Annotated in this window: 89 protein-coding genes (2 of these 89 cut by a window edge); 24 read left to right on the top strand and 65 right to left on the bottom strand. The window is 48.7% G+C overall.

Annotated elements, in window-relative coordinates; genetic code table 11:
- Nucleotides 1–1,613, top strand: the 3' portion of a protein-coding gene (locus tag AC0YNT_RS25585) for an S-layer homology domain-containing protein (protein WP_475807141.1). It extends 1,306 nt beyond the left edge of the window; the window shows 1,613 of its 2,919 coding nt (coding positions 1,307–2,919); its start codon lies off the left edge, out of view; the stop codon is at nucleotides 1,611–1,613.
- Between the two features lie 53 nt (nucleotides 1,614–1,666).
- On the opposite strand, the gene AC0YNT_RS25580 is transcribed toward AC0YNT_RS25585, so the two are convergent.
- The 9 genes from AC0YNT_RS25580 to AC0YNT_RS25540 form a co-directional block, all read right to left on the bottom strand.
- Complete coding sequence (locus AC0YNT_RS25580; protein WP_475807140.1) at nucleotides 1,667–3,940, bottom strand: glycoside hydrolase family 3 protein; 2,274 nt, start codon at nucleotides 3,938–3,940, stop codon at nucleotides 1,667–1,669.
- A gap of 12 nt (nucleotides 3,941–3,952) precedes the next feature.
- The gene (locus AC0YNT_RS25575) at nucleotides 3,953–5,512 is read right to left on the bottom strand and encodes an ABC transporter substrate-binding protein (protein WP_475807139.1); all 1,560 of its coding nucleotides are present in this window, start codon (nucleotides 5,510–5,512) and stop codon (nucleotides 3,953–3,955) included.
- Between the two features lie 117 nt (nucleotides 5,513–5,629).
- Entirely contained in the window at nucleotides 5,630–6,520 is an 891-nt protein-coding gene (locus AC0YNT_RS25570; protein WP_475807138.1) for a carbohydrate ABC transporter permease, read from the bottom strand.
- 17 nt (nucleotides 6,521–6,537) lie between these two features.
- Nucleotides 6,538–7,479, bottom strand: a complete 942-nt coding sequence (locus AC0YNT_RS25565) for an ABC transporter permease (protein WP_475807240.1) — start codon at nucleotides 7,477–7,479, stop codon at nucleotides 6,538–6,540.
- 169 nt (nucleotides 7,480–7,648) lie between these two features.
- A complete protein-coding gene (locus AC0YNT_RS25560) occupies nucleotides 7,649–9,229 on the bottom strand; it encodes a response regulator transcription factor (RefSeq protein WP_475807137.1) in 1,581 nt (526 codons plus the stop codon).
- A gap of 4 nt (nucleotides 9,230–9,233) precedes the next feature.
- The gene (locus AC0YNT_RS25555) at nucleotides 9,234–10,982 is read right to left on the bottom strand and encodes a sensor histidine kinase (protein WP_475807136.1); all 1,749 of its coding nucleotides are present in this window, start codon (nucleotides 10,980–10,982) and stop codon (nucleotides 9,234–9,236) included.
- Between the two features lie 114 nt (nucleotides 10,983–11,096).
- A complete protein-coding gene (locus AC0YNT_RS25550; protein WP_475807135.1) occupies nucleotides 11,097–12,197 on the bottom strand; it encodes a Gfo/Idh/MocA family protein in 1,101 nt (366 codons plus the stop codon).
- Nucleotides 12,198–12,202: 5 nt separating this feature from the next.
- Complete coding sequence (locus tag AC0YNT_RS25545; RefSeq protein ID WP_475807134.1) at nucleotides 12,203–13,090, bottom strand: sugar phosphate isomerase/epimerase family protein; 888 nt, start codon at nucleotides 13,088–13,090, stop codon at nucleotides 12,203–12,205.
- 182 nt (nucleotides 13,091–13,272) lie between these two features.
- Nucleotides 13,273–15,567 carry a beta-glucosidase gene (locus tag AC0YNT_RS25540; RefSeq protein ID WP_475807133.1) on the bottom strand — a complete coding sequence of 765 codons (2,295 nt, stop codon included), beginning with the start codon at nucleotides 15,565–15,567 and terminating at the stop codon, nucleotides 13,273–13,275.
- Between the two features lie 118 nt (nucleotides 15,568–15,685).
- Here AC0YNT_RS25540 and AC0YNT_RS25535 point away from each other — a divergent pair, with 118 nt between their 5' ends.
- Nucleotides 15,686–16,915 carry a helix-turn-helix domain-containing protein gene (locus AC0YNT_RS25535; protein WP_475807132.1) on the top strand — a complete coding sequence of 410 codons (1,230 nt, stop codon included), beginning with the start codon at nucleotides 15,686–15,688 and terminating at the stop codon, nucleotides 16,913–16,915.
- 69 nt (nucleotides 16,916–16,984) lie between these two features.
- On the opposite strand, the gene guaA is transcribed toward AC0YNT_RS25535, so the two are convergent.
- The 10 genes from guaA to AC0YNT_RS25485 form a co-directional block, all read right to left on the bottom strand.
- Entirely contained in the window at nucleotides 16,985–18,520 is a 1,536-nt protein-coding gene (gene guaA, locus AC0YNT_RS25530) for a glutamine-hydrolyzing GMP synthase (RefSeq protein WP_475807131.1), read from the bottom strand.
- Between the two features lie 118 nt (nucleotides 18,521–18,638).
- A complete protein-coding gene (locus AC0YNT_RS25525) occupies nucleotides 18,639–19,511 on the bottom strand; it encodes a polysaccharide deacetylase family protein (RefSeq protein WP_475807130.1) in 873 nt (290 codons plus the stop codon).
- 271 nt (nucleotides 19,512–19,782) lie between these two features.
- Entirely contained in the window at nucleotides 19,783–22,257 is a 2,475-nt protein-coding gene (locus tag AC0YNT_RS25520; protein WP_475807129.1) for a DUF4129 domain-containing transglutaminase family protein, read from the bottom strand.
- Nucleotides 22,257–23,750 carry a DUF58 domain-containing protein gene (locus AC0YNT_RS25515; RefSeq protein WP_475807128.1) on the bottom strand — a complete coding sequence of 498 codons (1,494 nt, stop codon included), beginning with the start codon at nucleotides 23,748–23,750 and terminating at the stop codon, nucleotides 22,257–22,259. The genes AC0YNT_RS25520 and AC0YNT_RS25515 overlap by 1 nt, the downstream gene beginning before the upstream one ends.
- Nucleotides 23,747–24,772: an AAA family ATPase gene (locus AC0YNT_RS25510; RefSeq protein ID WP_475807239.1), complete on the bottom strand. Its 1,026-nt coding sequence runs from the start codon at nucleotides 24,770–24,772 to the stop codon at nucleotides 23,747–23,749. The genes AC0YNT_RS25515 and AC0YNT_RS25510 overlap by 4 nt, the downstream gene beginning before the upstream one ends.
- A gap of 74 nt (nucleotides 24,773–24,846) precedes the next feature.
- Complete coding sequence (locus AC0YNT_RS25505; protein ID WP_475807127.1) at nucleotides 24,847–26,136, bottom strand: polysaccharide deacetylase family protein; 1,290 nt, start codon at nucleotides 26,134–26,136, stop codon at nucleotides 24,847–24,849.
- A gap of 141 nt (nucleotides 26,137–26,277) precedes the next feature.
- On the bottom strand, nucleotides 26,278–26,745 hold the full coding sequence (gene bcp, locus AC0YNT_RS25500) for a thioredoxin-dependent thiol peroxidase (protein WP_475807126.1): 468 nt from the start codon (nucleotides 26,743–26,745) through the stop codon (nucleotides 26,278–26,280).
- 50 nt (nucleotides 26,746–26,795) lie between these two features.
- A complete protein-coding gene (locus AC0YNT_RS25495) occupies nucleotides 26,796–27,587 on the bottom strand; it encodes an ABC transporter permease (protein WP_475807125.1) in 792 nt (263 codons plus the stop codon).
- 6 nt (nucleotides 27,588–27,593) lie between these two features.
- The gene (locus tag AC0YNT_RS25490) at nucleotides 27,594–28,388 is read right to left on the bottom strand and encodes an ABC transporter permease (RefSeq protein ID WP_475807124.1); all 795 of its coding nucleotides are present in this window, start codon (nucleotides 28,386–28,388) and stop codon (nucleotides 27,594–27,596) included.
- Nucleotides 28,385–29,467: an ABC transporter ATP-binding protein gene (locus AC0YNT_RS25485; RefSeq protein WP_475807123.1), complete on the bottom strand. Its 1,083-nt coding sequence runs from the start codon at nucleotides 29,465–29,467 to the stop codon at nucleotides 28,385–28,387. Before AC0YNT_RS25485 ends, AC0YNT_RS25490 begins: the two co-directional genes overlap by 4 nt.
- A 247-nt stretch (nucleotides 29,468–29,714) precedes the next feature.
- Here AC0YNT_RS25485 and AC0YNT_RS25480 point away from each other — a divergent pair, with 247 nt between their 5' ends.
- Nucleotides 29,715–30,767: an LCP family protein gene (locus AC0YNT_RS25480; RefSeq protein ID WP_167278775.1), complete on the top strand. Its 1,053-nt coding sequence runs from the start codon at nucleotides 29,715–29,717 to the stop codon at nucleotides 30,765–30,767.
- Between the two features lie 499 nt (nucleotides 30,768–31,266).
- Nucleotides 31,267–32,577 (top strand): glutamate-1-semialdehyde 2,1-aminomutase, encoded by a 1,311-nt coding sequence (locus tag AC0YNT_RS25475; RefSeq protein ID WP_475807122.1) that lies wholly within the window; start codon nucleotides 31,267–31,269, stop codon nucleotides 32,575–32,577.
- A 69-nt stretch (nucleotides 32,578–32,646) separates the two neighbouring features.
- On the opposite strand, the gene AC0YNT_RS25470 is transcribed toward AC0YNT_RS25475, so the two are convergent.
- The 4 genes from AC0YNT_RS25470 to AC0YNT_RS25455 form a co-directional block, all read right to left on the bottom strand.
- The gene (locus tag AC0YNT_RS25470) at nucleotides 32,647–41,292 is read right to left on the bottom strand and encodes a hemoblobin-interacting domain-containing protein (protein ID WP_475807121.1); all 8,646 of its coding nucleotides are present in this window, start codon (nucleotides 41,290–41,292) and stop codon (nucleotides 32,647–32,649) included.
- Nucleotides 41,293–41,426: 134 nt separating this feature from the next.
- Nucleotides 41,427–43,205, bottom strand: coding sequence for an extracellular solute-binding protein (locus AC0YNT_RS25465; protein WP_475807120.1), 1,779 nt, complete (start codon nucleotides 43,203–43,205; stop codon nucleotides 41,427–41,429).
- A 137-nt stretch (nucleotides 43,206–43,342) separates the two neighbouring features.
- Complete coding sequence (locus AC0YNT_RS25460; RefSeq protein WP_475807119.1) at nucleotides 43,343–44,221, bottom strand: carbohydrate ABC transporter permease; 879 nt, start codon at nucleotides 44,219–44,221, stop codon at nucleotides 43,343–43,345.
- 18 nt (nucleotides 44,222–44,239) lie between these two features.
- Nucleotides 44,240–45,205 carry an ABC transporter permease gene (locus tag AC0YNT_RS25455; protein WP_475807118.1) on the bottom strand — a complete coding sequence of 322 codons (966 nt, stop codon included), beginning with the start codon at nucleotides 45,203–45,205 and terminating at the stop codon, nucleotides 44,240–44,242.
- A 162-nt stretch (nucleotides 45,206–45,367) separates the two neighbouring features.
- Between AC0YNT_RS25455 and AC0YNT_RS25450 the strand changes: the two genes are divergently transcribed.
- Both AC0YNT_RS25450 and AC0YNT_RS25445 read left to right on the top strand, forming a co-directional pair.
- Nucleotides 45,368–47,098 (top strand): sensor histidine kinase, encoded by a 1,731-nt coding sequence (locus tag AC0YNT_RS25450; protein ID WP_475807117.1) that lies wholly within the window; start codon nucleotides 45,368–45,370, stop codon nucleotides 47,096–47,098.
- Nucleotides 47,099–47,217: 119 nt separating this feature from the next.
- Nucleotides 47,218–48,843, top strand: coding sequence for a response regulator transcription factor (locus tag AC0YNT_RS25445; protein ID WP_475807116.1), 1,626 nt, complete (start codon nucleotides 47,218–47,220; stop codon nucleotides 48,841–48,843).
- Nucleotides 48,844–48,915: 72 nt separating this feature from the next.
- Here AC0YNT_RS25445 and AC0YNT_RS25440 read toward each other — a convergent pair whose 3' ends face one another.
- The 6 genes from AC0YNT_RS25440 to AC0YNT_RS25415 form a co-directional block, all read right to left on the bottom strand.
- Nucleotides 48,916–49,773, bottom strand: a complete 858-nt coding sequence (locus tag AC0YNT_RS25440) for an inositol monophosphatase family protein (protein ID WP_475807115.1) — start codon at nucleotides 49,771–49,773, stop codon at nucleotides 48,916–48,918.
- Between the two features lie 322 nt (nucleotides 49,774–50,095).
- Nucleotides 50,096–50,914 carry a sulfite exporter TauE/SafE family protein gene (locus AC0YNT_RS25435; protein WP_475807238.1) on the bottom strand — a complete coding sequence of 273 codons (819 nt, stop codon included), beginning with the start codon at nucleotides 50,912–50,914 and terminating at the stop codon, nucleotides 50,096–50,098.
- 202 nt (nucleotides 50,915–51,116) lie between these two features.
- A complete protein-coding gene (gene uvsE, locus AC0YNT_RS25430; protein WP_475807114.1) occupies nucleotides 51,117–52,133 on the bottom strand; it encodes a UV DNA damage repair endonuclease UvsE in 1,017 nt (338 codons plus the stop codon).
- A gap of 6 nt (nucleotides 52,134–52,139) precedes the next feature.
- Nucleotides 52,140–52,457 carry a hypothetical protein gene (locus AC0YNT_RS25425; RefSeq protein ID WP_475807113.1) on the bottom strand — a complete coding sequence of 106 codons (318 nt, stop codon included), beginning with the start codon at nucleotides 52,455–52,457 and terminating at the stop codon, nucleotides 52,140–52,142.
- A 25-nt stretch (nucleotides 52,458–52,482) separates the two neighbouring features.
- Nucleotides 52,483–53,607 (bottom strand): D-alanine--D-alanine ligase, encoded by a 1,125-nt coding sequence (locus AC0YNT_RS25420; RefSeq protein ID WP_475807112.1) that lies wholly within the window; start codon nucleotides 53,605–53,607, stop codon nucleotides 52,483–52,485.
- Nucleotides 53,608–53,632: 25 nt separating this feature from the next.
- Nucleotides 53,633–54,994: an amidase domain-containing protein gene (locus AC0YNT_RS25415; protein WP_475807111.1), complete on the bottom strand. Its 1,362-nt coding sequence runs from the start codon at nucleotides 54,992–54,994 to the stop codon at nucleotides 53,633–53,635.
- A gap of 363 nt (nucleotides 54,995–55,357) precedes the next feature.
- Between AC0YNT_RS25415 and acnA the strand changes: the two genes are divergently transcribed.
- Nucleotides 55,358–58,060 carry an aconitate hydratase AcnA gene (gene acnA / locus AC0YNT_RS25410; protein WP_475807110.1) on the top strand — a complete coding sequence of 901 codons (2,703 nt, stop codon included), beginning with the start codon at nucleotides 55,358–55,360 and terminating at the stop codon, nucleotides 58,058–58,060.
- A 233-nt stretch (nucleotides 58,061–58,293) separates the two neighbouring features.
- On the opposite strand, the gene AC0YNT_RS25405 is transcribed toward acnA, so the two are convergent.
- The gene (locus AC0YNT_RS25405; RefSeq protein ID WP_167278761.1) at nucleotides 58,294–59,037 is read right to left on the bottom strand and encodes an IclR family transcriptional regulator; all 744 of its coding nucleotides are present in this window, start codon (nucleotides 59,035–59,037) and stop codon (nucleotides 58,294–58,296) included.
- 236 nt (nucleotides 59,038–59,273) lie between these two features.
- Between AC0YNT_RS25405 and AC0YNT_RS25400 the strand changes: the two genes are divergently transcribed.
- A complete protein-coding gene (locus tag AC0YNT_RS25400) occupies nucleotides 59,274–60,380 on the top strand; it encodes an alpha/beta hydrolase (protein WP_475807109.1) in 1,107 nt (368 codons plus the stop codon).
- Nucleotides 60,381–60,462: 82 nt separating this feature from the next.
- Here AC0YNT_RS25400 and folE read toward each other — a convergent pair whose 3' ends face one another.
- From folE to AC0YNT_RS25365, 7 genes are all read right to left on the bottom strand, one after another.
- Entirely contained in the window at nucleotides 60,463–61,053 is a 591-nt protein-coding gene (gene folE, locus AC0YNT_RS25395; RefSeq protein WP_167278759.1) for a GTP cyclohydrolase I FolE, read from the bottom strand.
- Nucleotides 61,054–61,092: 39 nt separating this feature from the next.
- On the bottom strand, nucleotides 61,093–61,314 hold the full coding sequence (locus tag AC0YNT_RS25390) for a YneF family protein (protein WP_475807108.1): 222 nt from the start codon (nucleotides 61,312–61,314) through the stop codon (nucleotides 61,093–61,095).
- A 109-nt stretch (nucleotides 61,315–61,423) separates the two neighbouring features.
- Entirely contained in the window at nucleotides 61,424–62,602 is a 1,179-nt protein-coding gene (queG, locus tag AC0YNT_RS25385) for a tRNA epoxyqueuosine(34) reductase QueG (RefSeq protein WP_475807107.1), read from the bottom strand.
- Nucleotides 62,603–62,633: 31 nt separating this feature from the next.
- Nucleotides 62,634–63,068 carry a ribonuclease HI gene (gene rnhA, locus AC0YNT_RS25380; protein ID WP_167278756.1) on the bottom strand — a complete coding sequence of 145 codons (435 nt, stop codon included), beginning with the start codon at nucleotides 63,066–63,068 and terminating at the stop codon, nucleotides 62,634–62,636.
- Nucleotides 63,069–63,148: 80 nt separating this feature from the next.
- Nucleotides 63,149–63,736, bottom strand: coding sequence for a signal peptidase I (gene lepB / locus AC0YNT_RS25375; protein ID WP_475807106.1), 588 nt, complete (start codon nucleotides 63,734–63,736; stop codon nucleotides 63,149–63,151).
- Nucleotides 63,737–63,740: 4 nt separating this feature from the next.
- On the bottom strand, nucleotides 63,741–64,298 hold the full coding sequence (locus tag AC0YNT_RS25370; RefSeq protein WP_167278754.1) for a DUF402 domain-containing protein: 558 nt from the start codon (nucleotides 64,296–64,298) through the stop codon (nucleotides 63,741–63,743).
- Nucleotides 64,299–64,496: 198 nt separating this feature from the next.
- Nucleotides 64,497–64,919 carry a GNAT family N-acetyltransferase gene (locus AC0YNT_RS25365; protein ID WP_167278753.1) on the bottom strand — a complete coding sequence of 141 codons (423 nt, stop codon included), beginning with the start codon at nucleotides 64,917–64,919 and terminating at the stop codon, nucleotides 64,497–64,499.
- A 355-nt stretch (nucleotides 64,920–65,274) separates the two neighbouring features.
- Here AC0YNT_RS25365 and AC0YNT_RS25360 point away from each other — a divergent pair, with 355 nt between their 5' ends.
- Together AC0YNT_RS25360 and AC0YNT_RS25355 are read left to right on the top strand one after the other, a co-directional pair.
- Nucleotides 65,275–65,889 (top strand): superoxide dismutase, encoded by a 615-nt coding sequence (locus AC0YNT_RS25360; RefSeq protein ID WP_167278752.1) that lies wholly within the window; start codon nucleotides 65,275–65,277, stop codon nucleotides 65,887–65,889.
- Nucleotides 65,890–66,063: 174 nt separating this feature from the next.
- A complete protein-coding gene (locus tag AC0YNT_RS25355) occupies nucleotides 66,064–66,837 on the top strand; it encodes a hypothetical protein (RefSeq protein ID WP_475807105.1) in 774 nt (257 codons plus the stop codon).
- Between the two features lie 459 nt (nucleotides 66,838–67,296).
- Here AC0YNT_RS25355 and AC0YNT_RS25350 read toward each other — a convergent pair whose 3' ends face one another.
- The 5 genes from AC0YNT_RS25350 to AC0YNT_RS25330 all read right to left on the bottom strand — a co-directional run bounded on the left by AC0YNT_RS25350 (nucleotide 67,297) and on the right by AC0YNT_RS25330 (nucleotide 73,292).
- Nucleotides 67,297–68,439, bottom strand: coding sequence for a S1C family serine protease (locus AC0YNT_RS25350; protein ID WP_475807104.1), 1,143 nt, complete (start codon nucleotides 68,437–68,439; stop codon nucleotides 67,297–67,299).
- Nucleotides 68,440–68,454: 15 nt separating this feature from the next.
- Nucleotides 68,455–69,699, bottom strand: a complete 1,245-nt coding sequence (locus AC0YNT_RS25345; protein ID WP_475807103.1) for an FxLYD domain-containing protein — start codon at nucleotides 69,697–69,699, stop codon at nucleotides 68,455–68,457.
- A gap of 630 nt (nucleotides 69,700–70,329) precedes the next feature.
- Complete coding sequence (galU, locus tag AC0YNT_RS25340) at nucleotides 70,330–71,208, bottom strand: UTP--glucose-1-phosphate uridylyltransferase GalU (protein ID WP_475807102.1); 879 nt, start codon at nucleotides 71,206–71,208, stop codon at nucleotides 70,330–70,332.
- A 27-nt stretch (nucleotides 71,209–71,235) separates the two neighbouring features.
- On the bottom strand, nucleotides 71,236–72,621 hold the full coding sequence (locus AC0YNT_RS25335) for a sensor histidine kinase (protein WP_475807101.1): 1,386 nt from the start codon (nucleotides 72,619–72,621) through the stop codon (nucleotides 71,236–71,238).
- Complete coding sequence (locus tag AC0YNT_RS25330) at nucleotides 72,618–73,292, bottom strand: response regulator transcription factor (RefSeq protein ID WP_475807100.1); 675 nt, start codon at nucleotides 73,290–73,292, stop codon at nucleotides 72,618–72,620. Before AC0YNT_RS25330 ends, AC0YNT_RS25335 begins: the two co-directional genes overlap by 4 nt.
- A gap of 139 nt (nucleotides 73,293–73,431) precedes the next feature.
- Here AC0YNT_RS25330 and trxB point away from each other — a divergent pair, with 139 nt between their 5' ends.
- Both trxB and AC0YNT_RS25320 read left to right on the top strand, forming a co-directional pair.
- Nucleotides 73,432–74,373, top strand: a complete 942-nt coding sequence (gene trxB, locus AC0YNT_RS25325; protein WP_441894222.1) for a thioredoxin-disulfide reductase — start codon at nucleotides 73,432–73,434, stop codon at nucleotides 74,371–74,373.
- A gap of 177 nt (nucleotides 74,374–74,550) precedes the next feature.
- Nucleotides 74,551–76,296 (top strand): alpha-glycosidase, encoded by a 1,746-nt coding sequence (locus tag AC0YNT_RS25320; RefSeq protein ID WP_475807099.1) that lies wholly within the window; start codon nucleotides 74,551–74,553, stop codon nucleotides 76,294–76,296.
- Between the two features lie 67 nt (nucleotides 76,297–76,363).
- On the opposite strand, the gene dgoD is transcribed toward AC0YNT_RS25320, so the two are convergent.
- From dgoD to AC0YNT_RS25295, 5 genes are all read right to left on the bottom strand, one after another.
- Nucleotides 76,364–77,497 (bottom strand): galactonate dehydratase, encoded by a 1,134-nt coding sequence (gene dgoD, locus AC0YNT_RS25315; protein ID WP_475807098.1) that lies wholly within the window; start codon nucleotides 77,495–77,497, stop codon nucleotides 76,364–76,366.
- Between the two features lie 49 nt (nucleotides 77,498–77,546).
- Nucleotides 77,547–78,314 carry an SDR family NAD(P)-dependent oxidoreductase gene (locus AC0YNT_RS25310; RefSeq protein WP_475807097.1) on the bottom strand — a complete coding sequence of 256 codons (768 nt, stop codon included), beginning with the start codon at nucleotides 78,312–78,314 and terminating at the stop codon, nucleotides 77,547–77,549.
- Between the two features lie 8 nt (nucleotides 78,315–78,322).
- Nucleotides 78,323–79,651 carry a carbohydrate ABC transporter permease gene (locus tag AC0YNT_RS25305; RefSeq protein ID WP_475807096.1) on the bottom strand — a complete coding sequence of 443 codons (1,329 nt, stop codon included), beginning with the start codon at nucleotides 79,649–79,651 and terminating at the stop codon, nucleotides 78,323–78,325.
- 39 nt (nucleotides 79,652–79,690) lie between these two features.
- On the bottom strand, nucleotides 79,691–80,599 hold the full coding sequence (locus AC0YNT_RS25300; RefSeq protein ID WP_475807095.1) for a carbohydrate ABC transporter permease: 909 nt from the start codon (nucleotides 80,597–80,599) through the stop codon (nucleotides 79,691–79,693).
- 88 nt (nucleotides 80,600–80,687) lie between these two features.
- Entirely contained in the window at nucleotides 80,688–82,142 is a 1,455-nt protein-coding gene (locus AC0YNT_RS25295; RefSeq protein ID WP_475807094.1) for an extracellular solute-binding protein, read from the bottom strand.
- Between the two features lie 328 nt (nucleotides 82,143–82,470).
- On the opposite strand from AC0YNT_RS25295, the gene AC0YNT_RS25290 reads away from it, so the two are divergent.
- Together AC0YNT_RS25290 and AC0YNT_RS25285 are read left to right on the top strand one after the other, a co-directional pair.
- Nucleotides 82,471–84,276: a sensor histidine kinase gene (locus AC0YNT_RS25290; protein WP_475807093.1), complete on the top strand. Its 1,806-nt coding sequence runs from the start codon at nucleotides 82,471–82,473 to the stop codon at nucleotides 84,274–84,276.
- 13 nt (nucleotides 84,277–84,289) lie between these two features.
- On the top strand, nucleotides 84,290–85,882 hold the full coding sequence (locus AC0YNT_RS25285) for a response regulator (RefSeq protein ID WP_475807092.1): 1,593 nt from the start codon (nucleotides 84,290–84,292) through the stop codon (nucleotides 85,880–85,882).
- A gap of 11 nt (nucleotides 85,883–85,893) precedes the next feature.
- Here the strand turns inward: AC0YNT_RS25285 and AC0YNT_RS25280 are convergent, their stop codons facing one another.
- The 4 genes from AC0YNT_RS25280 to AC0YNT_RS25265 all read right to left on the bottom strand — a co-directional run bounded on the left by AC0YNT_RS25280 (nucleotide 85,894) and on the right by AC0YNT_RS25265 (nucleotide 90,397).
- Nucleotides 85,894–86,361, bottom strand: coding sequence for a hypothetical protein (locus AC0YNT_RS25280; protein ID WP_475807091.1), 468 nt, complete (start codon nucleotides 86,359–86,361; stop codon nucleotides 85,894–85,896).
- 481 nt (nucleotides 86,362–86,842) lie between these two features.
- Entirely contained in the window at nucleotides 86,843–87,682 is an 840-nt protein-coding gene (locus AC0YNT_RS25275; RefSeq protein WP_167278736.1) for a sugar ABC transporter permease, read from the bottom strand.
- Nucleotides 87,679–88,992: a carbohydrate ABC transporter permease gene (locus tag AC0YNT_RS25270; RefSeq protein WP_475807090.1), complete on the bottom strand. Its 1,314-nt coding sequence runs from the start codon at nucleotides 88,990–88,992 to the stop codon at nucleotides 87,679–87,681. Before AC0YNT_RS25270 ends, AC0YNT_RS25275 begins: the two co-directional genes overlap by 4 nt.
- Nucleotides 88,993–89,083: 91 nt before the next feature.
- A complete protein-coding gene (locus AC0YNT_RS25265; RefSeq protein WP_475807089.1) occupies nucleotides 89,084–90,397 on the bottom strand; it encodes a sugar ABC transporter substrate-binding protein in 1,314 nt (437 codons plus the stop codon).
- A 445-nt stretch (nucleotides 90,398–90,842) separates the two neighbouring features.
- Here AC0YNT_RS25265 and AC0YNT_RS25260 point away from each other — a divergent pair, with 445 nt between their 5' ends.
- The 3 genes from AC0YNT_RS25260 to AC0YNT_RS25250 all read left to right on the top strand — a co-directional run bounded on the left by AC0YNT_RS25260 (nucleotide 90,843) and on the right by AC0YNT_RS25250 (nucleotide 93,581).
- Nucleotides 90,843–91,877, top strand: a complete 1,035-nt coding sequence (locus tag AC0YNT_RS25260; protein WP_167278733.1) for a LacI family DNA-binding transcriptional regulator — start codon at nucleotides 90,843–90,845, stop codon at nucleotides 91,875–91,877.
- Between the two features lie 59 nt (nucleotides 91,878–91,936).
- Entirely contained in the window at nucleotides 91,937–92,371 is a 435-nt protein-coding gene (locus AC0YNT_RS25255) for a Dps family protein (RefSeq protein WP_475807088.1), read from the top strand.
- Nucleotides 92,372–92,714: 343 nt separating this feature from the next.
- Nucleotides 92,715–93,581 (top strand): alpha/beta hydrolase fold domain-containing protein, encoded by an 867-nt coding sequence (locus AC0YNT_RS25250; protein ID WP_475807087.1) that lies wholly within the window; start codon nucleotides 92,715–92,717, stop codon nucleotides 93,579–93,581.
- Nucleotides 93,582–93,660: 79 nt separating this feature from the next.
- Here AC0YNT_RS25250 and AC0YNT_RS25245 read toward each other — a convergent pair whose 3' ends face one another.
- The 4 genes from AC0YNT_RS25245 to AC0YNT_RS25230 form a co-directional block, all read right to left on the bottom strand.
- Entirely contained in the window at nucleotides 93,661–94,290 is a 630-nt protein-coding gene (locus AC0YNT_RS25245; protein WP_475807086.1) for a fumarylacetoacetate hydrolase family protein, read from the bottom strand.
- 18 nt (nucleotides 94,291–94,308) lie between these two features.
- Nucleotides 94,309–96,276 carry an ABC-F family ATP-binding cassette domain-containing protein gene (locus AC0YNT_RS25240; RefSeq protein WP_475807085.1) on the bottom strand — a complete coding sequence of 656 codons (1,968 nt, stop codon included), beginning with the start codon at nucleotides 96,274–96,276 and terminating at the stop codon, nucleotides 94,309–94,311.
- A gap of 556 nt (nucleotides 96,277–96,832) precedes the next feature.
- Nucleotides 96,833–98,218, bottom strand: a complete 1,386-nt coding sequence (gene fumC, locus AC0YNT_RS25235; RefSeq protein WP_475807084.1) for a class II fumarate hydratase — start codon at nucleotides 98,216–98,218, stop codon at nucleotides 96,833–96,835.
- Between the two features lie 282 nt (nucleotides 98,219–98,500).
- On the bottom strand, nucleotides 98,501–99,169 hold the full coding sequence (locus AC0YNT_RS25230) for a bifunctional 2-keto-4-hydroxyglutarate aldolase/2-keto-3-deoxy-6-phosphogluconate aldolase (RefSeq protein WP_475807083.1): 669 nt from the start codon (nucleotides 99,167–99,169) through the stop codon (nucleotides 98,501–98,503).
- Between the two features lie 279 nt (nucleotides 99,170–99,448).
- Between AC0YNT_RS25230 and AC0YNT_RS25225 the strand changes: the two genes are divergently transcribed.
- Nucleotides 99,449–99,676: a hypothetical protein gene (locus AC0YNT_RS25225; RefSeq protein ID WP_475807082.1), complete on the top strand. Its 228-nt coding sequence runs from the start codon at nucleotides 99,449–99,451 to the stop codon at nucleotides 99,674–99,676.
- A gap of 60 nt (nucleotides 99,677–99,736) precedes the next feature.
- Here AC0YNT_RS25225 and AC0YNT_RS25220 read toward each other — a convergent pair whose 3' ends face one another.
- The 4 genes from AC0YNT_RS25220 to AC0YNT_RS25205 form a co-directional block, all read right to left on the bottom strand.
- On the bottom strand, nucleotides 99,737–100,042 hold the full coding sequence (locus tag AC0YNT_RS25220; protein WP_475807081.1) for a Dabb family protein: 306 nt from the start codon (nucleotides 100,040–100,042) through the stop codon (nucleotides 99,737–99,739).
- A gap of 54 nt (nucleotides 100,043–100,096) precedes the next feature.
- Nucleotides 100,097–101,026: a TauD/TfdA dioxygenase family protein gene (locus AC0YNT_RS25215; protein WP_475807080.1), complete on the bottom strand. Its 930-nt coding sequence runs from the start codon at nucleotides 101,024–101,026 to the stop codon at nucleotides 100,097–100,099.
- A gap of 28 nt (nucleotides 101,027–101,054) precedes the next feature.
- A complete protein-coding gene (locus AC0YNT_RS25210) occupies nucleotides 101,055–102,098 on the bottom strand; it encodes an aliphatic sulfonate ABC transporter substrate-binding protein (protein WP_475807079.1) in 1,044 nt (347 codons plus the stop codon).
- A gap of 260 nt (nucleotides 102,099–102,358) precedes the next feature.
- Nucleotides 102,359–102,949: a TetR/AcrR family transcriptional regulator gene (locus AC0YNT_RS25205; RefSeq protein ID WP_475807078.1), complete on the bottom strand. Its 591-nt coding sequence runs from the start codon at nucleotides 102,947–102,949 to the stop codon at nucleotides 102,359–102,361.
- 114 nt (nucleotides 102,950–103,063) lie between these two features.
- On the opposite strand from AC0YNT_RS25205, the gene AC0YNT_RS25200 reads away from it, so the two are divergent.
- Nucleotides 103,064–103,843, top strand: a complete 780-nt coding sequence (locus AC0YNT_RS25200; RefSeq protein WP_475807077.1) for a 3'-5' exonuclease — start codon at nucleotides 103,064–103,066, stop codon at nucleotides 103,841–103,843.
- Here the strand turns inward: AC0YNT_RS25200 and AC0YNT_RS25195 are convergent, their stop codons facing one another.
- A complete protein-coding gene (locus tag AC0YNT_RS25195; protein WP_475807076.1) occupies nucleotides 103,844–104,704 on the bottom strand; it encodes an ABC transporter permease in 861 nt (286 codons plus the stop codon). It abuts the gene before it with no gap.
- Nucleotides 104,705–104,889: 185 nt separating this feature from the next.
- Nucleotides 104,890–105,660: an ABC transporter ATP-binding protein gene (locus tag AC0YNT_RS25190; RefSeq protein ID WP_475807075.1), complete on the bottom strand. Its 771-nt coding sequence runs from the start codon at nucleotides 105,658–105,660 to the stop codon at nucleotides 104,890–104,892.
- A 346-nt stretch (nucleotides 105,661–106,006) separates the two neighbouring features.
- On the opposite strand from AC0YNT_RS25190, the gene AC0YNT_RS25185 reads away from it, so the two are divergent.
- A complete protein-coding gene (locus tag AC0YNT_RS25185) occupies nucleotides 106,007–106,885 on the top strand; it encodes a DMT family transporter (protein ID WP_475807074.1) in 879 nt (292 codons plus the stop codon).
- Nucleotides 106,886–107,082: 197 nt separating this feature from the next.
- Here AC0YNT_RS25185 and hisA read toward each other — a convergent pair whose 3' ends face one another.
- On the bottom strand, nucleotides 107,083–107,859 hold the full coding sequence (gene hisA, locus AC0YNT_RS25180; protein ID WP_475807073.1) for a phosphoribosylformimino-5-aminoimidazole carboxamide ribotide isomerase: 777 nt from the start codon (nucleotides 107,857–107,859) through the stop codon (nucleotides 107,083–107,085).
- A 152-nt stretch (nucleotides 107,860–108,011) separates the two neighbouring features.
- Between hisA and AC0YNT_RS25175 the strand changes: the two genes are divergently transcribed.
- Complete coding sequence (locus tag AC0YNT_RS25175; protein ID WP_475807072.1) at nucleotides 108,012–108,785, top strand: exodeoxyribonuclease III; 774 nt, start codon at nucleotides 108,012–108,014, stop codon at nucleotides 108,783–108,785.
- On the opposite strand, the gene AC0YNT_RS25170 is transcribed toward AC0YNT_RS25175, so the two are convergent.
- Complete coding sequence (locus AC0YNT_RS25170; protein ID WP_475807071.1) at nucleotides 108,775–110,301, bottom strand: ABC transporter substrate-binding protein; 1,527 nt, start codon at nucleotides 110,299–110,301, stop codon at nucleotides 108,775–108,777. The two genes, AC0YNT_RS25175 and AC0YNT_RS25170, sit on opposite strands and share 11 nt — an antisense overlap.
- Nucleotides 110,302–110,470: 169 nt before the next feature.
- Nucleotides 110,471–111,337, bottom strand: a complete 867-nt coding sequence (locus tag AC0YNT_RS25165; RefSeq protein ID WP_475807070.1) for an AraC family transcriptional regulator — start codon at nucleotides 111,335–111,337, stop codon at nucleotides 110,471–110,473.
- Nucleotides 111,338–111,549: 212 nt separating this feature from the next.
- On the opposite strand from AC0YNT_RS25165, the gene AC0YNT_RS25160 reads away from it, so the two are divergent.
- Together AC0YNT_RS25160 and AC0YNT_RS25155 are read left to right on the top strand one after the other, a co-directional pair.
- Entirely contained in the window at nucleotides 111,550–113,157 is a 1,608-nt protein-coding gene (locus AC0YNT_RS25160) for a glycoside hydrolase family 43 protein (protein ID WP_475807069.1), read from the top strand.
- A gap of 275 nt (nucleotides 113,158–113,432) precedes the next feature.
- A complete protein-coding gene (locus AC0YNT_RS25155) occupies nucleotides 113,433–113,948 on the top strand; it encodes a tetratricopeptide repeat protein (protein WP_475807068.1) in 516 nt (171 codons plus the stop codon).
- Between the two features lie 17 nt (nucleotides 113,949–113,965).
- Here AC0YNT_RS25155 and AC0YNT_RS25150 read toward each other — a convergent pair whose 3' ends face one another.
- On the bottom strand, nucleotides 113,966–114,991 hold the full coding sequence (locus AC0YNT_RS25150; RefSeq protein WP_475807067.1) for an NAD(P)-dependent alcohol dehydrogenase: 1,026 nt from the start codon (nucleotides 114,989–114,991) through the stop codon (nucleotides 113,966–113,968).
- 125 nt (nucleotides 114,992–115,116) lie between these two features.
- Between AC0YNT_RS25150 and AC0YNT_RS25145 the strand changes: the two genes are divergently transcribed.
- On the top strand, nucleotides 115,117–115,343 hold the start of the coding sequence (locus AC0YNT_RS25145) for a low temperature requirement protein A (protein WP_475807066.1). 991 nt of this gene lie beyond the right edge of the window; the window shows 227 of its 1,218 coding nt (coding positions 1–227); the start codon lies at nucleotides 115,117–115,119; the stop codon falls past the right edge of the window.

Below are 115,343 nucleotides of genomic sequence, written 5' to 3'. Positions count from 1 at the left end.
AAAAAGGAACGCCGGCCTACGATAAGGATACAAATGATTCCACTCGCGTCGTTGCTACGTTCACGAGCGAAGATTGGACAACGGATGAGAACGGCTATAACGTCATTACATTTGACCTGCCGAAGGCAAGCAAAGATCAGTATTTCCGCCTGAGAGGTACGAATCTCGGTATGAACGTACCGGGTGAGACGCAGGACGGCAACCCGCTGATCGATCCAAAAACAACAACAGCAGATGCCACTACACGTTTCAACGAGATTAACGACCGCAACTACAAGGACCTGTGGTTCTACTCGAATCCAATCTTTGTGGATACGGCTGCATACACCGACGAGCAAGCAGTTAAGGATACGCTCGACAAGCTGACCCTTGGCAATGTTGACGCGATTACTGAGAATATCACTCTTCCTTCTGAAGGAGAGCACGGTGCGGCAATCGCCTGGGAAGAAACAGTCGACTCATCAAACGCCGTTACAATCGAGAATGGCATCGCCAAAGTAAACCGCCCAAGCGCGGGACAAGCTAACGCTTCCGTTACGCTCAAAGCAACTGCAACGCGCGGCGAATTATCGGATTCCAAAACCTTTGTGTTGACGATTAAGGCGCAGACTTCAACTTCGACTCCGGGCGGCGGAAACACATATCCACCGGACAATTCGCCAGCAACATCCGTATCCGTTAACATTGATCCGACAAAAGGCGCAGAGGGCAGCTTGAAAGACGTTATCTCCTTCAAGATACCGGCAGGGGCCGTATCTTCGAACGGAACAATCGGCGCGCAGGTTCTCTCTTCAGGACAACAGCCTCCGCTTGGCAATCTGCAGGCGCTGAGCCCAATCGTCGAGATGACCAGCAATGCGGGCACGACGTTTGGCAAGCCAGTTGAACTGACATTTAACTACGCAATGAAATCGACTGCACCAAACAGCCACCCTGCCGTGTACTACTACAACGAAAAGTTGAAGAAATGGATCTTCCTCGGAGGTAAAGCAAACGGAACGACCATTGCCGTCGACGTTAAGCATTTCACGAAATTCGGCGTGTTTGGCTACGTCCCTCAAACCTTCTCAGACCTGACCACATCGTGGGCAAAACCTTATGCCGACCGCTTAATCGGCATGGGAGTGATCTCCGGTTATGAAGATGGAAAGTTCCGTCCGGACCAGTCGGTCACCCGCGCCGAATGGGTAAAGCTGCTAGCTGATTCGCTTGGGTTGCCGACAGCATTCGGAGCAACCAGCTTCTCCGATGACAACCTTATCCCAGCATGGGCGAAAGCACACGTGAAAGCAGCCACCGATGCTGGCTATGTGACAGGCTTTGATACCAAAAACGGCTCTGTCTTCAACGCTTCGCAGCAGATCACTCGCGCCGAAATCGCGGTAATGGCCGCGCGTGTTCTGAAGGCTGCTGGTATCACTCCGCCTGGCGCCGGCAAGACATTCACCGATGCGTCGTCTATCCCGGCTTGGGCACTTGATGCCGTAAGCCAAACGACAGCTGCGGGTATCGTGAGCGGTTATCTGGACGGCACATTCCGACCCGATGACACTCTGACACGCGCTGAAGCGGTGAAAGTCGCTTATACCTTGCTTGATGCCTTAAATATCTAATAAAAAAATCCCTTCCGGCTGCTATATCACAGCTCGAAGGGATTTTTTTGTCGTTAGGAATGATTTCTACCGTATTTACGGGTTCGGTCGTCTTCGATGACGCCTTGCCAGTTCATGCCGAAGCCAAAATCATACTTATGCTGCTGAGAGTCGATATGGCACACCATGTCATGAGGCACGTCTTCGAGCTGCTCTTCAACCGTTCTCATATTTGCCGGCAACTGCAGCGGCAGCAAGCCGGACGGCTCCGTTTGACCGGAGAGCAGCTCCAGCATCGCCTTGTCGCTGGAACCAAAGTGAACAAGAATCGCATCAGCGCAAGGCTCGAACTCTTCCATCACAGTTGGATTGATAAGGAACAACGTGACGATAACCGGCTTTCCTCCCATTAATTGCTTCGTTTCGAGAACAAGATCCAAATCAGATTCGTTATGCGTCGTTACGGTCTTGCCTTTATACGAACGGTTTAACACATCATGTTCTCTAGCATCACCTGCGATACTTGTCTCGCGGGCATGATCAGCCGTATAAGGTCTGTATTGCAAGCTGATCGGCACGTAACCATTGCCTCCGGCAGCCGCATCCTCTTGACTATACCCCAATCCTGCTTTCGCGCCGCGAATCGCCACGATTGCGAAATCCGCATCGCTTGGATCATCGACAATTTCAAAGTGTTCGGCAGCGATCTCAAGATCTATTGGAGACTCATTGCGTTCGGGGATGGTAAACCCAACAAAATGCTTTTCCGGAGCCGAATATCTGCTGGGGATATACACGCGGCTGCGAGGCTTAAGTGGCAGTACCTGATCTTTATTTTTCACTAACACGACCGATTTGAGCTGCGCTTCGTGGCCTGCGTTAACGAAAGGCTCGCTGGCAACAAGCTTCTCGCTTTGCTCCGCATCGAGGTAGGGATTCTCGAACAGGCCTACCCGGAAAATATTCTTCAGCAGGCGGACCGCCGACTTCTCGAAACGTTCACGCATATAGGCCTCTCCGTGCTCATCAGCGCCCATCCGGTAGGCTTCCAGCACAGGCAGTGAATCATTATTGCCGCCGAACTGATCAACCCCGGCCATAAGAAGCTTGTAATGACGTTCAGCGACGGAAAGTCCTTCTACTCCCCATGACTTTCCGCCAAACATGGATTCGATGGCGACTCCCTCGTCTGCCGTAATGTTCCAGTCGGTGCATACAACGCCGTCATACCCATATTTCTCGCGAAGTAGGTCGGTAATAAGATACTTATTGTACGAATTCCCTACATTCTCTCCATTTATGTTATCCCGTCCATGAGAGATCGTATAATAAGGCATAACCGCGGAAGCTTGGCCGGTCTTGCCCTCCAGCTTAAAAGCTCCGTTTACGAATGGCTCGAGATGCTCCTCGAAGTTATTGCCAGGGTAAACAGCATATTTGCCAAATCCGAAATGCGCGTCCCTTCCGCCTTCTCCCGAACCGCCGCCCGGCCAATGCTTCACCATGGCGTTGACGCTGCCCGGTCCCCAGCCGTCTGCCGATCCGGCTTCCGATGTCTGGAACCCGTCCACGTACGCCCTGGCCATATCCGTCGACAGAAGAGGATCCTCGCCAAACGTACCGCTAAACCGGAACCAGCGCGGATCCGTTGCGATGTCGATTTGCGGAGACAATGCCGTGGTGATGCCAAGCGCACGATACTCCCGAGCTGCGACTTCCCCGAACTGCCTGACGATGCTGGAGTCAAACGTTGCTGCGAGTCCAAGCGTCTCCGGCCACTTCGAAATGCGACTTCCCGCTCCTCCGGTAAATTCCGCGCCGATATCAATACCGTGACGAGGATCCGAGCTTATGTTCACCGGGATACCCAAGCTTTCGGCTTCCGCAAACGCCTGCATCTGGTTACTCCACAGCGCTCCGTCTTTATTGCTGCTGAGCGCCATGACCAGAACATGCCGTACGTAATCCAGTCCGAGGAATGTTGCCTGCTGGTCGCTTAGTGTCCAAGCCTTCACCCCAGCTTCCTCGTACGGCTTGCCGCCGTAGGATCCTGTGAAAAACCCGCCGCTTGGAGAGGGCACGTTCTGATGGCTGCTGTACAGCATAAGTCCGGCAATCTGCTCAATCGTCATCCGGGAGGCGAGATCCCGTGCCCGCTCATCTGCAGGCAGCCTCCAATCCTCGTAAGGATGCAATTGTCCGTCCTTGCTTAAATCCTTGAATTTAAGACCGTCCTGTTCAATAATGCTAATGCCGGATGCCGGGCAATACCCCAGCGTTGGACCGCCTTCATTGGTTACATATTGTATATTCGCCTGTTCAAGCGTTGCAGCAATCGGATTCTTCATTCGATGGACCTCCTAGCCGTTTGATGCAGCCCATGCATCCAGCTGCTTTTGCTTTTCTGCGATAATTTTATCGATACCCGCTGCTTTTAACTGATCAATAAATTTAGGCAGTTGAGTCTCCGGATCAACCGTCCCCGTCTCAAGGGCGACCTTATATTGATTCGTAACGTTGGTTACGGCAGCGATTTCCGATTTCACGGCATCCGCATTAAAGATAAAGCCCATTGCTTTTGATTTCGTCGCGTTCTTGTTGAATGCCATTAACTCGTTCCACAGATCCGGACTATCTCCATTCCAGATGTAAGAAAGTGACTGATTGCCAAACATCCAGCCCAGTTGAAGATTATAGCCGGAGTTGGTAGCATCGACGCCTTGAGGGAAATCGATCACGTTCTCCGATACTTTCGTGTAATGTTTTCCTTCAATCCCGTAGTCAAACAGATTAATCAGGTCCTTGTCCGTATACATCAGATTAAGCAGCATCATAGCCCGCGAAGGATCTGCGGAGTTTCTTGCTACGCTCCACATAATGGAGGTGATATCACTCGTAGTTGAAATCGCCGGTTTGAAGTGGACCGATACCATCTCTTTCGCTGTATTTCTGGACTCCTGCGTTTCAATGCCTGGCTTCATATGGGAAATCCAAGAGAAGGCTTTGCCCGCTTTCACCATGTTGTATTGCGTTTCCGTGCTTGTCGCAGCATCCTTCGCAATGTAGCCGGCCAAATACCATCTTCTTACCGTTTCCAGCATTTCTTTGTATTCCGGTGCCTCATACATGTCAACGAGTTTCAAGTTATTGTCATTGCCGGGAAGGACACCGAACCCGTCGCTTAACGTATCAAACGCGCTTCGCACGAAGATGTCGATAATCGAATTGCCATACTTCACAGTCGGAACGATGTCCGGCTCATTGTCCTTGATGGTTTTGAATATCGCATCCAAATCATCAAGAGATTTGATAGATGTCGTATCGATGTTATATTTGTCTACCAAATCCTTGCGCATCGTAATACCGAAATCCGCTGCCAAATCCCTGATGCTCGGAACCGCATAAATTTCCCCTTCGATTTTCGTTGCGTTAATAAATCCGGGATCAAGGTTGTCCAGCGCTTCCTTGACACCATGGCCTTCATTCTCCAAATAATCGTTAAGCTCCAGGAACTGGCCTTTCGCTACATCCTGGCTGTAGGTTCCGAGCCCGCTCAGAATCAAGTCGACTTGCTCTTTGCCCGACATCATCAACGTTCTTTGCTGCGTCCAGGCACCCCATCCGATGGGAACCAGCTTAACCGTTGCATTGATTTTCTCTTTCGTAATCTTGTTGATCTCATCGGAGACAAGCTGCAAGTCCTTCGGCTCTCCGGCAGCCGGAAAGACCATCACGAGCTTCACCGGCTTAAGCGTCTGGCTTCCAGAATTATCGGAGCTGCTTGCTTCCTTGCCTGAACCGCTGTTAGCAGTGCCGCTGTTTCCGCCATTTCCGCCGTTGTTCCCTCCGCTGCATGCACTAAGTGCCGTAATGGATAATGTCAGCGCTAAAGCCAAATTTACGGAACGCATCTTTTTCATCCCAATGACCTCCCAATACTATTTATCTGTAAGCGATTACATGACTTAGGATAACGGAAACCGATTACCGGGGCTTTCACATTTCCGCACTGCTGCTTTCCATTTTCCGTCGAGCCATTATCCTTTTACTGCCCCAACCGTCAGGCCTTTCGCAAAATACTTCTGGAAGAACGGATAAGCAATGAGCAGCGGAATGACTCCGATAACCGCCATAGCCATCCGCATCGAGGCGAGTGGTATTCTAGCCGACAGACTGCTAGCCTGATTGCCTGATTGCGTTGAAGACTGCAGGTATTGAATATCCAGCAAAATCCGGTTAAGCAGATTCTGCAAGCTGTAATACTTGCTGTCCGTTAGATAAATGAGGCCGTTAAACCAATCGTTCCAGTACAGAATGACATAGAAGAGGCCTACCGTAGCCAGCACCGGAGTCGAAAGCGGCAGTACAATCCGGTAGAAGATTTTCCATTCCTTCGCCCCGTCGATATAGGCGGATTCAATAATCGCCGTTGGGATGGAGGTCGCAAAGAAGGTTCGCATCAGAATAATGAAAAATCCGTTCATCAACAAACCGGGGATAATCAGGGCAAGAAGCGTGTTTTTAAAATCAAAATAGTTCGTGTACAGCAGGTACGAAGGCACAAGCCCACCGTTAAACAACATGGTGAAAAATACATAGAATGCGAGAGAATTGCGGAAAGGCATCTCTATTCGCGAGAGCGGATACGCTACCATGGCGGTAAGCGACAAGCCGGCTGCCGTGCCAATGACCGTTGTAAGGATTGTAATACCATAAGCTCTAGCAATCTCCGAAGACGTATTCCATAAATATTGATAGGCCGAAAAGCTGATTTTGTCCGGGAAAAAAGCATAGCCGCTTCGGACAAGCTCCATGTCGTCGGTCAAGGAAGAAGAAAACAGCAGCCAGATCGGCATGAGGCAGAACAGAGTAAATATAATCATGACAAGGTTGAGGAGCCATTGATAAACTTTACCGGATGATTGCATGTATAACCTTCCCCTTTCTAGAACAAAGCGTTGTCCTTGTTGAATTTGCGTACGATGGCATTAGAAACGATGACAAGTATAAAGCCGACCAATGCCTGATAGAGACCGGCAGCCGAGGACATCCCAATATCTCCAAGGTTAATCAAGGCGCGGTAAACATACGTATCGATCGTATTGGTTACCGGCATAAGCGAGCCCGTATTAAGTGGTACCTGATAGAACAAGCCGAAGTCGGAGTAGAAGATCCGGCCAATGGCGAGCAGCGTCATGATGGTAATGACCGGCAACACGAGCGGGAAGGTAATTCTCACCACTTGCTGCCATCTGCCAGCCCCGTCAATCGTAGCTGCTTCGTAATATTCCTGGTCAATGCCGATGATCGCCGCCAAGTAGATAATGCACAAATTGCCGACGCCTTTCCATACGTTAACGATCGTTAGAATCCAAGGCCAATACTTCGTCTCGGAGTACCAGGAGATCGGGTCCATCCCCAGCATCGGAAGCAGGGTTTTGTTCATAAAGCCATTCTCGACATCCAGAAAGCCAAGCACCAAGTAGCCGACAATAACCATGGAGATCAAATACGGCAGCAAGATAAGCGTCTGATACGTTCTCGATAAAAAACGCTTGCGAATCTCATTAAGCATAATGGCGAGAGCAAATGCGATAGTTGTGTTCAGCACGATAAACAGGATGTTATAAAGCAGCGTATTTCTTGTAATGACATACGCATCCTGCGTCTTGAACAGATATTCGAAGTTTTTAAATCCGATCCAATCGCTTCCCATGATTCCTTTTGCAAAGTTAATGTCTTTGAAGGCGATCACGATGCCAAACATCGGTAAATAATTGTTAATGAACAGATACAGCAGACCTGGCAGCGCCATTAGAATGAGAGCCCGGTATTTCATTACCTTCTTCAGCTTCACAGCAATAGCCGAACGCTTCTTCGTCCGCATCGAGACCTGCTCCATGGCAGCAACTGACGTCTTGGTATTGGCATTCACGGACTTGACCACCTCTTTTTAGGATGACTTGTTCTTCATAGCTTCATAGTAGCTTAATGAACGTTGCCCAGGCTTCCAAGAATCCGTCATCCTGTTTTTGAGTTTCCGACATGAGACAAGTCTAAAGGCAGGCCTTTATCGCCGGCTGCTCAGCCTTCCGATACTCCTGGGGCGTCATCGATACTTCCTTCTTGAACAGCGTGGAGAAATAAGAAAAGTTGCAAAAGCCAACCGCAAGAGCTACGTTGCTGATTGTTGTATCCGTTTTGGCCAGCAGCTCCTTTGCAAGCTTGATTCGCTGCGTCAAAATATAATCGGATACGGATAAACCCGTCTCTTTCTTAAACAGCTTCACGATATAATCCGGGCTTAGCCCGACATAATCGGCAATATATTGCCTCGATAACTCCTGATCGAGATTTAGAGCAATATACCGCTTAATCTTCTCAATAATCGTCTCGCTCGCATCAACCTTGTACATCTGAACAAGAGCTGCCTCAAGCATCCCCTTCACCCAATGCTGTAAATCGTTCACGCTGCGGGTAGCGGTGAGCGCACGTGCAGGCGTCAAATCTTCCGAGAAGATTTCATCTGCACGCATGCCATGCTGCTGCAGCGCATAAAGCATCATCTGCAGAAAGTTTTGATAGAATCGCTGAAGTCCCTTTACGCCTAGGTTATCGATCTGCTTCCAAGCATCAAGATAATGCTGCGCCTCATCGATGACCTGTTTCATATTCCCTTGCTTAATAAGCTCCGACCAAACGGGGATGGGAGGCAAAGGAATCTGGCATTCGTCCTTCAATTGCCCGTCATACCATATAACGCGGTCTACGATATTGACCTGGCTTTTCTTAAAAGTCATCAATTGCTCGGCCATACTCCGCACTTCATGTGCCGGTACAGGTTTGCCAAAATAACAGGACAGATGGCAGCCCAAATATTGATTGCAGCCTTTAATAAAATCGATGCAGCGGCTCTGAATTTCCTTCCGGAAGTGATCATTGTCCTCCGCCTTCTCACGCGGGAAAACAATCATGAAATACTCCGGACTGATCCGGACAATTTTAGCATGAGGAGAGCGCAGCACAACAATCTCCTCCATGGCGTTGCGAAGCGCATATTCCATCAGCTGCGCATCACGGACAGATAACGGCTTCTCCCAATGCGAGATCGGAATAATGACAGGCAGAAATGCCATTGATTCGGTATAAGGCAGCTTTTGCTTTTGGATAACCTCCATCATTCTATTCCAGCTCGAGGGAATCGCCTGATTCAGCACATCCTGCCAGAACCGCTCCGCCTCTCTGCCGGCCGCCTCCCGCTCATCCCTGATTTTCTTAATCAGCCTCGACATGACATGCATCAATTCATCCGGGGGCACGGGTTTTAACAAATACTCAAAGCTGCCTAGCTGCAGCGCTTTTTTGGCATACTGGAAATCGGCATGGCAGGTAATAAAAATACATTCTGTTTGCGGATGATGCTCCTTCACCCATTCGTAGAGCTCCAGTCCGCTGCCCTGCGGCATCTCAATATCACAAATCATAATATCAAAGGGCTGCTCCATGAATTTCTCTTTGGCCTGCCTGGTATTGTTCGCAATGGATACGGAAGTAACCCAGACGCATTTCCAATTCACGCTTGCTTTTATGCCGCTCGCAATGATCGCTTCATCATCCACAATCAATAATCGATACATACGCTTACCCCGTTTCTTTGTACAGTGGCAAAATCATATCGATAACGGCTCCCTGATCATTCGAGAACGTTATTTCCGCCTCCGAGCGATACAAAAGACGCAGTCTGCGCCGGACATTCCAGATTCCGATATGTTCTCCGCCCTCACTTGTCAGATTCATTCCTTCGCTCAGCTTGCCTAGAATTTCCTCGGAAAAGCCGCAGCCCGTGTCCCGAATCCGGATATGCAGCTTCTCTGCCTCCGTCTCTCCGGTTGTTCCGATCACAATCTCTATATGAGTCGGCTCATCCGTATTTACCGCATGCTTAATGGTGTTCTCGGCAAAGCTCTGGATAATCAATGGCGGAATAACGCAGTCCTGCAAACCCTCTTCGGCAAAAACGGAATAGGACAAGCTGCCGGGGAACCGGAAGCCCTGGATCTTCAAGTAGTGCTCGGTCAGACTAAGCTCGTCCTGCAGCAGCGCATAATCGGTCTGGCTGCGGAACATTAACCGGAAGTAGCGAATAAGCGACAGAGAAAGCTCCTGAATCAAGTCGTATTTCTTTTCCTGGGCCATGTAGTAGACGACATTCAGACTGTTCAAGAAGAAATGCGGGTTGATTTGCAGCTGAAGCTGTTTAAGCTCCGCACGCTGGCTGTTTAGCTGCTCCTCGTAAACGTCGATCTTTAATTGCTGAAGCTCGCCTACCATGCTATTGAACGTTTTATTCATCAGCTCGAATTCATTGGAGGTTGGCCGATCGGGTATTCTCGCCTCCAGGTAGCCTTCTTTGATTTTGCGCATCGCGGTAACAATCCGGCGGATCGGCAGCAGGACCACTCTGCGGAGGAAGTAGATCGAGGCAAGCAGGATAAGAACGGAGCCTGTAGCCATAAACAGAATGACCCGCTGCAGGTAAGGCAGCTTCTCCAGAATCGTATGATCAGGAACCACTGCCGCCAGACCAAAATCCCCGATACTTGATGTCTTCCCAATGACCAGATATTGCTGTTTGTCTCCGGTAAGACGGTAGTCGTCTGACTGAAAGGCCAAATTAATCCCATGTTCGTTAATAAAGGCCTTGTCCTGTACAGCAGCATGATCCCCGTCTACCAGTAGCGCTCTGCCTTCATCCCCTAGATCAAGAAGATCAAGCGGACCCATGACCTCGGAAGCATTCACTCCGGCTCCTATGTACAAGCCTCCCACCTTTACGATGTGGAGAAAATAATCCTGGTGCTGCATGGGCAGTACAGCCCAGCGGTCGTAAGAAACGTTCTCGTTCTCCGATGCTGAGGCAGCCCGCGCAAACCCAACAATAGCCTGTTGAATCGGTTCATTATCCGAATCAGCAGACCCCGCAACTTTTGGTGCGAACAGCAAATCATCGTTTACGGGCGAATAAACGAAGAAATAATCAAGCCCTTTATAATAAATCGTGTTATCTCTCAATTTGCTGAACAGCCAGATCCGCTCCAGATTATACCCGTCCACATCCGATTTGGAGGAGCTCTCAAGATGAATTAATCCAGATTCCTCGGCAGCGAATTTAAGCAGAAACTGGTCGATATCGTTCAGCTTATTGTCGATGATCCCCATATACAGATTGAGCATATTGCTGTTCGACTGCGCAACCTGATTGCGTACAACATCCATCGAATAGAAATTGTTATAGATCAGAAAGGAAACCATCGGAGCAATAATAAGGAAGATTCCGGCTATAAGCTTAATGTGCAGCGAATTAAACACGGTCCGGTCGAATGGTTTCATGCGGGATCCATCCCCTTGCGCCTCTGGAATATGAGTATTGATACGGACAGACAGCCCGCAAAAAAACAAAGGAACCTTCCCGTATAATGGAAGGTTCCAGGAACGGGAGGTTGGTTATAACTCTACGACTTTTCCTGTTTCAGCCGATTTATAAATCGCTTCTAATATCTGCGTCACCACGTAAGCCTGTTCAGGCTTCACTAGCGGTTCCGTGTCATTTTGAATACATTCCAGCCATTGTCTCGCTTCTTTCACGCCATCCTCTTCGGCTCCAGGGCCGAAATACGCAATGCCTCCGCTGACAGACGGCTTTGTTTCCACCAGTTGCCCATGCTTCACGCTGTTATAGATGACATCCGACTTACCCATGACTGAGCTTGCTCTCATCTCTGCCCCACCCTCTGTGCCGCAGAGCGTTGTCATCGCTTCTCTCGAATCCGTTGTATTTAATGCCCACGCTGACTCCAGGAAGATAGTAGCGCCGTTCTCCATTTTAATAAATCCGAAAGCGGAATCTTCTACCTTATAGCTCTCCGGGTCCCAAGGGCCGAGCATATTGCCTTCGTATTTATCCGCCATCTTATGGAACACAGAGCCGGATACCGATACAGGCTTATAGTTGTCCATGAACCATAACGCCAAATCCAGCGCATGAGTGCCTAAATCGATCAATGGCCCGCCGCCCTGCTGTTCCTTGTCAAGAAATACGCCCCACGTCGGAACCCCGCGTCTGCGGACGGCATGTGCTTTGGCCACATAAATATCGCCAAGCTCGCCTTCTCGACAGGCCTTATAGAGCGCCTGAGAATCATTGCGGAACCGGTTCTGATAACCGATCGTCAGCTTCTTGCCTGTTCGCTTTGCAGCGTCGACCATTTTCTTCGCTTCCATGGAGTTGATGGCCATCGGCTTCTCGCACATCACATGTTTGCCTGCTTCAAGAGCATCCACGCTGATAAAAGAGTGCTGCAGGTTAGGTGTGAGCACATGAACAACATCGATGGAGTTATCCTTCAGCAGCTCCTTGTAGTCGGTATAAACCTTGGCATTATCTCCGCCAAAATCCTTGGCTGCTTTCTGAGCACGTTCCTCCACGATATCGCAGAACGCGACCATTTCTCCCAATTGCGGCAGCTTGGCCAGTGACGGCATATGTTTTTGGACGGCGATACCGCCGCAGCCGATTATACCGATTCTTAATTTTTGGTTTGTCATATTCATTACACCTCCTGTTCCTCTACTATGAATTGTTGAATTTGCGCTAAATCTTGACGGATGCTGGCGAACTTGTCGGCCGACTCTCCTTCATTCTCCACCAAGGCATATCGCACATGTCCCATAGAAAGAACCTGCTCGTAGACGCCGGCGAAATCGAATTGGCCAGTGCCAAGATCAACAAAGTCGCCAGGTCCTACATACTTCTGATAAGCCTCGAAGGGACTACTCATATCGTCGCCTTCCCGCTCGGCAGCTTCCAATATATTAAGCGGACCTTTAAGCTCGGCAGCCAGATCCTTCTGGTGAATAATATCGCAGCGCTCTCCAAGCTTCCGGAGAACAGCAACGGGATCCAGCCCCGCGCGCATGACCCATGCCATATCAACCTCGAATTTCAAATAGGAAGGGTCCGTGTTTTCCAGCAAAATATCAAACAACGTTTCATTGCCGCTCGATTTGAATTCATGAGCATGGTTATGCAGATAAAATTGCAGACCATTGTCCTTCATTTTTTTACCGATTTGGTTCATTTGTTCAGCGGCTCTAAGTGTGTTCTCCCGATTGGAAATCCAGACCGAAGGCAGCACAATACGTTCGCAGCCGATACCGCCGTAATACCGGATCAGACCGTCCCAATCATTGGACAACAAATCTTCCCCGGGCTTTGCACCTTCGTGAACGGCCATAGGGTTAAGGCCAAACTCCCGGCATTTGTCCCGAAGCGATTCCATCGAAATCTCGTCGATATAGCGCGTAAAGGACTTCATATTGAAGCCGATAAGCTCGATATTCTCATACCCAGCTTCAGCCACCTTTTGCAAAGTGCCAAAGTAATCCTCGCCAAGCTCCCTGTATACCGAAAAAATATTAATGCCCGCTTTAATCGTCATTTCCTGGCCTGCCTCCTTAAAAGAATTGTGAAGCAATTCTTGCTTCGTAAGCATTAACTTGAAAGAATTGTGAAACTATGAAGTAATGATGATTTGTTGCTCATCTGTATCATAACGAACTGTAGCGAAACTCTCTTTCACGTAACCGACATCATCCTTTTGAATTTCCGCACATCACGATATTAGATTTGATTGAGCTGTGCCAGGAGTCCATCCAGCATCTCGTCTGTAAAAGCACCTTGGCTGAAAGAGACCATAGCTCGCAGCGGCATATATTTCATCATCTCGGCAAACATCTCGCCCGTACCTTCACCCATGGCGTCTTTCATCGAGTCGCTGTCCATCGAGGCACCCATGCCAGACTGGAAGCTCTGAATCAGCCCTTGTACAACCGGCGCTCGGTCCGGGTCGCTCATCAGATCGGCAAGAAGCGTACTGCGGTCGACTGTTGTTTTCACTTTAACAGTAGACTCGACGAACAGTGTATCGCTCAGCACAATATCTTCGGAGGAGCGTCCGATCAGAATGTTAAAATCCCCTGACTCGACATGCCAGTCTTTTAGCTGCACGTTGTAATACGCGAAGGAGCGTTTGTCCAGCGTCAGTGTTACCGTCGTTTTCACGCCAGGCTGCAGTTCAACCTTTGCGAACTGTTTCAGCTCTTTCTGAGGACGTATAACGGTGCTCTCCGCGTCGCGTACATAGAGCTGAAGGATTTCTTTTCCCGCATGAGCGCCGGTATTCTGCACGGTCACCTGTACATTCAAAGTATCCGTATCCTGCATTGCCTTGCTGCTCAGCCTGAGATCGGAATAAGCAAACGTCGTATAGCTAAGTCCGTGTCCAAACGGAAACAGCGGCTTGACCTGCTTCGTGTCGTAATAACGGTACCCGACAAATAGCCCCTCGCGGTATTCCACGCGGTTGCCTTCGCCAGGGAAGAACAGAAACGATGGGTTGTCGCTAAGCTTCATAGGGAATGTCTCGGCCAGCTTTCCGCTTGGATTTACAATGCCGAACAGGACATCCGCTATTGCGCCCCCAACGGCTTGACCGCCCAAATAAGCTTCCACCACCGATCCAACTTGACCGATCCAAGGCATCTCAACCGGGGAACCGTTAAATAGAACAACTACGACATTGCTTTGCACGCCGGCAATAGCTTCAATGAGGCGGTTCTGATTCGCGGGCATCTGCAGATGCTTGCGGTCATAACCTTCGGATTCATAGCGGTCCGGCAATCCCGCAAAGATAATTGCCGCATCGGCGCCTTTGGCCGCTTCAATCGCTTCTACAAGCAAACTCTCGTCGGTATCATCTTTATCCACATGATAGCCTTGCGCGTACACGATAGCAGCGGCATCACCCGCAAGTGTTTGAATTTCCTCAAACGGCACATCGATCTGCGTTGGTTTAATATGAGAACTGCCCCCGCCTTGATATCTTGGCTTTTGCGCAAATGCGCCTATCACAGCCAATTTTTTATTTTGCTGGAGCGGAAGCAGGTTTTGTTCGTTTTTCAGCAGCACCATCGTTTCCCCGGCAACCTTCCGGGCAAGTGCATGATGCTCCGCACGGTCGTAATCAGCCTCCGGTTTCCTGTTATCCACACTCTTGAAAATGAGGTTCAAAATCCGTTCAACCGCGCGGTCGAGCACCTCTTCAGGAAGTTGGCCGTTTTGGACAGCTGCCACGATTTTACGGTCGTTGACGCCGCCGCTCGATGGCATCTCCAGCTCTTGGCCGGCAGCGAGGCCATCTACGCGGTTGTTGTTCGCCCCCCAGTCCGTCACAACCAGACCTTCATGGCCCCATTCATCCTTCAGAATATCAGTAAGCAAGTAAGGATTTTCGGATGCATATGTACCGTTCACCTTGTTATAAGCGCTCATGACCGTCCAAGGCTGAGCTTTACGCACAGCACCTTCGAAGCTGGCCAAATAAATTTCACGCAGCGTGCGCTCATCAACAACCGCATCTACGCCCATCCGGCGGTGCTCCTGGTTGTTCACCGCAAAATGCTTCAGCGAAGTGCCAACGCCTTGGCTCTGAACGCCGTTAATATGGCTTGCGGCTATCTCGGAGGAGAGATAAGGATCCTCGGAAAAATATTCGAAGTTGCGTCCACAAAGCGGCGAGCGTTTAATATTGGCACCGGGTCCAAGCAAGACGGCGATATCCTCTGCCTGACATTCTTCGCCAAGCGCTACTCCGACGCTGCCGATCAACTCGCGGTCCCAGGAGCTTGCCATCCCAGCAGCAGAAGGAAAGCAAGTAGCAGGTACACTCTCGAAAATGCCAAGATGATCGGTTCCTCCTTGCTGCTTACGCAGTCCATGCGGTCCGTCTGTCACCATAATGCTCGGGATGCCTAAACGCTCAACACCTTTCAGACGCCAAAAATCGAGGCCAGAGCACATGCCCGCTTTTTCCTCCAATGTCATTTCGGACAGAATAGCCTGAATATCACACTTCACTTGAAATCCCCCTTAATATCCATCGCTATCACGAATTACAATTTTATTTTCGCATGAATGCGCTTACTTTTATGGTATAATAGTCAGAAAAATTGTACAGTTCTGGGGTGGATATAACGTGGAGACTGCCATTCATTCAAGCGATCTTTCTCATTTATGCAAGCTCCTTCAGGAGAGCTGCCAGCTGCCCGTCTTTTATACCCAGAACAATCAGCCTTCGGCTGAAGCTGCCGCCCTGGCTAGCATCCCGTTAAGTCCGTTATTTCCCGGTCTGGAGGAGCTTGTTCAATCTCTTCTCAAGCTGGAGACGGTATATCCCCTGATTCGCACGACAAACTTCTGGGAGCAATTCATTATTATTCCCGTCAACCATAGCGGTCAGGATAAAGCGTTCATCGTCATCGGGCCTTCCATTCAAGAGCTTCCGTCAGAGGAGCATGTGTCCAAGCAATTATGCGATTATCAAATCTCCTATCGAGAAAAACCGGCCTGGTCGGCCTATTGGAATAGCTTGCCGAGAGTAAACCGGATGCGGTTGCTGCATATTTGCGTAATGGCAAATCTGCTTGTTAATCAAGAGACATTGGAGATTACCGATGTGCTTCAATATGGCTTCAAGTATGCTCAGCCAAAAGACTTCAAGAATGAGGTCGAGCTGACCATCTCTGCTCACCGAGAGTCCTTGATTCTTCATCAAAGCATTGAGGAGGAAAGAAAGTTCTTTCATTTGATCAGAGTAGGCGATACGGCCGGTTTAATGATTAAATTAGCGGAGTTTCCTCAAGACGGGGTTGGTGTTTTGTCCAAACGCAGTTATATACGGAGTTCTAAAAACCTGGCGATTTGCGGCATTGCGCTGGGGATGCGTGCAGCCATCGCAGGAGGCCTCTACGAGGAACAGGCTTATATGCTGAGTGACTTGTATATTCAACAAATTGAAGAGCTTCATGATGTCCAGTCGGTGGAGGCTGCCATGGCAACCGCACTGCTGGATTTTTCAGAGAGGGTCAGCCATAGCCGGAGTCATGTTCTATCCAAACCGGTCAGGGTGTGCCGGGAATATATCTATACCCATCTCTACGAGGATATCACGGTAGACAAACTGGTAGAGCTATCGGGGCTGAACAGCAGCTACCTTATGCATCTGTTCAAGAAAGAGACCGGACAGACTTTAACGAGCTATATGAAAAAGGAGCGGATCGAGGAGGCAAAAAAGCTGCTTCAAATGACAAGTGACTCGGTTTCCTCCATCGGGACTCGCCTTGGTTTTTACGATCAGGCACATTTCATTAAAGTGTTTAAAAAATACGCGGGAACAACGCCAAAGCATTATCGGGCTACTTTATAGATGAAAGAAGGGGCTGTCCCCTCAGCCATTGGCTTTTGGGACAACCCCTACTCTATTGCTTGCTATTTTCTATTCCCACTCGATTGTTGCAGGTGGTTTCGACGTTACGTCGTAGACGATACGGTTTACGTTGTCTACTTCGTTAACGATACGTACCGAGATTTTCTCGAGTACGTCCCAAGGAATACGAGCCCAGTCAGCTGTCATGCCGTCGATGGACGTTACAGCACGGATGCCGACAGTGTACGAGTACGTACGCGCGTCACCCATAACGCCAACGGATTTCATGCCAGGCAGAGCTGTGAAGTACTGCCAAATTTCACGATCAAGACCTGCTTTGATGATCTCTTCGCGCAGAATCGCATCGGATTCGCGAACGATGTGCAGCTTGTCCTCTGTTACTTCGCCCAGTACACGGATCGCAAGACCTGGACCTGGGAACGGTTGACGCCATACGATTTCGGAAGGCAGACCACACTCTTCGCCGACTTTACGAACTTCGTCTTTGAACAATGCTTTAAGCGGCTCAACAAGCTTGAACTTGATATCTTCAGGCAATCCGCCAACGTTGTGGTGGGATTTGATTGTTTGAGCTGTAGCTGTACCACTCTCTACGATATCGGTGTAAAGCGTGCCTTGTGCCAGGAATTCGAAGTCATCGAACTTCGCGGATTCTTCTTGGAAGACGTAGATGAATTCGTTACCGATGATTTTACGTTTTTGCTCAGGGTCATCGACGCCTGCCAATTTGCCCATGAAGCGGTCACGCGCATCAATTTTCACAACCTTCATGTCGAACTTGCCAACGAAGGTTTCCATAACGCCTTCTGCTTCGCCTTTACGCAGCAGACCATGGTCGATGAACATACAAGTCAATTGATCGCCAATTGCTTTGTGAAGCAGAATCGCTACAACGGAAGAATCAACGCCGCCGGACAAAGCACAAAGAACTTTCTTGTCGCCAACTTCGTTGCGAATTTCTTGGATCGTATCTTCGATGAACGATTCCATCGTCCAGTTGCCTTCGCAGCCACAGATGTTGTACAGGAAGTTACGGATCATTTCGTTTCCATACACAGAGTGACGAACCTCTGGGTGGAATTGTACTGCATAGAATTTACGATCAGCGTTACTCATTGCTGCGATTGGCGCATGCTCTGTGCTTGCGTCGACGCGGAAGCCCGCAGGTGGCTCAACAACAAGATCACTATGACTCATCCATACGGTTTGACGTGCTTCGAGGCCTTCTGCCAGATGGCTGCCTGCTGCAAAGTCAACTTCAGCTTTACCGTACTCGCGTTTGCCTGCACGCTCAACTTTACCTTCGAGCTGATGGGACATCAGCTGCATGCCGTAGCAAATACCAAAGATTGGCACTCCAAGATCGTAGATGGCTGGATCAACGAGCGGAGATTTTTCTTCATAAACGCTAGCCGGTCCTCCCGAGAATACGATACCTTTCGGTTGTAGTTCACGGATCCGTTCTACCGACGTGTTAAATGGCAGCAGTTCGCTGTAAACGCCCAAGTCGCGAATGCGGCGTGCGATCAGCTGGTTGTATTGTCCTCCGAAGTCGAGAACAATGATAATTTCATTCTTGTTCATTACCGAGCCTCCCTCAATTAATGTAGTAATTATATATATAGCCCTTCGGACGAGTCAAGGTAGGGGAGCAGGGCAAAACTCGATTTATGTCGCCTAGAGTTGACGATATTCCGAACTCCTATTGCAAATGAATGAGATCCGGTACAGTTACGAACTCCAAGTTCTTTTTCTTCAGTTCAGCAATCACGCGGTGAAGCGCTTCGACTGACCCTGTCAGGTCCTCTCCATCACCACCTGCGGAATGCTGCAAAATAATGCTTCCAGCCTTGGTCGCATCCATAATATTGGTATACACCTCGTCTGCACTTAGGCCCTTCCAATCCAGGGAATCCACGTTCCAGTTGATAATTTTTTTCTCCATGCTGGCAAGCCATTCAATCTGATTCTCCGTAACGCCGCCGTAAGGTGGTCTTATAAGCGAAGGCCGGTGGCCGATATACGTTTGAATAAGCTTGTCGGTACGGTCAATTTCATCCCGGAAATCCTCATCGGACAGCTTCAAATAATTCGGGTGGCTGTAGGAATGGTTGCCGATGGCATGTCCTTCATTGACTATCCGCTGGAAAATATCCGGATTCGCTTCAATTCGGTTACCCACGACAAAAAAAGTCGCATGAACACCTGCTTTTTTCAGTTCGTCAAGCACCAGCGGAGTAAAAGTCTCATCCGGGCCGTCATCAAAAGTCAGAGCAACTCGCTTCTCCTTGGAGCTGCCCTGCAGCAAAAAAGTGCTTTTATATTTTTCGCGTAATTCCGCGAGCGTCAGAGGCTCCTCTTTGCGGACCGCTTTTTCCGATCCATCCACCAGCTCAGGGGTATCATCATCCGCATCTTCCTGGATTCGAATGGGCATCCCTTCATCGGAATAAGCATTAGGCTGAGGTTGCGCCTCTTTGCCCTGATTCCGCTCAGCCTCCGAATGACTGCTGCAGCCTGCTGCCGCGAGTGCTAACATGCCGCCTATCATAAAAATCGCTAACCCTCTAATCATGGAAAATCCCCCTTCTGTACGTAGTTGTGTCGTAGTTTTCCATTTTATTAGAATGGCAACTGGCGGGGAGTCTATGCATGATAGGCAAAAAGTCCATACCTTGCGCTCGAAGTCGCCTCTTTGCCGTGTTTAAGGTCCCTTAGGGACTTTAAACACCAAGCTTGCTCCCTTTTTCTCACCTTTAGGATCCCTCAGGGACCTTAACTCGCTTATTCCTGCTCTCTTCAACGCAAAAAGCCCGTCCCCCAGTCAATCAGGGGACGGGCTTGTGTTATTCGGCGGCATGAACCGCAGCCGATGTGCCTGTGCTGCGGGGCTTGCCGAGCAGCGCCTGTATCGCGGCGGCAAGCTCCTCCGGAGGCGGGGCTTGCCAGTCGCCCCGCTGCCCGAATCTGGCGGCATCGTCCCAAGCGATGAATCGCCTCAGTGCATCGGCGCGCGCGCCGGGTATCGACGCCGATACGGCATCCGCGTATTCGCGCGCGGTGTGCTGCGGCGGCCGCACGAGAATGCGGCGGCCGAGCAGTATCCAAGTCGCGGAGGATACTGCCGCGAACTGCTCTTGCACGGCGGCGGCGCGGCCAGCGGCATGCGCCGCCTGGTACCGGCGCAGCGCCAGCGCGAGGCGAAGCCGCTTGCGCTGCGCCGCTGCCGCCAGAGCGGCCGCGAGCACCAGCGCGGCCGCGCCTGCGGCGGCTATGGCGGCGGGCGAAGCCGCCGCCGCACCGCTTGCGGCGCTCTGCGCCGCCTCCGCGAGGGCATCCGCCCCTCGCGACACGGCCGAGGCTGCACGTTCCGCCGCAGCCTCAAACCGCGCCAGCATGCCGTCCGTTCCGGCATACTCTGGCGCAGCAGCATCGGCATTACCCGCCGATGCCACCCCATCCGACGCCCCGTTAATTCCGGCGTCGACATCCACTGGCCCCATACCGCCAGCAAAGCCTGGCGTTGGATCAAACGGCACCCAGCCTACGCCGGGGAAGTATACCTCTACCCAAGCGTGCGCATCCTTGGCACGCACATTATAGAGGGTCCCGGCTGCGCTGGTCTCCTCGAAGCCCGCCGTAGATACCGGCGTGCCGGACACAAAGCCTTTTACCCATCTCGCAGGAATGCCTTCTTCTCGGAGCAGGACAACCATTGCGCTTGAAAAATGAACGCAATAACCGCGTTGCTGCTCAAACAAGAAGTAATCGACGAAATCTGCTCCCTTAGGCGGAACCGCGCTGTCGAGCGAATAATTGTAGTTGTTCTTCAAATACTGCTCTACCGCTTTGACCCGGTCATATTGACTCGTCTTGCCCGCTCCGGCAATCTCATCCGCTAATGCCTTTACACGACTTGGAATGGAATCGGGCAGCTGCAAATACTCCGAGAGATCTGCTTCATCCGCCGCTGTATTCAGCGCCGCCGTATTTCCTTCGAATGTTGAGCGGTCCGAGCTGCGGAGTACAGATACATCGGTAACCGGAAGCCTGCTCTCAACAGTATACCGCTCAACCTTTGCCTCTTTATCTGCTGCGTAAAGCGTATCAGCCAGCTCATCTTCGACATACGTGCTTAACTGCCGATTTGGATCAATCGCAGACAGGCTTACAACCCGCCCCGAGCTTCCTGCGTAAAAGAGCGGCAGCCCTTGCGCAGCCGAAGGCTCTTTCATCACAACAGTCTGCTTAATGACCTGGTTACCCGAATCGGTGCTGACAGCAACCTCCGATGGCTTATCGAGCTTATCGCCGTTTTCTACCGGATTCAGCACTTTCCCGCTCCAGCTATTGCTCCAGCCGCGGCCGTCATAAATGGATTTGGATTCACCCCGCCAGTAGGTCTGAACCGGGGAAAAACCATTAAACACAACCGTATCATCCGGCGTGATAGACGCACCAAGTTCACTATCGTCAAAGCCATACCCCGTAAGCGAAAGTTTTTGGCCCGCTGTGCCGGCTGCTGCCTGCATTGCTGCGGAGTAATCTGCTTTCCCAAGCTCAACCATCGCCTCTTCGAGACGATTCGCTGCTGTTACCGTCCATGCAGCTGGCTCTGTTTGCCTTGGCTGGCCGCTCGATATCAGCATGCCGATACCTACACATAACAGCACGAGAAATTCACCAGCGGCAAGCCATTTCGGATGAATCTGCCGATCGTACTCACTGCTGCCGCCATGCAGACGTTTGACCCTGGCAATGGTGACAACTGCCCCTAGCAGCAGTCCTTCCGCAGACGTACGCAGCAATCCATCAAAAACATCCATCCCTACCCATATATGCAGCGTTAGCAAGTAAGCCGCCGTAATAGCGGTCAGCCCCAAGGCTACCTGCCTCATCCATACCAGTGCCTGCAAAGCAGGAGCCAGCATCGCCCAACCGACGAACAACAGCAATGTCCGTAGTTCATTACTCATTGTCCACATGCCGTAGGTAAACAGCTGTTTGATATCCTCCACAAGCTGCTGCGGATAATGGACCAGCCATTGCAGAGCGTTCTGGTCGTCCCCTTTAAATAAAAGCATAAGGGTGATAAGGCATAATACGCCATTCATCAGCAGCGACATATACCAAGTGGGACGGAAAAGCCCCGCTATCATCACGCAGCCTACAACGACAAGAAGTGGACCAACCTGGTACACATCCGCCCATTCCCCGTAACGGAGCCATGGAAGCATCCATTCAGCTAATAAGCCAAACAGCAGAACCGTTGTCAGCAGCCGGAAGCCAAGTGAGCCGTTCTCATGATTGATCCCTCGCATTACTTGCCGCCTCCTTCCACCACTTGCGGCTGCTGGTTCATCTGCTCTGGATAAGCAAGCCAGTTCAGAACCATCCCTGCCTGCTCGAGTTGCCTTTGCTGCTCACGCATCGCATAGGTCAACACCAACTGCTTCGTTACCAAATGCAGCTCCAAGCGGCAGCCCTGTTCGGCGGCATAAGCAGCGAGCTGGGTCCAGCTTTGACCATTTTTCCACTCAGCCGTAAAAACATGGATCATCCCGCCCGGCTTCAATCCGCCAAGCTCAGACCGCAAGTTCTCTGCTGTGACAGCCGTACTGGTAAGCGCCAGCTTAGCCAGTCGCTCCAAATGAGCTTTTGTCTGCTGGGACAAGCTTCCCCGCCGCGCATTCTCTTTTCGCGACGACTTTGCCTTTGCCTCGTTATCCTTCTTTGGTTGTTTCGCTGCTCCTGCTATCGCCGTGATCAGCCGTACTTCGCAGCCTTCTGAAGCCGCCCGCTCTATAGCACGGGCTGTCCACCCGAGACAGGCATCAAACAGACGACCATCCTGACTGTAGGCGGCACCAAATGTATCCGCAATGACGATCACTTCTGCCGGCTGTTCGAGCATATGCTGCTTCGTGAACATGCCACGGCCTTTGGCTGCGGCACGCCAATTGATATGACGCAAAGAATCGCCCTCGCGGTAAGGCCTGCTGTCTGGTCCAATCCCTGATTGCTGAATCAGCTTGTCCACCACTGATTCGCTAATCTCTCCATTATCACTTATATAGGCTGATGAGGAATCGCCAGATATCTGCTCAGCTATCGCTCCATGTAATCGGCCCGCGCGTTTTCCGATCTCTTCCGGCAGTGCAGGGAGTGCAAGCAGCACACCCGGACATGCCAGCTTGCGATGAATGGCCGTAAGGCCCAGCCAATCGCCAACGGTTACCGTTACCTGATCGAACTGATGCTCTCCACGTCTGACTGCAAGCATGGAGTAGTTGATTTGCACCTCTTTTTGAAACAAAGGCATGACAATATAGCGATAGTCCAGACGTGTTTTCTCTTTCGAGCTCGTATTCACCATGCCATCATGAACAGCAAGCCAAGCAAATGGCATCGCGGCAGATCGCTTTATCGTAAGCTGAACATCCGCCTTACCGCCGTCCTTCACCTGCTGGACCTGAATGGTCCGGCTGATGGAAAGGCCAATTACTGAAAGCAATGGCAACACAATCGAAATGATTGGCAAGAAGCTAAGCACAATCAGCATGTACATTTCCACGGCTCCGCCCTTGGTAAGAACAGCTGCCAAGCTTACAGACCAGCCTATCGCTATGATCAGCCAAGCTACCCACCTCGTGCGGTAATACAGCTTACCTGTTTTTTCAAACAATGGGATTTGATCATCTAACTGCGACTGCGATACGTTTTTTGAAGAAGCACCTGCCTGACTTCCTTGCGTCATATGCCCTTGTGAGGGATCCGTTACTGCCAAATCCGAATCATTCCGCTGCGCCTTCATCTGTGTCTCCCTGTCATAGAGGCAGGAGCAATTGATGCCGGCAGCGGTGTACTTCGCATAATACGTGTTAATGCTTCTGACGCTCTTCTTCCACCAGCAGCTATTCCGTTCAGACGATGCGTCAGAACAACCTCTCCCGTTGCAAACAGATCATCCGGCAGCACATACCGTCTGCCTTCTACATAGGCTCTGGCTTGCGCTGCACGCAGCCAGTCACGTCCCGCACGGGGGCTTAAGCCTAACTCCAGTTCAGGTGCTCGTCTTGTCGCATCTGTCACTTTTGCCATATATTCGAGCAGTCCTGGATGAACATGACCGAGGCGTGCTTCGCGCTGCATCCGCAGCCATTCCTCCAGCATAAGCACTGGCCGCAGTTGATGAGGCTCGGGTCTTGAGCCAGCTGCATACTGCTCCAGCATCCTCGCTTCATTCTCCATAGACGGATAACCGATGGACAGCCGCATCATGAAACGATCCAGCTGCGCTTCCGGCAGCGTATTTGTTCCTTCATAACTTAATGGATTTTGCGTCGCAATTAATACAAACGGCTCAGGCAGCTTGCGCGTCTCTCCCTCAATACTGATGCGCCGCTCCTCCATTGCCTCCAGCAGAGCCGACTGTGTACGTGGTGAAGTACGGTTGATCTCGTCTGCAAGGACAATATTAGCCATAATTGGCCCTGGCCGATAGACAAGCTCACTGATCCGGCTGTCCCAGACTGAACCGCCAATGACATCTGCAGGCAGCATATCTGATGTGAACTGGATCCGCTTGAATTCACCGCCAAGAACGCGTGCACAAGCGCTTGCCAGCATCGTTTTCCCCACTCCGGGAACATCCTCCAGCAGCACATGACCACCAGCTAGCATAGCTGTGATAAGATGGGTAACCGTTTCTTTTTTTCCTAGCAAAACATGATCTATTCTATGAATAAGTCTCTGCAGCAGCACCTGCGGTGGTTCCGGCCATGGCTGAGCTTCCTGTCTTCCGGGCGACGATCCTTCGAATTTTGGCGCTATCATCTCTTCCATTCAACCTCCTGAAAAATAGCTTCTCTATCTTTCAGTATCGCCACGCGCCGCTATATTTAGACCTGCTAGATGGTGATAGAGTCTGCCCAAATCTCTCTTTTATCCGTCGTTACCGTAATTTTGCTAATCCTATAATTAAACTGCTGCAGCGTATCCCTAAGCGGCACCATAACCCGGCTCGGGAACGATAGTCCGCTTCCTCCCACCTCAGCTGCTGTCCAGCTCGCGCTTTGATTATTAACCATAGCCTCGACAATGCCGTTTGAGACGTCTAATCGAATAATACCTTTCAGTCCTGCCACCAATTGACGAAGAGGAACTTCGATGGTTCCATTACTCATTTGATAGTCAGCTGGGGCAAAATCAATCTCATAATCGCCCGCATGAACAACCAAGCTTTGTTGGTTTGGTGCTTCTACAGTTGTTCTTGTTCGTGCCATATATTGAACGAGGGTCTGCGACTCAGCTTCCGTAACCTTCGGACGTTTCCATTTGATAGACTCCGCAAGCCGGAACTGGATTGGCTTCACTTTGTCGGTCAAGACGGCGAATTGATACCCTTTCTTTTTGAAAAAAGAAATCACTTCCGGCAAAGCCTTCACCGATTCTCCGTGAATGGAGCTGTCATGCATGAGTACAACAACTTTGCTGGATAACTTCGAGCCTTCAACCGTACTTATAATTTCTTTTGCCGGGACATTCAGCCTCGTCGAATCCCCGCTGTCTACATTCCAGTCGTTCACGATATAACCTGCCTTCGCAAGCGCGTCAAAATAGCCTTGGTCGAAGTTACCAAACGTCCCACCCGGCGCACGAACCAGATTCGTTCTTACTCCTATTGCTTTATAGATCGCATCATCGGTATCCATAATCTGCTTGGCGAACGTCCCAAAGCTGCTGTACAGATCTGCATATACATGATCATACGAATGATTGCCGATCGCATGGCCCTCCTGCACAACCTGCTTGGCGATAGTCGGATAACGCTTTACCTCTTTGCCCAGCATAAAAAAAGTCCCTTTCACGCCTTCACGCTTCAGGATCGCAAGCACTTGCTTCGTCTGCTCGCTTGGCCCATCGTCAAAGGTCAGATATACAATTGGCTTGACCTTATCCGCAGCTTGGACTACTACTTCTGTGCTAGAATCAGCTAACTGATTTAATAGAGTCAGGTTACCTTCCCCTGCAGCTAAATTTTCTGTTACTATCGAACGCCCGGCAGCAGTTGCTGTTTCACTCGATAAACCTGCAAATGCCGCCTCAAGAGCCGTCTTTCCTCCATTTCCCGTACCAATCCCCAGCAGCCCAAACCATACAATAAACAAACATAACCCCGTCTGCTTCACCAAGCGCATGAATCTGCCACCCTTCTCTATTCTCGTAATCGATCTAATAGAGTATATGAGCGGCAAATCTAGCAAATGCCCAGCAGATCATATTTGTTTATCACCTGCTGCAACAAAAAAGCGAGCCCCTCAGGGCCCGCCTTCGATCTTTTATAGCTTTGCTGCCTCATCCGCTACCTGCTGGACATGGCCTTTAATCTTCACGCCGCGCCACTCGCGGACTAGCTTGCCTTTCTCATTGATGAGAAAGGTTGAGCGGACAACGCCCATGTATTCGCGGCCGTACAGCTTCTTCATCTGCCATACGCCGTATTTCTCGCATACCTTATGCTCTTCATCCGAGAGCAGCAGGAACGGCAAGCCCTGCTTGCCGATAAACTTCTCATGCGACTTAACCGGGTCCGGGCTGATGCCCAGCACAACTGTATTACTGTCTGCCATTGCCGGATACGCATCACGGAAATCACAAGCCTGCTGCGTACAAGTCGGTGTATTATCCTTCGGATAGAAGTAAATGACAACTTTTTTCCCGCGGTAATCACTTAGTTTCACCGTTTCTCCGTTTGATGCCGGCAGCTTAAAATCCGGCGCCTTCTTGCCAACCTCGATTGCATTCATTATTACTTTCCTCCAATACCTCTCCTAACCTGCTGATCTAAGCTTCTAGCTTAGGAACCTGCACCACGGTAACGCTTCACGCCATGATTCCAAATGATAAGACCAAGCGCGAATACGATGATCCCCATAACAGGCGTGAACCAAGCCAGCTGCGACAAGTCATCCGTTTTCTTCTCCAAGAAATACGAAGCCGGTATAACACCTACGAAGGCAAAAGGCAGCAGCCAGGTCAAAACAAAACGAATCGTTTTATTATAAATGTTAACCGGATATCGACCGTAGTTCTGAACGTTATAAATAAGCGGAACGATGCCCGTTGGCGCATCCGAGAAGAACGAGATAGCCGACAGCGCCGTGTAGATGCCTGCATACACAAGCACGGCACCAAGCACGAACAGGAGCATGATCAGCACGTAGTACCAATGGAAAGCTAGTCCAAGATCATTCCAGCAAACAGCCATAATGATCGCCCCAACAACCGAACCAATCAGGGATGGCGGATCGACATTCTCCAGCAATACCTGAAACAGATTATGCGCCGGCCGAGTTAGAATCCGGTCCATCTCGCCTTTCACAATATAACGTTCACTGAAGTTCCACATCCCAAAGAAAGTCGAGAATAAGCCATACGGGATCATAAAGAAGCCGTAAACAAAGATAACTTCGGACTCCGTCCAGCCGCCAAGCGTTGGCGTGTGCTGGAACACGACCAGAATAAAGACCAGGTTCATCCCCTGGAACATCAGGTCCGAGATCACCTCTACCCAGAAGTCAGCACGGTAAGTCAGACGAGTCTTCGCATAGTTTTTAATGTATTCCCAGAACAACACTGCATACAGCATCTAGAATTAACCTCCTTGCACGAACAGCCGCTTACGGGCCGCCCGCCAAGTAAAAATGATAGGCACAAGCAAAATAAGAAACCATAACGCCTGCAGCCCCAGAACACCCCAAGCCTCACTCATCGGGGTACGCCCTGTAAACACCGCACTTGGCAAATACGTAATCGCCTGGAAAGGCAGCCATTCCATCGTCGCCTTCAGCCAACCCGGGAAGAAAGCGATCGGGATGAGGACGCCGGAGAACAGGTCGACAAGAACCCGCTTCATCCGCATCATACCCTCGTTATTTTCCACGAAGAATGCCGCAAGGCCGGTCAGAATATTAAGCTGCGAATTGATAAACAGACTAAACATCAGCATGACGAAATAGATAATCCATACGGCCGGATCCTTCGGCAGCTTAACCGGGAAGAGCAGGCAGACAATAACTAAACCTGGCCCCATAAAGAGAATGAGGCGGAACAAGCCTTCGCCAAGTCCCTGCATCATTTTCACAACAAGGTACGAGTATGGCCGGATAAGCTGCATCGCAATACTGCCATCCCGGACATCATTCGCAATCTCACGGTCAAGGTTATTGAAGTAAAAAGCGCGGGCCATCCAGGATACCGCAATGTACGTCGTCATTTGAGCTAATGTAAAGCCTTGAAGCGTCTCGGCCGAGCCAAAGATCGCCTTCCACAAAAAATAATAAGCGCCAATATTGATGGCATAGATAATAATGCCGCTGTAATAATTGACGCGATAAGCCAGCATCGTTAGAAACCTTATTCGGATAAAATCTACGTATGCGCTCATCATCGGAGAGAAGTCTCCTTCTCAGGCTCCACCTCAGCCTCCTGCTTGGGGGAGTCCGTTTCAAGCAGCGTTGCAGCGGCTGACGCTGAAGCCGAACCGGAGCGATAAATTTCACGCACGATATCGTCAGTGTTCGTCTCGAGGATCTTAATATCACGAATATCCGCCCCGCCAACTACCATGCCAAGAGCATCAGATACATTAATCGTATGCGGCAGCCACATGGAAGCCCCCTGCTCGTTCATTGTCCAGGTGACATCAAGACCTGCCGTCAGCAGCTGCAGCTTGGTCAGAGGGGTTATGGTACCGAATTGGAATTGAATTTCGCGCCCCTTGCTCCAACGATTCTTCAGCTCTTCAAGTCCACCATCATATATAATGCGGCCGTCATCCAGCATAATGACACGGGAACATAACGCTTCAATATCCTGTAGGTCATGGGTGGTGAGCAGTATGGTTGTGCCTTCCTCACGGTTCAGTTCCTTCAGAAACTCACGGATTTCTGTCTTCACCACGATATCCAGACCAATCGTAGGTTCATCCAGGAACAAGATCGAAGGATTATGGAGCAGCGAAGCAACCAGCTCACAGCGCATCCGCTGGCCAAGACTCAGTTTACGGACCGGACGGTTCAGCAGCTCACCTAGATCAAGGCGCTCCACCAGGTTGTCCAATCTTTTTCGGAAATCCTGTTCGGATACCCGATATACTTTACGCAGCAACTGGAAAGACTCAATAACACCGATATCCCACCACAGCTGGGAACGCTGTCCAAAGACAACACCAATCCCTCCTACAAATTTCTCACGGTCTTTGAACGGCACGTATCCATTTACCTTCAGCTGTCCCGCTGTCGGGACCAGAATACCGGTAAGCATCTTGATCGTAGTTGACTTGCCTGCACCATTCTCACCAATATAACCACAAATCTCGCCTTGTGGAATTTGGAACGAAATATCTTTAACGGCTGTAACCTCGTTATATTCACGTTTGAACAGGTCTTTTAGTGCGCCGGACAAGCCTTCTCTGTTCTTTTGCACTTTAAACTGCTTTCGCAAATCTTTGACATCAATCGCTAACATAAGCTTTAAATAATCTCCTCTCCGTTTACAACGGTCGACATTTCCCGAGGAATTATGAGTTTTTTCCAAGGGAAACGATAAAACTTGCTTCTATCCATCGTTCCGCTTTATAATTTTATGATATGTAATATTACATTAGTTATTGTTGTGCGTAAATGGCAGGCATCTTAGGTTAATCAGATCGCCTGTCTCATTTGGGTTTACACCATTTTGCAGGAGAGTTGCTGAAAGGAGCACTACTACAGTCATGGCTACACAAGCAAAAAAGAAAAGAAAACCTTGGAAATGGGTTCTCAGCGGTTTTCTCGTAGTTATAGTCCTTGGCGTCGCTGCCTTAGTGTACTGGGGCACAGGCGTATACAATTCATTAGACAACTTCAGCAAGTCGAAGGAAGAATCCCGCTTCGGACAATTTAATAACGAAACCGTTGAACCACCTCCGAAATGGGAGGGTACAGAACGCGTTAACATCCTGCTGCTTGGCGGTGACGCCCGCGGCTTGGAAGAAAATCAGGTGCCGCGTTCGGATTCAATCATGATCGCCTCCTTTGATCCAGTGACTAAGAAAGCTCATCTATTCTCCGTCCTGCGTGACACGTATATTGATATTGAAGGGCATGACAAAGGGCGTATCAATACAGCTATAACGCTTGGCGGACCACAGCTTGCGATGAAGACCGTTGGTGATCTGCTTGGCCTTGATATTCAGTATTATGTGTATACCGATTTCGAAGGATTCAAAGCCCTCGTCGATACGATCGGCGGCGTCTACTTCGATGTTGAGAAGGATATGCATTATACGGACAACGCGGATGAGAACAAATACGATATCGATCTGAAGAAAGGCTACCAGCTGCTTGATGGCGACAAAGCCTTGCAATACGTTCGCTTCCGTCATGACGCAATGAGTGACTTCACACGTACAGAGCGTCAGCGTGAGTTCTTGGGTGCTGTAGCTGATAAGCTTAAATCTGGCTGGAACATCGTTCAGATGAAAAAAATTCTGGACAGTGTCTCGCCTTACATCGAAACGAACCTGCAGGTTACCGATATGCTGAAGCTTGGCCAGCTTGGCGTTGAATCCCATCTGGCAGGTACGCAGCAAGTGCCTCCAATGGATAACATTGCGGAAGAGCATGTTGGTGGTGCATCCGTTCTTGGCGTTCGTGATCTGGATGAACTGAAAGCTTCGGTTCAAGATACACTCGCATCGGATGATACAGTAGCTCCTCCATCCACTTCGCCTGGTGCGGAGAACGGAACGGATGCAACAACTGATAATAGCAGCACAACACAATAAAATATAGCATACGGAATAATAAAGGACCTCATACTCACGCTTAGCGGCGGGAGTTGAGGTCCTTTTGTATATCGGTCAGGCTTTTCATCCTGCAGTACTCGTCACCTCTAACCTGCCTATGTTGGATTTTGTACAGTGAAATGGCAACTCTAAAGATAGAGTCCGCTCTATGTTGGAGATTGTCCAACAAAAATAGCCTCACTTGGACTTCTGGGGATATAGCTGGATCATTTCATTGGATGGAATCCATTATAGCCGAGCTTACCATTCTCAATAGCCCATTTTGTTGGATGAAATCCAACCTGAGTAACGTCCGATACCTCTCTACCTGAAATTGACCTCCACCCTATAGCCTAGCCTGTTCATAGACAGAGGAAAGCACGGCACTTTGCTTTTTGTCCAGACTGCGCGATAATGGGGAGTGTCGATTTAAAAACCCTTAAGGCCGTTCGACTGATTAAGGATGGCTTACATATTTCTTATACGGAGGATTTATTCTATGTCTATGCAACGTACACGTTCAGAAGCGCTTTATGAAGAAGCACTCAAGCATATTGTCGGAGGCGTTAACAGCCCTTCCCGCTCTTTCAAGGCAGTTGGTGGTGGTGCACCCGTATTTATGAAGCGTGCCGAAGGCGCCTACTTCTATGATGTAGACGATAATCGTTACATCGATTATTTGGCCGCATACGGCCCGATTATTACCGGACATGCCCACCCGCATATTACGGAGGCAATCGTTCGTGCCGCGCAAAACGGTACCCTATACGGTACGCCTACAGAGCTGGAAATCCAGATGGCCCGTATGTTAAAGGAAGCTATTCCTTCGCTTGATAAAGTACGTTTCGTCAACTCTGGTACGGAAGCAGTTATGACTACAATCCGTGTTGCTCGTGCGTTCACGAAACGCAACAAGATTATCAAATTCGCCGGCTGTTACCATGGCCATTCCGATCTTGTACTTGTTGCAGCAGGCTCCGGCCCTTCTACACTTGGTATTCCAGACAGCGCCGGTATTCCTACGAGTATTGCCCAAGAAGTGATTACCGTTCCCTTCAACAACCTGTCAGCCTTAAAAGAAGCTCTGGAACGCTGGGGCGATGATACAGCAGCTGTTATGATCGAGCCGATTGTTGGCAACTTCGGTATGGTTATGCCGGAGCCAGGCTTCCTAGAAGGCGTCTGCAAGCTGACTCGTGAAGCTGGTGCACTCGTTATTTATGATGAAGTCATTACAGCCTTCCGCTTCCATTACGGTACAACTCAGACGTTTAACGTGTTCCCGGACTTCAAAGCGATTGAGCCCGACCTTACTGCTCTTGGCAAAATCATCGGCGGCGGACTTCCGATTGGCGCCTATGGCGGTCGCAAAGAAATTATGGAGCAGGTTGCTCCGCTTGGTCCAGCTTATCAAGCAGGGACGATGGCGGGGAATCCGGCCTCTATCTCGGCGGGTATCGCCTGCCTTGAAGTATTGCAGGAAGCTGGCATCTATGACCATATGAATGATCTGGCAACGATGCTGGCTGATGGTCTTCGTGCCTCTGCTTCCAAGCATGGCATCCCACTTACGATCAACCAAATCCGCGGTTCGTTCTCGACGCATTTCTGTAATCATCCGGTTACCAACTATGATGAAGCGCAGGATACGGACGGCGAAGTATTCGGCCGCTTCTTCAAGCTGATGCTGGAACAGGGTATCAACCTAGCGCCTTCTAAATATGAAGCGTGGTTCCTGACAACCGCGCATACAAAGGAAGATATCGAGGTTACTCTCGCAGCCGCTGAAATTGCCTTCTCGAAGCTGTAATCTAACACTATCAAAAAGCCACCTCACCAGCTGCCGTAAGGCAGTTCGATGAGGTGGCTTTTCTAGTTCTTAGTCAATCTCAATTTCATATAACGATGGACCGTAAGCAGCAAGACCTTTCTCCGTTACATAGATCCTTACATATTGCCCTTCTGCCGGAGCAGCAAGATTAATCGTCTGCTTCAAGCCTTCCCCGCTAAGCGACTGCCCCGTGATGGTATGGACAGTTGACCAGCTGTCATTGCTGGACAGATCAGCACCTGGCTGAGCCACTTGAATGACAAGCGATTTACCGTACGCTCCTTCCCAGTTCAATACAAGCTTATTGAAGGTCTCTACTGCACCGAGATCAACATAAATCCATTCCGGATGGTTATCCGAGTTTGCTTCCCAGTCTGCTCCCCATCTGGAGCCTTGATCGCCGTCAGTTGCCTCCGCAGCTAGATAAGGGCCTTGTGCGGAAGAAGCAGCTGCTGTCTTACCAAGCGCGAGATTCACATCCGCAGTTATCACCTGCGTCACTTCATTATCCGCGTAGTCCGTAGCAACTACCGTTATAGTGTAGCTGCCGGCGGCTGCAAATACGCTGGCATTCAGTGTGATTTTGCCTGCTGCAACGGTATATTGATTGGCAGCAAGTACGGTATTATTCACTTTTACAGCTGTAATTGCATTTTCCCATGCGATATTGCTTGAGAAGGTAACATCGATGCTGCTGCCTGCTTTATTATCCGAAGAATCGGCTGTCAGAACTGGCCCAAGAGACAGTACTGGATCCGGATTAGACGGGTTGCCGTATACTTCAAATTCATAGAGTGAATAGCCATAAGTCGTACCTCTTACGGTGCCATAGATACGTACATGACGGGCTTCTTCTCCATGCAGGGTAATGTTGTCGATACCGCCGTTGCCGGAGGGCTCGGTGAAGATTGTGGTCCAGTCGTTATCTCCAGGCGTTGCCGCTGTAGAGACTTGAACCGTGTATGTCTTACCGTAAGCCCCTTCCCAGCTCAGCATAATACTATCGAGCTTATAAAGCTTCTTCAGATCGAGTGAAATCCACTGTGGATCTTGAGAAGCGCTCTCCCATCTTGTACCCGTCTTCCCATCAATGGCATTAGCCGCAGGCTGATTGTTGGATGAAGCCGTTGCTGTGCTTCCGATCGCAACGTTCTTCGCATTCGTCTTCACTTCCTGCGATACCTCCGCAGCCGCATAACCATTAGCCAGAATAACAATCGCATACGTCTTGATAGACGGGAAGAGCGATGTGTCGAACGTCATTTTGCCTGTTGCAATCGTATACTTGCTTGCATCAACAGCTGCGCCGTCGATCGTGATGCCTGTAATTGCATTTCTCCAAGCTGTGTTGTCTGTAAAGGTCAGCTCAATTGGATTAGTCAGTTTATTGTCTGTTGCATCGGCAGCTACAGCTGGTGGAGATACTTTCTCGCGGACAGCTACCTCGTCAATCGTGATCGTATGCTCACCTTCTGGTGTCACTTGACCACCATTAATCACATTACCAAGCAGGTACTTCACGGTTAAGGTCATATCAGCGGTTGGTTTCAGCACTTTCGAGTAGACAGCTTCATCACCCGTAATAAAGAACACCACTTGCTGATTATTGTTGTAGCCGGTCAGTTCTACCAGAATCGGACGGTCAACCGTAGACGAAGCTTTAAAGCTAAGCTCATACGTTTTGCCGGCTTTCAGTTGAATACCGGATTGCATGAACTGCGTGGACCACGTGTAAGGCACATGCCATTGCGGATCCAAACCGCCGTTATAATTGATTTGGATCTTCGCCTTCTCACCTTCTACGGAAATAGATGAGTAATCTTCGGCGCCTTTCCAGGACTCCCAGTTCATCGTGCCGTTCGTGAAGCTGCCGTTCAGAACCAGATTGCCATCCCCGGAGAAGACTTGCTGCGTGATCACAGCATCGCCATACCCACTAGCTGTTACTTTTACTGGATAGTTCCCGTCAACCGAGAAGACGTCCGGGTGAAGCGTCAATGTGCCAACTTTTACGGCATATTGCGAAGCATTTAATACCACACCATTTACAGAAACAGATGTAATAGCGCCTCTCCAAGCTGCGTCATCTGCAAAAGGAATGACGATTTCTTGGCCAGCCAAATTATTTGTGCTATCCGCAACCATTGTTGGCGGACGTTTCACCGGTGCATTTTCCACCTCAAGCACAACGTTGTCGATCCATACGGTACCAACTGCTGCGTTAGGTGTTTTGCCCAGCATGATTTTAAGGGCAAGCAGCTCATCGGCATTCGGACGAACCGTAAAGGTGAGATGTGTCCAGTCTGTACCTATAGATTGAACACCGGAATCAAATTTCCGTACGTAAGATGCATTCTCAAGTGTTGCCTGCAAATCACGCGCAACGGATGCTTTCACATCAAACGCCAATGTATAGGTCAAGCCCTTTTTGAAGCTCATGCCGCCTTGAATCAGCATGTTGCTGTACGGCTGGTTACCTACACTTGTTACATTGATCTTTGCAGCGCCATCCTCCGTCGTAAATTGTGCTGCTCCACCCTCTTGCGAATTCTGCTCCCAACTGAGCAGGCCAGCGAAGAAATCTCCGTTTTTCAGCGGGAACAGATCTACGCCTGTGAAGTCAAAGTTGTTATTGGTTGTACGGATCAGGGATACGTTGTCGATCACAACATCCGCGTCATTTCCTCCGAGTCCAAAGACAAGCTGCCCTTCCTCATCCGTTACGCCAACAGGCATCGTGAAGGTGAACTCCTGATTCCCCAATGCAGCGCCAAGTGTAAATTCATCCGAAGCATAGACGGTATTGCCATCTTTACTTACAAATGAAACGCTAATCGAACGATTCGAATCCGCAGAAGCCTTGAAAGTCAGCTTATAGGAATCGGTTTGCAGCAGATTGATCCCTTTTTGCGTCAGCGTTATGTCCGCTGGAATGTTGCCACCGTCAGTAATCGCTGCCTCAAGCTGTCTAACAGCAGGGTCAACCGAAGCAGATGCATTCGCGTCGCCGGATGTTGCGAAGTTCCAGTAAGACATACGGTCCATCGTACCAAGATCGAAGTTTCCATTATAGACGTGCTGTCCATTGCCAAGCGGAGCCTTCGGACCATTAGCTTGAGAGACACTATCTACTTCTTCGATTTTAATATTGCCGATCCATACCGTATTCGTATTGAGACCAAGATTAAGCTCCAGTCGTGCAGCAAGATCTGTATCGTTGTTCATCAAGAAGCGGTATTCGTAGTGCTTCAAATTGGTCGTCAGAGCTGCATCGAAGTTATCCGAATATGCGCCCCAGCCGTTATCGGCATCGCCGCCAACCTTTAAGCTCATATTTCTTGCTGCCGATGCTTTAGCATCAAAGCTGATTTTGTAAGCATGGCCTTTCGTAATCGTCGCATATTGAATCAATTGCAGGGCGTAGTTCTGATTGCCGCCGTTTGTGATGGATACTTTGGCAAACTTATCGTCACCGATGTTATCGACGGTTGCAGAGCCTGTGCCGCCAAAATCAGGCGTATGCAGGAAGTTCCAGTAGTTCGCATCAAGCGCTTGTGTAGAGTCCGTAATATCTGTCAGACCATGCTCGAAATCCTGGTCAACGATCGCTTTTGCGTTGGCTGGGATTTCATCCTTCGAATCCGGCTCTACCGGTGTACGGTAAGGGCGGCCTGTCAGATCATAAGCACGGACGTAATCCACTTCCATTTTCGCCGGCAGGCCGCTGTCGGCTGGGAGACGGTTGCCGTCAAATTGGCCGCCAACTGCCAAGTTCAGAATAATATAGAACGGTTTGTCAAACGGCGCGGGGTATGCATATTTATCCGGTTGATCCGCTCCCCAGCTGTTCCAGTTGTTAACGGTTTGATACAGAGTGCCATCCACATACCAGCGGATCTCACCTGGCTCCCACTCTACCGAGTAGGTATGATAGCCGGTTATCGATTCACCTTCAGGGAAGTTATAAGCTGCCCCTGTTGCTTTATTATTCGGAGCGTTCTTGCCGTAATGGATGGTGCCGCCAACTTCTTGCGGCAGGCGTCCTCTTGCTTCCATAATGTCGAGCTCGCCAGAAGCTGCCCATCCGCCATATTCACTGTCAGCAGGCATCATCCAGAAAGCTGGCCAAATGCCCGTTCCCTCTGGAAGCTTCATCCTAGCTTCGAATTTACCATAAGCCTTTGTGAATGTATTGCTGGTCCAGAGACGGCCGGAGGTATAAGGCTTGCCGTTAAATGTCTCTTTCTTAGCCGTAATAACAAGGTTTCCCGTTTCCGGATCTACGGTAATATTTTGCTTACGGTAGTATTGCTGCTCGTTATTCCCCCAGTCTGCTACGCCATATTCGGAGCCGTTACCTTCTTGGTAGCCCCATTTGGACAGATCGACGCCGTTGGTATCCGGAGTAACCGCATCACCGTTAAATTCATCAGACCAGACCAGGCTCCACATTTGCTCTGCTTCAATCGTTTGAGTCACCTGCCCCAGCTCATAACCGGAAGCTTGGAACACAATGACGTGATTGCCTGCAGCCGTAAAGACAGTTGCTGTGATCGTGATGTTGTTTGTTCCAACCGTATAATCTTCAGCCGCAATTGCCGTACCGTCCACCGTAATCGCTTTAATCGAGCTGCTCCAGCCCGGCTGGAAAGCGAAGGTCAACGTAATGTCTTTGCCAAGACTGTTGTCCGTTACATCAGGCGTTACGATTGGTGCGGAAGTCAGCCGGATATCATTGACTAATGGGGCTTTTTCGCCTAATGCATCCTTCGCGCCTTTCCGTTCGAATCGGACATTATCAATAAAGACGTCATGGACGGCCAAAGCATCGCCATTCTTACCAAGCAGATATTTCAGTCCTACCGTATCATCCTTTGGCATCGTGAACTCAAACGAGTAGCTCTTGGTCGTTTCACCAAGTGTTACTTTCTCATTCAGATAACGTGTGTAGGTACCGTTCTCTGCGATCACTTCCATGTTCTTCGCAAGCGTAGATCTTGCATCGAACGTAACGATATAAGTCATGTCTTTCTTAACGAGCAGAGGCTGTTGATACAACATCACATCCCAAGGATTCGCACCAACATTCTCAACGTTCACCTTGGCTCTGCCGCTTGTAAAATCAAAGGTTGCTTTGGAGTTACCGTCGTATACGCCTTGCACATGCTGAGACCAATTAGCACCTTCGTTTGCAAAGTAGCCGTTCTTTAATAGGAAGGCTTTGTCTCGGGCACCTTTAATCTCTACGCGTACATTATCCATGTACACATCATGTGCTCCAGCTGGATTTGTTGTTTGCTTGCCAAGCAGTACTTTAAAGGATGCTAGAGTATCAGCCGTAACAGGCAGTTCGTACGTAAACGTCTGGTAATCTGCCGTCAAATGCTCCATCTTCGAGAGCAGTCGTCCGCCAGCATTATCTACCACAATTTCAACGTCACGTTCTGCCGTCGATTTGAGATCGACGGATACGACGTAGCTGTTGTCTTTGTGCAGATTGAAGTCATTTTGCATCAGCATAACGTCCCAAGGATTGTTGCCAACGCTGCTAACATTCACTTTCATGCTGCCTGCATCTTCTGTGTATCCGGTCACCTTGTCCCAGCCGTCATAGAAGCCTTGAACATGCAGGTTCCAAGAAGTCTTGCCGTTCGAGAAGTCACCATTCTTGAGCGGGAACTGATCCGCCAGCGGCAGATCACCGATGCCATTGTTCGTGAGGCGGGTCATAACAATATTATCAATCGTTACATCTGCATCATTACCACCAAGCATAAAGACTAGGATCGCTTTATCATCCGCTGCTTCAGCAGAGTTGAAGTTCACCGTCTGTACAGCTGATGACGCGGTCAGGTTCACCTCAATAGGATCAACCACATTTGTGCCGTCCTGCTTCTGAATACCGACCTTTATGGTACGGTTTGATGCTGCACTTGCCTTAAACTTCACTTCATAATCATTGTTAGGAATGAGGTTTACGCCTTTTTGCAGCAATGTAATCGAAGCAGCTCCGGTACCGCCGTTTGTAATATTCGCTGTGAACTCTCGATTATCTGGGTCAACCGAAGCCATTGCTGCTGCTCCGTCTGTCGTATCGAAATGCCAGTACGTAAGGCGGTCCAATCTTCCAAGATCAAAGCTGCCGTTGTAGACATGATTGCCGTTAATAGGCTCTTTCGCCGCATCCTCATTATATGGATCTGGCGCATCTACTTCTTCCAGCTTCACATTACCGATCCAGACAGGGTTCGTGTTGAGACCCATATTGAGCTCAAGTCGAGCGAGAACATCGGTATCTGCTGCCATCTGGAAGGTCATGCTGTAGTTCTTAAACTCATCAGTCAGGTTAACAGATAAAACATCCGAATAAGTGCCCCAGCCGCGGTCAGCCCCGCCGCCAATCTTAGCGGACATTGTCCGGTTCGTGCTGGATTTGGCATCAAAGGACAGCTTGTAATATCTGCCTTTACCTACCGTTACGTTCTGAATGAGCTGAACGGAATAATCCTGCGATCCACCGTTTGTAATTTCTGCTTTCGCATAAGTTGTACCGCCAATATTATCCGTCCCGATAGAACCTTCGCCATTATAAGTCGGAACGTGAACGAAATTCCATTTTTCCGGATCCAGAGTATCCGTTTCTGTTGCTACTGTCTTGAAACCATTGGTAAAACTAACATCATGTAAGTAGTTACCGTTAATCGCTTCTTTATGATCAGCCGGCAATGGTTCCTGCTCTACCTTCGGCTCCTCAAGACCAGCAGTTGAATATCCGCCTTTCTTATCGTAAACGCGGACATATTCTACTTCCATCGTCCGGGCATTGTCGTCCGTTGGCATCTTACCACCGTCGAAGTTACCACCAACTGCCAGGTTCAGGATCATGTAGAACGGCTTATCAAACGGTGCCGGATAAGCATATTTCGCCGGTTGATCAATCCCCCAGCTGTTCCAATTGTTCTGCGTTTGATAGACTTTTCCGTCTACCAGCCAGCGAATTTCGCCTGGTTCCCATTCAACGGCATATACATGCTCACCGCTAAAGTCTACACCTTCTGGGAAGGTATATTTGTTACCTGTGTAGCGGTTACCAGGAGCGGCTTTACCATAATGAATGGTTCCGGAAACTTCATCTGGCAGTCTGCCTACAGCCTCCATAATGTCAATCTCGCCAGACGATGCCCAAGTGCCGTATTCGCTTGTTGCTGGCATCATCCAGAAGGCTGGCCAGAAGCCTTGGCCTTTCGGCAGCTTCAGCTTTGCTTCGAATTTGCCATAAGCTTTGGTAAAAGTGTCCTGTGTGAAAATTCTGCCTGAAGTATACGGCTTATTATTGGTGTTAGCTTCTTTTTTCGCCGTAATAACAAGTTTGCCATCTTCTACTTTCATATTGTCAGCTTCATAACTCTGCTGCTCGTTATTGCCCCAGCCATCAAGGCCATATTGCGAACCTGTACCAAGCTGGTATCCCCACTTTTCGAGGTTTACTCCATTCGTGTCGAGATGGCTGCCTGTTCCGTCAAACTCATCATTCCAGACCAGCTCCCACTCATCTTCGTCCGGTGTTGGTGTTGGTGTAGAATTCGTGCTTCCGTTTCCGCTATTACTGTTGCTACCCACTTGCTTCTGCCCTTTGTCCAGCTTCTTTCCATTCAAGGTAGAATCAGATGAATGATTGTTCAAATGATCAATATCCGTATTTTCTGTTTCAAGAACCGTATTCGTATTAAGATCCATATCATCGATATTAGAATCCTCGATCACGATACGTACTGGTCCTTCTTTCTTATCTACGACGATATTGTGCGCTTTCACATTATGAAAATGAATACTATGAACACCACCACCGCTTACATAGATGGTGCCTTTCACCTCAGAATCTTTCAGCGTGAAATCGCCTTCAGCAATGCCCGCAGTTAAGAACAGATTGCCGCCGATGGCTGCATCCTCAATTGTCACTCCGTCTTTATTAACCAGCGCATTGCCAGTCAGCTGCTGATCCTTGTAAGTACCAGCTTTCGTGTAAGCCTCGCCTGCCAAACGATCTAGCAGCACAACTGCTTCTGCACGAGTGATCGATTTGAGCGGCTGAACGGTGCCGTTAGGGAATCCCTTCAGATAGCCCCCGCTTACTAATTGGGCAAATGATTCTACTGCAAATGCGCCAACTTGCGCTTTATCATTAAAGGCACTTAAAGGGTCATTGCCCGTTACTGCAGGCAGACGGAACAATCCTGCTGCAATCTTCGCAGCTTCCTGTCTCGTAATGGCCGCATTTGGCTTGAATGTTCCATCTGGGTAACCATTAATGAAGCCTGCTTTTTTACCAATAGCAACCTGATCCGTATACCATGCACCTGCTGCTACATCTGAGAAGCTATCTTCACCTTTCACAGTGAAGCCAAACAAGCTGTTAATCAATTTCGTAAACTCTGCACGAGTAATTTGCTGCTCTGGCTTAAAGCTGCCATCCGGGTAGCTGCTGACCAGACCTTTGGATGTCCACTTATTCACTTGTTCTGCAGCCCAGTGACCGGTTACATCTGCTGCTCCTGCACTAGGTACGTCCATTGTAGTTGTTGATGATGCATATACAGCAGATGGAAGATAGGTTAATAGAATCATGACCGACATGACTAGTGACAACATCCGTCTCCTACGAAGACGACTGCCTTTTCTCTTTTTTTGTATCAACGCCGTTTCCCCTCTCTTACGTTATTCTTAGCGATTCTTTCTTGAAAAAATGAATTTTGGCAATAGAAAAGGAACGCCCTGGCATAAATATGGCGTTCCTTATCCTGTTGCAGATGCTTATGCTTACTGCTAGATTATTTCGATGCCGAAGCGTACCAATCGTTAACTTCCTTCGTCACTTGGTCGCCGCCGGATTTTTTCCAGTTGGAAACCATTGTATCGAACGAGTCGATAGGCGCTTGACCGTAGATGATTTTGGAGAACGATTCATTAACAAGCTTGTTGAGCAATTCGTTCTTCGATTTCATCGTTTCTGTCAGAGGACCTTGGAAGTAGTTTTTCATACGAATATCTTTTTGCTCCATAACAATCTTCATCGCTTCAACGTTCTCTGGCTTACGAATCGCTTTAGTTTGCTCTTCATAAGGAGTCGTCATCGCTTCACCATTAGCAATCTTGATCATCGTGTCTGCATACAGCGAAGGTTGACGAGCGCCTTCAAATGTCAGCGAATAGTAGATTGGCTCTACAAGATGTGTACGGTCCGCATAGTTCGGGAACAGGTCCGGATATTTTTCCGGATCTTTTGTAATTGTGCCGTCTGGCAACTTAGCCCAGTCATAACCTTCAGCGAAGCCATTCTCGAACTGGCTGCCTTTTGCTGGGTTAGCCCAGTTATCGAAGAAGAAGTTATAGTAACGGAGCAGCGCTTCAGGATGCTCTGCTTTTTTGTTGATCAGCATCCAGCCGTTAACGGATGGGTTACCGCTTTGGGAACCAATTTTACCGTCTGGTCCAGCAGGAATAGCATATGCTTTGTATTTCGCGCCTGGAACGTTGTTGATCAGATCGCCAAACGGCCAGTCTGGCAGCCAGTTACGGCCTACGATTGCGCCTGCTTGACCTTTCGTGAAGAACTCAGAACCAGAAGTGTCATCTTTCAGACCGGAGTCTTTCGAGATCCAGCCTTTATCCATCCAGTTTTTCAATGTACCAAGAGCTTGCTTCGCAGCTGGATCAACCGAACCAAATGCCAGCGTACCGTCTGCGGCTTTGTTCCATTGTCCAGGCATTGTACCGTAAGCACCAAACAGCCAGCTTACGTCCGTCATCCAGTTCAGGAAGCCGTTCTTGAAGCCAAGCGCCATACCAAATGTATCTGGTTTACCGTTGCCGTCTGGATCTTTGGTTGTGAAGGCATCCATGATGACTTCGAGATCAGCAACTGTTTTTGGAGCTTGCAGACCTAATTTATCCATCCAGTCTTGGCGGAGCCACAGCACCATATCATCGTTGAATGCGTAGTCGAGAACTGGAAGAGCCATTTTCTCGCCGTCACGTGTTACAGGAAGGAATGTATCCGGGTTCAGAGCAGCTGCTTTTTTGTACTCGTCACCAGCGTATTTATCGAACAGATCATTAACCGACATGAATTGACCGGAGTCAATCAGCATGTTCACTGTTTCCATGTCACCACGGTAAGTAATAACGTCAGGCATTTTCTCGCCGGAAGAAAGCATCAGACGAAGCTTTGTTTTGTAAGCGTCGTTTGTATCCGTTACTACCCAGTCATATTTCACATCAATGCCCAGGTTTTCTTTCATATACTTTTGCAAAACGTTGTTTTCCATCGTTTCGCCAGTCTTGAAGAAGTAGTTTGTACCTACGCCTTTTACTGTTGAAAGAGTAATAGGCTCAGCATATTTCGTGCCGTCCCAGCCTGTCTCGTCTACGCCGCTGCCCGCGTCGTTAGTAGCCGCATTGTTTGTAGCTGCTGCGTTGCCAGAGTTTGAAGGTTTTTCGCTAGCTGGCTGGTTGTTGCCGTTATTATTGTTCGATCCGCATGCCGCGAGGCTTGCTGCAAGTACACCAGTCAACGAAACGAGCATAAGCTTTTTCATTGAATTACGCATTGTTTTCCCCCCGTAATATGATTATTCATAGATGAGAGCGCTTTATTTACTCTCAAGTAATACTATAGTCTTGGTTTTCACTGTTATAAATACCATAATTTTGAGTAACATACCATTATTTTATCTTCCTGAAACAATTACTCTTTTACCGCACCAAGGACAATCCCTTTGACGAAAAAGCGCTGCAGGAACGGATATACCAGAAGTACTGGAAGCATCCCGATAAAGATCTGTGCAGCCTTAACCGTACGCTGCGAGATGTTCTTCAGCTCATTCGGGTCAGGGTTCAGCTTGCTAAAATCCTGCTGTACGATAATCGTCTGCAAGAAGGTTGCTAGCGGATAGTTACGGTAATCGTTAATATAAAGCAAAGCGTCAAACCATGCATTCCAGTTACCAACAATGGTGAACAAGGACATCGTCGCGATAGCTGGCATTGCTAGAGGAAGATAGACCCGGAACAAGATCGAGAAATGCCCCGCTCCATCGATGAAGGCTGCTTCCTCCAGTTCCTTTGGAGTTGCACGGAAGAAGTTCATCAAGAGAATCATATTGAATACAGCAACCGAGCCTGGAAGAACGAGCGCCCAAATCGTATTCATCATGTGGAGGTTACGAATGACGATATACAGAGGAACGATACCACCGCTGAACCACATCGTAAATACGAAATACCAAGCGTATCTCGACCGGCTCTTGAATACCGTTGTATCCTTCGACAGTGCATAACCGCCTAATGTAATAACGGCCAATGTAATCGACGCGCCCAGCACCGTACGTCCGATGGATATCCAGAACGCCCGAAGGAAGTTCGGATTGTTCATTGTTTTCGTATACGATTCGGTATTGAAGTCTACCGGCCACATGCCGACCAAATGCGCATTCGCAGGGGCACTGGCACTAAAGCTGATCGCAAGAATATGAACGATTGGTATAATACACAGCAGTCCCGCGAGACTTAGGATGAGATAGTTAAAAATAGAGAATGCTCGATAGCCAAATGTTTTCTGATACATGTACGCAGGTACCCCTTTCTAGAAGATTTTATAATCCGCATATTTATGAGCGAGCTTGTAGCCAACAATGATGAGCACGAAACCAATCAAGGATTTGAATATGCCCACTGCTGTTGCCAAGCTGTACTGCCCATTCAGAATGCCCGTCCGATAGACGAAGGTATCAATGATATCGCCTTTATCGTAGACAAGCGGATTATACAAGTTGAAGATTTGGTCGAAGCCTGCGTTCAAAATATTACCGAGTGCAAGCGTACCTACAACGATAACAATTGGCAAGAGCGAAGGAATCGTAACATGCCAGGTTTGCTTCCAGCGAGTTGCACCATCCACTTCTGCTGCCTCATAGAGAGAAGGATTAACCCCCGCAAGCGCTGCCAAGTAGACGATTGTACCGTAGCCAAATTGCTGCCATACATCACTAAGAACGACTACAAATCGGAACCAGTCCCCATCTCCCAGGAACAAAATCGATTCTTTCACCCCGAACCAATCATGAAGGATGGAGTTAATAATACCATCCGAAGCCAGCATATCGTTCAGGATTCCGCCGAGGAATACCCAGGAAATAAAGTAGGGTAGATATACCAAGGTTTGAACAGTACGTTTGAATGGATTAAAGTTCACTTCGTTCAGTAGAAGCGCGAAAATGAACGGTACAATAATACCGCATATAATCTTCAAGCATGCAATAAACGCCGTGTTCGTGATCACTTGCTGAATGTCCGGATAATCGAACATAAACTTGAAATGCTCAAGCCCAACCCACTTGGAATGGAAAATACCATCGTAAGGTTTATAGTCCTGAAAAGCGATTACCAATCCCCCGAGAGGTACGTACACAAAGATGAATTGCAAGATTACTGCCGGAAGCAACATGAGATGCAGCGGCCATGTCCTCTTCAGGAAACCTCTTGCTTTTGTTTTTTCAGTGTTCTCTCCAATGACCTCATTACGGGCTATCGCCTTTGTTGTTGTCCCCATCCCCATTGTCCTTTCCGCTATTCTTTTTGTCGATTGACAGAGTCTCATCATGATGTATAGTAAGTATAGCAATCGGGGAATCGGCAAGTCTGCGCCAATGATTTTAGAACGATACCCATTTCTTTTGTTTTCATCCACATTGATGCGGGGAGACGGACAAGGATGTCGCTTAGATTGAATACGTTTACAAAAATAGTCGGCATTATCGTTTTGCTGCTTATTCCGATTATCGCGCTCTATTGGTTTTCTAATAAAACAAGTATGGATGTTGTTATGAATGAAGTCGAAATATCCATGCATAAGGACTTGTCCTATTTTGCTGATAAGACGGATGAAACGGCAGAACAGCTTGCAAAGAGTGGTCTTATGATCACGGAAGATATCAACGTTCGTACCCTTGAGTTTCTTGAGATTGCCACCTTATATGAACAAACGGATCAGAAGATTCGAATTGCCGACAAGCTTCGGCTGATCAATGCCTCCTCCGATTGGGACACAACGATCAGCATCTATGCGCCTGCAACCAATACCTTCGTTTCAACCGACTTCCACCTGGAATACAATAAAGATCTCGTAACGAAAAACTATTCAAAGGTATGGAAATATACCGAGAATGTCGCCCCCTACTATCAAAATAATCCTAGGTTTGTCCGATTTCTGACCGAACCTTATGACAGCTCCTCCGGTAACGCAGGGGTTATTGTAGAAGTCAGCTTTGCAGCAGATGAATTAGTGAAAGGGCTTGAACGCTTTAAACAAGGCGGCAAGGGAGATGCCTTCTTCGTATCGCCTGAGCAGCAAATATTAGCCGTGAGAGGCTCTGACAAAGAGCTTCAGCAAACGCTGCTCTCTAAAGTTGATTTAAGTAAGCTTTCTCACTCGCAGTACTCTCGTATTAAGCTGCACGGGACCGAATATACCGTGAACAGCGTCTACATGCCCGAGCTGGGCTGGTATCTATTTGATTATTTACCGATTGATGATGTTGTCAGACCGATTACAGCAAACAGCAATCTTTTCTATATTTGTATCGTGTTTTTGCTTATCGGCAGTACGATTGCCGCCTATATCCTGTATACGAATGTCCAGGTACCCATCCGGGAGCTTATTCGCGGTGTGAAGAAGTTGAAGAAAGGTGAATATCCGAAGCTGAAAGTCTTCCATCCGAATAATGAGTTCCACTTCCTGCTCGTCAGCTTCAACGATATGGCCGTCCAGATCGAGCAGCTGATCCAGAACGTCTATCTCGAACAGATCCGTTCAAGAGATGCTAACCTGAAGCAATTGCAATCCCAGATTAATCCGCATTTCCTCTATAATTGCTTCTCTCTCATTCGCAGCTTAACGAGACTTGGAGAGAAAGAATCGGTTATGGAGCTTGCTCTTCATCTCAGCCGTTATTACCGTTACACAACCAGATCCGAGAGACAGCTGGCCTACTTGCGCGAAGAAGTGGATCTTGTCAAAAGCTATCTAGCTATTCAAGCGATGAATGTCCAGGATATGACCTATGTCATTACAATTCCAGAGGCAATGGAAGAGCTCGAGATTCCAAGGCTTATCCTGCAGCCAATTGTAGAAAATGCTGTTGTGCACGGTTTGGAGCCTATCGGTACTGGCGAAGTCCAAATTACTGGCTCGCAAAATGACCGCTACAACCTCATTACCGTCACAGATAACGGCATTGGTGTTACCGAGGAACAGCTCGCCCAGCTAAAGCTGCAAATGTCTATGCCTCCTACCGAGGATAAGGGCTGCGCGTTATGGAATACACGCCAGCGTATGCTGCTCCAGTATGGACAAGAAGCAGGCGTACGACTCTACCGTGGTGATGACGGCGGACTTACCGTTGAGTTGTATTGGCCAAATGAGACAAACATGTTTACGAAGTAAGAATTGCTTCACAATTCTTTAAGCCTATGCTTACGAAGTAAGAATTGCTTCACAATTCTTTTAAGCCTATGCTTACGAAGTAAGAATTGCTTCACAATTCTTTTAAGGAGGAACTTAACATGCGCCAACTTCTTATTGTAGATGACCAATCCATACTGGCAGATGATCTTGCAGATATGCTGCCATGGGATGAGGCCGGGATCGATGTCGTACATAAAGCTTATTCGGGTCCAGATGCGATCGAGCTGATGCATGTACACGCAATTGATGTCGTTATTACCGACATCAGGATGCCTGGCATGACAGGACTTGAGCTTATTCAGGAAATTAAACAGAACTGGAAGCATACGAAATGTATCCTGCTCTCCGGGTATTCCGATTTTGAATATACGAAACAAGCGCTGAAGCTGAAATCTACTGATTATTTGCTAAAGCCCGCAGCTGATGATGAGCTTCTCACCTCGGTCCGCAGGGCAATTAAGGAACTCGAACAGGAATGGCTCGAGATCAGCTCTATGCAGCGAGCCATGTACTCCCTTCGAGAACAATTACCTAAGCTGCGGGAGTATTTGCTGCTTGATCTCTTAAGCGGCAAACAATCGATATCGCTTCAGCGATTGTCCAAAAAGCTGGCGACCTATTCGATCCCTTTCCAGGAGGGAGATCCATTCCATGTCTTGCTGCTCCGATTGGATGATGAAGATCGGCTCTATGATGATGGTGAAAGTGAAGGCCTCATTGATTATGCCCTATCCAATATGGCGGAAGAAGTGTTTGGGGACCAGCTGGATATGTGGCATTGCAAGGACTCGAACGGGTTTATTGTCTGTCTTTTAAAAGCTAAAGCCGGTTCTAGCATACCAACTGACCTCGACGGCTGGATCGAAAGCCATGCCTTCCAGCTGCAGCATGTTGTGAAGTCCTATCTCAAGGTCGGCATCTCCATTCTGACGAGTAAAGGCGGCACATTCCCACAAGATGTAAACCCGCTCTACCAGAATTCCATCACTAACTTCCGTCAGTTCATCGGCGGTGAGAGAGAACTATTCGTGTCGCTTGCCAAAGAGCCTACACGTGGAGCCCCTCAACTGCTCGGTGAGCTGTACCGCCCGCCATCCGTCTTGCAGATGCTCGAGCTTGGTCAATGGGCTACTGCAAACGACAAGCTTGAGGCGATTTTCAGAGAGATCGAAGAAGAATGGCGTGGTTCACAAGAGCATGTGCTGGAAGCCTATTTCTCTATCGCTGCCTCTCTTGCTGCATTAGCTCACAAGAACAAGAAATGGCTCTCTGACATGATCGGCGATGATTTCCACGCTTTCGCGAATGGCAGTCCGATCAATTCCGTTGAGGATTTGCGTGCATGGACAAGCCGGTCCATCACTTCCTATCAGAAGTCGGTTAATAGTGAAGATAAGGATTCACGATCGGGCATCATCCGTAAAGTGCAGGAATTTATTCATGGCCATTTGGAGCAAGCTTCGCTTAACTCCATCTCCACTCATGTTTACTTAAATCCTTCCTACTTGTCTAAGATTTATAAGACAGAGACTGGGGAGGGCATCAGCGAATATTTACTACGTGCCCGAATGGAGAAGTCAGCTGAACTGCTCGCCCAAACTGATGAGAAAATCTATGAAATCTCGGTCATGCTTGGCTATCAGAAGCCAAGCTATTTCATTCAATTATTTAAAAAGCATTTTGGCATCACGCCTCAGGAATATCGGAATAAGGTTGCTAACTAAAGGTTATTCCACAAACAAAAATAGCGGTACAGGGATATCCCTGTACCGCCATTTTTGATTTTAATCAGTCTACTATTTCACTGCCTCCGCATTCGCAAGCGCCTCTAGGAATGGTTGATGCACCTTTCCATTCGAAGCTACGACATGGCGGACGCCAAGATTGTACGCCCCACCTAGCGTATCGGTTACGATACCGCCGGATTCCTGTACCAGCAGCGCGCCTGCTGCGAGGTCCCAGCTGTTTAGACCAATTTCCCAGAAGCCGCTAAGGCGTCCGGCAGCGACATATGCCATATGAAGGGCAGCAGAACCGCCTGAACGAATGTTACGCACTTGCGGCGCCATTGCTTGTAATCCCTTCATATTCAGCGGCAGTGCAAATTCTGCATCTGCCGGGAAGCCCGTTGCAATCAGGCTCGTCTTAAGAGTATCCTCGCCAGACACGCTCATCCGTTTGCCATGTACATAAGCGCCTTTGCCCTTCTCGGCAATAAACAGCTCATCCCGCATCGGATCATACACAACCCCTAGAATAACTTCACCTTTATGGGCAAGGGCAATCGATACTACGAAGAACGGAAAGCCATGTACAAAGTTGGTTGTCCCGTCAATCGGGTCAACAATCCATAGATACTCGGCGTCGCTTAATTCTTCCAATGCACGCGCGGATGCCTCTGGCCCTGGCTCTACACCCTCTTCACCTAGGAACGAATGATGAGGGAAATGTGTCAGCACAAGACGTTTTATCAATGTCTCCGAGCCTTTATCCACTTCTGTCACCAAATCATGCGCCGAATACTTTATATCAAGCTTCTCATAATTTCCTAGCTTAGACTTTATCCATTCTCCCGCTTTAGCCGCGCAGTTGATCGCCACGGCGGCGAAGCTTTTGCCTCCGACGACGGTGCCCTGCTGATCACCTACAGTCACAGTCCATCACTCTACTCTCGTCATAATTTAACCACAATAGATTTTATTAGTTTCGATGTCAGTCGAAAACTGAAATCTATTTGGCGAATAAACCTACCTCTAAACGCGGCGCTTCACCTTCGAGCAGCCTCGATAGAGGTTTTCTCATGAATGCTTTAATTGTATGTTTGTAACTTATACGTATGACTTCCTATGCAAGTTTCACACAAGTGAAAACGGCTGCTTCATCCTTAGGAAGAGCAGCGTACACTTCACGATGAAATAGTAGCTCAGTATAGGTGAAATCTTACACTTCGTATATTTTAAAAATATTAACCTAGTGTTAAAGCTTCGTCAAACCTTCGTATATCAATTGGCCAGCCAGCAGCAATAACGTGATGCGCAGCAGCCAGAGCAGACCTTTCCCGCTCATGCGGCTAGCAATCATGGCTCCGAGTTTGCCGCCAATCCACGCTCCCGGCACCAGTGCCAGTACAATCCAATAATTGATTTCGCCAAGAAGGCCATGCATCCCGCTCCCAAGAATGGAAGAAAGAAAGATAACAAACATGGAAGTTGCGGTAGCGGTATGCGGCGGGAAGCGGAATAACAGCACCATCAGAGGAACAAATAAAGAACCGCCCCCGATCCCAAACAAGCCCGAAATCAACCCAACAGCAAAACCAATCCCAAGTGCCGGAACCATCGCATAGCCATACGTGTGCTCCTGCCCATTGGCATCCACTACCGTCCGTTTGATCGGCCATTCTCGGGTAATCGGTTTCAAATAATCCTTAGCGATTAACAAGCCAGCCATGAGCAGCATGAATATGCCAAACGAAAGCGAGAATGCTGCACCTTGGAACCGGCTTGTCAAAGCGGATCCAATCATCGCAGCTGGCCCGCTGGTAATGAAAAACAACCAGCCGCTGCGGAAATCGACCAGTTTCTTCTTCGCATAACTTAGAGTTGAAGCTAGTGCCGTTACAATCAGCATCGTGAGCGATGTACCTACGGCGGTCGCATGACTGATCTCATCGCCCGTGAGCTGCGACCCAAGGAGCATCAGCACCGGGACGATAATAATGCCCCCGCCAAGACCAACGATACTCCCGAACATCGCTGCAACAACGCCAAGCAGCGCTAGAAGAATCCACTCCAACACTTTTGCTTCACCGCTTTCTGAAGTCTCTGGTTGCTAATCAATTATGTACTTGCATAAAATAACACCGCCAAGGTGAAACGCTTCCCGCTATCTTCTGATGGCGAGCTGCGTTTCATTCCGGAGAATCCTAAGACCTGTTTATAAGACAAGACTTATAAATGCTTAGAATTCAAGGAGTCTACCTTGACGGTGCTAACGATTATGGCTCGATCTCAATGGTTCCGCCATCAAGAATCCGGATCCCGTCTTCCTGCGCGGCCCTTTCCTTCAAATCCTCCATCAGCTTGAGCAGAGCGGCATCCTTGCTCTTGGCTTCAAGCATGCAATCAATCCTTGGCGTTGTAGATGCAACGCTTCGAAGAAACTGCACAAGCGGCTCTGGCTCCAGAAACTCTGCATGGCCGCGAGGATCCGAAAGACTTTTGGGACTCGAAGCATGAATTTTCGGCGGCAGTGCACCTTCTTCTAGCCCAAGGCGCTCCTCTTCCAGCTTCCAGGTACGTGCAATCCGCGGCCATAAGCCAGCAGACAGCTCGTCCATCGATACATCACCGCTGTTGACGGCATGATGATGAATGTCCAGCACCATCGGCACGCCGACGGCTTCCGCTGCTGCCAGCGTTTCCCGAACATTAAATGTCTTATCGTCGTTCTCCAGCGTAACTCGATGCTTGTACCTCGGCGATAATGCACCAAACTGCTCGATAAAACGCTCACTGGACAGCTTTTTATCGCCATAAGCTCCACCCATATGAATATTGCATTTCACGGTCTCGGGAAGCTCCATTGCCTCAAGCATCCGGATATGGTAATCGAGATCACGCTCCGAATTCACCAGAACCTCTGGCCGATTCGTGCTGAATACGCAAAAGTGATCGGGATGGAACGAGGTCCTCATCCCTGTCTTAATTGCATAGTCGCCAAGTTCCTTCATCGTAGGACGAAGCACAACAAACGGATCCCAATCTGCAAGATCACCGTGGGTAGCAAGCGGGATAAGCTTTGACGAGAATCGGTACATGTGGATGTCATGCGCATTAGCATGTTTCATGATACGAAGCGTGCTTCGCAGATTATCTTCTGCGATCCGCTCCATTTTGCGTATGCCAGCTTCTCGATCATTCAGCTTATTAAAGCTCGCAAATGTCATCGTCCGAGACGGTGAAGCATTCTCAAGAATCATACTCATGGCGACGAATCCGAACCGGACGATCATTATGAATTATACCCTCTCTCCGAAAAACATCTCGTAGGCGAGAGCCGTCTGAATGCGCGCTTCCTCTTCGTTCAGCTTGCGCACCAGTTCCATCTCCACTTCCGTCACTTCTTCGCCTTGGAAATTAATTTCCGCAATCGAGGCGAGGATGCGAACGATCGCAATCGCTTCGTTATTAGGTGTATACGCGATTACTTTCTGGCCGGCTGGGAAGACGCGGAACCCGCTCTTCACCATTTTGCCCCTACCGTATTCAAGCAATTCATACAGCTCTTGCTCCGATTTGAATTTACACACGGAATTAAACTCTGTTGCAAAACCCATTCTAAACTCCTCCTTTCTTCTAGAATTAGGGACCTCCATTGCCGCAACCGCCATAATCTATCGTTTGCTTATCCGCATAACGCTTCAGAGCAAGCTCGATCAGCTTATCGAGCAGATCACGGTAAGGCAGACCTGATTCCTTCCACATAAGCGGGTACATACTGATTGGCGTAAAGCCCGGCATCGTATTCACTTCGTTAATGAATAGCTGCCCATCTGTTTTTCTTAAGAAAAAGTCTACGCGGGACAGGCCCGACCCGTCAATCGCAAGAAATGCACGAATCGCCATATCTCGTATTACTTCCGCCTTATTGTTCGGGATATTCGCTGGAATTTGAATCGTTGATTTGCCATCTACGTACTTCGCCTTATAATCGTAAAACTCATTGGAAGGCGCAATTTCGCCCGGTACGGAAGCCTTCGGATCTTCATTCCCAAGTACGCTGACCTCAATCTCCCTTGCATCAACAAATTCTTCAACGATGACCTTGCGGTCAAATCGAAAGGCAAAGTCTATGGCTGCAATAAGCTCATCGCGGTTCTTCGCTTTGGATATTCCTACGCTGGATCCGAGATTAGAAGGCTTCACGAAGCAGGGATACCCTAATGCAACCTCACATTCCATAATAAAAAAGGAGGCATCCTTCTCCCACTGCGCCCGGTTAAAATAACGGAATACGCACTGCGGCAGACCCTCGTAGGCGAATACTTTCTTCATTGTAATCTTGTCCATCCCGACAGAGGAAGCTAAAACCCCTGCCCCTACATATGGAATGTTCGCTATCTCCAGCATTCCTTGAATGGTCCCGTCTTCTCCGAAAGTACCATGAAGCAGCGGGAAAACAACATCAATTCCTGCCGCAGCACCCCCGCCAACTAGACTGCCAAGCAATGGAGCGAGCGGGAATGCAGGAGTTACAGGTACCTGCGAATCGTCAGGCGGCAGAAGCCGGAGTTCATCAATTGCCGCCGGCTGGCATCCAGCTACCTCTCCTACTCTCCACTCGCCAAGCTTAGTAATATAAAAAGGCGTTATTTCATATTTTGCGTAATCGAGCTCTCCCATTACTGCAAATGCCGTCTGCAGCGATACGTCATGCTCTCCCGACTTCCCTCCGTAAATCAACCCTAAGTGTACTTTCTTCCCCATTAGGTATCCTCCGGTATGATCAATTTTAGAAGTGGTCCGCTATATGAAAAAAACGATATCTCGTTTGTTCTGTCCATGCATAGGAATCACGATAATCCCAGAAGCGATGCCGGCTGGGAACCGTATTCGCATTAACGAGCGGCATACCCGCCGCATCAAAGGCCGTAATAATCGTGCTGTGCTGGTACCTATTATCCCCGTTCCAATCATACGTAATGACATCACCAAGCTGCAGCTCTTCCACCGATTCAACAACGGTTGCATGCAGGCCAGAGCTTCGTTTGCCGGACAAATAATTGGTAAGTGCATTGGACACTGCCCAGCTGTAGCTCCACCATTCTTTGCCGCCATTTCGGCCTTTGTACCACCAGCCGCTTTCTCTTTTACCAGTATAGTTCATAGGCGCGTGGCCTGCAAAGAGACACTGGGAAATATAGTTTGTACAGTTCACTTCAAATTCTTCATAGGCTGGATTACCTTCATTCCACCATCTGTCCGCATAAGCAGCCGCCATCTCACGCCGGTATGGGATTCCTTTCACCCTCTGCTTCAACTGTGGATACTGGTCAAGATTCAGAAATGGTGTAGATCGGAAGACAGATGCTTCCCGCGTCTGATCCAGAACCTCCTCTTCGACTGCACCTGTATATTCCGCCATTCCAAATCGTGGTCTCCGCTCGGCAATGACAGGCTCAACTCGGAAAATACGCCAGGCTTCTCCTGTAAAATTCAGCCATAACCGCTCGAATTCGGTTCTCTCCTCCAGATAGTACAGTCCCGACTGCTCCATTTGCCTTTTGATATGCAGCTTCACAAGTACGGATACTTCCGTTGGGGATTCATTCACCCTTATCAGATCAGCTTTTGTCTCGCCTCTTGCTGGCAGCACACCACGATACAAATCTCTTTCCCTTAGTCTCTCGAGTCGATAACGAAGTCGTGAGCAGTGATCTTTATCGTCTATATAGTCATCTAGGGCAGCAAAATGCTGATCTGTCTCCGCCTTGTTATATAAGTTTACATATTTCGAAATGGCCGTTTTCCATTCACCAGAGGCTTCTCTCTTCTTTGCTCCTGCCTGATCCGAGGAACGAAGCAAGGAAGAAAGCTTTTGGCGGGCTGGCCTCTCAGCAGTATGTCCGGCAGAAGGCTGGGCAGACTTTGGATGGGTGGATTGGGCAGGTAGCTCTCTGGACGATGACAACGTCGGATTGCCGGACTGCTCACGCACGGCTGCTTTATTAGGTACCTCAAACGAATGTCTCTCCTGAGAATCCGCCTGGCTTGACGGCTGGACGGAACGTACCGGCGCCGGCTGGAGCAGTAAGGCTTTGTTTGACCGCTGCCTATCGGCACGATTCCTTGGTCGATCCGATCGCGTAGACATGGCTACCCCTCCCATTCCTGTATTTGCTGGTTCATTATATGAGCAAATGTATTAATTCATGTAACAATCACCACAGGGCTTGGGAACACTACTTGAGGTAAACAGCAGAGGATGCTAATGAAGTGAAGTTTTCTTCGTAAAAATCTTAAGCCGATGCTTTCGAAGCAAGTTTACTTCGTAAACATTGAGCTAATGCTTTCGAAGCAAATTTACTTCGTAAACTTTGAGCTAATGCTTTCGAAGCGAAGTTTGCTTCGCAAACTTAAGCGTATGCTTTCGAAGTAAGTTTGCTTCGCAAACTTTAAAACCCATGCTTTCGAAGCGAAGTTTGCTTCGCAAACTTTTTAGGAGGTCAAAAAGCGTATGTCCACGAACAACCCTTTTGCACAGCGCAGTACGCTGGATGCTGCCGGCAAAACCTATGTGTATTACCCGATCGCAGAGCTGGAGAAGCAAGGGCTGGGCCCTGTTTCTAAACTCCCTTTCTCCATCAAAGTACTGCTTGAAGCGGCAGTCCGCCAATTCGATGGACGAGCGATAACTGAAGAGCATGTTAAGCAGATTGCCGCTTGGGCGAATGGCCGGGTCGATAAGGAAATTCCTTTTATTCCAGCTCGTATTGTTCTGCAGGATTTCACCGGTGTTCCAGTCGTTGTTGATCTAGCAGCGATGCGCGATACGGTAAAGCGTGCTGGGGGTGACCCGAAGAAGATCAACCCGCTTGTTCCGGTTGATCTTGTCATCGACCATTCCGTCATGATCGATACATTCGGCACCCCTGATGCCCTAGAGTATAATACCAAGCTAGAATTCAAGCGTAATGGCGAGCGCTACCGGTTCCTTCGCTGGGCGCAAACGGCCTTTGATAATTTCCGTGCGGTACCTCCAGGTACAGGTATTGTGCATCAAGTGAATTTAGAGTACTTAGCATCTGTGGCGGCGACCAAACAAATCGGAGAAGACACCGTTGTATTCCCCGATTCTCTTGTCGGCACAGACTCCCATACTACGATGATCAATGGACTTGGCGTTGTGGGTTGGGGTGTAGGCGGTATTGAGGCAGAGGCCGGGATGCTCGGACAGCCGCTTTATTTCGTCATGCCCGAAGTCATTGGTTTCAAGCTGACAGGCAGCCTAGCCGAAGGCTCGACCGCTACCGACCTTGCCCTGACCGTTACGCAAATGCTGCGAAAAAAAGGTGTTGTCGGCAAGTTTGTCGAGTTTTTTGGACCAGGACTGTCCAATATCAGCCTGCCAGACCGTGCTACCGTGGCTAACATGTCACCGGAGTATGGTGCAACTATCGGCTTTTTCCCAGTAGATGAAGAAGCACTTCGGTTCCTTCGTGATACAGGCCGGGATGAGGCGCAGATTGAACTGGTAAAGGCGTATTATCAGGCGCAGGATATGTTCCGAACCGATGAGACACCAGATCCTGTATTTTCGGATACGCTGGAACTTGATTTATCGAGTGTTGTCCCCTCTCTAGCTGGGCCCAAACGGCCGCAGGACCGCGTAGAGCTTACCCATCTGAAAGAGGCGTTTAATGACATTATTAATACTCCTCTTGAGAAGGGCGGCTATGGTCTTAGCGAAGAGAAGATTAAGCAGAAAGTAGAAGTACATCACAAAGAGGGACGGGTCAGTGAGATGAGAACTGGTGCCGTCGTAATTGCCGCTATTACCAGCTGTACGAACACTTCCAATCCAAGTGTTATGCTTGGCGCCGGACTTGTTGCCAAGAAGGCCGTCGAGCGTGGGCTCAAGGTTCCCGCCTATGTCAAAACGTCACTAACACCCGGGTCGCTTGTTGTAACCGAATATTTCAACCGCGCAGGTCTGATGGAACCACTTGAGGCGCTTGGCTTCCATGTAACCGGTTATGGCTGCGGCACTTGTATCGGTAACTCTGGTCCTCTCCCTGACGAGGTCAGCAAAGCGATTGCCGATAACGATATGACCGTATCTGCTGTATTGTCCGGTAACCGTAACTTCGAGGGCAGGATCCATGCGCAGATAAAAGCGAACTATCTCGCATCCCCGCCGCTTGTTGTTTCCTATGCATTAGCAGGCACGGTTAATATTGACCTTTCGAAGGATCCTATCGGAATCGGCTCCGACGGCAAGCCGGTGTATCTGAAGGATATTTGGCCAACAAATCAAGAGGTGCAGGAAGCAATTAAGGCCGCACTCCGTCCGGAAATGTTCCGTGACAAATACGCCAATGTCTTCACGCAAAATGACCGCTGGAACGCGATCGAAGTTCCAAAAGGTGAAAGCTACGAGTGGGATCCGGATTCCACTTATATTCAGAATCCACCGTTCTTTGAGGATTTGGGTGCAGACATTGCCGACATCGTTGATATTCCAGCATCGAAGATTCTCGCTCTGCTTGGCGATTCAGTGACAACCGACCATATTTCACCTGCGGGTAATATTAAGACCGACAGCCCAGCCGGCACCTATTTGACCGATCATAACGTAGATAAGGTCGACTTTAACTCTTACGGCTCCCGCCGTGGTAACCATGAGGTCATGATGCGAGGTACATTCGCCAATATCCGGATTCGCAATCAGGTAGCCCCAGGAACAGAAGGCGGCGTAACCACATACCTGCCTGCGAACGAAGTGATGTCCATCTATGATGCTTCCATGAAATATCAGAATGATGGCACCAACCTTGTCGTGATCGCCGGTAAAGAATACGGAACGGGCAGCTCCCGTGACTGGGCGGCCAAAGGTACTTACCTGCTCGGAGTAAAAGCCGTCATCGCCGAAAGCTTTGAACGAATTCACCGTTCGAACCTCGTAGGCATGGGTGTCCTTCCGCTGCAGTTCCTGGAAGGTCAAAGCTGGAAATCCCTTGGCTTGACCGGCCGCGAGACGATTGATATTTCAGGGCTGTCCAATGACGTAAAGCCGGGGCAAAAGGTAAGCGTCAAAGCCACCGATGAGAACGGCAAAGTAACCGAGTTCAGTACAACCGTACGACTCGACTCCATGGTCGACGTCGACTACTACCGCAACGGCGGTATCCTTCAAACCGTACTGCGCCAGATCATGTAATTTCGCAAAAAAAGCGACTGTGCAAGGCTTCAAGCCTGCACAGTCGCTTTTTCTTTTTCATTTTATTTCTTCCAAAAGTTACGTTAATGGAAAACGGAGCATTTCGAATGATTCTGGAGAAGTGAAGCGTTCGCTTTTGCTCGGGGATTCCAATCCTATTGGAATTGTTCCAAGAAATCCCCGAGCAATGGCGATCGGAAGAACATTCGAATGCGCAGTTTCCCAATTAACCGTCACTTTATCATCGTCCCCATACGCTTCGCATATTCGATCAAGACAGACGAATATTCACGCATACTCTCCATGGTTAACCGGCTTGCCGGTCCAGATACTGATAACGCTGCTGCTACCTGGCCATGCCGATTGAAGATTGGCGCGGACAAAGCCGCCACACCAGGCTCCCGCTCTTCAAAGCTCGTTGCGTAGCCTTGCTCTACGATTTCCTCAAGCTGCTGCTTATATTGATCCAGATCGATGGTTAACAACCATGCTGGGTCGCCGAAAATCTGTTCTTGCACAAAACGGTCCGAATAAGCGATTAATACTTTGCTGGAAGCACCAGCATACAGCGGTAGTCTGGCACCAACCGGCGCTACCCGACGAACCGGCTGATTGCTCTGCACGGCTTGAATCCGAACGCGCTCCGAGCCATCACGCACATAAATACTTACTGTCTCTCCTAGCCGGTCACGCAAACGCTCCATCTCCGGCTGCCAGATAACAGCTTGATCATCCGAACGGGATAAATGCGCCGACAGCTCCCACATCCGCATTCCAAGATGATACCGCTCCGACGAAGGATCCCTCTCTAGAAAACCCCGATCCTCCAGCGTAGCCAGCATACGGTGGACGGTACTTTTATGCAGACCGACCTTCTCCGCGATCTCTGACATGGCCAGATCCGTTCCCGTCGTAAAACATAGCAATATATCCAGCGCCCGCTCAACTGCCCGTACATTTGCTTTGCCTTCTTCCATGAAGTCCGTCCTCCTTTTGCTGTAAATCTAGTTCCGTACAATGAAACTTATTATCATCTAGTATACCTTAATAAAGTAAGAGTGGTAAAGAAAAGTTCGTTCATTACAACATGATTACAAATGCTTAACATTACATCGACATCAATTGACAGGCTCACCCTATCGGTCTACGATAAAAGTACTAGAAGCGTAGAAGCGCTTACATAGTTTTATGTTTTGTGGGGAGGGACACTGCGATGAGCACAACTATTATGACACCGATGCCGCTTGAAACCGGCTTTCCTCAATCCTTGCAGCCTTTTCCTCTTCTCGAAGGCGGACTGCAGAAACAACGACCTAAAGCGAAGACTCGCAAACATTTCTTAATTGCGCTTGTCGCCTCTTTTACTGCACTATGTTTGCTGCTTGTTCTCGTCTTTTACGGATATATCGCATGGATGCTGACTTATCCCTATGTTGCACCACTCACATCTAACCCGAAGGCCGCAGTTGGCCTCGATTATGAGGATATCATGTTACCTAGTGTAAGTGGTAAGACCACCGTCAGCGGCTGGTATGTCCCTGCTGCGGACAATGATTCAGACGCTGTCTTGGCAAGCTCGACCCAATCCTCGGAACGGACCGTTATTTTCAGCCATGGTTATGGCGCGAACCGGGAAGAAAGCTGGGTACCGATGTATGATCTGACGAAGCTATTGCACGGGCTTCACTATAATGTGGTGCTTTTTGACTACGGATATGCTTCCCAGAAGTACAAAGCTCCAGCAACCGGAGGCATAGAAGAATCACAGCAACTGCTTGCCATGATTAATTTTGCCAAATCCCGTGGAGCACAAGAGATCGTGGTTTGGGGCTTCTCGATGGGTGCAGGAACAGCGCTCCAAGCGGCACTCCAAACCAATGACATTGATGCCATGATTCTGGACAGCACTTTCCTTGCCAGTTCAGATACGATGTTCCATAACGTGACGCAAATCCTGCCGCTTCCTAAGTTCCCGTCTATGCCGCTGATCGAGACTCTGCTGCCGATCTGGTCAGGTGCGAATTTGAAGCAGGTGCCCGTCAAACAAATTTTAGCGAAATCCTTTAATATCCCGCTTTACATTATGCATGGTACAAATGACGCAAAGGCGCCTTACCAGTTAGCAGAGCAAATCGCAGCTGGTCAGTCGAATCCGCTGTCCCGTTCGTGGATCGTGCCAAACGGTCAACACGAAATGCTGTTCCGAGCTTCACCAACTGAATATATTCAGCGCGCAGCCCTATTCTTAGGCCAAGTGGACCAACAGTTCCAAGCTCAAGCTGAATCTGAATCAAACTCGTCCACTAATCAAACGTTATAATAAGTATCCAGCACTTATACAAAAAGCCTCCTGTGCATCAAGCGAATCATACACGCTTGTTACACAGGAGGCTTTTCTTTTATTATTGCTTCAGCAGAGTCAGAAACTCCGAACGAAGCGCACTGTCCGAGAACACACCGCGGACTGCCGACGTAACCGTCTTGCTGCCCGGCTTCTTAACGCCACGCGCGCACATGCACAGATGCTCGCCTTCAACAACAACCATCACGCCTTGTGGCTTCAGCACTTCTTGCATGATATTAGCGATCTGCGTAGTAATCCGTTCCTGTACCTGAAGTCTTCTCGTTACCGCTTCAACAAGTCTTGCAAGTTTGCTGAGACCTGCGATTTTACCGCTTGGAATATATCCGATATGCACCTTTCCAAAGAAAGGCGCCATATGATGCTCGCATTGGCTGTAATAAACAATGTCTTTGACAATAACAAGCTCTTCATGCTGCTCGTCAAAGGTGACGCCTAGCACTTCGCGTGGATCTACCTCATAGCCTGCAAAAATCTCTTCATACATCCGGGTAACACGAGCCGGAGTCTCCAAGAGCCCTTCTCTTTCAACGTCTTCGCCAACCAGCTTCAATATTTCTTTCACATGATGCTCAATTTGTTCCCGGTTGCGCGATACCGCCGAATTGACGTAGTCTTTCATACCCGCCATTTCGAACCACCTCTCCGGCTACTTCCAACTAACCGCACTTTATTTTCGTGGCATTTTCTGATTTTTCATCATATTCTGTGCACGATTCATTTGCTGCTTGTTCAAGTTGTAGCCCATTTGTTTCGCCATTTTTTGAATCATTTCAGGATCATTCTGCATTTTCTCAAGCTGCTTGCGCAGGTAGAATACCCCGATAAAGAAGCCGCCTATAGCTCCTACGATTAACGTTACAATCGGAATAATGATGCTCCATGCCGACATTATTATAATTCACCCGACCCTTTCTATCATTGCTGCCTATAGTCTATAATGACCACTATAATAGCATGTAAAGCGGGCATTCGCAAACGTCCCGCAGAAGTAAATTTTCCTAGCTTTCACGCGGGATCGAAGGCGCATCGTCAGTCCCAATCTGTAACGCCTCAAGACTAGCAATTGCTCGTTCCATATAAACTCTCGCTTCTTCATCAGACTCACTCGGCAGGGCTTCACGCAAAGCATCCAACGCCTCTTCGCCGCCAATTCGGCTAAGTGCCCAAGCTGCCGTACCACGCAGTACCGGCCTTGTATCTTCCTTCATGACACCGATCAGATCGGGTACGGCGCTTTTCTCCTTGAAGTTACCTAGTCCAATAATCGCATTACGCTGAATCGGCTTCTTGCCCCGCCAAGCGGAGGAACTAGAAGCATAGCGCTCCTTGAACTCTCGATTACCTATCGTAAGCAGCGGGACAAGCAATGGCTTCACAAGCTCAGGATCCGGCTGAAGCTCGGGCTGATGCGTCCAGTTCTTACCCCGGTTCACCGGACAGACCGTCTGGCATGTATCGCAGCCATATAACCGGTTGCCGATTTTACGCATAAGCTCATCAGATACGAACCCTTTGGTCTGCGTAACAAAAGAAATACATTTCTGTGAATCCAGCTGACCTGGGCCAACTAGCGCATCTGTCGGGCAAGCGTCGATACACTTCGTACACTCGCCGCAGCCTTCTGTTACCGGCGTATCCGGCGGGAATGGGATATTCGTTATCATCTCGCCGAGATAAATCCACGAGCCAAGATCCTCGCTTAAGATCGAGCAATTTTTCGCGCTCCATCCAATTCCTGCCCGTTCGGCAACTGCTCTGTCTGATAACGCTCCCGTGTCCACCATACTCTCCACACGTACTCCTGGTACATGTTCCTTCAGCCAGGCTTCCAGACGCGCCAGCCTGTCCCGCAGCACCTTATGATAGTCCTCTCCCCAAGCCGAACGCGACAAAATACCGCGCCGTGCTCCTGGTTCCGACTTTGGCGGATTATGCAGCTTCGCAGGATATGCGACAGCAATCGCGATAATCGATTGGGGATTTTCAAACAGCAAAGCCGGATTTGTCCGTTTGTCCAAATCCGGCTCTTCGAAGCCTGATTCCCGGCCAAGCTCCCGGTGCCGGATCAGCCTCTTTTTTAATTCTGTAAACGGATCTGCGGAAGCGAAGCCGATCTTATCGATACCAAGGCTTGGCGCCGCTTCACGAATGTCTTCTTTTAACTTCGCCCAGTCCATCAATATCGTGCTCCCATCCTATTTATTCCTATTACAGTCGTTTGATCGCTTCACGGGCAAGCTCATCACAGCGGTTATTCCACTCGTTGTCGCTATGCCCCTTCACCTTGATGTACTCCACCTGGTGGCGTTTCATCAGATCCCATAATACTTGCCATAAATCCTGATTCTCAACCGGTTCCTTCTTGCTATTCTTCCAGCCGTTGCGCAGCCAGCCATGAATCCAGCCCTTCTGGAAGCAATTCACGACATAGGCAGAGTCACTATATACCTTGGCTTTGCAAGGCTCCTTCAACAGGCTCAGCGCTTCAATAACCGCTTGAATCTCCATCCGGTTGTTCGTGGAGTGTTTCTCTCCCCCGGATATTTCTTTCCGATGAGCTCCATAGAACAGTACAGCTCCCCAGCCTCCTGGCCCCGGATTACCGGAACAGGCACCGTCCGTATATACTGTTACATCTTTCATCATTCATCTCCTAAAAAGAATTGCGTAGCAATTCTTACTTCGAAAGCATTAGCTTAAAGAATTGCGAAGCAGTTACATTTTTATAGAGTGCTCGCCTGCTTAAAAGGCCATAGGATAAAATCCGCTCTCCCATGAATCATCGACCGCGGCACCGTACCAAAAATTCGGCTGTCCTTGCTTGCTCTGGCGTGACGGTTATCTCCCATAACGAAGTATTGACCTTTCTGAACGATTACTGGCATGAAATCCAGATCCTCGATCTCAACATCGGTATACTTCTCCGTTACTTTTACCCCATTGCGATACAGCTCTTTATTATAAATCTCAATACGATCACCAGCTACTCCAACAACCCGCTTCACCAAATAATCCTTGTCCCCTCCAAAATCAGAAGGATCCTCAAGGATCACGACATCCCCTACCTTCGGATTTCCAACGAGATAGGCGAACTTATTCACGAACAGCCATTCCTTGTCCTGAAGCGTTGGCTCCATCGAATGGCCTTCTACCGTCGACAGGTTAAAGACGAACAGATGAAGTACCATAACGATAAGAAATGAAATCGTAATGGTCTTGCCCCACTCCAGCAGTTCTTTTAGCCAGCGGGACTTGTTATCAAGAGCATTCTGTTCGACCTTATCGTTGATTTCCGAAGGGGATACACTCACAGGCTTACCCCTCACTTTCCCCACAGCTGTTGTGCCAGTCTGTATAGTAGCCCTGGACAATCTCATCCTGAAACGGAACCGCTCCCTCGTCCATTCGTTTCAGAAGAGCGGACAAGCCTTGCTGTACCTTGTCCTCCACCATCTGCGGATAATGGTAAGCTAGTTTGTGCATCTGATACTCATCTTGATCGACAACATAACGGTTACCATCAGTTGTTCGAATCACATCCAGATCATAATCGATATAGGTAAGCACATCCCCCTGCATATAAGGAGGAGATGCGATATTACAATAGTAACGAATGCCACTGTCTTCAAGCAGAGCTACAACATTAAACCATTCACCGGGAATAAAAAACGACACCGCTGGTACACGGCTGATCCATTGCTTGCCGTCAGATTCCAAAATAGGCGTCTGACGATTAATAAGCACAATGATATTGTGATCCCGATGTACCTGTGCAAGCCGTTCCGTGGGCACAAGGTAGTTGCGCAGCCATGTTCGATGAATATGACCATCGTGCTTGAAGCTTTTGATAACACAGTGCCTATAGATGTCCATGACGCCTCTCCTTACTTATTGTGAAACGGTCGCGGTCTGCCTTCAGCCCGCATTCGTATGTTCCAAACAATAGTCCTTTTAAATAGAAAAGCATATCTGACCGCCAAAAGCAATGGCGATGCAGATATGCCCTGCACAATATGTGCTAAAATGCCGGCCAAGTGTAATGGCTGCGCCGTCCTGTGGAGGCGGAGCTGCTTAGCCTGCTACAATACTTAATTTCTGGAATGAACGGAAAAAGTCGTTCGAAGCATATCCCATCGCTTCATATAACGGCAATACCGGTTCATTATGCTCGTCGGCGGTGATTAATATTTTGGAAACGTTGCGTTGTTCAAAGCGCTGCCGCAAGGCTTGTATAAGCGCTTTTCCAATTCCTTGACGTTGATACTCTGCATGAACAGCGATGCGATAATAATAACCTTTGTTATTATCGATCGTACCGATGATCATACCAACAACTTCCGACTCTTCGACAGCGACTAGTACGAGCTCACTGTCCCATGACAATTGACGAGCAAAAGCTTCCATCGTTTGTTCGTAACACTCTTCAGACAATACATCCTCGAGGAGTGTAGTAAGCGGTCTGTAGTCAGACAACTGGAAGGAACGAACGTTCATTATTTATACACCTTCTATACCTTGTCATAGTGCTGCATTAATATATTTTACGACATTTTGTAACGAAATCCTTCTTTCATCTTAAAAAAAACTTAAAAATTTTAAAGAAATTTGCGAAATAACGTTGAAAACGCTTTATTTTAAGCGCTTACAAGGACTTTTTAGCCATTTTCTTAAAATACTGCTCGTTTTCTAATGTTTTTGCATATTTCCTCCTCTTTCGTGAAATGATAGGGTTCGTATGTCTTTGTCCTCAAACAGTCGACTTTTGAAACCTTAATGTTGATTTATGCACTCGGATAAGGGATAATATGAGAAGAGTTTTACATAACCTATTTATGGGAGGCTGTTAATTATGGCTCATCAATTACCTGCATTGCCTTACGAGAAAAACGCATTGGAACCACATATCGACGCGCTGACAATGGAAATTCACCACGGCCGTCATCACAACGCTTATGTAACAAACCTGAATGCTGCTCTGGAATCCGCTCCTGAGCTGCAAGACAAATCGCTGGAAGAACTGCTGGCTAACAACCTGGCAATCGTTCCTGACGCAATCAAAACAGCTGTTCGCAACAATGGTGGTGGACACGCTAACCACTCCCTGTTTTGGGAAGTAATCGGACCAAACGGCGGCGGCGCTCCTACTGGCGCACTTGCTGCAGCAATCGAAAGCGAACTGGGCGGCTTCGACGCATTCAAAGCTGAATTCGCTAAAGCAGCTACAACTCGCTTCGGCAGCGGCTGGGCTTGGCTGTCTGTTAAAGACGGCAAACTGAAAGTATCGAGCCTGCCTAACCAAGACAGCCCGATCTTCGAAGGCGAAACGCCTGTACTAGGTCTGGACGTTTGGGAGCATGCTTACTACCTGAACTACCAAAACAAACGCCCTGATTACATTGCAGCGTTCTGGAACGTTGTAAACTGGGCTGAAGTTGGCAAACGTTACGAAGCAGCAGTTAAATAATTACTGCTTAATTAACAAGGCTGTCCCTTATGGGGCAGCCTTGTTTTATTTATGAAATTTGTCGCAAAGTATCATCAGCTCCAGCTGCATCGTGCACACGAATAGGCATCCGCCGCATAAGATGGATGAGGATGAATGCCTAATCTGTCATACGAAGGAGTCTGACAAAAGCGCATGAGCAGCTATACTTATAGGTATATCGAAGGGAAAGGCAGCAATAACGTTGTTAGTAACTGCGGCTGCGGCGGCACTCGCATGTTTATGCCACCACCAGGGCCAGGGCCAGGACCAGGACCAGGACCAGGGCCAGGGCCAGGGCCAGGACCAGGGCCAGGACCGGGGCCAGGGCCAGGACCGGGGCCAGGACCAGGGCCGGGGCCAGGACCGGGGCCAGGACCGGGGCCAGGACCGGGGCCATTCCCGCCAGGGCCGGGGCCATTCCCGCCAGGGCCGGGGCCATTCCCGCCAGGGCCGGGGCCGTTCCCGCCAGGGCCATTCCCGCCAGGGCCGTTCCCGCCATTTCCGCCATTCCCTCCGTTCCCTCCGTTCCCTCCGTTCCCTCCGTTCCCTCCAGGCCCAGGGCCAGCGTTTGTAACGGTAGTTATTAACGGCGGACGTTTCTTCCCGAATGTAACTAATTCCTACAGAGTACCATTCCGGTTTGGAATGACGATTCGAAATGCCCTACAAGCAACCGGCGTCGTACGTTTCGGATTCAATGGCCAAATCGCTTCTGTCAGCGGCATTCCACTTGGTGGACCAATTCAGGCTTTATTGCGCTTGAATGGCCGTGTGATCCCGCAGAACTTCCTGAATGCCCAAGTACAGAGGTTTGATACCGTCTCTCTCGAGCTGATTTTTAATTTAACAGGCCGCTCCGAGGATGAGCTTTCGCAAGACCTGACCGACATTGCACATTTGAACATTGCTGATCACTTTATAGAATAAACCAAACCGAGCAGTAAGGTCGAAACGACCTTACTGCTCGGTTTGATCACGGCATTCCCGCTGAAAGGTTGAAAAGCACTTTACAGTTGCCAGCACGCCTTTTTATTCCTGCTTATGAGTTGGTTCTCTGCAGCTTAAGACCCTTTAGGGACCTTAAATGCTTTATTATTGACTCTTCGTTATGAGTTAGGGCCCTTTAGGGGCCTTAACTCTCGTAAGCAAAGCTGTCGGATGCCAAATATAAACTGTTTTTCGACCAATAAGGCACTTTGGGGACGTTAAGTGCTCCATTATCAGCTCTGCATGGATAGTTAAGGCCCTTTAGGGACCTTAACTCCTGACACCCCAGTAAGTAGTAGGAGAAACAATCTACAAATAGCATGAAGAACAGAAAAAGAAAGGCCATTCCATCAAACCGGAAATGGCCCTTCTTTTTATCTGCACAGCTCTGAATCAGGGTTATTTCTTTTCCTTTTCCTCTTCCTGCTTGATCGCTTTCCCTTTACCGCTGATCAGCTTAAGCTGATCGTTCTCGTAACCAACATCGTAGGTTACTTGATATTTGCTCAGCCTGTATTCCCCGTCTAAACGTTCATCAACGGATATAATTGCCGTTACAATTGCTTCATCATCACCTTCTTTGGTGACATGAATGTTGTCAATGACCACATTCCGAGTCATCATGTACCCTTGACGGAATGACTCGTAGCTCGTGCCAAGCTTCCAATTGCCGCCGAGCAAGGAGTAAGCATATACATAGTCAGCGTTATTTAGACTATCGTAGAAGTGGGTAACCAAATATTCCGCATACTCCGTAATCGAAGCATCCTGTTTGACCGCACTATCTTCCTCTTCCGGCTTCCATTCGGGGAGCGTCTTCATTGGATTTTTCGACCATGCCTCAGCTAGATCAAGTACGTTTACGATCGGAATACTAAATCCAATTGAGCTTTCCTCAATTCCGGCCGAATTGATACCAAGCACTTCACCCGTCTTCTTATCGACGAGTGGTCCACCACTATTGCCCGGCGCAATTGGCGCTGAGATCTGGTACAAATCCTTATAGGTGTATGGCTTGATCTCAAAGCTCCTGCCCAAACCACTTACCATACCCGTGGTAACTGTATTCTGAAAGCCTAGTGGGCTGCCTATCGCAATAACTTCATCACCAATCTCAGCCTTTTCCTTCCTCACCATAACAAGCGGCTCTACACCAGCTAATCCGGGCACACGAACTACCGCTACATCCGTCTCCGTGCTGATGCCAATGACATCACCCTCAAGCTCCCGGGCATCTGCCGTCTTTACCGTAACCTTACTCTCTCCCGCGACAACATGAGCATTCGTAATAAGGTCGCCTTTATCGTTATAGACGAAACCTGAGCCTTGCGTTCCGTCCTTTGTTTCAATCATTACAACCAGCTTTTGTGTTGCGTAAATAATATCCTTCAGTGATTTTGGCGCTCCTGCATTGGCATCTGCAAGCAGTGGCAATCCACTTAACTGCTTAGGCACCTCGGTGTGGATGAAAATAGCTGCTCCCGCTCCCACACATAGAACTACCAACGACGTGATGAGGCTAATCCATGTTCCTTTTTTCATGATTATTTCCCCTACCTAATCCAAATACCATGTCATATGATCAATGGCCACTGTTGCATTCTCATCCTGCACATGATGTACAACGAAGGTAAAGCTGAACGTCTCTCCAGCTTCAATATAAGATGGAGTCGCATCCACCTTCCCGGTTGTAATCACATTTCCTTTTGAATCATGAACCGTATATTCAATCGAAACGGAGTAGATCGGCCGAGTTGCCGCGTTAAGCAGTTCCCCTGTCACATTAAAGTCGCCGAAAGCATCAAGCTCCGCATTAATATGCTTCACTTTTACAGCTGCTGTCTGATTAAGCAGATCCTCTTCCGCCGCCATCTGCATCGCCTGTTCAATCCGTTGCTGCTCCGCCTGCTCGAAGTTTTTCTTCTCCACGACAATTTGGTCATACAGCTTTGTGAGCTTCTCATTGTCTGACGCGTAGATCAACCCTTTTTGCGCTGCTGTAATCGCCGCTGTAAAATTCTTCTTCTTCCGCAGTGAATCCGCTTCTGCATAGCTAAGATCAGCAATCTTTGCCTCAATCTTTTTCCGCAATGCCAGCGCCTCATCACCAGTCAAACTTTTCACCTGATTGTATTCCCTTGCAAGGTCATCAATGTTCTCCATAGTCTCGAACTCGGCAGATACCTGAAGAACCGTTACCCGAGTAGTCAAATTATCCACTTCTTCCCGCACGTTGCCAAAAACCGCTTCTTCCCGGCTGCGCAGCTTTGACTTCACTTGCTCAAGCAAGGTGGATGCCTCGTCTAAATCATCGCTATTCAGCCTTTGCTCGACTTCCGTAATCGAACGGTTCAGCGATAAAGCCTCTTCCACAATCTTCAGATCCGCCTGTACAGGCTTAAAATCAGGACGGGCATCTGCTGCTTTATTCAGCTGTTTGAACGCATCTTCATACTTGCCTGCAAGCGCCTCCTGCCTTGCTGATTCCTGCCAATTCAGTACACGGTCATTTAATCTTGCTTCATATAAATAATAGGACAACAGCAACGCTGCAATACCAATGAATAACACGAGGGGAATAAGTCCAACTAGTTTACCTGCAGGTCGTTCAGGCAGTTGCTTCGTTTCGAGAGCAGGGCCGGCCTGATCCTTCGCCATATCCCATTCATCAAGTGCCGCTGCCTGCGCCTCAGTACCATGCTGTATATTTCGTTTTTCAGGCTCGAGCAGCCTGCCGCATCTGCTGCAGTATACGGCATCCGCATCATGCTCCCTAACGCAATGATGGCAATACAATTTCATTCTCCTCCAGATTCATCTCATATATCTCTTATCTATTCTATATGAAATAATAAATGATCTCCATTTTTCCTTTCTGGAAAATAAAAAAAGTTTCTCCAACTCTTTTCAGCACAAAAAAAGCCGGTCCTACTTTCGCAGGATCCAGCTTATAACCACTTATTCCATTTTACTCTCTACCCCAATTGGTACCATATACATGCCCGTACGCTCATCCTTATGAATGGTAACTTCGATCCCATAAATCTCCTTCATTGTACATTCCGTCACTGCTCCGTATTCAGCTGCGAATTAGTTCCAGCAGCTCCAGACACGCTGATTCTCCAAACTCCCCCCTCGTCCTTTCGTTGGATTTCATCCAACGAATCGATCTTAGACAGTGTACGGCTGCAGGTTATGTTGGATTCCATCCAGTAACTTTCGCCCATCATGAGCTGTTCGTCCGAATGTGCTGATTCCGCTGGATGGAATCCAATGCAGCTTAGTTGCTTGGCTCGGATGCTCCATTCTGTTGGATAAAGTACATTCTGGCAGCTGCTAACAGAACAGAGAAGGAGTCCAGTAAAATTAAAAACGCTGCTATGCTGTGAAGAGGTTTCTCCTGCACAGCATAGCAGCGTTTTTTTGTTACTCTCAGCCTAGACGCTCTCGCATATATTTACGGATTTCCTCGCTAAGATCTTCCCGCTCCAATGCGAAATCGATGGTAGCCTTCACGAAGCCTAGCTTATCCCCCACATCATGACGCTTGCCGGTAAAGCGATGCGCCAGAATTGGAGAAATATGATTAAGCCGCTGCAAACTGTCTGTCAGTTGAATTTCACCTGCTTTACCAGGCTTTGCATGTTCCAGAAGTTCGAAGATTGCCGGATCCAGCACGTACCGCCCGACTACTGCCCAGTTGGAAGGCGCCTGTCCTGGTGCTGGTTTTTCGATCAGATCACGAATTCTTGATGGATCGGTTTCGTCGAAAGCAGCAATCCCGTATTTATGCGTCTGATCCCAAGGCACTTCCATCATCGCAACAACGGAAGAGCCCGTTTCTTCATATTGAGCAATCATTTGCTGCAGGCAAGGAGGCTCGGAACGCAGGATGTCATCACCAAGCAGCACCGCAAACGGCTCATCTCCGATGAAACGCCGCGCACAAAGAACCGCATGTCCAAGTCCGAGCGGCTCCTTCTGACGGACATAATAAATATCAGCCAGATGGGAGATATCCCGGACAATGGTAAGCATCTCTTCATTGCCGCGTTCCTCCAGCTCCTTCTCCAGCTCATAGGATTTGTCAAAATGATCCTCGATCGCACGCTTATGACGGCCGCTTACGATAATGATGCTGTCTATGCCAGACTGAACCGCTTCTTCAACGATATATTGAATAGCCGGCTTATCGATAATCGGCAGCATTTCCTTTGGCTGTGCCTTCGTTGCGGGCAGGAACCGCGTACCTAGACCGCCCGCAGGAATGATTGCTTTTCGTACCTGCTGCGTGGCCTTCTGTTGTACCATCCTGATCACCCTCTCTATATAAGCAGTTTAACCTACTTGTACCTCTGGCTGAAGAGGCAGACGTACTACAAATACCGTCCCCTGCTCCACATCCTCTATGTCGATCGTTCCGCCGTGGATGTCGATAATTTTTTTTACAATAGACAAGCCTAGCCCGCTTCCACCCTCTGTGCGATCCCGTGACGGATCAACCTTATAGAATCGCTCGAAGACTCGTTCCCGCTCCTCCTCTGGAATACCACTGCCAGAATCAGCGATTCGGACGACGGCATGACCATTCTCCTCTGACAGCTGGAACGAAATCTTGCCTTCCTCCGGCGTAAATTTGATGCTGTTGGTAAGCAGATTAATCCACACCTGATTGAGCTGATCCTCATCCGCCTTAATAACCGTTTCCTCCATTAAGAGCTCAACAGTCAGACGTTTCGCAAGCCAGGAAGGTTCGGAGGACAGTACAACGTCTTGGAGCTGTCGGTCCAGCCGGTAGGAAGCCGGTTCATACGGATGCTGCTCGGAGTCAAGGGAAGCAAGCTTGAGCAGGTTTTCACTAAGACGGGATAAACGGCTGCTTTCCTGTTTAATAATACCAACATACCGATTCCGGTCTGATTCGGTCAACTCTTCGCTGCGAAGCGCTTCCGCAAATCCGCCGATCGAGGTGAGAGGCGATTGAATTTCATGCGATACATTGGATACAAAGTCACGACGCATCGTCTCCAGCTGCGACAAGCTGTAAGCCATCTTGTTAATACTGTCTGCCAGCTCTCCCAGCTCATTACGGTGAGACATAGGGAGCTGCACACTAAAGTCACCTTTGGCAATGCGGGTAGTTGCAGCCGTCATCATTTTGAGCGGCTTCACAAGGTAACGGGCAGCTAACAGAATTAAGATACAGCCAACTACAAGCAGTGTAATTAGGATCGTAAACGTATTCCGCTGGAAGCTCTTAAACTGCCGCACATGGTCGGGTGCAATAAACACCGCCCATTCCGTATTCCCAAACTGTGCAAGACGTCCAAATGCCGGCGGCGATGATGGACCGGTTCGATGCTCGTCCGCAAAGTCGACCTTCTGTGTCTGACCGTCGAACACACTGGTTAGCGTCTTCCAGCTCAAATGATTCACAATGGACCGGCTTGTCCGGCCGACTTGAATGACCAGTCCATTCTTATTCACCGCTACAATAGACATCTCTTGAAGGCTCGACACCTGTTCTAGAAAGGCAGGCAGAGAGCGCGGCGGCGAACCATTGTACAGCTTCTCCAGCCGGGTAATCATCATCTCTTCCATTCCGAACTGCCCCTGAAGATCACGCCGAAAAAACTGATTAGCCGTAAAATAGGCAATACTTATACTTACTAATACGATGACCAGAAATGTCACCGCTATTCGCACATACAAGCTGCGAATCATGCATGCTCCTCCAATCGGTAGCCCAGACCGCGAATCGTCACGATACGGAAGCCGAAAGCTTCTTCTGGGAACCGTTCACGAAGCCGTTTGATATGTACATCAACTGTACGCTCGTCCCCTTCGTAGTTCATCCCCCACAATTGCTCGATTAAATGCTCCCTTGTGAAGGTTTTACCCGGATAGCTTGCGAGCTTAAACAACAGTTCGAATTCCCTCGGCGGCAGCAAAATCTTCTCTCCGTTCGCCACCAGCTGGAAGTCTGAGCGGTTCATCAACAAGCCGCCAAGCTCAACGATTTGAGAAGAAGCGATGCGGTAGCGCTTAAGCAGCGCTTTTACCCGAACAATCAGCTCCGGCGGATCAAACGGCTTGACGACATAATCATCAGCACCAAGCTCAAACCCTTTTACCTTATGAGCCGTCTCTCCCTTGGCTGTCAGCATGAGCAGCGGCATGTCGAAGGACTCGCGCAGGACGGAGCATAACGCCCAGCCATCCATCTTGGGCATCATAACATCAATGACAGCAAGGTCCGGCTTCACTGCCTCCAGAAGGGTAAGCGCATCTTCCCCATTAGCCGCCTCAATAACTTCATAACCTTCCCTGCGTAAAAATAAGCTAACCAATTCCCTTATATTTGGATCGTCATCTACGACTAGTATTTTCGGCATTTCAAGCACCTCCTGTACACTCTCTTTCTACAATAATACATCTAGATGAAAATAAGATGAACTGTGTTGACAAAGTTTACAGATTATAATAATTTTAAACTAGAAATATGATTCACCATATAGGACGGAGGAAAACATTATGCATAAAACAGTAATTATCGGTACCGGCCCTGCCGGCTTAACGGCGGCGATCTATCTGGCGCGCGCTAATATGGAACCACTCGTTATTGAAGGCTGGCAGCCAGGTGGTCAGCTTACTACAACAACGGAGATCGAGAACTTCCCAGGCTTCCCTGAAGGTATTCTTGGCAGCGAATTGATGTCCAACATGCGCAAACAAGCGCAGCGCTTTGGCGCAACCTTCCGCAATGGCTCGGTTAAGAGCGTAGACTTCAGCAAACGCCCTTACACACTTGATGTAGAAGGCATTGGCGAGATTCAAGCGGAATCCGTTATTATTTCGACAGGCGCATCTGCTAAATATCTTGGTATTCCAGGCGAGCAAGAAAACATCGGACGTGGCGTCAGCACTTGCGCAACTTGCGACGGCTTCTTCTTCCGTAATAAAAAACTCATTATCGTTGGCGGCGGCGACTCTGCCATGGAAGAAGCAGTGTTCCTGACTCGCTTCGCTTCTGAAGTAACGATCGTTAACCGTCGTGACGAGCTTCGTGCATCGAAAATCATGCAGGACCGCGCTCGTGCGAATGAGAAAATCAACTGGAACCTGAACAAAACTCCACTTGAAGTTGTTCCAGGCGAAATGGGTCTGAAAGGCCTGAAAGTACGCAACAACGCAACTGGTGAAGAAGAATTCGTAGAAGCAGACGGCTTGTTCGTAACGATCGGCCACACGCCTAACACGAAATTCCTCGGCGGCCAAATCGACACGGATGAGCAAGGCTACATTATCGTGAAGCCTGGCACTTCGGAGACAAACATTCCAGGCGTATTCGCTTGCGGCGACGTGCAAGACCGTCAATACCGTCAAGCGATTACAGCAGCAGGCAGCGGCTGTATGGCAGCTCTTGATGCAGAGCGTTTCCTTGAAGCGCAAAGCCATGACGCGGTACATGCTTAAGAAATAATTTTAATTGCCTGTGGTAGATTGTAGTCCCCCATAGTATAATGGGAGAAGTTTGATTAAACGATAATTTAAAGGCAATGCTACCTACAAAGGTACAACCTCGCTGATTTATTAGCAGGTTGTGCCTTTTTCTGTTTTTTACCCATTATTCGATTGGAGTGATCCTCATTTATGCTGCTGGAAGCGATCTATCACAGACCAAAACAAAACTGGGCTTATGCTTATAACGAAACTACACTACATATCCGGATCCGTACAAAACGTTATGATGCAGAGCGTGTGGAACTCATTGCCGGTGATAAATACAACTGGAGCGGAACGTTGACAATCGTAGAGATGACCGTGCTCTCATCCGATGCATTATTCGATTATTGGGAAGCAGTTATAGAGCCTCCCTTCCGCCGTCTGCGTTACGCCTTCCGCCTGACTGGCAGCGAGGGAGAAGTTTATTTTACGGAAAGCGGCTTCCCTGCTGAGCTGCCGGATAACCCTAATACATTTTTTGATTTTCCATATATCAATAAGGTGGATGTATTCGCTCCCCCGGCTTGGGTGAAGGACGCAGTGTTTTATCAGATCTTCCCGGAACGGTTCGCCAATGGCGATCCCTCGCTTAATCCGGCGAAAACAGAAGCTTGGGGCGGCAAGCCAACTCCTACGAACTTCTTCGGCGGTGATCTGCAGGGTGTTCTTGATCATCTTGACCATCTGGTGGAGCTTGGTATTAATGCTGTCTATTTCACACCGCTGTTCGAAGCGACAACTAATCATAAATATGATACCGAGAACTATATGCAGGTAGACCGTCATTTTGGGACGAACGAGAAGCTGAAAGAGCTTGTGCAGGCTTGTCATAAGCGTGGGATCCGCGTGCTGCTCGATGCGGTATTTAATCATGCGGGCCGGACGTTCCCACCGTTTGTGGATGCGCTGAAAAATGGCGAAAAGTCCGTATACGCAAATTGGTTCCATGTGCGGGAATGGCCGCTTCAGGTAGTAGACGGTATTCCGACTTATGAGACCTTCGCTTTCGAGCCTATGATGCCAAAGCTGAACACGGAGAACCCTGATGTAAAAGCCTATTTATTCAATGTTGCCCGGTATTGGATTGAGAAAATCGGTGTCGACGGCTGGCGGCTGGATGTGGCTAATGAGGTGGATCACCAGTTCTGGCGCGAATTCCGCCAAGCTGTGAAACAAGTGAATCCTGAGGCTTATATCTTGGGAGAGATCTGGCATGATGCCATGATGTGGCTGGAGGGCGATCAATTCGACTCGGTGATGAACTATCCATTCACAAATGCGGTACTCGACTTCTTTGGGCATCAGACGATTGATGCGAAGGCGTTCGCCGATGCGATTGGCCGGCAGCTTGCCGCTTATCCGCAGCAGGTGACGGAAACGGCGTTCAACCTACTGGACAGTCATGATACGCCGCGGCTTCTCACGATTTGTGGCGAAGAGATAGATGCGATGAAGCTGGCGGTTCTGTTCCAGCTGACCTATCCGGGAGTGCCGTGTATATATTACGGCGATGAAGTAGGCATGAACGGCGAGGGGGATCCCGACTGCCGGAAATGTATGGTGTGGGAGCCGGAGCAGCAGAACCTCGAGCTGCTCGCATTCTACAAGCAGGCACTTGCGCTTCGGCGCGAGCACGCCGCTCTGCGGAGCAGCGACATCCGCTTCCTGCAGGCAGCGGATGGTGAAGATGGCGGCGTGATCGTGTACGAACGCCGCGATGGGGCTGAGCGCATCCTCGTCGCGATGAATGCGCGAGGACGCGAGGCTGTTGCCGCCGTGCCAGCCGGCGGCGTTTGGGTGTCGCTGCTGGATGAGCAGCAGCGGCTTGAGCCGGTGGCCGGGAAGCTGCTGCTCCCGGGCTACGGCTATGGGATTTGGAAGCAGCTAAATTAATGCAAAAAGACGGATGCAGCATGACTGCTCCGTCTTTTTGCATTAATTTAATCCTACACCTATTCAATCACCATTCCGCGAATGAGCCGTCATCATAAGCAAGCCGTGGTGTATCCCAATCGCCTCCGAAGCTGCGCTCGATCAGCGCTTCTTCGTTTATTTCAATGCCAAGTCCCGGTCCTTGTGGAATCGCAACATGACCGTCGATCACCTCAAAGGACTGCTTTAAGTAACCTTCACCTAGGTCCCACTTCTCCGCCATGGACGGATGCTCTTGAATGAGGAAGTTCGGCGTACAAGCATCAAGCTGCAGACAAGCTGCAAGCGAGATCGGTCCAAGCGGATTATGTGGAGCGATGGAAGCATAGTGAGTTTCCGCCATTGCCGCGATTTTGCGGCCTTCGAAGATGCCTCCGGCATGGCATAGGTCGGGCTGCACGATAGCAACAGCACCTTTCTCAAGTGCCTCGCGGAAGCCCCAGCGCGTGAACAGACGCTCACCGGTTGCAATCGGAATACTCGTCGATTGAGCGACTCGCAGCAACTGGTCCACGTTTTCCGGCAGACACGGCTCCTCGATAAACATCGGATAATAAGGCTCCAGTGCGGCGGCCAAACGGATAGCCATCGTTGGGCTGACGCGCCCATGGAAGTCGATTGCAATATCGACGCCGCTGCCAACCGCCTCGCGTGCGGCCGCGAACTTGTTCACCTGGCTCTCCACGAAAGCCAGCGAATCAACATTGCGGACAGGTGCGTCTACACCGGTCTTTATGGCATCAAAACCCGCAGCCACTCTCTGCTTCGCGTTCGCAGCAAATTCCTCCGGCGTTGCACCACCGCAGTGGCAGTACATGCGGATCTTATCGCGGACACGCCCACCCAGCATTTCGTAAACAGGCATGTTGTAGAACTTGCCCTTAATATCCCAGAGCGCCTGCTCAATGCCGCTAATCGCACTGACGAGAACCGGGCCGCCGCGGTAGAACGTGCCGCGGTACATGATTTGCCAGTGATGCTCAATACGCAGTGGATCTTCGCCGATCAGATAGCGCTTCAGCTCTTCAATAGCTGTCGCAACCGTCAAAGCGCGGCCTTCTACGATTGGCTCACCCCATCCGGAGATCCCTTCGTCGGTCTCAATCTTCAGGAACAGCCAGCGAGGCTTAACATGGTAAAGCTTCATATCCGTTATTTTCACGATTAGGACTCCTTTACTTCGCTATACTTGGCTTCAGCCGATTAGTGCGCTATCCTTTCTCCGCCCATACCGGGAGAAGAGCACCGCCATCCATATAAAGTGTCGTTCCCGTTATATAACCCGCGCTGTCCGAAGCGAGGAATACTGCAGCTGCTCCGACCTCTTCCGGCGTGCAGAATCGTCCCATAGGAATGCGGGAAGAAATATTCTCGATTGCCTTTTGGACGCGTTCATTGCCTTCGGTCCTGCTGTTCCTCGTGTAGCCGGGAGCGATCCCGACGACCCGAATACCGTGAGGCGCGAGATCAAGTGCCATATTTTTCGCCAGCTTGTTCACTCCAGCCTTCGCCGCCGCGTACACCGTTGAATTTGACCAATTGCCTTCTGCATGATTCGAACTAATATGAATAATTACACCACGTTTGCCCTGTTTGACCATCAGGCGCGCCGCATGCTGCGAACAGAAATATAAACCACGCAGATCGGTATGCATAACCTCTTCAAACAGCTCTGGTGTAGTCTCCAGGAAAGGCTGCATTCGCGTAATACCCGAGTTGTTCACGAGCACGTCGAGCCCACCAAACCTGCTCTCCACCTGTTCAATCAGCGAAGCGATCTGAGCCAGATCGGCGATGTTCGCTTGAACCGCTTCCGCCCTCACGCCATAGGTCAGCAGCTGCCGGACGACTTCCTCCGCCTGTTCAGCGCTTTTATTGTAATTGACGCACACATCATATCCTGCTTTGGCAAATTCATGTGCAATCCCTGTACCTATCCCACGTCCGGAGCCTGTTACTAAAACAATTTTACGTTCCAAGCGATCCCCTACCCTTTCAGCCCTGTGAAAGAAACACCTTTCTCAATCAGTTTCTGACAGGACGTAATAATGAGCATAAGTGGTATTGTAGCGATGACGAGACTTGACATAATTACGTTGGAGCCTAAGCTTCGCCGCTGCTGGAAGTCATTCAGTGCAACGGTAAAGGTCCATACATTCTGTGTCCGCGCAATGACAAGCGGCCATAGAAATTCGTTCCATACCGCGATAAACGTCATAACGGCAACAACAGTGAAGATCGGCGCTGACATCGGCACAACAATACGATAGAAGATCCTCATTTCACTCGCCCCGTCAATCCGACCCGCCTGCAGAAGCTCGTTTGGCAGCTGCTCAAAAAATCCTTTGAATAAGAAGATAACAATCCCCCAAGCGGTATGCGGTAAAATAATCCCCCAAAGCGTGTTGACCAGATGCAGCTTATCCATCGTTAGATAAAGCGGTACGAGAATGGCAATCTCGGGAATCATAATTGTTGCGACGAAGAAAAGCGTAAGCCAACCGCTTGTTCTGCTTCGCAAAAGATGCGCCAGAGCATAACCCGCCGTGCCTCCGATAATAAGCTGAAGGATAATCGTTGCACCAGTGACAAGGACACTGTTGAGCAAGAAGTGAGGGAAGCCGAACGATGCGGTATTCGACTTACTGTCCGAACTGCCGGACATTTCCCACAGTACGATGTAGTTATCGAACAGACGCTTCCAGTCGTTTACTTCATCGATGGTTTGCACCTTGCCCTTAACCACCTTGGACTCGGACAGCCATTTTAGTGCATTAGCCGCCTGCTCCGGCAGCTCTGCAGGAATCGCCGTTTCGCCGCTGTACTTGCCGCCTTCGCCCTTGAAGTCAAAGGTCGTATACTTGTTGTCTCGAATCTTCTGCAGCTTATTTTTCATCGTGGCATGGGTTGCGACCATCGTAGGGACAATCTCGGAGCGTCCCACCGTAAACTTGTAGGAAGGCATGGATGCTTTATAGACCACGACACCGTCTTTAACACCTGTAACCTTCATCGCACCAACCGCTTCATTTTGCATTCGTTTCCATGTGAACCAGATCGCTTCCATCGCATCAAGCTCGTAATCTTCCTTCTTCAAATCCGTGCCGTCATAATTCAGCGTTATACTGACCGACTTTGGCACCTCCGGAACCCATGTCGGCGGAAACTTGTAGATGGTGATGTTGTCTTTCATTGAGGAGCTGACCATCCAGAACAGCGGCACGATTGAAGCCAGGATAAAAAATAGGGCAACCGAATAAGAAACGATTTTGACCGACATTGAACCTTTCTCCTTAATACGTCCGCGTCCAGCCATGAAATGCTCCTTCCTGCTTAGCAAAGTTCTAAAGAGCGATTAATCCTTGTTCGATAATTTGATTTGCAAATAAGTAATGACTGCAATAATGACAAACATTACAAACGAGATCGAGCCTGCCACCCCAAAGCGGAACTCCTTAAAGGAGCTGTTAAAAACAAGCATGGAGAGTGTTTTTGTGCTGCTGGCCGGGCCGCCGCCTGTCATGATATACATAGGGTCGAAGGTTAAGAAGACGCCGCAAATAAACGAAATAAATTGTATGCCGATAACGAATTTGAGGCTTGGGAACACGATGGAGCGCATCCGGCGCCAAGGTCCGGCACCGTCGATTTTCGCCGCTTCGATGTTCTCGCTCGGAATACCCTGCAGCGCGGAATAGTAGATCAGCATCCCCATTCCCGTTGCAAATACGCCTGGCAGCACGATCGACCACTTGGCCATGGAAGGATCATTCAGCCAGCCATACGGGCCAAGTCCGATGAAATGGAGCAGGTAGTTCAATAAGCCGTAATCCGGATTATAGAGCCACTTCCACAACAGGTAGCCGGCAACTGCGGGAACCGCCGTTGGCAGCAGATACAAGGACCGCAGAGTCTTGCTCGCGAACTTAATCTCATTGAGGAGCACCGCCTGTACAATCGGCACCCAGAACGTGAGAATGAAATAGATAAAGAAGAACACAAATGTATTTCGGAGTGCATTCCAGAACTCGGTCGAATGGATTAAATACTTATAGTTATCCAGCCAGACGAAATTGCCCGGCGGGTTGATGACCTTGTAATCGAAGAAGCTCATATACACGGCTTGAAGAAGCGGGTAGTACTTGAACAACAGGAAACATACAATAGCAGGAGTCAAGAAAAGGACTGCTGTCCAAGAGATCTTAAACCGAGGTTTAACCCGCACTTGCACCTGAGGCTTCCGGCCTTCTATAGCTGCTTTCAACGTTGTGACGCCTCCTTTCCAAATAGCAGGCGGAGCAGTTCACGGCGTCTTCATGCCCGTTAATCAACTCCGCCTTTCTTCAAGCCTCTTATTTCTTCACAGCTGCGTTATACGCATCGATAACTTCTTTTTGCGCTGCATCCTGCGCTTCCTGGAGTAGCTGCTTCGGATCGGATTTCTCGTCTGTAAGCGCCTTTTGAACCGCTTTAACGACATATGGAGTGAGACGTTCTTTCAAGAAGTACTCCAGATGCGTGTCGGAAGCTGCTTTGTTCACGGCCTCTACAAGCTCAGGCGAAATGTCTTTTGCAAACTGAGAAGGATCGACGTCAGAGCGAACAGACAGCAGGTTCGGGAAGATCCCGTTGTCTTGCTGGAACTGAAGGTACTTCTCAGCCACTTCTTTGGAGTTAATGTACGTGATGTATTGCCAAGCTGCGTCTTGCTTCTCTTTGGATGTCTTCGGATTAATGATCCAGTAAGAGCCGCCGATTTGTCCTGGGCCTTTGCCACCTGGACCTACCGGATATGGCGCAAAACCAACGTCGTTCAAGTCCATCCCTTGTGCTACATAATCGCCGAACCCGCCGGAAGCTGCATTGGACATCGCTGCGCGGCTTTGGAAAATATCATTCATGTTATCCTGGTAGCTTTGGAGAACGTTGTTTTGTACGATTTTGTGCACCCATTTCAGATCTTTATAGAATTGCAGTGCGGTCACAGAAGGCTCTTCCGTAAATGCCAATTGAACCGTACCGTCCGCATTGACATGTGTCAGGTCGCCGCCTGCTTGCCATACATAATATTCAAACCACCAGTCAGCCCATTCCATGCCAAGCAGCGTAATTCCGTATTGCTTCTTACCTGTATCCGTCAGCTTTTTGCCGAATTCAACCAGCTGATCCCAGTTCGCCGGAGGCGTATCACGATCAAGTCCTGCTTCTTCGAACATCTTTTTGTTCCAGAACAGTCCTGTTACATACATATCGTGGGGAATGCCATATACTTTGCCATCAATTGTGCCTGCTTCCATCGAGGAAGGAATGAATTTATCTTTGTCTGCATAGCTGTCCCAGTAAGGCGACAGGTCAAGCGCAAGACCTTGGCCTACCCAGTCCGCAATGATTGGAAAGTGAGCCGAATGGTAAGCATCCGGGCCATTGCCGCCTGCCATCGCGGTTACGAATACTTCACGGTCATTTGTACCTTGCGGCATCAATTCGTGCTTTACTTTAATGTTTGGATTTGCGGTTTCGAAATCTGCATAAACCTCTTCTTTAATTGATTTCATCGTGTCGTCCGGATTCGGCTGATCCCATACTGTAATTTCGACGGTACCGCCGCTTGAGGCTGTATTATCTGCCGTTGCCTCCGCATTATCTGCCCCGTTGTTTGTTGCCGCATTCGTGCTGGAAGAGTCATTCGTCGGTTCAGAAGTGTTTGTCGTGTTGTTATTACCCCCACTGCAAGCTGATGCCATTAGCATTAAGACAAGAACAATTGCCAAACTTGACCAAGTCCTAAACCGCTGTTTGTTCTTCAATTGAATGCCCTCCTCGAATGGATATCGCATTTACAAATCCAGTATAGTTCTAAAATGACAGCGCTTTCTATGTAATATCTTAACCTCCTATTAGGAATATTTTAAGCAGCTTTAGAATCAGGGCTCTCCTAAAAAGAATTGTCACCTTAACAGCCATATTCAGGCTGTTTGTGATGATTCTTACATCGAAAGCATTCACTTTAAAAGGAAAACAGATGAAGATCTCGAATACAATCGTAATAAGCTGATGCTTTCGAAGTATGAATCATCATGATGCCTATTAAGAGGCCATTGCGGTGATAATTCATTGCAGGGGGTTGCTTGCTCCATGTGGTCTCGATTCCTCAACCTGAACATGCAGTTCCGCAATAAAATGATTCTTTCCTTCTTCATCGTCATCAGCCTTACAGCACTCATTATGGGTTACTCCTATTACCGCATGATGAGCCGCGAGCTCGAAGCTTCCACGCTGCAGGGTCTTGAGAAGATGACCACGCAGTCAGTCGATACGCTGGATCTTCATTTCAAGACGATCTCCAATATTGGCTACAGCTATTTCAGTGATACATCCCTGCAGAAGTTTCTGGATGGTCCCCCCAATACCGACAATGAACAGTATTATCGCAATCGGCTTATCTTTAATAAACTACAAAATCCTCTCGTTTCGTTCATATCCATAACCCGCCTGGACGGTCAGCAAATTTCCAGCTACTACTATTACAACCGGAACGTCAAATCCCTTCTGGATGAGGAGCAGGCAAACCTGTTCGATATAGCGCTCCGGATGGAAGGCTCCCCCTTTTGGACCGTCTCGCACACGACCATCAGTACAACCGTTACTCCGGTCAAATCAATCAGCTATATACAACTGCTCAAGCGCATTACGATGAATGAGCAGCACCCGATCGGCTACATCAAGATCGATATCGACCCCGGCGTGCTGGACAAAATTTTTCCGGTGCCGCAGAAGAGCGACGCCAGCAAGTACTATATCGCGGACCACTCCGGCCATATTATTTTTGCGCAGAACAAGGAAGATATCGGCAAGTCCATTGCGCGCAGCCCGTTGTTCGCGGCTTACAAGAAGGCGCCAAGATCAAGCGACTACGTGAACTTCCGATACGAGAACCGAAACAAAACCTATATCGGCTTCTACGAACGGCTCAGTGCCGGCGAATGGATCGTGATTGGCAACATTCCGCTCGATCAAGTGCTAAGCAAGGTAAACTCCTTCCGCCATACGCTTATCATTATCGCCATGATCAGCTTTCTTGCCGCGATGCTGATCGCTTCGCTGATTGCCGCGGGCGTTACCCGCCCGCTGAAAGAGTTGAACAAAAAGATGAAGCAGGTTGAAATGGGTGATTTCGGGGCTACGATCGAGGTAAAAGGCAGAGACGAGCTGTCCACCATCCAGCATAGCTTTAATAAGATGACCGCTGAAATCAGCTCGCTGATCTCCAAAGTGTATGAGACAGAGCTGCTGAAGAAAGAAGCCGAAATTAAAGCACTGCAAACGCAGATTAACCCGCATTTTCTCTACAATACGTTAAGCACGATCGACAGTATTTCATCGATTGACGGGGACGAGCGAGTCTCTTTTATTTGTATCGCACTCGGAAGCATGCTCCGCTACAACTTGAACGGCGGCAGTCTTGCAACGGTCCAGGAAGAGATTACGCACCTTAATCAATATTTGTCCATCTATCAAATCAGGTTCGCTAATCAGTTCGCTTACGAGATTGAAGTGGAGCCAGGCATTGAGGACATCATTATTCCGAAGTTTCTCATTCAGCCTTTGGTTGAGAATGCCATCATTCATGGCTTGGAGCAAAAAGTCGGTAAAAAGACAGTTCGTGTCACGCTTGGCAGTGTGGATGAATTCACTTTGAAATTCATGATTGAGGATAACGGGGTTGGTATGGACCCTGCCATGATTGAGCTTTTTCACCGCAAATTGAGCAATCCGAACGATATCGTATCCAGGCAATCATCGCCAAGAACCATGATCGGATTAGCGAATGTATTCAAACGCATTCAATTGTACTATGAAAGCGACCCGCGGGTAGAAATATACAGTCAGCCAGGTGCAGGCACAAAGATTTATTTCGAGCTGCCGAAGCGGACTGCATGAGGGGATGAATCGGTTGAAGGTACTTATTGTGGAAGACGAACCGCTGCTGCGGGAAGGTTTAATTCGCAAAATCGATTGGAAGACGCTTGGCCTTACGCTTGCCGGAGAAGCTGGCGACGGGTTTGAAGCGATGTCTCAACTGGTCCACTGCCAGCCAGATATCGTCCTTACGGATGTGAGAATGCCCGGTATGGATGGACTCCAGTTCATTAACCAGGGCCGGGTCCTCTTCCCGAATGTGAAATTCGTGATCATTAGCGGCTTCAATGAATTCGAATATGTACGCGAAGCACTGCTATATCATGTGAAAGACTACTTGCTGAAGCCAATCGACAAAGAAAAGCTGCATGTGCTGCTTATCGGCTTGGTGGAGGAACTGCGGGCAGAGCGGCAGCAGGAAGCGGATCTTTCCAAGCTGAATGCACTGGACGAAATGATCCGCCAGAGCCATTTGCAGCCGCTCGATTTTCAGCTTACACATCTAATCTCGGAGCAGGACTCTCACCTCGACGGACTCCCCTTCGAGCTCGTTCGAAGCTGCACCTTCGCAGGAGTATCCGTACGGATCGTCTATCGTAATGAGACTTCCCGCTTTAAGGAGAACGAAGAGCCGCTTGCCCGGTTCGCTGTCCAGAATAGTATTGAGAATGCGCTCGCTGCGCTCCCGATTGAAGTCATTGCGTTCAAACATGCTTACCACTCGGAGGAGATTGTTGTATTCCTCGCTTCTCGAAAGAGCACTCTCGATCTCGATATCATTATAGAAACGTTAACGCAGACAGTCAGCTGGATTCGCCAGCATCTCGGGCTTATCGTATCCATTGGTGTCGGTGGTGTGAAGGAAGAATTGACACTGCTTAGACTCTCCTGTATGGAGGCGAGAAAGGCACTTCAGAACCGGCTGCTATTCGGGGGCGGCAACGTCTACACGGATACGGTCAACCATTCACCCGCAGGGGTGGTATTTCCACTGCTTAACCAAGCGGAGCGTGGTTTAACTGCTTTACTGGATGCTGGGCAGCACCGCGAGTTTCTCGATTATGCCGGCCAGCTGTTCCATACCCTCGCGGAGTCGCCTGACGCACGGTATGAGCACGTGGAATATCTATACACCGAGATCATTCATATCCTCCGCAAACATGCCGCCAAGACGGCCTTCGAGCTGCCGAACTGGAATCTCGGTACGCCTATCGCGAGCTTTGAAAGCTTTACAGACTGGCGCGAAATTATTGTGATTATCGAGCAGCAGCTCGAGCGGCTGAGCAGCGTACTCGACAGCGGCGCCGAGCGCTCCTGCGACGATATTATTGTAAGTGTACAGCAGTATGTGCAGCAGCATTACAACGAAGACCTGTCCCTGCAATGGGTCAGCGAAAAGTACTATATCCATCCTAATTATTTCTCGAAACGGTTTAAGAACATTGTTGGCATCAGCTACAACGATTATGTCACGCGGGTGCGTATCGAACGGTCGAAGGAGCTGCTCCGGACGACGACGCTGAAGATCGCGCGCATCTCGCAGCTAGTCGGATACGAGGATCAAGGCTACTTCTGCAACGTTTTCAAAAAAGTAACAGGCGTTAGTCCGTCGACGTACCGGATTTGAATCGTAAGTATTCAAATCCGTTCTTTTGAGCGGATACGTATCAGGGTGATAACCGATTGAATAAGCAGCATTAGCAGAATGCCGCTAAGAAATGAGTAGAAGTTAATATAGATCGTATTTGTATATTGATTTAACCAACCGAATTCATTAATTTGGCCGTCAATTTGTTCCTTGATTCGTGAGGCATTATCTATTTGAAGCAAGATCGATACCGCCAAAAATGCGAGCAGCATGAGAGGAATCCCTATCCCCTTTCGGCGCTCCAGATATCGCTCACGGTGTACGATAAGAGCAATCCCTATTAATAGAAGCAGATACGCAGGTAACTCAATAAACCACAAAACAATCGCGGGATTCCCATTGCCCGAGATGCCTTTGCCTGGCTCCATTTCAATCGTAAACAGGTTCACGAGAAAGATGAGAATCAGGTTGATGAACAGAACAACCAACGTTGCGATCCTGAGTGATTTTGTATTCACCTTACCTCCCCCTCCCACAAATATATCCATGTTTTTATTATGCCATAGATAATTAGTTTACCGCATTTTTTCACTATTCAATCTCTGCACACTGATTGAATTTCACCAATCTATATAAATCTCGCATGTCTATACTAGTCCGCACTACCACATCTCCAAGTCCCCTTCCCCTCACAGACTGTATTTTGCAAACGTAATGATGCGCCAGGCCTACTAACTAAAAGCTACATTGGATATTATCCAGCAGAATCAGCTCATTGGAGGCGAATAAGCCAAAGTTGGCGTTAGTTATTAGATGGAATCCAACATAGCCCACACGTTCTGCATTCAATTAAAGTTAGATTGGATGTAATCCAACCTCCCGCAGCTTCCTCCCACTCAGTTCGATCATTAGGGGAGTTCTCCTCAAACTAAAAAACCAGCCCTCTAAGAGGGCTGGTCAGTAACTATTTCAATATGACACTGCTTGCTCCGGTCATCCTTATCCTTTCGAAGCACCTGCGGTAAGCCCCTGAACAAGGAATTTCTGCAGGAAGACAAACAGCAGCGTAATCGGAACCGCAATTAGCACAGCACCTGCGGCGAACATCGTAAAGTTCGAGTTCTGATACGAACTGACCAGATCCCACATGCCGACAGCAAGTGTCCAATTCTCTTTGGAACGCAGCACCAGCCGGGCGAAAATAAAGTCTACCCATGCTCCGGCAAAAGTCGTCAGCGCCACGTAGATCAGAATCGGACGGGCAAGCGGCAGCATAATCCGGTAAAAAATCTGCAAATGATTCGCTCCATCAATCCGTGCCGACTCATCAAGGCTGCGTGGAATAGTATCGAAGAAGCCTTTAATAACAAAACCGTTCCCGAGTACAGAACCTGCGGAATATACGATGATAATCGCGGTATGCGTATCAAGCAGGTTAAGCTGAAGCAGGAAAATATAAACCGGTACAAGACTCATAAAGCCAGGGAACATACCAAGGACGAGCAAAGTTGTCAGCAGTGTTTTCCGTCCCTTGAACCGGAAGCGCGACAGTGCGTACATACTAATCGTCGCTAGAATCGTCGAGAAGATCATCGACAGGATCGCAATTTTCAGCGTGTTCAAATACCATCTGCCATAGAGAAACACCTTGGAGTGAAACAGTTCCGTGTAGTGTGATAAGGTGAAAGACTTCGGAATAAACGAATCGCTGTACAGCGAAGTGCCTGGACGGAGTGATGACAGCAGCACCCAAAGCGCAGGATAAATGCAGCAGATTGCCAGACAGGCAAGCACCACATAGCTGAGCGCCAAACGAATATATCTGCCTCTAGACTTCATTGGATCATGTCCTCCTCTTTGAACGACTTCGTACGGCGATAGTTAATGATAGAGAACGTAGCGATAATGATGAAAATAATAATGCCGATCGCCGAAGCCATGTTGAATTGGCTGTTGTTCAGCGTCAGTTTGTAGAGCCACGTCACAAGCAGATCTGTACTGCCCGCGTATTGATACTTGCCGTTGAGCGGCTCGCCGTTCGTCAGCAGGAAGATCAGGTTAAAGTTATTGATGTTACCTGCGAATTGTGTAATGAGAATCGGCGCTGTCGTAAACAGAACAAACGGCAGCGTTATGATACGGAATTTCTGATAGCCTGAAGCGCCATCCACTTCAGCCGCTTCATATAAATCTTTCGGAATCGCAGTAAGGACACCAAGAATGAGGACCATGGAAACGGGAATTCCGACCCACATATTAACGAGAATCGCAGTTACCTTCGCCATAGTTGGGTCCGTCAGCCAAGGCAGCTTGCCAAAACCAAAGTAAGATAGGTATTGGTTGATTGGACCAAATTGGCCGTTGAACAGATTACGCATGACAAGCAGCGAGATCATCTGCGGAATAGCGTAAGGCAGAATGAATAGCGTCCGCCATAGTTTTTTAAACTTAACATCCTTCTGTTCAATCAAAAGAGCTACGAGCAGTCCGCCAAAATAGCAGGTTACCGTCGCCAGTATGGCCCAGATAATCGTCCAGGTAAATACGCCAAAGAATGTTCTGCTCCACGACTTGAGCGTCAGCAGATCACTAAACGTCTTAAAGCCAACCCAATCGACTAACTTAGCTGGCGGGATATGTTGAGGCAATGAGTAGTTCGTGAAAGACAGCAGGATCATGAAGATAATCGGCATAATGGTTAAGAACAATACGCCGAGTCCCGGTATAGTCAGCAGCAAATGCGGGAACTTGCGGTCCCATACATAACTGATGGATTCTCGGAAGGTCGCAGCCATTCCACCTTGATCCGTCTTCTCACCCGTACGATACGCATCGCGAATATTCATAATGTAAATGACAATAAAAAGTGCAAGCAGCAAAATCGTAATAAGGCCGTTAATCATTAGGAAGATCGAATGATCTCCTTGGACCGTCTTATAAAGCTTCCCAACCTTCATCATCTTGGATGGTGTATCCCCAAGCGTCCAAATGCCCCAAATATCTTGTGCCAAACGCGGAATGAAATAAAAAAGTGCTATTGCTTCAGTAATAAGCAGTAGAAGACCTTTAATCAATTGCTTGTTGTACAGCTGGCCAAGCCCTAGTGATAAAGCTGACAGTATAGCAGCAGTATTGCGGCGGCGATTCATATCCGTGCACTCCTTTCCATAGCTTGCGCCCGCCGAAGTCGTAGTCGCTTCGGCGGGCGAGCCGTCTATCTCTTTTTATTAAGAAAAACGATTATTTCGTCGCGCCTTTAACTGCCTCTTGTACTTGTGTTACTGCGTTATCAGCAGCGGCCTTCGGGTCTTTGCTCTCGTTCCAGATGTCAGCAAGCGCTGCACCCATTGGATCCCATACGCTGCCCATTTCCGGAATGGAAGGCATAGCTTGTGAGTTCACGAATTGAGCCGCGAAACCGCTGGAGATTTCATCCGCTTTGAACGTTGGATCTTCCACCGCTTCGTTGTTCGCTGGAATAGCACCAGTGAGCGAGTAGTCTTTCAGCTGGCCTTCTTTGGAAGAGATGAAGTTTGCAAATAGACGAGCTGCATTCGGATACTTCGTGAACGAGTTGACGTACCAAGCTTTAACACCGGAGAACGATACAGCCGGCTTACCGTTAATGGTAGGGATTGGAGCTACGCCAAAGTTAATGCCAAGGTTTTTGAAGTCCGCTACTTTCCAAGGACCTGTAATCGTCATCGCAACCGATTTGTCTGCGAATTTACCTTGGATAATATCAGCAGAAGCATCGCCGGATTTGATCGGCAGAATTTCTTTCAAGGACTGGAAGTATTTCAGACCTTCTACTGCACCATCGTTGTTCATACCGATATCAGCAGGGTTTGTACCGTTCTCACCAAACACATAACCTCCAGTCGAAGCGAACCAGATGTAGTTGAAGTACAGGTTGCCTGTTTCCCACATGAACGCATATTTATTGCTTGCAGGATCATTGAAGGTTTTTGCGAATGTTTTGATATCATCGAATGATGCCGGTGGTGTTTGTACTAGATCTTTGTTATAGAACAAAGCATAAGTTTCTACCGAGCGAGGGTAGCCGTACAGGATACCATCGGACGTTACTGCGCTCACAGCTGCTTCAGCGTTAGCTGTTTTTGTCTCGTCTTCGAAGTAATCGTTAGGAAGAACAAGGCCCGCTGCTACCGCTTGACCAAGGTTGTCATGCGGGAAAGTTACAACGTCCGCGCCGATGCCGGCAGGACCGTCAGTTGTCAGCTTCTTCACTTGGTCCGGAGACTCAACTTCTTCGATCTTAACTGGGATGTTGTATTTTGCTGTAAATTCCTTCGCCATCTCTTCTACAAAGCTGCGCTCGTTCTTTGAATCCCATACAGTCAGCGTTGCGCCTTCTTCTGCTGCGATTTCTTCTTCAGCCGGTGCAGCGCTTGCATTACCTGCATTGTTAGCAGCCTCTTCCGTTGTTGCTGGAGCATTCGTTGCTGCATTAGTGTTGTTATTGTTGCCGCCACCACAGGCAGACACAATGAACAAAGCTGTGATCATCGTCGATACAAACCATTTTCTCATTCTTAAAGATCCCCTTCCGTAATGTACGACTTGGAAAAAAACGCTTTATGCACCGATTTAGCTCCTTTTTCTACGCTGCGGCTATCGTCGCCACCTTTAGTTAGTTTGTGCAAACGTTTGTTTAATAGGCCGCATAAAAATAAAGGAATGCATCGTTTTCACTTTTAATCAGCCTATATCACGCCAATTACCGCCATGAAAGCGTTATATCCATGATTTCATCATACAACAGCCCATCTCGTTTGTTAAAACGTTTGCACAGATGATCTGCACAAGCATTCTTGTAGTTATCTCAAGATTCCTTCGTTTTTCTCATATTTCCCCAATATTTCATCTTTTGTTCAACAAACCTCAAGTCAGACAGTTTACTTTAAACAGCCGTTCAAGTAACATAAATGCATATAGTTCAAACGATTGCATAACAGGTAAGGGGATCACGATAACGATGGTAACCATTAAAGATATTGCAAGAGCAGCAGGAGTCTCCCCTTCGACAGTGTCGCGGGTGGTGTCCAATCATCCCCGCATCAGTAAGGAGACTACCGCCAAGGTTAAAAAGATTATGGAGGAGATGGGCTATCATCCAAACGTCATGGCTAAGAGCCTCGTATCAAAAACAACGAAGACGTTAGCCATTATGCTCCCACGTCCCGCAGAAGAGCTGTTCCAGGACTTCTTCTTTGGCGAATTATTAAGAGGAATATTAACCCACTCTACGAGAGCGGGTTACGATATGCTGTTAACAACAGCAACAAGTGCACACGATGAGACTGAGACGATCTCCAGACTCGTATTCGGCAGAAGAGTTGACGGAGTGATCCTGCTGTCTGCTAGGGTAAACGATCCACTCATCCGTCATTTGAACCAGCAGGATTTCCCAAGCATTCTGATCGGCCGAAGCGATGAAGAAAGCAGCCACATGATGACGGTCAATAACGATAACGTGCAGGCTGCTTATGATGCGACACAACATCTGATTAAGCAAGGCCATTCACGTATCGGCTTTGTGAGCGGACCAACGAATTTGACCGTTTCACATGATCGGATGGAAGGTTATAAGAAAGCGATGCGCGAGGCTGGACTGCCGATGCAGTCAGAATGGATTGTGGAAGGCGAGTTCCTGCAGGAAAGCGGCTTCCGTGCGATGTCCTTTATCATGGGACTGCCGGAGCGTCCTACCGGACTAGTCGTTATTGATGATGTCGTGGCGTTTGGCGTATTACGTGGATTAACTGAAATCGGCTATAAGGTTCCGGATGATATCAGCCTTGTCAGCTTTAACAATATTGCACTGTCTGAGCTTGCGACACCACCTATCAGTTCCGTTGATATCGGCACGTACCAGCTTGGATATACAGCATCCCAAATGCTGATCCGTCTTATTTTGGACGAGCCTGTTCATCAGTCTCATGTCACGATTCCACACCGGCTGATTGTACGGGAATCATCCGTTCATTTGGCAGCCAATCGCCCTCTCTAAGGCGTATGTAATTCCTTTCCTGCGTACACACTATTGTCTAGGAAAGGAATGAGGAACCTATGACTCAAACAAATGATGTCCTGAACAAACAAATTGCCAACTGGAGCGTCCTGTATATTAAGCTGCATAATTATCATTGGTATGTAAAAGGAACTCAGTTTTTCACCCTGCACGTAAAGTTCCAAGAGTTCTATGAGGAAGCTGCCCTGCATGTCGATGAGCTTGCCGAGCGGCTGCTTGCCTTAAAAGGCGCGCCAGTTGCTACAATGGCAGAATACTTAAAGATCGCCAGCATTAAAGAAGCCAACGGCAGCGAATCAGCCACCCAGATGGTCGAGACGTTGATCAGCGACTTCACCACTGTTATCACTGAATTAAAGCAAGGCATGGAGATTGCCCAAGGGGCCGGCGATGAGACAACCGCCGACATGCTGCTTGCGATTCATACTACACTCGAGAAGCACGTATGGATGCTGACCGCCTTTAACGCTTAAACATACTTGATTGTAACCCCGCCGAAGCTGAGCTTTGGCGGGGTTTTGTTTTGCCGCTGAGGCGAAACCGCTGGCCGGGGCTGAGTTAAGACCCTTCCGGGGGCTTATTGAGTACCGGACTAGCCTGATTTGATCCAATAAGACCCTGTCAGGGACTTATTCAACGATGAATGGCGATTGGATGTGGTAAAACCGCTGGCTGTAGCTGAGTTAAGACCCTGCCGGGGTCTTATTGGACGACGTAGTTGGACGTGGCACAGCGGCCGGATGATAAACTTGAAACATTTGCCAATTCCCTCTTGAATCGTATACTATTGTATACATTAAAGGAGGAATGAACAGCATGCCGATGGACAAAATCAATACGAATAATATTGAACGAAAATGGCTTAACCTTCCTTATTACACCGAATCCCCTGCTCAACAGCTTGATATTTATTTACCAGAGACTGGCGATGGGCCATTCCCGGTCATTATGTCCATCCATGGTGGAGCGTTTAAATTTGGCGATAAAGCCGATATGCAGCTGAAACCTATGTTGAAAGGCTTGAAAAGACAATACGCGGTTGTCTCTATCAATTACCGTTTAAGCGGTGAAGCTATCTTCCCTGCCCAAATTTATGATGTAAAAGCGGCCATCCGTTGGGTGAAGGCAAACGCAGATAAGTACCATTTGAATGCCGAGAAAATCGCTCTTTGGGGCGGTTCAGCCGGAGGTCATCTATCTTCTCTTGCAGGTACTTCTGCGTTTAACTCCGAGCTTGAGGATCTCAGCATGGGCAACTCTGACTACTCTTCTGAAGTGCAGGCGGTTGTTGACTGGTTTGGCCCAACCAACTTCCTCACGATGGACGAACTGTTCATTCATAGCGTTGTTGCCCCACATCAGGTGCACATTGCTTCTGACTCCCCAGAATCGCTACTTATCGGACAGACCATTACGGAGGCTCCGGAGAAAGTGAAGGCGGCCAATCCTGAAACCTATATTACGGAGCAAACACCTCCGTTCCTCATCCAACATGGCACACATGATCCACTTATTCCCACGGAGCAGTCCGTTGTCTTCTATGAGAAGCTTGCTGCTGCAATTGGTGCAGATAAAGTGAAGCTGGATCTGCTCGAAGGAGCCGGCCATGGCGGCAAGGAATTCGAGACCGCAGATAATATTAAGCAAGTTCTGAATTTTATTGATCGTTATTTAAAGACTTAGACAGCATTACTCAAACATACATATACCCTGCAAAAACAAAAGCGGCATGCCTGATTCGGCATACCGCTTTCTGTATGAACTAAACCAATTTGATTGTGCAGCTGGCTGCTTTTTCACCGCTCCAAAGCGCTTCAAGCACGTCGCCGTCATGCAGGGCGGCTACGCCAGCAGGCGTGCCGGTGAAGATAATATCGCCAGCGCCAAGACCATAACGCGCATCGATATGCCGCACTAACTCGGAGATGCTGAACAGCATCTCACGCGAGTTACCAATTTGCGCTTGCTCGCCATTTCGAAGCAAGGCAAAATCCTGTGCCTTCAATGCTTCTTCACCCGGATACACCTTCCATTCGCCAAGCGGCGCGGAGGCTTTGAAGCCTTTGGCATCCAGCCAAGGCTGGCCTTTTGCCTTCAGCTTGCTTTGTACATCACGAAGCGTCAGATCAAGCCCAAGAGCAAGTCCATCAATAATTTCGTCCGGCTCCATGCCAGGCTCAAGGGAACGGGAAATCCGCAGAACGAGCTCCAGCTCAAAGTGAACTTCCCCACGACCACCTGGAATTTCAACTACATTACCGTTCATCGGAACAACCGCATGGGAAGGCTTCGTAAAGACGAGCGGCTCCTCCGGCACTTCATTACCCAGCTCAAGCGCATGCAGACGGTAGTTCCGTCCGATGCAATATATGTTTCGAATATCATTTGCCATTATGAAATCCTCCTCCTGCTAACCCTTCTTCTGGGCAGCAATCATTTCGGCGAGCTCATTAAGCTCCGTCCACCGGTCCATTAATTGCTCCAGCTTCTGCTCCAACTGCTGCTGCTCTTCAATTAATTGCTGCAGCAAAACAGAATCACTGCCTGCGTTATTCATCTTATCTGTAACAGAAGCCAGCTGCTCTTCTGCTTTCGCGATCCATTCATCAATTTGCTCGTAATCCTTCTGATCCTTGTAGGACATACGTGTTACACGTTCACCGGCAGGCTTGCTGCCGCTGTCTGCGGAAGGAGCATTTGTCCCAGCAGCTGGTTTGGCTGCCGCCTGCGCTGGTTTGCCGTTTCCTGCCGATTGGCTAGATGAGCTGCCACCGCTGCCAAACTTTTCGACGTACTCTTGGTATTCGGTATAGTTGCCCACATGCTGCGTAATAACGCCTTCTCCTTCGAACGCGAAGATCTTATCTACCGTGCGGTCCAGGAAGTAACGGTCATGGGATACGACGAACACGACACCTGGGAAGTCATCAAGATAATCTTCCAAAACAGATAATGTCGCGATATCCAGATCATTGGTTGGTTCGTCCAGCAGCAGCACGTTTGGTGCATTCATCAAGACACGAAGCAACTGCAAACGGCGCTTCTCACCACCAGATAGTTTGCTAATGATCGACCATTGCATCGCAGGCGGAAAAAGAAACCGCTCCAGCATTTGGCCCGCTGAGATTGTTGTACCATCTGCCGTGCGCACCTGCTCCGCATCTTCGCGAATATACTCGATCACACGAAGTGACTCATCCATCTCTTCATGCTCTTGCGAGAACCAGCCGATCTTAACGGTCATCCCCAGCTCAATTGTCCCTTCATCGGGCTGCAGCTTGCCTGTAATGAGGTTAAGCAAAGTGGATTTACCACTGCCGTTACGGCCAACAATACCGACACGATCCTCAGGTACTGCGATATAGCTGAAGTCCTTAATGAGGGTACGATCACCAAACTGTTTGGAGACCGACTCCATCTCTACGATTTTTTTACCCAGCCGTGTCGAGGCAACCGATACATCCATTTTGCCAGAAGATTGCTTAGGAGCCTGCGCTTTCAGATCTTCAAACCGATCGATTCGGGCCTTCTGCTTGGTAGACCGGGCTTTCGCTCCACGACGAATCCAAGCCAGCTCATTACGAAGCAGGTTCTGACGTTTATCTTCCGAAGCCGCCTCCCGCTCTTCCCTTTCCACCTTCAGCTCAAGAAAACGACTGTAATTGGCTTGATAGAAATACGCACGCCCTTTGTCCAGCTCAATTACGCGGTTGCTGACCCGATCCAGGAAGTAGCGATCATGCGTAATCATAAGTAAAGCGCCTTTGCGTTTCTGCAGCATACCTTCGAGCCATGCAACGGACTCATTATCAATATGGTTGGTGGGCTCGTCCAAAATAAGAATATCCGATGGTTGCAGCAGCGCCGCCGCCATCGCGACACGCTTCCGCTGACCACCTGAGAAGGTATCTACTTTATCGTCAAAATTCAAGATACCCAGCCGGCCCAGTGCCGTCTTCGCTTCACTTTCGAGCGTCCAAGCATCAAACTCATCCATCTTCTGATTCGCTTTAATAAGCCGATCCTGCAGTGACTCATCACTTGGCTTAAGCTCAAGCGCCTCAAGGGCAGCCGCATATTCGCGAACTGCGCGCAGTTGAGGCGAGTTGCCGCCAAGCACATGCTCCAATGCTGTTTCGCCGGGTGCAAATACCGGGTCCTGCGCAAGCATCCGGACAACCACACGGTTGCCGATCGAGATTCCGCCAGCATCCGAAGGCTCAAGTCCTGCGATTACCTTCAGAAACGTTGATTTACCTGTACCGTTCACACCAATAATGCCGATCTTATCTCCATCCTCGACGCCAAAGGTCACGTCTTCGAAGAGCATTTTCTCGCCATAGCTTTTCGTTATATGTTCAACCGATAATAAATGCATGAGGGAACCCTACTTTACATCCAAAATGTGCAGCATCCCGCAAGGGCATCTGCCACCCGTATCATACCATACTCCACCGCTCGCTGGCACCCGAGCCATCTCTTCTGCGCTCCATAGTCCAAAACTAATTCAACCGCCACATAAGGTTCCCCGGGACCTTATGTCACCAAAACCCACGCCATCGGCCAACCAAACGTTGACCATTGCCCACCCATCTCCACTATTCAAGCAAAACTTAAGGTCCCTCAAGGACCTTAAGTCAAAGAAAAAGGTAGCTAGTCGGTTGGTTAAGGTCCCCTAGGGATCTTAAACCTCCAAACACCAGTCTCAATCCGCACTTTTCCAATGTTCAAACAGAACTTAAGGTCCCTCAAGGACCTTAAGTTAAAGAAAATGGTAGCTAGTCGACTAGTTAAGGTCCCTGAGGGACCTTAACACAGCCGGGCAGCAATGTTGAGCGCCGAGATGAACGGTTGATTTGAGAGCTAGGGTCTCCACAAGCCCTAACAAACAAAAAACAGGCTCCGAATTTTCGGAGCCTGCATCTTATCTAAAATTAACGTTTGCCGACCATAGCTTCCGGTTTCACGTATTCGTCGAACTGCTCCGAAGTAAGAAGGCCGCTTGCGATCGCGGATTCTTTCAGCGTCAATCCTTTTTTGTGTGCGTTTTTCGCAATTGCTGCTGCGTTCTCGTAACCGATGTACGGGTTCAGAGCAGTAACCAGCATCAACGATTGATCCAGGTTACGTTTGATTACCGCTTCGTTTGGCTCGATGCCAACCGCACAGTTATCGTTGAACGAGATCATACCGTCCGCCATGAGAGCAACGGATTGCAGGAAGTTGTAGATAATAACCGGCTTGAACACGTTAAGCTCGAAGTTACCTTGGCTTGCTGCAAAGCCGATTGTTGCGTCGTTACCAAACACTTGGCAAGCTGCCATCGTCAGCGCTTCGCTTTGTGTAGGGTTTACTTTACCTGGCATGATCGAGCTGCCTGGCTCGTTCTCTGGAATCGTGATCTCGCCGATGCCGCAGCGCGGGCCGCTTGCCAACCAGCGAACATCGTTCGCAATCTTCATCAGATCTGCCGCAAGCGCCTTAACAGCACCGTGTGCGTACACGATTTGGTCATGGCTTGTCAGCGAGTGGAATTTGTTTGGAGCTGTAATGAATGTTTTACCTGTCAGAGCTGTAACTTCAGTTGCCACTTGAACAGCAAAATCAGGATGAGCGTTCAGGCCAGTACCAACCGCTGTACCGCCAAGCGCAAGTTCCCGCATCGTGTCTACGCTTTGAATCAGCATAGCGCGAGTTTTCTCAAGCATCATGTGCCAGCCGCTGATTTCTTGGCCAAGCGTAATCGGAGTAGCATCCTGCAGATGCGTTCTGCCGATTTTCACAATGTTATCGAATTTCTCCATTTTCTCTGCGAACGTACCCGCAAGCACATCAATGGCTGGAATCAGTTTATCTTCTACCTCAACAACACCTGCGATATGCAGAGCAGCCGGGAATGTATCATTCGAGCTTTGCGAACGGTTCACATCATCGTTAGGATGGATGCGCGCTGCACTGCCGCGTTCAGCAAGCAGCTGATTAGCACGGAAAGCAACAACTTCGTTCACGTTCATGTTTGTTTGTGTACCGCTGCCTGTCTGCCATACAACAAGCGGGAACTGCTCATCCCATTTGCCAGCCAAAATCTCGTCAACAGCTTCGCCGATTACGCCGGATTTCTCCGCATCGATCATGCCAAGCTTTTGGTTCGCATTTGCTGCAGCTTTCTTAATGATCGCCATACCGTATACAACTTGAATCGGCATCCGTTCGCCGCTAATTTTGAAGTTTTGCAGGCTGCGCTGGGTTTGAGCTCCCCACAGCTTGTCTGCAGCAACCTTAATCTCACCCATTGTGTCTTTCTCAATCCGGAATTCCATGCTCTTTAACGGCCTCCTTCGTTATTACATGCACATAGTACTACTTTATACAAAATCACCTAGTCATTTCAATACGATTACCGCCTCATATCGATGCCGGGACGGCATAATTCACAAAATGCGGCATGCACAAGCGTAAACGGCTGCGCCATCCTTAGGAGGAGCAGCCTACGTTTCGCGGGTGAAATATAAGCGCTGTATAGAGTGAATTTATACTTTCTTATATTTTAAAAAAAGCCCTGAGCGGGGAACAAACCCTCCTCACTCAGGACGTTTCGAGTCTTACAAGCCTTTCGCGCTGCGATAAGCTTCCATATATGCGCTGGCTTTCTGCTCGATAAGTGAGAAGTCGCCAGTAGCTACTGCATCCTTCGTCAGGTCAGAACCGATACCAACCGCTACTGCTCCTGCTTTGATCCAATCCTTCAGATTGGAAAGCGATACGCCGCCCGTTGGCATAATGTTCGCTTGCGGCAATGGCCCCTTGATCGACGGGATGATGCTAGGCGAATACAGATTGCCAGGGAACAGCTTGACCACATCAACACCAAGCTCAAGCGCGCTTTGAATTTCATGAATCGTCATCGTGCCCGGCATTACAGGAATCGAATAACGGTTGCAAAGCTTAATCGTATCCGGGTTAAAAGCAGGTGCCACAACAAATTCCGCACCGGCCAGAATAGCAGCGCGAGCTGTCTCCGGATCTAGTACCGTACCAACACCAATAATTGCAAAGTTTTCCGAGTCCGGTGAAGCCGTGCTGGAATACTCTTTGGACAGCTGTTCAATCGCACGAAGCGCGAACGGCACTGTCATCGTAATTTCAATCGCTTTAATTCCGCCTTTAATAGCACGGCGTGCCATCTCCGCTACTTCCTCCGGTGAATCTGCACGCAGAACGGCAACGACACCTGCCTCTACTAATTGCCCAAGTACTTTCAGCTTCTTCATGAATAATGACCTCCCATAGTCATAGGTGAAATAAACGCAAAAAGATTGAACATTCCCGCTCCATTATAGGCACATATCCACAATTCGGACAACCCTTACAAAAATCTGGTTCCATTTTCGCTTGTAAGCGGATACTTATAATATAGTCTAGCGTAAACGGCTGTGCCGTCCTCAGGAGGAGCAGCCTACGTTTCGCGGATGAAATATAAGCATAGTAAAAATGAAAATTTATACTTTCTTATATTTCACCTCAGTTATTTCAAGAAAGGAATGATTCTAATGACAACGCCATCTGCTTCCCATCTTATTACACCAGGATCAACCCTTTTCTCCCTAATGACCCGCCATAAAGGCAGCCTTATGACCTTATCGACAACTGCCGGTATGGAGCAAGGCATTCTGACGGCATTTGATCCCTCTTATTTGACACTTGTTACCGATACGAACCAAACCAGATACGTGCTGGTTATGAACATTGCTTCCTTTTCCTTTGAACCGGCCTACTAATGCAAAAAGAGGGTGTCCCAAGCGGCCTGTTCAGACCTCGTGAGACACCCTCCTATTGTTCTAAACTTCCGAATAATCGATCTCGAGGAACGCTTCTACTTCCTTCTCCCAGCGCTCAGCTACAAAGCTTACATGCAACGGATGCACATTATACGCCTCGTAAGCCGCCTGATCAGAGAACTCCATCGAGAATCCTAACTTATAATCATTCTTTGGGCTTACTTGCCGGAATACCCGGAACTGCGACACAACAGGAATGGAGCTGAGAATCGCCTTGCCATCCTCCAGAAACTTGCGCTCCTGCTCAGAACCTTCTTCATGCTTTAATGTAAAAATAACGGAATGCTGGATCCAAGATGTCGACAATTGCTTCCTCTCCTTCAACGCTTTGTTCAGGCCAAGCCTGCCTTAAGTATATAATTAATAAGGACGGTCGCCAATAATGGAAATCCGTTCCGCCACACGGCGGTTTGGATAATAATCGGACGAGGCATAATGCTGCGTCGAACGGTTATCCCATAGCGCTATCGAATTCTTCGCCCAATTGAAACGCACTTGATACTCCGGAATCTCCGCTTGTCTGAACAAGTACTGGAGCAGCTCTTCGCCTTCTTCCGGGTCAAGCCCAACGATTCGTGTGGTGAATACCCGATTGACGAACAGCGTCTTGCGTCCAGTCTCCGGATGTGTCCGGACAACAGGATGCTCAGCAGCCGGGAACTCCGCTTGTTTCTGAGCGAGCAGCTCTGGCGGCATATTCCGTCCGAAAGTTGGCGTAAAGTCATGAATCGCTGTCAGACCATTAATACGCTCTTTTACTTCTTCTGGGAGGTTATCGTATGCAGCGCCCATGTCCGCCCAAAGGGTATCCCCGCCTTGTGGAGGCACTTCGGATAAACGGAGCACCGCGCCAAAGGATGGTTCCAGTCGCCAAGACACATCCGTATGCCAATTATTCTCTTGGCCCTTCATGTTTGCGTCTTTCTCGAAACGAGTAATTTCAGCGGCTGCACCTTTTGGCAGGAACGGATGATTCTCAAGCTCACCCCATTGTCTTGCAAAATCCAGCTGCTGCTGGCTCGTAATATCCTGATCGCGGAAGAAGAGCACTTTCCACTCCAGTAATGCACGATGCAGCTCAGCCTTCACCTCCGGCGATACCTGCTCTCTAAGGTCCACTCCTTCAATCTCAGCACCGATCACCGGGCCAAGCGACTTCAATGTGAATAATTCATAGGGACGCTCTTCAAGGCCATCAGCCAAACGCTGCAAGAAACGTGGACCGCCTTGGATTTGGCGCTTCGAGAAAAGATCAAATTGACGGGATGTGTCGACTGTTGATTGAGTCATGGATAATCGCTCCTTTAATTTGTATTATTTATTGGGACAGCTTCTCAAGATAACTAAACGCTACATGGTCCTGGAAGCTAACCTTATTTTTAATGAAGCCGTTACTGAGCAAAAGCTCCGCCGACTTCTGCTGCGCATCCAGCTCTTCTTGGGTATACACTCGAAGATTAGGGGCTGAGCTTGCAAGCAACGCCTTCACGACACCTGCATCAATCTTCTTCAGATCGGCATAGATCTGAACGGCTTCGTCGGTATTAGCGTTCTGCCAGTCAATGGCTTGTTTGTACACTCTCAAAAATGCTGTGACCAGGTCCGGATTCTTCTCTGCAAACTCCGATCTTGCAATGGCAGATACCGGTGCCGCGATCCCTTCCTCTGCTCCCGCGATAACGGTTGCCTTACCAGATGCCGTTTCCTTTGTCGTGTAAGGATCCCAGGTTACCCACGCATCCACCTTGCCAGTCTCGAACGCAGGTAATGCATCCTCTGGCTGCAGAGCAATAAGATTAACGTCCTTATCACTCAGCCCATGTTTCTCAAGCACCTTCAGCAAAAACACATGTGCCGTCGTACCCTTTGCAACAGCCACTGACTTGCCCTTCAAATCCTCAACCTTTGAAACCCCTTTGTCCTTTGGCACGATAATCGAATTCGCAAGCTTGCCATCACTGACCAGCCCAATGACTTCGAATGGCAGGTTCGCCGACAATCCGGAGATCGTTGCACCATCGCCGAGGAAGGAGAGATCTACCCGCTTCGAGGCAAGTGACTCCAGCAGTGGAGGACCACTCTGGAATTCACTCCAGCTTACCTCTGCATTCAGCGGCCCCAGCTCTTCCTCCAGCCAGCCTTTTTGCTTGGCCAGCAGCAGCGGCGACAATCCGCCGTTAATGGCAACGTTTACGGTAACATGAGGACGATCTGTTGCTTCGGCCGATGGTGCTGCCGCCGAGTCTGATTCCGACTTCTCGTTCGAAGCTTTGCTGTTACTGCCGCAGCCAGCCAGCACCGATACCAGTGCAATAATCGACAACGCCGTAATCGTAAATGTTCGTAACTTGTTTCTCTTCATAAGCTCCATCCCCTTAACCTAAGTTTACTTATCTACTTAATCGGATTTAGAGAATAAAAAAGATTCGATTTCATATCTGCCCCCTGTGATCAGGTGGACGGTTATGAAATCGAATCTCCGGTGAACCAGTCGATTCTTTATTCTCCGTTTGCAACAAACTGATAAACTGATCAATTTGTCATTTGGTGATCCTGATATTATCAGCTGACCTAATTGCTGTCAACCACTATTTTCATATTATTCCAACCCGCTTACTGCGATTACTTAGCAACCAGTCTCAGCATAATGTCGATAGCATGATCGGAAGGCTCGCCAAAGCCGCGATAAGCCCACATCGCCGTATTATGAAACAGCGTAAGCAGGAGTGTCGCCAGCTCCAGAGGGTCACCCGCAGCAATCGTACCTTCCGCTTGACCATCACGCAAAATATCCGCGAGCAGGTCGCGGTTCAAATGAACATTCCGGTGGATCATATCCTTTTCCTCTGGACTTAATACTTCGGTTGCCTGTGCCTGCAGCACAACCCAATACATCGTTCCGGTCCTGCTGCTGTGCATATATTGGCTGATCAGCCGCTTCAGCTTATCAATGACCGTTCCACTGCCGCTCCGTGCCTCCTGTAACAGCTCTGTATACTTCTCTTGCGAGGACAATACCAGGACGAGAAGAATCTCTTCCTTGGATTCAAAAAAATTATAAACATGACCGTAGCTTAATCCCGCTTCAGTCGCGATATCCGATATTTTCGCGACAGCTACACCGCGTTTGGTAAAGACCGAGGCTGCTGCCGTTAAGATCTGATTGCGGCGCAGCTCCCTTTGCTGCTGATCCTTGATGACATTCCGGGCCATAGATTTTGCTCCTTCTACCATGATCCTCTCATGAGGTTCTCATACGCTCACTCCTGTTCACTCCTGATTTCTGTTAGAATGGATAGGCATGAGCAATTAATCGGGGGTTAATATATGGATTATATAATTCTGGACATTGAATTTAACGGACGCAAATTCGCGAGTGACCTTCCGATGGAAGTCATCGAGATTGGCGCTGTACGGCTGAATGCTGACTTGCAGCAGACAGATATTTTTTCTTCCTTAATCAGACCGGTCTACTTTTCCAAGCTGAATTCCTTTATTAAGAAAAAAACAGGTATTCCGCAGGAAGAGATTGATATAGCACCAAGATTCCCTCGTGTCATAGAGGAGTTTATCACGTGGCTGGACCGAGGGGAACCGTTTATCATCATGACCTGGGGCGGCGAAGACATGAAGCGAATTGTCTTTGATACGCGGATGCACAAGATTGATGATGCCTTCTGGCTTTCCGTTGATTCCTTTGATCTGCTTAAAGGTTATCTTCGCTATAAAAATGTTACGAACGACGTCAGCGTAGAAGGCGCTATAGCCGATCTGAATCTGACTTCTGCAGGCAATGCCCATCGAGCGCTCGACGATGCGATCATGACGGCAGATGTGTTCCGGGCGATATTTGATCATCTTGATTTTGACGGCTACAAGCAGAAATACAAGGATCAATACACAAATGCCAAAGAACGCAGACTTGTCAAAAACGCGGTTCGTTCCATGCGTTCTCATAAGACAGCACCATCATGGGAGCTGTTTGTGACCAAGCATCTGGAAGGCAAAGTCATGATGACAGACCCGCGAAAAGAAGCCGAGCTTAAGCAATATTTCGAAGCGGAAGCTGCCAAGCTGCCGCCAAGCATCAATCCGCCTCAAATGTAATTATCCTTTGTAGCTATCGCGCCATTTGAGCAGACGACGTTCCAGCACCCGTACGAGCGAATCTGTTAATTTGCCAACGGCAGCGAACAGGATAATCCCTATAAATACAACCTCCGTACGCATAAACGACCGGGCATCCTGAATCAAATAACCGATGCCCCGATCGGCTCCCATCAGCTCCGCTACAACAAGCACCAGCCATGCAATACTGATGGATAACCGCAGACCAAGCAGAACATTGGGCATCGCTGCCGGAAGAACGAGCCGCAGCATTTGGTTCACCCGCTTGAACTCTAGGACACGTGCCACGTCAAACAGCTTCGAATCTACATTCCGCACGCCAAGAAACGTATTCACATACAACGGGAAAAACGAGCCCAGCGCAATAAGCAATATTTTCGACGTCTCCCCAAATCCGAACCATAAAATAAACAGCGGCGTAATCGCAAGCAGAGGCACGGTACGAATCATTTGGACAGTAGGGTCCACAAGCTCTTCGAACTTGCTGAACATACCCACCGCAAGGCCAAAGATCAGCCCAAGACTGCCGCCAAGCAGGAAGCCAAGCAATGCTCTGAGCACACTAATCTCTAAATGACGGAACAGTTCACCGGACACGACCATTTCATAAAACTCTTTCACAATCGATGAAGGTGCTGGGAACAACATCGGATCCACGATTCCCGTCCCGCTTACATACTGCCAGCTCCCCAGAATGATTAGAGGCAGCAGGCTGCCAAGCAAAAATTTTCTTCCCTTGAAGTCCCCCTTCTTCCTTCTCGTATGAGTGGCCGCAATCGGATTTGCTGTAACTTGGGAAGATGCAACTCCTTTTAAAGCTTCTGTTGTTGGATTAGACATTTCTTTTACTCCTTTCGACACTCCGGTTGGCGCTCCGGTTGTTTCGGCCGATTGCTCCTTGCGGTTTGTTTTTTTGATTAAACGGTTTCTATGGTTAAAAACAAACACGCAATAGTCACACTCGACCGAAACAACCTCCGCTAACAGTTAGAAAACGTAATAGATCGAAACAATCTCCGCTGCTGCTAGATTGTATAAGATTCTTTTTCAGGCTCCTCATGCTCCAACGACCGTAAGATCAGAGTGCGAAGCTCCTGGAACGCAGAGCCTGTTCTTTTTCGAGGAAACGGAAGATCGATAGGCACGATCGTTTTGATTCGGCCGGGACGTGCGTCGAGCACGATAACCCGATGCGAAAGAAAGACTGCTTCATCGATATCATGGGTCACAAACAGCATCGTTGTACGGTTTTCCCGCCATATATCGAGCAGCGCCTCTTGCATATGGCTGCGGGTAAAGGCATCAAGCGCGCCAAATGGTTCGTCAAGCAGCAGCACCTTCGGATTACGGAGTAAGGCTCTTGCAATAGCAACACGCTGGGACATGCCCCCAGACAGCTGCTTCGGATACGCTTTTTCAAAACCTTGCAATTTGACCAGCTTAATCAGCTCATCAACCTTATTCCGGATCTCGGGCTTCCGAAGAGACAAATCTGCGGCAATGTTCCGCTCGACCGTCAGCCAAGGAAATAAACGATGCTCTTGAAAAATAAATCCTTTCTCCTGAGAAGGCTTCTTCACCGGCTCCCCTTCGAGCAGAACACGGCCTTCGATATCGATATCAAGCCCTGCAACAATCTTGAGCAGTGTGCTCTTGCCGCAGCCGCTTGGTCCGATAATCGATACAATCTCCCCTTGATTAACTGTCAGCTTAAGCCGATCCAGAACCGGGACCGCATCTCCTGCGGAGCGGAACGTTTTGCTCACATCTACAATTTCCAATAATGCCGTCGACATAGCCGGCACCTCCTCTATTTGGTTTGTTTTACCCGTACCATCTTTTCCTCATTGGAATAGTAGGATTTAGGGATAAAAAAAAGATCCAATGGACGCAGCCGAAGCCGTCTTCCATTGAATCTCTGGTTCGTCCAGTCGATTCGATCTCATTCTGACAGACTGACATTTTCGTCAATCCATCTCTATTGGTACTGATCATAACGAGAAAGGAAACAACTGTCAATCGTTTTTTCAAGAGGCTCGCAAGGAAAGGCAGGAGTTACAAATTGCTCCCGTTTGCCCTCCTGTAGTAGTATTACATGTTGGGGTTTTTAAACTATTTTAATGCATGGGAGAAGTATCATTCATGAATCGCGCAACTAAGTCTTTCTCCGCCTACGAGCTGCTCTATGTCGTTGGCATTATTGCCATCTCGTTCTCATCAATCTTCATTAAGTGGTCGAGTGCTGAGCCATCGGTAATCGGTATGTACCGCTTGTATCTAACCATTCTTATTATGCTGCCGCTTGCTTGGAAATACCGGCGTGAGCTTATCCAGCATAGTGCCCGCCAGATTTTGCTGTTATTTGCCTCCGGCGTCATGCTTGCTTTGCATTTTCTGCTATGGATGTCATCCCTGAACTATACAACCGTCGCCAGCTCCACGATCTTCCTGGCGCTCGAGCCAGTTCTTGTTATGCTTGGCTCCTACTTGCTCTTTAAGACCAAAACAAACCGGATTATGCTGCTTGGTATGGGCATTGCAATGATCGGCACCGTCATCATCGGCTCAAGCGACCTCGCGTTATCGCAGGAAGCGCTGTACGGAGATGTGTTGTCGATTCTGGGTACTATTGCGGTTGCCATTCATATGCTGATTGGCAAACAACTGCGGAACAATATAAGCGCATTCGCCTACAACTTCCTTGTGTTTGCGATTGCCGCCACAACCCTTGCCATCTATAACCTCATCCAAGGTTTTCGGTTTACCGGCTACAGCTCGCATGAATGGGGTATCTTCCTGCTTCTCGCGATTGTGCCGACCCTCTTTGGTCATTATTTGTTCAACTGGCTGTTGAAATATATGAACGCAACAGCCGTCTCAATGTCCGTACTAGGCGAGCCGGTTATCGCATCGATCCTGGCATGGGCACTGCTGAAAGAGGTATTGACCGCCTGGCAGCTTAGCGCAGGCATCGTAATATTGTTCGGTGTGTGGCTGTTTATGAGGCACGGAAAGGAATAACTTCTTTCCGTGTTAACTGTACGAGGCATAAAAAAAGAGAGGTCGTTTTTAATCACCTTAGAGAGGATAAGCAGAAAATGTATCTCCTGGAAGAGCGAAGCGTCTGCCTTTGTCTCCCCTTTGCTACCTTAGTAAATTGTTCAAGGCAAAGGGGAGACAACAGCAGCGGAAGAAGATACATTTTTTGCGTTCCGATTCTAGGGATTAACTTCGAACTCTCTACCGCGGCAGTATGCCACAACCTCATCATAAGAAAGGTTGCCGCCGAAGATATCCAGCGCGCTGCCGATCGTAATATCAAGCTTGCCGTTAGTCAGACGGCGGAACAACTCCAAATCCTCGAATGACCTGGCGCCGCCCGCATATGTGGTCGGAATTTTCACCCATGCCGCCAACTGCTCGACCAAGCTTTCTAGAATGCCTGTCCGTTTCCCCTCTACATCTACTGCGTGAACAAGGAACTCGCTGCAATACGATTCCAACTCACGAAGATTCGCTTCATTGACCTCAAAGTTACTGAACGTCCGCCATTGATTCGTGACGACATGCCAGCTTCCATCCTTTTGCTTACAGCTCAGATCGATAACAAGCTTGTCCTTACCGACCTCGGATACAATTTTGTTCAAGTTGTCCATGTTGAGCTCGCCATCACGGAAAATATACGAAGTGACAATAACCTGCGAAGCGCCTGCTTCCAGGTATTGAGCCGCATTATCTGCTGTGATGCCGCCCCCAATCTGCAAGCCGCCAGGGTATTCACGCAGTGCTGCTAATGCAGCTTCTTCATTACCGCCGCCAAGCATAATGACATGACCACCTGTCAGGCCGTCCCGCTTGAACATCGAAGCATAATAAGCCGAGTCATGCTCGGATACAAAATTTTCAACGACACGCTGTGGATTGGCATCCAGCGTCTCCCCAACAATTTGCTTAACTTTCCCGCTGTGCAGGTCGATACATGGTCTGAACTTCATGTGATCTCCTCTTTCTCATAATCTGTCCCTTTATTGTAGCAGAATCACTTGGCAGACGTATGCCGCAAAGGCAAATTTTTAGGGACTTCGAGGATGATGCCATATGTTACACTAGTAATACTAGAGATGATAGAGAAGGAGAATACCGTTATATGAAGCTTGTATCTTGGAATGTAAATGGCCTCAGAGCCTGTGTAAATAAAGGATTTATGACGTATTTTAATGACATGGATGCAGACTTTTTCTGCCTGCAGGAGACGAAGCTTCAAGAGGGTCAAATTACGATGGAGCTAGGCGAACAGTATCATTTGTTCTGGAATTATGCCGAGAAGAAGGGATACTCCGGTACGGCGATTTTTACAAAGCATAAGCCTCTTTCGGTAAGCTATGGGCTAGGCGAAGAAGATGATGACAACGAGGGACGGGTCATTACACTGGAGCTTGAAGACTTCTATCTCGTCAATGTGTATACGCCAAATGCAAGACGTGATCTGTCGAGACTTGCGCTCCGGCTTGAATGGGAAGACCAGTTTAGAAGCTATCTCTCGCAGCTGGACGAGCATAAACCTGTTATTGTTTGCGGGGATTTGAATGTGGCCCATCAGGAAATCGACCTGAAAAACCCGAAATCCAACCGCGGCAACTCCGGCTTCACCGATGAAGAGCGGGAGAAAATGACGCGGATTCTGGACTCCGGGTTTATCGATACGTTCCGTTATTTGTATCCGGAGCAAACCGACGCTTACTCCTGGTGGTCCTATATGCCGAAGATCCGGGAACGGAATGTCGGCTGGCGTATTGACTATTTTCTGGCGTCAGCAAGACTCGCTCCAAGCATCGTCGATTCTGGCATCGACAGCCTGATACTCGGCAGCGATCATTGTCCGGTTGTTCTAACTCTCGATTCGAATAAATTTAACGCTTAATATCCCAATTCTCCACATTGATGAACATACCGTAATCCTTTGGCGTTGCGCCGATCACTCTATGATTAACAGCGCCAAGGGCACGAGTGGCATAGATGGACGGCATGGGCACATCTTCTGCCGTAATCTGCTGCAGCCTGCTATAGGTTTGCTTAATCGCCGTTTCCTCCGTCTCCGACTGAAGGGATGACAGCAGTTTATTCACCTCGGGATTTGCATAACCGTTAGGATTCCCTTTTTGCAGAAAATAAGCAATATCCGGCAGCGGATTAACAAGAGACATCGCAACTGTCATGATGCCAAGATCATAGTCTTTCTTGACGAGCTTATCCACCAAGGAAGCAAAATCGAGCATCTGAATATCAACATCGATCCCAACCACCTTTAAATCATCTGCCAGCATACGAGCCGCCTGCTCCAGCGTGCTGTCTCCGGACAAGACGGATAACGTCAAGTTTGTACCGGATTGCCAGCCTGACTCCGCGAGCAGGCTTTTTGCTTTATCCGGATTATATTCCACCTGCTTAACACTAGGATCTACATAAGGGCTATAGCTTGTAAAAAATCCATCCACCGTCTCCCCTGCTCCCCGCAGCAGATTATTTACAATCCTCTCGCGATTAATCGCGTAAGATATCGCTTTTCTTTGCTTCGCACTTGGCAGCACTTGTTCATTGATGTACATCAATTGAGTTGCGATCGATGGCCCGTCGATTGTCGTAACATCAGACAGTGATTTGACCATCCCATGATCTTGAATAGGAATGACGCCAAATGACGGAATGTTCATATCGATCTTCCCATTTTGAAGCTGCGCCGCGATGATTGAGCTAGGCAGCACCTTTACATTTAATTTGGTAATATGCGGCTCGCCTTTGAAATAAACTTTATTCGCTGTCATCTGAACTAGCTTATCCTTTTCATAACTATCCAGCTTATATGGGCCGCTTGTGACGGCTGATTTTTGCACAAAATCACCCTGTTTAATTGTCACCAGAGACTCGTCCTCAAGCTCGGCTTTCGGAAGTGTCAGCAAATTACGGCCAATCGTATCCTGGAAAATAGTTAACGTTGTTGTTGCTTTTGTCTTGATCGTCAAGGTATGTTCATCGACCTTCTGAACTCCGGCTAATTCCGACTGTCCCTTAGGCAAATATCCCTCTGAATCAACACCCTCAATAATCCCAAACATATAGGCATAGTTAGACGCAATATCTCGATTCGTCATAAGCTTCAGCGTATAGATAACATCATCTGCAGTGATTGGCGTACCGTCACTCCATGTGGCATCCTGATTCAGATGAATTGTAAATACAGATTGATCCGTTGTAGTAATGGAATCCGCCAGCATCGGCTTGAACGTCAGATCGTCATCCAGCTCTACAAGTGGCAAATACATTAAACCCGCTATATAAGAAGAGACTTGTCCAGCCGGCGACAGAGGATTTAATGAATTAGGCGAGTAGGTTACTCCAATATTTATCGTTTTTGTATCAGCGGTTGGATGAAAGGTCATCTCTGCCCTCCCGCATGCCGAAAGGATAAGTAATAAGCCTATCAGCAGACTTAATAGGGAGTTCCTCCAGGTATGGCTTCGCATCGCTCATCACTCCTGTCTATTCCCAGCAGTTTCAAATGTCTAACCTATATTTTACCATTCTAATTATTATTGTCTATCTTATCCATTATTCGTGAAACCGATCGCGATAACGGCTTGGTGACTCCCCCGTCCACCGTTTGAACTGCCTGCTGAAGTGTGCAATATTGTTGTACCCAAGCTTGGAGGAGATCTCTTCAATGGTAAGCTCAGGATCCATAAGCAGAAGCTTGGATTTCTTCAGTATTAACGTCGATAAATATTGCCTTGGCGATACTCCAAATGCTCGGGTAAACATACGGTTCACCGAAGAGGTGCTGTAACCTAACGTAACAGCAATAGCTGTTATCCTATCCTTATCATCCAGTTCTACATCCTCCACTGCTTGCTCCAGCAGAGCTGCAACTTGAGAAGCAACTTCCGAACTTCGGGCTCCTGCCGGATCCTGATTGAGCTTGGACAAAGTGCCGCTTATCACAGCAAACAACTCAAATAAAGCCGACAATATATGCATACGGGCTTCCGTCCGCACAACCGATTCCTCCGAGGTTAACTCGATCAGCTTGTCCAATGCAGGACGGATCGCCATCGCAAGTTCACTATCTGAAGGATAAAAGCATCTCGGACTGCGGCAAAGCAGCTCGCGAAAAGAAGGCTCATCCACATCAAAATGGAGACAGTAATACGTCATCTCCTCTCCGCCAATCACTCTGCTTTCATGCCGGTCGCCAGGTCTGAACAGCAGCAGGTCACCTGGCTTTTGTTCATACCGCGTTCGATCAACAATAAACTCCTGCGTTCCGGATAGAACGAGGTTAATTTCGAATATAGGATGCTTATGCAGCGGATAGCTCCATTCCTTGTCAACGGTTCTCCAATGTGCACCAAAGACGCGGAAAGTAGAGTCCATATCAGGGAGCATAAATTCCTTTTTTTGTCGTTCTTTTTGCTCCATTCCAAACTCCTCCAGCATGATGAATCATATCGCTTGATTTGGGTAAATATCTTCTCACTATGGATATTGGATATCCGTTAATACCTTGATAATATATTGTTATCATAACATAACAGCTAATCGATTTAGGTGACGAAGAAGGGTAATTTCTTACTATCCCCAGCCTTTCCATTAGCTTATTTCGTGAACGTTGAGAGGAGAATTTTATCGATATGGCCGTTATTCAGAACCCGATCTTGCCTGGCTTTAACCCTGATCCATGCATTTGCCGTGTAGGCGAAGATTATTATATTGCAGTGTCTACCTTCGAATGGTTCCCTGGCGTTGGGATTTATCATTCAAAAGATTTGAAAAATTGGCGGCTTGCATCTCGTCCGCTGAATCGCCTCAGCCAACTGAATATGATGGGTAATCCGGATTCTGGCGGCGTCTGGGCACCTCAATTATCCTATAGCGATAACCAATTCTGGCTTATTTACACCGATGTGAAAGTGGTTGAAGGAAATTGGAAGGACTGCCATAACTACCTTGTGACTTGCGACACAATTGACGGTGAGTGGTCCGAACCGATCCATATGAACAGCTCCGGCTTTGACCCTTCCCTCTTCCATGATGAAGATGGCAAAAAGTATTTTGTTAACATGCTCTGGGATCAAAGAGTAGGCAATCATCCATTCTACGGCATTGTGCTGCAGGAATATGACGCTGCCAAGCAAAAGCTTGTTGGCAAAGCGGAGATCATCTTCAAAGGAACGGATATTAAGCTGACAGAAGCCCCTCATTTGTACAAGATCAACGGGTACTACTACCTGCTTACCGCTGAAGGCGGAACCAAATACGATCATCAGGCGACCATCGCCCGTTCGAAGGAGCTTCGTGGACCTTATGAGGTTCATCCTGAAAATCCGTTGATCTCGTCGCATGCCCATCCGCGTATTCCACTGCAAAAAGCGGGACATGCTTCGATCGTCCAAACGCATACAGATGAGTGGTTCCTTGTCCATCTAGTTGGACGTCCGCTGTCTCGGGAAGGCCAACCACTGCTTGATCCACGCGGCTTCTGCCCGCTTGGACGTGAGACTGCGATCCAGCGTCTCGAGTGGAATAACGACTGGCCCTATGTCGTTGGCGGCAACAAGCCATCACTGACTATTGAAGGGCCTGACATCGAAGAAGTGGTATGGGCACCTGATTTCCCTGAGAAGGATGAGTTTGATTCAGAAACGCTGAACCTGCATTTCCAGACGCTGCGTATTCCACTTGGCGAGAAAATCGTTTCCTTGAAGGACAACCCTGGCCATCTACGCATCTACGGTAAAGAGTCGCTGACATCGAAGTTCACGCAAGCCTTCGTTGCCCGCCGCTGGCAGCATTTCAACTTTACGGCAGAGACGAAGGTTGCTTTCAACCCAACAACGTTCCAGCAATCGGCTGGTCTCGTGAATTACTACAATACGCAGAACTGGACATCTTGCCAGATCACTTGGCATGAAGAGAAAGGCCGAATTCTTGAGCTGGTTGCCTGCGATAATTTCTCGTTCTCGCAGCCGCTTCAAGGAGCAGAAGTTGTTATTTCAGAAAGCGTGGAATATGTCTATATTCGTGTTGATGTAACGGAATTGACTTACCGTTACTCGTATTCCTTCGACGGTGATCATTGGACGACACTGCCTGTTACCTTCGAATCGCATAAGCTGTCGGATGATTATATCCAAGGCGGCGGCTTCTTCACCGGTGCATTTGTTGGTATGCAGTGTCAGGATACATCGGGTAGTGGGGAATATGCGGACTTCGACTACTTCTCGTATACTACATCGTAGCTCGTCATGACGGGAATTGTTCTCCTTCCGGTTGCTGTTGCCAGTGTGAAACTTTGAATTTACTCGTATTACGAGATTTCACACTGGCAAAGGCAAACGCTGCGCTCCTCCAGGAGAATAACTCCCTCTATTCCTCGTCGATGTCTTTATTTTTTTGGGGGAACAGGTAGAAAGAAAGGACGGAAGTAACCCATGCTCTTGTGGGTTACTTCCGTTCTTTTTTTGTTATATGATTCAAAGAGTAGATGAAAACTTGCAAACTTGAGGATGGTGACATGATGACGAAAGACATATTGAGTGAATTCATTAAACGGCGTGAAGAAGGACGAGCAAAGCAAGATCAAGTGATGTTGAGTGAAGTGCGTGAGCAGTTGTTAGAGCTGCTGTCTGAATATCCGGATGATGCGGAGATTAACTACCAGACAGGGATAGCTTATGATAATACCGGTCTTGGAAATTTGGCTATCCCTTATTATGAGCGAGCTATTGAGCTCGGCTTAAGTGGTGCTGATCTGGAAAGATGCTTAATGGGCCTAGGGAGTACATATCGTTACTGGGGGCATTACGAGAAAGCAGTTGAAACTTTAAGCAGAGGGATGATGGAATTCCCGGATAACCGAGCTATCCAAGTATTTCTCGCTATGGCTCTGTATAATAGCGATAGCTACAAAGAAAGCGTTAAGCTGCTGATTACTAATTTAATGGAGACTACCACTGACGAAAAGCTCCATTATTTTAAACGCGGGATATTGGCCTATAATGAAAATCTTGATGAAAAAGCAGCGGATTAAGACCTGGCTAACGGTTTCTAGTTCTTCATCCGTATGATAAGTTTCCCCTTCACTTCGCCTGTTCCGAAATATCGAAGCGCTTCGACCGCATCGCTCAGCTCATACTGCCGATCAATAACAGGTATGACCTGACCTGCCTCAATAAGCGACTTCCATACCATCTGATCGTCATGGCTTGGCTTATGTATCAGTATCGTTATTTTCTTCTTTTCCAGCCTGGCGATCAGGGGTGCTGCAAGCAATGCCTGAAGAAGACGTGGCATTAGCCCGCCAATCATGACATAGGTACCGCCTGAACTAAGTGCGCGTTTTATTTCGAAGACAGAACGGGTACCTACAACATCGAGAATAAGATCGTATTTCTGTCCGCCAGCCGTAAAGTCTTCTTGTGTATAATCCAGGACCTGATCAGCCCCAATGGAAAGCAGCATATCGCGTTTGGCTGTACTGTCTACAGCGGTTACTTCTGCCCCAAATAACTTGGCATATTGGAGAGCAAATGTACCCACTCCTCCGCCAGCCCCATTAATGAGGACACGCTGGCCCTGCTGTAAATTCCCTTTATCCCGCAGCCCTTGCAAGGCTAGAACGGCCGCTTGAGGAATCGCCGCCGCTTGCTCGAAGCTTATCCCCGTAGGCTTTGAAGTCAACACTTCCTCACTAGCACATACATACTCTGCAAATCCACCCCAGCCGCAGCCAGACAGATCCCCAAATACCTCATCCCCTGGCTGAAAACGTTTGACGGAGTCACCGACAGCGATGATCTTCCCAGCAATATCTGCACCAAGAATCGGAAACCGTGGTTTACGAAGTCCGCCAATACGGTTTATGTACGGTTTGCCGCGGAGGAGATCCCAATCCCATGAATTGACGGAAGCGGCATGGACCTCAATCAGCACTTCATGATCCTTTGGTGCAGGAATCTCTATCTCTTTTATCTGTAGTACATCAGGTGATCCATACGTTTCATAGATCATAGCTTTCATCGTACGAGGTATTTGCTTTCCGGGTAACTCGACAGCCTTTATCTCAACCTTCATAACAGCCCACCTTAGCTTGACGTTTCTAACTTTCTATATATACGTTACCTCCTCCTTAAACGATGACTTTTCAATTATCACGTGATACAATCTACAAAATCCGTGGAAACAAAAGGAGAGAAAGAATGAAGAGGTTGACTTCAGATGCCGTCCTATTTCGCAGCAGAGGCAACAGCGAATCAGGGAAAGTATCCTTTATTGAATTATTTTTTGATTTAATTTTTGTTTTTGCTGTTACCCAGTTATCCCATTCTTTTCTGAAAAATTTTACGTGGGAAGGCGCCTTTCAGTTAGGAATTCTCACCATGGCCGTCTGGTGGGTCTGGATTTTCACCGCTTGGGTGATGAACTG

The organism is Paenibacillus sp. J22R56 (assembly GCF_056269375.1).
This window is presented reverse-complemented; position numbering and strand designations above follow the sequence as displayed.

Bases quoted from the DNA above. Each gene is read 5' to 3' on its own strand.
- AC0YNT_RS25580 (WP_475807140.1), bottom strand. From the start codon at position 3,940: ATGAAGAATCCGATTGCTGCAACGCTTGAACAGGCGAATATACAATAT.
- AC0YNT_RS25575 (WP_475807139.1), bottom strand. From the start codon at position 5,512: ATGAAAAAGATGCGTTCCGTAAATTTGGCTTTAGCGCTGACATTATCC.
- AC0YNT_RS25570 (WP_475807138.1), bottom strand. From the start codon at position 6,520: ATGCAATCATCCGGTAAAGTTTATCAATGGCTCCTCAACCTTGTCATG.
- AC0YNT_RS25565 (WP_475807240.1), bottom strand. From the start codon at position 7,479: ATGCGGACGAAGAAGCGTTCGGCTATTGCTGTGAAGCTGAAGAAGGTA.
- AC0YNT_RS25560 (WP_475807137.1), bottom strand. From the start codon at position 9,229: ATGTATCGATTATTGATTGTGGATGATGAAGCGATCATTGCGAGCGGC.
- AC0YNT_RS25555 (WP_475807136.1), bottom strand. From the start codon at position 10,982: ATGAAACCATTCGACCGGACCGTGTTTAATTCGCTGCACATTAAGCTT.
- AC0YNT_RS25550 (WP_475807135.1), bottom strand. From the start codon at position 12,197: ATGACAAACCAAAAATTAAGAATCGGTATAATCGGCTGCGGCGGTATC.
- AC0YNT_RS25545 (WP_475807134.1), bottom strand. From the start codon at position 13,090: ATGACGATTAAAGCGGGCATTAATATTTTTTCGGTATACAGGGAGCTT.
- guaA (WP_475807131.1), bottom strand. From the start codon at position 18,520: ATGAACAAGAATGAAATTATCATTGTTCTCGACTTCGGAGGACAATAC.
- AC0YNT_RS25525 (WP_475807130.1), bottom strand. From the start codon at position 19,511: ATGATTAGAGGGTTAGCGATTTTTATGATAGGCGGCATGTTAGCACTC.
- AC0YNT_RS25520 (WP_475807129.1), bottom strand. From the start codon at position 22,257: ATGCGAGGGATCAATCATGAGAACGGCTCACTTGGCTTCCGGCTGCTG.
- AC0YNT_RS25515 (WP_475807128.1), bottom strand. From the start codon at position 23,750: ATGAAGGCGCAGCGGAATGATTCGGATTTGGCAGTAACGGATCCCTCA.
- AC0YNT_RS25510 (WP_475807239.1), bottom strand. From the start codon at position 24,772: ATGATAGCGCCAAAATTCGAAGGATCGTCGCCCGGAAGACAGGAAGCT.
- AC0YNT_RS25505 (WP_475807127.1), bottom strand. From the start codon at position 26,136: ATGCGCTTGGTGAAGCAGACGGGGTTATGTTTGTTTATTGTATGGTTT.
- bcp (WP_475807126.1), bottom strand. From the start codon at position 26,745: ATGAATGCAATCGAGGTTGGCAAGAAGGCGCCGGATTTTAAGCTGCCG.
- AC0YNT_RS25495 (WP_475807125.1), bottom strand. From the start codon at position 27,587: ATGCTGTATGCAGTGTTGTTCTGGGAATACATTAAAAACTATGCGAAG.
- AC0YNT_RS25490 (WP_475807124.1), bottom strand. From the start codon at position 28,388: ATGATGAGCGCATACGTAGATTTTATCCGAATAAGGTTTCTAACGATG.
- AC0YNT_RS25485 (WP_475807123.1), bottom strand. From the start codon at position 29,467: ATGTTAGCGATTGATGTCAAAGATTTGCGAAAGCAGTTTAAAGTGCAA.
- AC0YNT_RS25480 (WP_167278775.1), top strand. From the start codon at position 29,715: ATGGCTACACAAGCAAAAAAGAAAAGAAAACCTTGGAAATGGGTTCTC.
- AC0YNT_RS25475 (WP_475807122.1), top strand. From the start codon at position 31,267: ATGTCTATGCAACGTACACGTTCAGAAGCGCTTTATGAAGAAGCACTC.
- AC0YNT_RS25465 (WP_475807120.1), bottom strand. From the start codon at position 43,205: ATGCGTAATTCAATGAAAAAGCTTATGCTCGTTTCGTTGACTGGTGTA.
- AC0YNT_RS25460 (WP_475807119.1), bottom strand. From the start codon at position 44,221: ATGTATCAGAAAACATTTGGCTATCGAGCATTCTCTATTTTTAACTAT.
- AC0YNT_RS25455 (WP_475807118.1), bottom strand. From the start codon at position 45,205: ATGGGGACAACAACAAAGGCGATAGCCCGTAATGAGGTCATTGGAGAG.
- AC0YNT_RS25450 (WP_475807117.1), top strand. From the start codon at position 45,368: ATGTCGCTTAGATTGAATACGTTTACAAAAATAGTCGGCATTATCGTT.
- AC0YNT_RS25445 (WP_475807116.1), top strand. From the start codon at position 47,218: ATGCGCCAACTTCTTATTGTAGATGACCAATCCATACTGGCAGATGAT.
- uvsE (WP_475807114.1), bottom strand. From the start codon at position 52,133: ATGATCGTCCGGTTCGGATTCGTCGCCATGAGTATGATTCTTGAGAAT.
- AC0YNT_RS25425 (WP_475807113.1), bottom strand. From the start codon at position 52,457: ATGGGTTTTGCAACAGAGTTTAATTCCGTGTGTAAATTCAAATCGGAG.
- AC0YNT_RS25420 (WP_475807112.1), bottom strand. From the start codon at position 53,607: ATGGGGAAGAAAGTACACTTAGGGTTGATTTACGGAGGGAAGTCGGGA.
- AC0YNT_RS25415 (WP_475807111.1), bottom strand. From the start codon at position 54,994: ATGTCTACGCGATCGGATCGACCAAGGAATCGTGCCGATAGGCAGCGG.
- acnA (WP_475807110.1), top strand. From the start codon at position 55,358: ATGTCCACGAACAACCCTTTTGCACAGCGCAGTACGCTGGATGCTGCC.
- AC0YNT_RS25405 (WP_167278761.1), bottom strand. From the start codon at position 59,037: ATGGAAGAAGGCAAAGCAAATGTACGGGCAGTTGAGCGGGCGCTGGAT.
- AC0YNT_RS25400 (WP_475807109.1), top strand. From the start codon at position 59,274: ATGAGCACAACTATTATGACACCGATGCCGCTTGAAACCGGCTTTCCT.
- folE (WP_167278759.1), bottom strand. From the start codon at position 61,053: ATGGCGGGTATGAAAGACTACGTCAATTCGGCGGTATCGCGCAACCGG.
- AC0YNT_RS25390 (WP_475807108.1), bottom strand. From the start codon at position 61,314: ATGTCGGCATGGAGCATCATTATTCCGATTGTAACGTTAATCGTAGGA.
- queG (WP_475807107.1), bottom strand. From the start codon at position 62,602: ATGGACTGGGCGAAGTTAAAAGAAGACATTCGTGAAGCGGCGCCAAGC.
- rnhA (WP_167278756.1), bottom strand. From the start codon at position 63,068: ATGAAAGATGTAACAGTATATACGGACGGTGCCTGTTCCGGTAATCCG.
- AC0YNT_RS25370 (WP_167278754.1), bottom strand. From the start codon at position 64,298: ATGGACATCTATAGGCACTGTGTTATCAAAAGCTTCAAGCACGATGGT.
- AC0YNT_RS25365 (WP_167278753.1), bottom strand. From the start codon at position 64,919: ATGAACGTTCGTTCCTTCCAGTTGTCTGACTACAGACCGCTTACTACA.
- AC0YNT_RS25360 (WP_167278752.1), top strand. From the start codon at position 65,275: ATGGCTCATCAATTACCTGCATTGCCTTACGAGAAAAACGCATTGGAA.
- AC0YNT_RS25355 (WP_475807105.1), top strand. From the start codon at position 66,064: ATGAGCAGCTATACTTATAGGTATATCGAAGGGAAAGGCAGCAATAAC.
- AC0YNT_RS25350 (WP_475807104.1), bottom strand. From the start codon at position 68,439: ATGAAAAAAGGAACATGGATTAGCCTCATCACGTCGTTGGTAGTTCTA.
- AC0YNT_RS25345 (WP_475807103.1), bottom strand. From the start codon at position 69,699: ATGAAATTGTATTGCCATCATTGCGTTAGGGAGCATGATGCGGATGCC.
- galU (WP_475807102.1), bottom strand. From the start codon at position 71,208: ATGGTACAACAGAAGGCCACGCAGCAGGTACGAAAAGCAATCATTCCT.
- AC0YNT_RS25335 (WP_475807101.1), bottom strand. From the start codon at position 72,621: ATGATTCGCAGCTTGTATGTGCGAATAGCGGTGACATTTCTGGTCATC.
- AC0YNT_RS25330 (WP_475807100.1), bottom strand. From the start codon at position 73,292: ATGCCGAAAATACTAGTCGTAGATGACGATCCAAATATAAGGGAATTG.
- trxB (WP_441894222.1), top strand. From the start codon at position 73,432: ATGCATAAAACAGTAATTATCGGTACCGGCCCTGCCGGCTTAACGGCG.
- AC0YNT_RS25320 (WP_475807099.1), top strand. From the start codon at position 74,551: ATGCTGCTGGAAGCGATCTATCACAGACCAAAACAAAACTGGGCTTAT.
- AC0YNT_RS25305 (WP_475807096.1), bottom strand. From the start codon at position 79,651: ATGGCTGGACGCGGACGTATTAAGGAGAAAGGTTCAATGTCGGTCAAA.
- AC0YNT_RS25290 (WP_475807093.1), top strand. From the start codon at position 82,471: ATGTGGTCTCGATTCCTCAACCTGAACATGCAGTTCCGCAATAAAATG.
- AC0YNT_RS25275 (WP_167278736.1), bottom strand. From the start codon at position 87,682: ATGAAGTCTAGAGGCAGATATATTCGTTTGGCGCTCAGCTATGTGGTG.
- AC0YNT_RS25270 (WP_475807090.1), bottom strand. From the start codon at position 88,992: ATGAATCGCCGCCGCAATACTGCTGCTATACTGTCAGCTTTATCACTA.
- AC0YNT_RS25265 (WP_475807089.1), bottom strand. From the start codon at position 90,397: ATGAGAAAATGGTTTGTATCGACGATGATCACAGCTTTGTTCATTGTG.
- AC0YNT_RS25260 (WP_167278733.1), top strand. From the start codon at position 90,843: ATGGTAACCATTAAAGATATTGCAAGAGCAGCAGGAGTCTCCCCTTCG.
- AC0YNT_RS25255 (WP_475807088.1), top strand. From the start codon at position 91,937: ATGACTCAAACAAATGATGTCCTGAACAAACAAATTGCCAACTGGAGC.
- AC0YNT_RS25250 (WP_475807087.1), top strand. From the start codon at position 92,715: ATGCCGATGGACAAAATCAATACGAATAATATTGAACGAAAATGGCTT.
- AC0YNT_RS25245 (WP_475807086.1), bottom strand. From the start codon at position 94,290: ATGGCAAATGATATTCGAAACATATATTGCATCGGACGGAACTACCGT.
- AC0YNT_RS25240 (WP_475807085.1), bottom strand. From the start codon at position 96,276: ATGCATTTATTATCGGTTGAACATATAACGAAAAGCTATGGCGAGAAA.
- fumC (WP_475807084.1), bottom strand. From the start codon at position 98,218: ATGGAATTCCGGATTGAGAAAGACACAATGGGTGAGATTAAGGTTGCT.
- AC0YNT_RS25230 (WP_475807083.1), bottom strand. From the start codon at position 99,169: ATGAAGAAGCTGAAAGTACTTGGGCAATTAGTAGAGGCAGGTGTCGTT.
- AC0YNT_RS25225 (WP_475807082.1), top strand. From the start codon at position 99,449: ATGACAACGCCATCTGCTTCCCATCTTATTACACCAGGATCAACCCTT.
- AC0YNT_RS25215 (WP_475807080.1), bottom strand. From the start codon at position 101,026: ATGACTCAATCAACAGTCGACACATCCCGTCAATTTGATCTTTTCTCG.
- AC0YNT_RS25210 (WP_475807079.1), bottom strand. From the start codon at position 102,098: ATGAAGAGAAACAAGTTACGAACATTTACGATTACGGCGTTGTCGATT.
- AC0YNT_RS25205 (WP_475807078.1), bottom strand. From the start codon at position 102,949: ATGGCCCGGAATGTCATCAAGGATCAGCAGCAAAGGGAGCTGCGCCGC.
- AC0YNT_RS25200 (WP_475807077.1), top strand. From the start codon at position 103,064: ATGGATTATATAATTCTGGACATTGAATTTAACGGACGCAAATTCGCG.
- AC0YNT_RS25195 (WP_475807076.1), bottom strand. From the start codon at position 104,704: ATGTCTAATCCAACAACAGAAGCTTTAAAAGGAGTTGCATCTTCCCAA.
- AC0YNT_RS25190 (WP_475807075.1), bottom strand. From the start codon at position 105,660: ATGTCGACGGCATTATTGGAAATTGTAGATGTGAGCAAAACGTTCCGC.
- AC0YNT_RS25185 (WP_475807074.1), top strand. From the start codon at position 106,007: ATGAATCGCGCAACTAAGTCTTTCTCCGCCTACGAGCTGCTCTATGTC.
- hisA (WP_475807073.1), bottom strand. From the start codon at position 107,859: ATGAAGTTCAGACCATGTATCGACCTGCACAGCGGGAAAGTTAAGCAA.
- AC0YNT_RS25175 (WP_475807072.1), top strand. From the start codon at position 108,012: ATGAAGCTTGTATCTTGGAATGTAAATGGCCTCAGAGCCTGTGTAAAT.
- AC0YNT_RS25170 (WP_475807071.1), bottom strand. From the start codon at position 110,301: ATGACCTTTCATCCAACCGCTGATACAAAAACGATAAATATTGGAGTA.
- AC0YNT_RS25165 (WP_475807070.1), bottom strand. From the start codon at position 111,337: ATGGAGCAAAAAGAACGACAAAAAAAGGAATTTATGCTCCCTGATATG.
- AC0YNT_RS25160 (WP_475807069.1), top strand. From the start codon at position 111,550: ATGGCCGTTATTCAGAACCCGATCTTGCCTGGCTTTAACCCTGATCCA.
- AC0YNT_RS25155 (WP_475807068.1), top strand. From the start codon at position 113,433: ATGATGACGAAAGACATATTGAGTGAATTCATTAAACGGCGTGAAGAA.
- AC0YNT_RS25150 (WP_475807067.1), bottom strand. From the start codon at position 114,991: ATGAAGGTTGAGATAAAGGCTGTCGAGTTACCCGGAAAGCAAATACCT.